The sequence below is a fragment of the Streptomyces sp. NPDC029014 genome, assembly GCF_055564695.1.
In genome coordinates, this window is record NZ_JBVHVT010000010.1 from 1 (window position 1) to 101,792 (window position 101,792).

At 70.6% G+C, this 101,792-nt stretch carries 110 protein-coding genes and 4 tRNA genes; 95 read left to right on the plus strand and 19 right to left on the minus strand.

Features of this window, described 5'->3' with window-relative positions; genetic code table 11:
* The first annotated feature begins 205 nt into the window (after positions 1-205).
* From htpX to ACZ4VL_RS07475, 3 genes are read left to right on the plus strand one after another with little or no spacing between them, the layout of a single operon-like run.
* Positions 206-1,069, plus strand: coding sequence for a zinc metalloprotease HtpX (gene htpX, locus ACZ4VL_RS07465; RefSeq protein ID WP_468196973.1), 864 nt, complete (start codon positions 206-208; stop codon positions 1,067-1,069).
* Positions 1,066-1,458 carry a YccF domain-containing protein gene (locus ACZ4VL_RS07470; RefSeq protein ID WP_468196975.1) on the plus strand — a complete coding sequence of 131 codons (393 nt, stop codon included), beginning with the start codon at positions 1,066-1,068 and terminating at the stop codon, positions 1,456-1,458. Before htpX ends, ACZ4VL_RS07470 begins: the two co-directional genes overlap by 4 nt.
* Before the next feature lie 42 nt (positions 1,459-1,500).
* Entirely contained in the window at positions 1,501-2,481 is a 981-nt protein-coding gene (locus ACZ4VL_RS07475; RefSeq protein ID WP_468196977.1) for a glycosyltransferase family 2 protein, read from the plus strand.
* A gap of 86 nt (positions 2,482-2,567) precedes the next feature.
* Here the strand turns inward: ACZ4VL_RS07475 and ACZ4VL_RS07480 are convergent, their stop codons facing one another.
* The 3 genes from ACZ4VL_RS07480 to ACZ4VL_RS07490 all read right to left on the minus strand — a co-directional run bounded on the left by ACZ4VL_RS07480 (position 2,568) and on the right by ACZ4VL_RS07490 (position 5,344).
* Positions 2,568-3,998: a SulP family inorganic anion transporter gene (locus ACZ4VL_RS07480; protein ID WP_468196979.1), complete on the minus strand. Its 1,431-nt coding sequence runs from the start codon at positions 3,996-3,998 to the stop codon at positions 2,568-2,570.
* Between the two features lie 195 nt (positions 3,999-4,193).
* Complete coding sequence (locus ACZ4VL_RS07485; protein ID WP_468196981.1) at positions 4,194-4,646, minus strand: DUF6228 family protein; 453 nt, start codon at positions 4,644-4,646, stop codon at positions 4,194-4,196.
* A gap of 209 nt (positions 4,647-4,855) precedes the next feature.
* On the minus strand, positions 4,856-5,344 hold the full coding sequence (locus ACZ4VL_RS07490) for a YajQ family cyclic di-GMP-binding protein (RefSeq protein WP_468196984.1): 489 nt from the start codon (positions 5,342-5,344) through the stop codon (positions 4,856-4,858).
* Positions 5,345-5,545: 201 nt separating this feature from the next.
* Between ACZ4VL_RS07490 and ACZ4VL_RS07495 the strand changes: the two genes are divergently transcribed.
* The 3 genes from ACZ4VL_RS07495 (at position 5,546) to ACZ4VL_RS07505 (ending at position 6,703) form a co-directional block, all read left to right on the plus strand.
* Positions 5,546-5,627: transfer RNA gene (locus tag ACZ4VL_RS07495), tRNA-Tyr, on the plus strand.
* Between the two features lie 144 nt (positions 5,628-5,771).
* Positions 5,772-6,203, plus strand: coding sequence for a hypothetical protein (locus ACZ4VL_RS07500; RefSeq protein ID WP_468196986.1), 432 nt, complete (start codon positions 5,772-5,774; stop codon positions 6,201-6,203).
* Between the two features lie 59 nt (positions 6,204-6,262).
* The gene (locus ACZ4VL_RS07505; protein ID WP_468196988.1) at positions 6,263-6,703 is read left to right on the plus strand and encodes a DUF3574 domain-containing protein; all 441 of its coding nucleotides are present in this window, start codon (positions 6,263-6,265) and stop codon (positions 6,701-6,703) included.
* Positions 6,704-6,746: 43 nt separating this feature from the next.
* On the opposite strand, the gene ACZ4VL_RS07510 is transcribed toward ACZ4VL_RS07505, so the two are convergent.
* A complete protein-coding gene (locus ACZ4VL_RS07510) occupies positions 6,747-7,403 on the minus strand; it encodes an SDR family oxidoreductase (RefSeq protein WP_468196990.1) in 657 nt (218 codons plus the stop codon).
* Between the two features lie 54 nt (positions 7,404-7,457).
* Entirely contained in the window at positions 7,458-8,783 is a 1,326-nt protein-coding gene (locus ACZ4VL_RS07515; RefSeq protein ID WP_468196993.1) for an amidohydrolase family protein, read from the minus strand.
* A 440-nt stretch (positions 8,784-9,223) separates the two neighbouring features.
* Between ACZ4VL_RS07515 and ACZ4VL_RS07520 the strand changes: the two genes are divergently transcribed.
* From ACZ4VL_RS07520 to ACZ4VL_RS07565, 10 genes are all read left to right on the plus strand, one after another.
* Positions 9,224-9,296 (plus strand) — tRNA-Thr (locus tag ACZ4VL_RS07520).
* Positions 9,297-9,345: 49 nt separating this feature from the next.
* A tRNA-Met gene (locus ACZ4VL_RS07525) sits at positions 9,346-9,418 on the plus strand.
* Positions 9,419-9,507: 89 nt separating this feature from the next.
* Complete coding sequence (gene rpmG / locus ACZ4VL_RS07530; RefSeq protein WP_007265873.1) at positions 9,508-9,672, plus strand: 50S ribosomal protein L33; 165 nt, start codon at positions 9,508-9,510, stop codon at positions 9,670-9,672.
* A 127-nt stretch (positions 9,673-9,799) separates the two neighbouring features.
* Complete coding sequence (locus ACZ4VL_RS07535; protein WP_468196995.1) at positions 9,800-10,252, plus strand: FAS1-like dehydratase domain-containing protein; 453 nt, start codon at positions 9,800-9,802, stop codon at positions 10,250-10,252.
* A gap of 1 nt (position 10,253) precedes the next feature.
* Positions 10,254-10,682: a MaoC family dehydratase gene (locus tag ACZ4VL_RS07540; protein ID WP_468196996.1), complete on the plus strand. Its 429-nt coding sequence runs from the start codon at positions 10,254-10,256 to the stop codon at positions 10,680-10,682.
* Positions 10,683-10,808: 126 nt separating this feature from the next.
* Positions 10,809-11,390, plus strand: coding sequence for a TetR/AcrR family transcriptional regulator (locus ACZ4VL_RS07545; RefSeq protein ID WP_468196999.1), 582 nt, complete (start codon positions 10,809-10,811; stop codon positions 11,388-11,390).
* Positions 11,391-11,595: 205 nt separating this feature from the next.
* On the plus strand, positions 11,596-13,035 hold the full coding sequence (locus tag ACZ4VL_RS07550; protein WP_468197178.1) for a DHA2 family efflux MFS transporter permease subunit: 1,440 nt from the start codon (positions 11,596-11,598) through the stop codon (positions 13,033-13,035).
* 90 nt (positions 13,036-13,125) lie between these two features.
* Positions 13,126-13,524 carry a DUF3291 domain-containing protein gene (locus ACZ4VL_RS07555; protein WP_385833370.1) on the plus strand — a complete coding sequence of 133 codons (399 nt, stop codon included), beginning with the start codon at positions 13,126-13,128 and terminating at the stop codon, positions 13,522-13,524.
* 38 nt (positions 13,525-13,562) lie between these two features.
* Positions 13,563-14,645 carry a UDP-N-acetylmuramate dehydrogenase gene (locus tag ACZ4VL_RS07560; protein WP_468197001.1) on the plus strand — a complete coding sequence of 361 codons (1,083 nt, stop codon included), beginning with the start codon at positions 13,563-13,565 and terminating at the stop codon, positions 14,643-14,645.
* 15 nt (positions 14,646-14,660) lie between these two features.
* Positions 14,661-15,077, plus strand: coding sequence for a hypothetical protein (locus tag ACZ4VL_RS07565; RefSeq protein ID WP_468197004.1), 417 nt, complete (start codon positions 14,661-14,663; stop codon positions 15,075-15,077).
* 60 nt (positions 15,078-15,137) lie between these two features.
* Here ACZ4VL_RS07565 and ACZ4VL_RS07570 read toward each other — a convergent pair whose 3' ends face one another.
* The gene (locus ACZ4VL_RS07570; RefSeq protein WP_468197006.1) at positions 15,138-16,169 is read right to left on the minus strand and encodes an adenosine deaminase; all 1,032 of its coding nucleotides are present in this window, start codon (positions 16,167-16,169) and stop codon (positions 15,138-15,140) included.
* Between the two features lie 190 nt (positions 16,170-16,359).
* On the minus strand, positions 16,360-17,586 hold the full coding sequence (locus tag ACZ4VL_RS07575; RefSeq protein WP_468197008.1) for a pyridoxal phosphate-dependent aminotransferase: 1,227 nt from the start codon (positions 17,584-17,586) through the stop codon (positions 16,360-16,362).
* Between the two features lie 192 nt (positions 17,587-17,778).
* Between ACZ4VL_RS07575 and ACZ4VL_RS07580 the strand changes: the two genes are divergently transcribed.
* The 10 genes from ACZ4VL_RS07580 (at position 17,779) to ACZ4VL_RS07625 (ending at position 31,250) form a co-directional block, all read left to right on the plus strand.
* Positions 17,779-17,851: transfer RNA gene (locus tag ACZ4VL_RS07580), tRNA-Trp, on the plus strand.
* 105 nt (positions 17,852-17,956) lie between these two features.
* Positions 17,957-18,238, plus strand: a complete 282-nt coding sequence (secE, locus tag ACZ4VL_RS07585) for a preprotein translocase subunit SecE (RefSeq protein WP_361090750.1) — start codon at positions 17,957-17,959, stop codon at positions 18,236-18,238.
* An 84-nt stretch (positions 18,239-18,322) separates the two neighbouring features.
* Entirely contained in the window at positions 18,323-19,195 is an 873-nt protein-coding gene (gene nusG, locus ACZ4VL_RS07590) for a transcription termination/antitermination protein NusG (RefSeq protein ID WP_468197011.1), read from the plus strand.
* A gap of 165 nt (positions 19,196-19,360) precedes the next feature.
* On the plus strand, positions 19,361-19,795 hold the full coding sequence (gene rplK, locus ACZ4VL_RS07595; protein WP_468197013.1) for a 50S ribosomal protein L11: 435 nt from the start codon (positions 19,361-19,363) through the stop codon (positions 19,793-19,795).
* 88 nt (positions 19,796-19,883) lie between these two features.
* The gene (rplA, locus tag ACZ4VL_RS07600) at positions 19,884-20,612 is read left to right on the plus strand and encodes a 50S ribosomal protein L1 (protein WP_468197014.1); all 729 of its coding nucleotides are present in this window, start codon (positions 19,884-19,886) and stop codon (positions 20,610-20,612) included.
* A gap of 335 nt (positions 20,613-20,947) precedes the next feature.
* Positions 20,948-21,865, plus strand: coding sequence for an SCO4651 family lipoprotein (locus ACZ4VL_RS07605; RefSeq protein WP_468197017.1), 918 nt, complete (start codon positions 20,948-20,950; stop codon positions 21,863-21,865).
* 283 nt (positions 21,866-22,148) lie between these two features.
* Entirely contained in the window at positions 22,149-22,679 is a 531-nt protein-coding gene (gene rplJ / locus ACZ4VL_RS07610; RefSeq protein ID WP_361090737.1) for a 50S ribosomal protein L10, read from the plus strand.
* A 111-nt stretch (positions 22,680-22,790) separates the two neighbouring features.
* Positions 22,791-23,174 (plus strand): 50S ribosomal protein L7/L12, encoded by a 384-nt coding sequence (gene rplL, locus ACZ4VL_RS07615; protein WP_404238324.1) that lies wholly within the window; start codon positions 22,791-22,793, stop codon positions 23,172-23,174.
* Between the two features lie 595 nt (positions 23,175-23,769).
* On the plus strand, positions 23,770-27,252 hold the full coding sequence (gene rpoB, locus ACZ4VL_RS07620; RefSeq protein WP_361090733.1) for a DNA-directed RNA polymerase subunit beta: 3,483 nt from the start codon (positions 23,770-23,772) through the stop codon (positions 27,250-27,252).
* A 98-nt stretch (positions 27,253-27,350) separates the two neighbouring features.
* Positions 27,351-31,250 carry a DNA-directed RNA polymerase subunit beta' gene (locus ACZ4VL_RS07625; RefSeq protein ID WP_468197021.1) on the plus strand — a complete coding sequence of 1,300 codons (3,900 nt, stop codon included), beginning with the start codon at positions 27,351-27,353 and terminating at the stop codon, positions 31,248-31,250.
* Between the two features lie 145 nt (positions 31,251-31,395).
* Here the strand turns inward: ACZ4VL_RS07625 and ACZ4VL_RS07630 are convergent, their stop codons facing one another.
* On the minus strand, positions 31,396-33,888 hold the full coding sequence (locus ACZ4VL_RS07630; protein WP_468197022.1) for a YfhO family protein: 2,493 nt from the start codon (positions 33,886-33,888) through the stop codon (positions 31,396-31,398).
* A 427-nt stretch (positions 33,889-34,315) separates the two neighbouring features.
* Between ACZ4VL_RS07630 and rpsL the strand changes: the two genes are divergently transcribed.
* The 4 genes from rpsL to tuf all read left to right on the plus strand — a co-directional run bounded on the left by rpsL (position 34,316) and on the right by tuf (position 38,679).
* Positions 34,316-34,687: a 30S ribosomal protein S12 gene (gene rpsL, locus ACZ4VL_RS07635; RefSeq protein WP_007265893.1), complete on the plus strand. Its 372-nt coding sequence runs from the start codon at positions 34,316-34,318 to the stop codon at positions 34,685-34,687.
* Between the two features lie 2 nt (positions 34,688-34,689).
* Positions 34,690-35,160 carry a 30S ribosomal protein S7 gene (gene rpsG, locus ACZ4VL_RS07640; RefSeq protein WP_114053724.1) on the plus strand — a complete coding sequence of 157 codons (471 nt, stop codon included), beginning with the start codon at positions 34,690-34,692 and terminating at the stop codon, positions 35,158-35,160.
* Positions 35,161-35,199: 39 nt separating this feature from the next.
* On the plus strand, positions 35,200-37,332 hold the full coding sequence (gene fusA / locus ACZ4VL_RS07645) for an elongation factor G (protein ID WP_468197025.1): 2,133 nt from the start codon (positions 35,200-35,202) through the stop codon (positions 37,330-37,332).
* 153 nt (positions 37,333-37,485) lie between these two features.
* Positions 37,486-38,679 carry an elongation factor Tu gene (tuf, locus tag ACZ4VL_RS07650; RefSeq protein ID WP_468197027.1) on the plus strand — a complete coding sequence of 398 codons (1,194 nt, stop codon included), beginning with the start codon at positions 37,486-37,488 and terminating at the stop codon, positions 38,677-38,679.
* Positions 38,680-38,936: 257 nt separating this feature from the next.
* Here the strand turns inward: tuf and rfbC are convergent, their stop codons facing one another.
* Both rfbC and rfbA read right to left on the minus strand, forming a co-directional pair.
* Positions 38,937-39,536: a dTDP-4-dehydrorhamnose 3,5-epimerase gene (gene rfbC, locus ACZ4VL_RS07655; protein WP_468197028.1), complete on the minus strand. Its 600-nt coding sequence runs from the start codon at positions 39,534-39,536 to the stop codon at positions 38,937-38,939.
* On the minus strand, positions 39,533-40,408 hold the full coding sequence (gene rfbA, locus ACZ4VL_RS07660) for a glucose-1-phosphate thymidylyltransferase RfbA (protein WP_468197030.1): 876 nt from the start codon (positions 40,406-40,408) through the stop codon (positions 39,533-39,535). Before rfbA ends, rfbC begins: the two co-directional genes overlap by 4 nt.
* Before the next feature lie 83 nt (positions 40,409-40,491).
* Between rfbA and rfbB the strand changes: the two genes are divergently transcribed.
* From rfbB to glmM, 44 genes are all read left to right on the plus strand, one after another.
* Positions 40,492-41,469 carry a dTDP-glucose 4,6-dehydratase gene (rfbB, locus tag ACZ4VL_RS07665; protein WP_468197032.1) on the plus strand — a complete coding sequence of 326 codons (978 nt, stop codon included), beginning with the start codon at positions 40,492-40,494 and terminating at the stop codon, positions 41,467-41,469.
* Complete coding sequence (gene rfbD, locus ACZ4VL_RS07670) at positions 41,466-42,440, plus strand: dTDP-4-dehydrorhamnose reductase (RefSeq protein ID WP_468197037.1); 975 nt, start codon at positions 41,466-41,468, stop codon at positions 42,438-42,440. The genes rfbB and rfbD overlap by 4 nt, the downstream gene beginning before the upstream one ends.
* Positions 42,437-43,768, plus strand: a complete 1,332-nt coding sequence (locus tag ACZ4VL_RS07675; RefSeq protein WP_468197039.1) for a polysaccharide biosynthesis protein — start codon at positions 42,437-42,439, stop codon at positions 43,766-43,768. Before rfbD ends, ACZ4VL_RS07675 begins: the two co-directional genes overlap by 4 nt.
* Positions 43,769-43,839: 71 nt before the next feature.
* Complete coding sequence (locus ACZ4VL_RS07680; RefSeq protein ID WP_468197041.1) at positions 43,840-44,526, plus strand: glycosyltransferase family 2 protein; 687 nt, start codon at positions 43,840-43,842, stop codon at positions 44,524-44,526.
* Positions 44,526-44,978: a DUF2304 family protein gene (locus tag ACZ4VL_RS07685; RefSeq protein ID WP_468197044.1), complete on the plus strand. Its 453-nt coding sequence runs from the start codon at positions 44,526-44,528 to the stop codon at positions 44,976-44,978. Before ACZ4VL_RS07680 ends, ACZ4VL_RS07685 begins: the two co-directional genes overlap by 1 nt.
* A gap of 5 nt (positions 44,979-44,983) precedes the next feature.
* Positions 44,984-45,889: a glycosyltransferase family 2 protein gene (locus ACZ4VL_RS07690; RefSeq protein WP_468197046.1), complete on the plus strand. Its 906-nt coding sequence runs from the start codon at positions 44,984-44,986 to the stop codon at positions 45,887-45,889.
* A gap of 73 nt (positions 45,890-45,962) precedes the next feature.
* A complete protein-coding gene (locus ACZ4VL_RS07695) occupies positions 45,963-47,864 on the plus strand; it encodes a hypothetical protein (protein ID WP_468197049.1) in 1,902 nt (633 codons plus the stop codon).
* Positions 47,865-48,089: 225 nt separating this feature from the next.
* On the plus strand, positions 48,090-49,256 hold the full coding sequence (locus ACZ4VL_RS07700) for a serine/threonine-protein kinase (protein WP_468197051.1): 1,167 nt from the start codon (positions 48,090-48,092) through the stop codon (positions 49,254-49,256).
* 455 nt (positions 49,257-49,711) lie between these two features.
* Positions 49,712-50,020: a 30S ribosomal protein S10 gene (rpsJ, locus tag ACZ4VL_RS07705; RefSeq protein ID WP_003948644.1), complete on the plus strand. Its 309-nt coding sequence runs from the start codon at positions 49,712-49,714 to the stop codon at positions 50,018-50,020.
* Positions 50,021-50,034: 14 nt separating this feature from the next.
* Positions 50,035-50,679, plus strand: coding sequence for a 50S ribosomal protein L3 (gene rplC, locus ACZ4VL_RS07710; protein ID WP_361090689.1), 645 nt, complete (start codon positions 50,035-50,037; stop codon positions 50,677-50,679).
* 5 nt (positions 50,680-50,684) lie between these two features.
* On the plus strand, positions 50,685-51,335 hold the full coding sequence (gene rplD, locus ACZ4VL_RS07715) for a 50S ribosomal protein L4 (protein ID WP_125540845.1): 651 nt from the start codon (positions 50,685-50,687) through the stop codon (positions 51,333-51,335).
* Positions 51,335-51,658, plus strand: coding sequence for a 50S ribosomal protein L23 (rplW, locus tag ACZ4VL_RS07720; RefSeq protein WP_468197054.1), 324 nt, complete (start codon positions 51,335-51,337; stop codon positions 51,656-51,658). The genes rplD and rplW overlap by 1 nt, the downstream gene beginning before the upstream one ends.
* 39 nt (positions 51,659-51,697) lie before the next feature.
* The gene (gene rplB, locus ACZ4VL_RS07725; RefSeq protein ID WP_114053737.1) at positions 51,698-52,534 is read left to right on the plus strand and encodes a 50S ribosomal protein L2; all 837 of its coding nucleotides are present in this window, start codon (positions 51,698-51,700) and stop codon (positions 52,532-52,534) included.
* A 12-nt stretch (positions 52,535-52,546) separates the two neighbouring features.
* Positions 52,547-52,828, plus strand: a complete 282-nt coding sequence (rpsS, locus tag ACZ4VL_RS07730; protein ID WP_179173310.1) for a 30S ribosomal protein S19 — start codon at positions 52,547-52,549, stop codon at positions 52,826-52,828.
* Positions 52,829-52,870: 42 nt separating this feature from the next.
* On the plus strand, positions 52,871-53,218 hold the full coding sequence (gene rplV, locus ACZ4VL_RS07735) for a 50S ribosomal protein L22 (RefSeq protein ID WP_361090680.1): 348 nt from the start codon (positions 52,871-52,873) through the stop codon (positions 53,216-53,218).
* Positions 53,218-54,057 carry a 30S ribosomal protein S3 gene (rpsC, locus tag ACZ4VL_RS07740; protein WP_179173312.1) on the plus strand — a complete coding sequence of 280 codons (840 nt, stop codon included), beginning with the start codon at positions 53,218-53,220 and terminating at the stop codon, positions 54,055-54,057. Before rplV ends, rpsC begins: the two co-directional genes overlap by 1 nt.
* 5 nt (positions 54,058-54,062) lie before the next feature.
* Complete coding sequence (rplP, locus tag ACZ4VL_RS07745) at positions 54,063-54,482, plus strand: 50S ribosomal protein L16 (RefSeq protein WP_352193895.1); 420 nt, start codon at positions 54,063-54,065, stop codon at positions 54,480-54,482.
* Entirely contained in the window at positions 54,482-54,706 is a 225-nt protein-coding gene (gene rpmC / locus ACZ4VL_RS07750) for a 50S ribosomal protein L29 (RefSeq protein WP_125540842.1), read from the plus strand. The genes rplP and rpmC overlap by 1 nt, the downstream gene beginning before the upstream one ends.
* The gene (gene rpsQ, locus ACZ4VL_RS07755) at positions 54,706-54,987 is read left to right on the plus strand and encodes a 30S ribosomal protein S17 (protein WP_468197059.1); all 282 of its coding nucleotides are present in this window, start codon (positions 54,706-54,708) and stop codon (positions 54,985-54,987) included. Before rpmC ends, rpsQ begins: the two co-directional genes overlap by 1 nt.
* A 102-nt stretch (positions 54,988-55,089) precedes the next feature.
* A complete protein-coding gene (gene rplN / locus ACZ4VL_RS07760; protein ID WP_003956455.1) occupies positions 55,090-55,458 on the plus strand; it encodes a 50S ribosomal protein L14 in 369 nt (122 codons plus the stop codon).
* A gap of 2 nt (positions 55,459-55,460) precedes the next feature.
* Positions 55,461-55,772 carry a 50S ribosomal protein L24 gene (rplX, locus tag ACZ4VL_RS07765; protein WP_179173314.1) on the plus strand — a complete coding sequence of 104 codons (312 nt, stop codon included), beginning with the start codon at positions 55,461-55,463 and terminating at the stop codon, positions 55,770-55,772.
* Entirely contained in the window at positions 55,772-56,323 is a 552-nt protein-coding gene (gene rplE, locus ACZ4VL_RS07770) for a 50S ribosomal protein L5 (RefSeq protein ID WP_179173315.1), read from the plus strand. Before rplX ends, rplE begins: the two co-directional genes overlap by 1 nt.
* Before the next feature lie 5 nt (positions 56,324-56,328).
* Positions 56,329-56,514: a type Z 30S ribosomal protein S14 gene (locus tag ACZ4VL_RS07775; RefSeq protein ID WP_003956452.1), complete on the plus strand. Its 186-nt coding sequence runs from the start codon at positions 56,329-56,331 to the stop codon at positions 56,512-56,514.
* 220 nt (positions 56,515-56,734) lie between these two features.
* Positions 56,735-57,133 carry a 30S ribosomal protein S8 gene (gene rpsH, locus ACZ4VL_RS07780; protein WP_042812335.1) on the plus strand — a complete coding sequence of 133 codons (399 nt, stop codon included), beginning with the start codon at positions 56,735-56,737 and terminating at the stop codon, positions 57,131-57,133.
* Between the two features lie 20 nt (positions 57,134-57,153).
* The gene (rplF, locus tag ACZ4VL_RS07785; protein ID WP_114053744.1) at positions 57,154-57,693 is read left to right on the plus strand and encodes a 50S ribosomal protein L6; all 540 of its coding nucleotides are present in this window, start codon (positions 57,154-57,156) and stop codon (positions 57,691-57,693) included.
* A gap of 4 nt (positions 57,694-57,697) precedes the next feature.
* Positions 57,698-58,081 carry a 50S ribosomal protein L18 gene (gene rplR, locus ACZ4VL_RS07790; protein WP_042812338.1) on the plus strand — a complete coding sequence of 128 codons (384 nt, stop codon included), beginning with the start codon at positions 57,698-57,700 and terminating at the stop codon, positions 58,079-58,081.
* Positions 58,082-58,126: 45 nt separating this feature from the next.
* Complete coding sequence (gene rpsE, locus ACZ4VL_RS07795) at positions 58,127-58,729, plus strand: 30S ribosomal protein S5 (protein ID WP_007265914.1); 603 nt, start codon at positions 58,127-58,129, stop codon at positions 58,727-58,729.
* Positions 58,729-58,911: a 50S ribosomal protein L30 gene (rpmD, locus tag ACZ4VL_RS07800; RefSeq protein ID WP_005313525.1), complete on the plus strand. Its 183-nt coding sequence runs from the start codon at positions 58,729-58,731 to the stop codon at positions 58,909-58,911. The genes rpsE and rpmD overlap by 1 nt, the downstream gene beginning before the upstream one ends.
* 2 nt (positions 58,912-58,913) lie before the next feature.
* A complete protein-coding gene (gene rplO, locus ACZ4VL_RS07805) occupies positions 58,914-59,369 on the plus strand; it encodes a 50S ribosomal protein L15 (protein ID WP_468197066.1) in 456 nt (151 codons plus the stop codon).
* A gap of 188 nt (positions 59,370-59,557) precedes the next feature.
* The gene (gene secY / locus ACZ4VL_RS07810) at positions 59,558-60,871 is read left to right on the plus strand and encodes a preprotein translocase subunit SecY (RefSeq protein ID WP_361090667.1); all 1,314 of its coding nucleotides are present in this window, start codon (positions 59,558-59,560) and stop codon (positions 60,869-60,871) included.
* Entirely contained in the window at positions 60,871-61,518 is a 648-nt protein-coding gene (locus ACZ4VL_RS07815; RefSeq protein WP_468197069.1) for an adenylate kinase, read from the plus strand. The genes secY and ACZ4VL_RS07815 overlap by 1 nt, the downstream gene beginning before the upstream one ends.
* Before the next feature lie 90 nt (positions 61,519-61,608).
* Positions 61,609-62,445, plus strand: coding sequence for a type I methionyl aminopeptidase (map, locus tag ACZ4VL_RS07820; RefSeq protein WP_468197071.1), 837 nt, complete (start codon positions 61,609-61,611; stop codon positions 62,443-62,445).
* 128 nt (positions 62,446-62,573) lie between these two features.
* Complete coding sequence (gene infA / locus ACZ4VL_RS07825; RefSeq protein WP_003956442.1) at positions 62,574-62,795, plus strand: translation initiation factor IF-1; 222 nt, start codon at positions 62,574-62,576, stop codon at positions 62,793-62,795.
* Between the two features lie 73 nt (positions 62,796-62,868).
* Positions 62,869-62,982, plus strand: a complete 114-nt coding sequence (gene rpmJ, locus ACZ4VL_RS07830; protein ID WP_003956441.1) for a 50S ribosomal protein L36 — start codon at positions 62,869-62,871, stop codon at positions 62,980-62,982.
* A gap of 196 nt (positions 62,983-63,178) precedes the next feature.
* A complete protein-coding gene (rpsM, locus tag ACZ4VL_RS07835) occupies positions 63,179-63,559 on the plus strand; it encodes a 30S ribosomal protein S13 (RefSeq protein ID WP_179173322.1) in 381 nt (126 codons plus the stop codon).
* Positions 63,560-63,613: 54 nt separating this feature from the next.
* Positions 63,614-64,018 carry a 30S ribosomal protein S11 gene (gene rpsK / locus ACZ4VL_RS07840; RefSeq protein ID WP_003956432.1) on the plus strand — a complete coding sequence of 135 codons (405 nt, stop codon included), beginning with the start codon at positions 63,614-63,616 and terminating at the stop codon, positions 64,016-64,018.
* 147 nt (positions 64,019-64,165) lie between these two features.
* On the plus strand, positions 64,166-65,188 hold the full coding sequence (locus ACZ4VL_RS07845) for a DNA-directed RNA polymerase subunit alpha (protein ID WP_003956430.1): 1,023 nt from the start codon (positions 64,166-64,168) through the stop codon (positions 65,186-65,188).
* A 158-nt stretch (positions 65,189-65,346) separates the two neighbouring features.
* Positions 65,347-65,823: a 50S ribosomal protein L17 gene (gene rplQ, locus ACZ4VL_RS07850; protein WP_468197074.1), complete on the plus strand. Its 477-nt coding sequence runs from the start codon at positions 65,347-65,349 to the stop codon at positions 65,821-65,823.
* A gap of 137 nt (positions 65,824-65,960) precedes the next feature.
* On the plus strand, positions 65,961-66,812 hold the full coding sequence (truA, locus tag ACZ4VL_RS07855; RefSeq protein WP_468197076.1) for a tRNA pseudouridine(38-40) synthase TruA: 852 nt from the start codon (positions 65,961-65,963) through the stop codon (positions 66,810-66,812).
* An 80-nt stretch (positions 66,813-66,892) separates the two neighbouring features.
* On the plus strand, positions 66,893-68,512 hold the full coding sequence (locus ACZ4VL_RS07860; protein WP_468197077.1) for an ABC-F family ATP-binding cassette domain-containing protein: 1,620 nt from the start codon (positions 66,893-66,895) through the stop codon (positions 68,510-68,512).
* Positions 68,513-68,550: 38 nt separating this feature from the next.
* The gene (locus ACZ4VL_RS07865; RefSeq protein ID WP_468197078.1) at positions 68,551-69,831 is read left to right on the plus strand and encodes a glycosyltransferase family 87 protein; all 1,281 of its coding nucleotides are present in this window, start codon (positions 68,551-68,553) and stop codon (positions 69,829-69,831) included.
* 238 nt (positions 69,832-70,069) lie between these two features.
* Entirely contained in the window at positions 70,070-70,513 is a 444-nt protein-coding gene (rplM, locus tag ACZ4VL_RS07870) for a 50S ribosomal protein L13 (RefSeq protein WP_387265812.1), read from the plus strand.
* A 42-nt stretch (positions 70,514-70,555) separates the two neighbouring features.
* Complete coding sequence (rpsI, locus tag ACZ4VL_RS07875) at positions 70,556-71,071, plus strand: 30S ribosomal protein S9 (RefSeq protein ID WP_361913690.1); 516 nt, start codon at positions 70,556-70,558, stop codon at positions 71,069-71,071.
* 133 nt (positions 71,072-71,204) lie between these two features.
* Positions 71,205-72,563 carry a phosphoglucosamine mutase gene (gene glmM / locus ACZ4VL_RS07880; RefSeq protein WP_468197080.1) on the plus strand — a complete coding sequence of 453 codons (1,359 nt, stop codon included), beginning with the start codon at positions 71,205-71,207 and terminating at the stop codon, positions 72,561-72,563.
* A gap of 40 nt (positions 72,564-72,603) precedes the next feature.
* Here glmM and ACZ4VL_RS07885 read toward each other — a convergent pair whose 3' ends face one another.
* Both ACZ4VL_RS07885 and coaA read right to left on the minus strand, forming a co-directional pair.
* Positions 72,604-73,563, minus strand: coding sequence for a DUF389 domain-containing protein (locus tag ACZ4VL_RS07885; RefSeq protein ID WP_468197082.1), 960 nt, complete (start codon positions 73,561-73,563; stop codon positions 72,604-72,606).
* Between the two features lie 87 nt (positions 73,564-73,650).
* Positions 73,651-74,646 (minus strand): type I pantothenate kinase, encoded by a 996-nt coding sequence (gene coaA / locus ACZ4VL_RS07890; RefSeq protein ID WP_361090636.1) that lies wholly within the window; start codon positions 74,644-74,646, stop codon positions 73,651-73,653.
* A gap of 291 nt (positions 74,647-74,937) precedes the next feature.
* Here coaA and ACZ4VL_RS07895 point away from each other — a divergent pair, with 291 nt between their 5' ends.
* From ACZ4VL_RS07895 to ACZ4VL_RS07930, 8 genes are all read left to right on the plus strand, one after another.
* Positions 74,938-75,717 carry a hypothetical protein gene (locus tag ACZ4VL_RS07895; RefSeq protein ID WP_468197084.1) on the plus strand — a complete coding sequence of 260 codons (780 nt, stop codon included), beginning with the start codon at positions 74,938-74,940 and terminating at the stop codon, positions 75,715-75,717.
* 124 nt (positions 75,718-75,841) lie between these two features.
* Positions 75,842-77,692 carry a glutamine--fructose-6-phosphate transaminase (isomerizing) gene (glmS, locus tag ACZ4VL_RS07900; protein WP_468197086.1) on the plus strand — a complete coding sequence of 617 codons (1,851 nt, stop codon included), beginning with the start codon at positions 75,842-75,844 and terminating at the stop codon, positions 77,690-77,692.
* A 14-nt stretch (positions 77,693-77,706) separates the two neighbouring features.
* The gene (locus ACZ4VL_RS07905; protein WP_361090627.1) at positions 77,707-78,075 is read left to right on the plus strand and encodes a holo-ACP synthase; all 369 of its coding nucleotides are present in this window, start codon (positions 77,707-77,709) and stop codon (positions 78,073-78,075) included.
* Between the two features lie 54 nt (positions 78,076-78,129).
* Positions 78,130-79,548 carry an NAD(P)H-hydrate dehydratase gene (locus ACZ4VL_RS07910; RefSeq protein ID WP_468197089.1) on the plus strand — a complete coding sequence of 473 codons (1,419 nt, stop codon included), beginning with the start codon at positions 78,130-78,132 and terminating at the stop codon, positions 79,546-79,548.
* A gap of 276 nt (positions 79,549-79,824) precedes the next feature.
* A complete protein-coding gene (gene alr, locus ACZ4VL_RS07915; RefSeq protein ID WP_468197092.1) occupies positions 79,825-80,964 on the plus strand; it encodes an alanine racemase in 1,140 nt (379 codons plus the stop codon).
* A gap of 43 nt (positions 80,965-81,007) precedes the next feature.
* Positions 81,008-82,207: an alpha/beta fold hydrolase gene (locus ACZ4VL_RS07920; protein ID WP_468197094.1), complete on the plus strand. Its 1,200-nt coding sequence runs from the start codon at positions 81,008-81,010 to the stop codon at positions 82,205-82,207.
* Positions 82,149-82,718, plus strand: coding sequence for a tRNA (adenosine(37)-N6)-threonylcarbamoyltransferase complex ATPase subunit type 1 TsaE (gene tsaE / locus ACZ4VL_RS07925; RefSeq protein WP_468197095.1), 570 nt, complete (start codon positions 82,149-82,151; stop codon positions 82,716-82,718). The genes ACZ4VL_RS07920 and tsaE overlap by 59 nt, the downstream gene beginning before the upstream one ends.
* A gap of 179 nt (positions 82,719-82,897) precedes the next feature.
* Positions 82,898-83,131: a hypothetical protein gene (locus ACZ4VL_RS07930; RefSeq protein ID WP_468197097.1), complete on the plus strand. Its 234-nt coding sequence runs from the start codon at positions 82,898-82,900 to the stop codon at positions 83,129-83,131.
* A gap of 118 nt (positions 83,132-83,249) precedes the next feature.
* On the opposite strand, the gene ACZ4VL_RS07935 is transcribed toward ACZ4VL_RS07930, so the two are convergent.
* Positions 83,250-83,813, minus strand: coding sequence for a hypothetical protein (locus tag ACZ4VL_RS07935; protein WP_468197099.1), 564 nt, complete (start codon positions 83,811-83,813; stop codon positions 83,250-83,252).
* Between the two features lie 171 nt (positions 83,814-83,984).
* On the opposite strand from ACZ4VL_RS07935, the gene tsaB reads away from it, so the two are divergent.
* Genes tsaB through ACZ4VL_RS07955 form a run of 4 tightly spaced genes read left to right on the plus strand, consistent with a single transcriptional unit; the run spans position 83,985 to position 86,644 of the window.
* Positions 83,985-84,647: a tRNA (adenosine(37)-N6)-threonylcarbamoyltransferase complex dimerization subunit type 1 TsaB gene (gene tsaB, locus ACZ4VL_RS07940; protein WP_404238386.1), complete on the plus strand. Its 663-nt coding sequence runs from the start codon at positions 83,985-83,987 to the stop codon at positions 84,645-84,647.
* 32 nt (positions 84,648-84,679) lie between these two features.
* The gene (locus tag ACZ4VL_RS07945) at positions 84,680-85,210 is read left to right on the plus strand and encodes a GNAT family N-acetyltransferase (protein WP_468197181.1); all 531 of its coding nucleotides are present in this window, start codon (positions 84,680-84,682) and stop codon (positions 85,208-85,210) included.
* Positions 85,203-86,360 (plus strand): tRNA (adenosine(37)-N6)-threonylcarbamoyltransferase complex transferase subunit TsaD, encoded by a 1,158-nt coding sequence (gene tsaD / locus ACZ4VL_RS07950; RefSeq protein ID WP_468197101.1) that lies wholly within the window; start codon positions 85,203-85,205, stop codon positions 86,358-86,360. Before ACZ4VL_RS07945 ends, tsaD begins: the two co-directional genes overlap by 8 nt.
* Positions 86,357-86,644: a hypothetical protein gene (locus ACZ4VL_RS07955; RefSeq protein WP_468197103.1), complete on the plus strand. Its 288-nt coding sequence runs from the start codon at positions 86,357-86,359 to the stop codon at positions 86,642-86,644. Before tsaD ends, ACZ4VL_RS07955 begins: the two co-directional genes overlap by 4 nt.
* 129 nt (positions 86,645-86,773) lie before the next feature.
* Here ACZ4VL_RS07955 and ACZ4VL_RS07960 read toward each other — a convergent pair whose 3' ends face one another.
* On the minus strand, positions 86,774-87,949 hold the full coding sequence (locus ACZ4VL_RS07960; RefSeq protein WP_468197105.1) for a class I SAM-dependent methyltransferase: 1,176 nt from the start codon (positions 87,947-87,949) through the stop codon (positions 86,774-86,776).
* A gap of 101 nt (positions 87,950-88,050) precedes the next feature.
* On the opposite strand from ACZ4VL_RS07960, the gene ACZ4VL_RS07965 reads away from it, so the two are divergent.
* From ACZ4VL_RS07965 to ACZ4VL_RS07975, 3 genes are all read left to right on the plus strand, one after another.
* Complete coding sequence (locus ACZ4VL_RS07965; RefSeq protein ID WP_468197108.1) at positions 88,051-88,986, plus strand: polysaccharide deacetylase family protein; 936 nt, start codon at positions 88,051-88,053, stop codon at positions 88,984-88,986.
* Positions 88,983-89,867: a polysaccharide deacetylase family protein gene (locus ACZ4VL_RS07970; protein ID WP_468197109.1), complete on the plus strand. Its 885-nt coding sequence runs from the start codon at positions 88,983-88,985 to the stop codon at positions 89,865-89,867. Before ACZ4VL_RS07965 ends, ACZ4VL_RS07970 begins: the two co-directional genes overlap by 4 nt.
* A 138-nt stretch (positions 89,868-90,005) precedes the next feature.
* Positions 90,006-90,224 carry a hypothetical protein gene (locus tag ACZ4VL_RS07975; RefSeq protein ID WP_468197111.1) on the plus strand — a complete coding sequence of 73 codons (219 nt, stop codon included), beginning with the start codon at positions 90,006-90,008 and terminating at the stop codon, positions 90,222-90,224.
* Between the two features lie 73 nt (positions 90,225-90,297).
* On the opposite strand, the gene ACZ4VL_RS07980 is transcribed toward ACZ4VL_RS07975, so the two are convergent.
* Positions 90,298-91,701, minus strand: coding sequence for an FtsW/RodA/SpoVE family cell cycle protein (locus ACZ4VL_RS07980; protein WP_468197114.1), 1,404 nt, complete (start codon positions 91,699-91,701; stop codon positions 90,298-90,300).
* Between the two features lie 361 nt (positions 91,702-92,062).
* Between ACZ4VL_RS07980 and groES the strand changes: the two genes are divergently transcribed.
* Both groES and groL read left to right on the plus strand, forming a co-directional pair.
* Positions 92,063-92,371, plus strand: coding sequence for a co-chaperone GroES (gene groES / locus ACZ4VL_RS07985; protein WP_361090583.1), 309 nt, complete (start codon positions 92,063-92,065; stop codon positions 92,369-92,371).
* Positions 92,372-92,486: 115 nt separating this feature from the next.
* Positions 92,487-94,118 (plus strand): chaperonin GroEL, encoded by a 1,632-nt coding sequence (gene groL / locus ACZ4VL_RS07990; protein ID WP_468197116.1) that lies wholly within the window; start codon positions 92,487-92,489, stop codon positions 94,116-94,118.
* Between the two features lie 136 nt (positions 94,119-94,254).
* Here groL and ACZ4VL_RS07995 read toward each other — a convergent pair whose 3' ends face one another.
* The 3 genes from ACZ4VL_RS07995 to ACZ4VL_RS08005 all read right to left on the minus strand — a co-directional run bounded on the left by ACZ4VL_RS07995 (position 94,255) and on the right by ACZ4VL_RS08005 (position 96,591).
* Positions 94,255-94,947 (minus strand): ester cyclase, encoded by a 693-nt coding sequence (locus tag ACZ4VL_RS07995; RefSeq protein WP_468197118.1) that lies wholly within the window; start codon positions 94,945-94,947, stop codon positions 94,255-94,257.
* 74 nt (positions 94,948-95,021) lie between these two features.
* Entirely contained in the window at positions 95,022-95,795 is a 774-nt protein-coding gene (locus ACZ4VL_RS08000; protein ID WP_468197121.1) for an SDR family NAD(P)-dependent oxidoreductase, read from the minus strand.
* A gap of 118 nt (positions 95,796-95,913) precedes the next feature.
* Positions 95,914-96,591, minus strand: coding sequence for an MOSC domain-containing protein (locus ACZ4VL_RS08005; protein ID WP_468197123.1), 678 nt, complete (start codon positions 96,589-96,591; stop codon positions 95,914-95,916).
* Positions 96,592-96,670: 79 nt separating this feature from the next.
* On the opposite strand from ACZ4VL_RS08005, the gene ACZ4VL_RS08010 reads away from it, so the two are divergent.
* Positions 96,671-97,567: a LysR family transcriptional regulator gene (locus ACZ4VL_RS08010; RefSeq protein WP_468197125.1), complete on the plus strand. Its 897-nt coding sequence runs from the start codon at positions 96,671-96,673 to the stop codon at positions 97,565-97,567.
* Between the two features lie 131 nt (positions 97,568-97,698).
* Here the strand turns inward: ACZ4VL_RS08010 and ACZ4VL_RS08015 are convergent, their stop codons facing one another.
* On the minus strand, positions 97,699-98,025 hold the full coding sequence (locus tag ACZ4VL_RS08015; protein WP_385428017.1) for a WhiB family transcriptional regulator: 327 nt from the start codon (positions 98,023-98,025) through the stop codon (positions 97,699-97,701).
* 388 nt (positions 98,026-98,413) lie between these two features.
* Between ACZ4VL_RS08015 and ACZ4VL_RS08020 the strand changes: the two genes are divergently transcribed.
* From ACZ4VL_RS08020 to guaB, 3 genes are all read left to right on the plus strand, one after another.
* On the plus strand, positions 98,414-99,025 hold the full coding sequence (locus ACZ4VL_RS08020) for a response regulator transcription factor (RefSeq protein ID WP_003948568.1): 612 nt from the start codon (positions 98,414-98,416) through the stop codon (positions 99,023-99,025).
* Positions 99,026-99,389: 364 nt separating this feature from the next.
* Positions 99,390-100,019 (plus strand): sigma-70 family RNA polymerase sigma factor, encoded by a 630-nt coding sequence (locus ACZ4VL_RS08025; protein ID WP_361090564.1) that lies wholly within the window; start codon positions 99,390-99,392, stop codon positions 100,017-100,019.
* A gap of 155 nt (positions 100,020-100,174) precedes the next feature.
* Positions 100,175-101,680, plus strand: coding sequence for an IMP dehydrogenase (gene guaB, locus ACZ4VL_RS08030; protein WP_468197128.1), 1,506 nt, complete (start codon positions 100,175-100,177; stop codon positions 101,678-101,680).
* Positions 101,681-101,792: the final 112 nt, after the last annotated feature.

Sequence of the window (101,792 nt, forward strand, 5' to 3'; positions counted from 1 at the left end):
CCCCCCCCCCCCCCCCCCCCCCCCCCCCCCCCCCCCCCCCCCCCCCCCCCCCCCCCCCCCCCCCCCCCCCCCCCCCCCCCCCCCCCCCCCCGGCGCGCGCCCCGGGAACCTGACGCCCTCACCTCGCGTTGACCAGGAAGGAAGGGTCCACTGGACCGTGGGCCCCTCGCGAGGTCCCCCCGCCGCACCATTTGGAGGGCGTACCGTGCACCGCCGGCACAACGGGCTGAAGACCGCCGTACTCCTCGGCGGGCTGTCCGCACTCATCATCTTCATCGGGAGCCTCTTCGGGCGGGGCGGCCTGATCATCGCCGTCATCGTGGCCCTCGCCACCAACGCGTACGCGTACTGGAACAGCGACAAGCTGGCTCTACGCGCGATGCGCGCCCGCCCCGTGAGCGAGTTCGAGGCCCCCGCGCTCTACCGCATGGTGCGCGAGCTCTCCACCTCCGCGCGCCAGCCCATGCCCCGGCTCTACATCTCGCCCACCGACGCGCCGAACGCCTTCGCCACCGGCCGCAACCCGCGCAACGCCGCGGTCTGCTGCACCGAGGGGATCCTGCGCATCCTCGACGAGCGCGAGCTGCGCGGGGTCATCGGCCACGAGCTCAGCCACGTCTACAACCGCGACATCCTGATCTCGTCGGTCGCCGGAGCCCTCGCCTCCGTGATCATGTTCCTGGTGAACTTCGCCTGGCTGATACCGATCGGTCGCTCCGACGACGACGAGGGCCCCGGCATCATCGGCTTCCTCCTGGTCATGATCCTGGGCCCGCTGGCCGCCTCCGTGATCCAGCTGGCCATCAGCCGGTCCCGCGAGTACGAGGCCGACGCCTCCGGCGCCCAGCTCACCGGCGACCCGATCGCCCTGGCCGACGCCCTGCGCAAGCTGGACGCCGGCGTCAAACAACGCCCCCTGCCCCCCGAGCCCAGACTGGAGACCGCGAGCCACATGATGATCGCCAATCCGTTCCGCCCCGGGGCGGGCCTTTCTAAGATGTTCTCCACGCACCCTCCGATGGCCGAGCGCATCGCCCGGCTCGAACAGATGGCAGGCCGTAGTCAGTGAAGACCATCCTCAACATCATTTGGCTCGTGCTCAGCGGCATCTGGCTGTTCCTCGGATACGTCCTCGCCGGCGTGCTGCTCTGCATCACCATCATCGGCATCCCGTTCGGCATAGCGGCGTTCCGCATCGCGGTCTACGCCCTGTGGCCCTTCGGGTACACCACCGTCGAACGCCACGACGCCGGCGCCGGATCCTGCATCGGCAACGTGCTGTGGCTCGTCCTGGCGGGCTGGTGGCTCGCCATCGGCCACATCGTGACCGGCATCGCGCTGTGCATCACGATCATCGGCATCCCGTTCGGCATCGCCAACTTCAAGATGGTCCCGCTCTCCCTGCTCCCGCTGGGCCGCGAGATCGTCCCCACCGACGCCCCGTTCGCGTCCCGGTAAGCCGGTCGGCGGCGCCGCATCAACCCAGGGCAGGAAGAACCAGTGTCGGCTGCGATCACGGGCACGACCCTGTCGGTCATCGTGCCGATGTACAACGAGGAAGAAGCCCTTCCGGCCCTGGTGGCCCGCCTCCGGCCGGTGCTGGACGGCACGGGGGCCGCGTACGAGGTGGTGGCCGTCGACGACGGCAGCACCGACCGGACCGCGGAACTCCTGGAGAAGTTCCGCACCGAATGGCCCGAGCTGCGGATCGTCCGGCTGCGCGGCAACTCCGGCCACCAGGCGGCCCTGCGCGCCGGCCTGCACCGCGCCGTCGGCGCCTACGTCGCCAGCATCGACGCCGACCTCCAGGACCCGCCGGAGAAGATCCCGGAGATGCTGGACCTGGCCCGCTCCCGGCAGCTCGACATCGTCTACGGCGTCCGCTCCGACCGCAGCACCGACACCGGCTTCAAACGGCACACCGCGGGCGCCTACTACTGGCTGATGCGCCGCCTGGTCGGCAAGCAGGTGCCCGCCCAGGCCGGCGACTTCCGGCTGCTCAGCCGCGAGGCCGTCGAAGCCCTCAAGGCACTGCCCGACCAGCACCAGGTCTACCGCCTGCTCGTGCCCTGGCTCGGCTTCCCCAGCGGCCAGGTCACCTACCGGCGCGGCGAGCGGGTCGCGGGGGAGACCAAGTACCCGCTGAGCAAGATGATCCGGCTCGCCGTCGACGGCATCACGAACTTCTCCGCCGCCCCGCTGCGGCTGGCGACCTGGCTCGGCGTCGTCAGCTTCCTCGCCTGCCTCGTGATGATCGTCGTCTCGGTCGGGGTCTTCCTGGCCGGGCAGACGGTGCCCGGCTGGACCTCCCTCTTCGTCGCCATGCTGTTCCTCGGCGGCATCCAGCTGATCTGCGTGGGCCTGCTCGGCGAGTACATCGGCCGCATCTACACCGCGGTCCAGCGCCGCCCCACGTACTTCGTCGGCTACGACTCGGCACGCGACGACACCCCGAAGGGCCCGGATCCGGACGCCCGCTGACGCACACCGACCGGTTTCCGGGCCCGGGCAGGGCTGCCGGGCGCCGCACGGGCGGTCTCAGCGGCCCCGCCCGGGCCCGGAAACGGTCAGCCGACGCCCTCGCGGCCGGCCAGCGGGGCCCGACCCCGCTCCCACCCGTTCAGGGCCGTCAGACAGGCGTGGTCGAGGTGGCGCAGCCCGCTCAGGTCCAGCCGGACCGGCTGCCCGGCCGGCAGGGCGTCCAGCGCGTCCAGCAGCTTCGGCAGCCGCAGGAAGCTGGCGTTCCCCAGGACCCGCACGCACACCTCCCCGCCCTCCTCCACCACCTGCTCCACGTGCACGTGCGAGGTCTCCCAGGCCGCCTTCGCGATGGCGATGCCCAGCCCGACCAGCACCCCCTCGAAGAGGTTCGTGGCCACGATCGCCCCCGCCGTCGCCACGAGCACCACCGCCTCCCCCCGGTGCGTCCGCCACAGCGCGGCCACCGCCCGGCCCGGCAGCAGCTTCCAGCCCGCGTGCAGCAGCACCCCCGCCAGCGCGGCCAGCGGCACCGCCGCCAGCAGCTGCGGCAGCGCCACCGCGAACAGCAGCAGCCAGGCGCCGTGCATGACCCGCGCCGCCCGAGTGCGCGCCCCCGCCTCCACGTTGGCGGCGCTGCGCACGATCACCGCGGTCATCGGCAGCGCCCCCAGCAGCCCGCACACGGTGTTGCCGACGCCCTGCGCGACGAGCTCCCGGTCGTAGTGCGTCCGCGGCCCGTCGTGCATCCGGTCCACGGCGGCCGCGCTGAACAGCGTCTCCGCGGAGGCGATCAGCGCCAGGGCGATCACGGTCCCGCAGGCCCCCGCCGACGCCAGCACCCCGAACTCGCCCCAGCCGGGCGGCGCCACGGCCCCCACGACCCCCTCAACCCGCACCCGCTCGACCGGCAGCCGCAACACCGCGCACACCGCCGTCGCGGCCACCACCCCGACGAGCGCGCCCGGCACGAGCCGCAGCCGGGCCGGCATCCGCCGCCAGCCCACGATCACCGCGATGGTCCCCGCCCCCAGCGCCACCGCCGTCCAGTCGGCCCGCCCGGCCAGCGCGGGCGCCGCGGCCAGCTTCTCCAACGTCCCGCCGGGCGCCGGCACCCCGCCCACCGCGTACAGCTGCGAGGCGATCAGCACCAGCCCGATCCCCGCCAGCATCCCCTGCACGACCGCGACGGAGATCGCCCGGAACCACCGTCCGAGTCGCAGCACCCCCATCCCGACCTGCAGCATCCCGGCGACGAGCACCAGCACCCCGAGCGCGGCCAGGCCGTGCGTGGTCACCGCCTCGTACACGAGCACGGTCAGTCCGGCCGCCGGCCCGCTCACCTGCAGCGAGCTGCCCCGGAACCAGCCGGTGACCAGCCCGCCGACCACACCGGAGACGATCCCCCACTCGGCCGGCACTCCGGAGGCGACCGCCACCCCCAGACACAGCGGCAGGGCGACCAGTGCGACGACGACGGAAGCCCCGAAGTCCTCGCGGAACGTGCCGGCACCAGGCATACGAGACCCCCTGACGCGGTGACGGGCGGCGACGGTTCCCTCCAGGGTGGCGGGCGCGCACCCCGCAGCCCAAGACCCCACCGGAAGCCTCCGAGGCGCACAAGCCGCACGAGCCGCGCACGCGGGGCACACGTCCCCCACGCCCCGCACGCACCCCGCAGCACGCCGCCCACGGCCCGCCTCCCGCGGCGAAGATCACACGGCGCTGCGGAGGAAGGCGGACATCGCGGCCGCCAGACGGCGCATCTCCTCGCCCGCCTCGTGCACCGTCACGGCCTCGAACCGCCAGTTCGCGCCCGGCGTCAGGTCGTGCAGGCCCCAGGTGAGCCGCACCTGGCCGCCGGAACCGTGCCGGGCCGAGAGCGTCAGACCGCCGCTCACCGCGTCCCAGGTGCGCGCCCCCTCCCACCCCCGGAAGTCCTCGGCCAGCCCGCCGAGGAAGGCGTCGAGCCCGTCCCCGTCGAAGGTGCGCACGCACACCTCCACGTCCGCCCGCTCACCACGGGCGCGTACGAGGAAGTCGAGCACCGGATCGTTCTCGAACTCCGGGAACGGCCGCACGGCTCGGGCGAACCCCAGCCGGACCTCCCCCGTGGTCGCGCCCCCCAGTTCCACCACGACACCGGCCGCCCCACACCCTTCGATCACCCGCCCAGCCTAAGCGCGGCACGACGGACAGCCGCCACCCCCGCGCCCCGGTCAACAGGCCGCACGGGAGGCCCTGTTCGAGGCGCCGTCAACGAGCCCGCGGGCCCACCCGTCGAGACGGATGGGCCCGCGTCGGGGGCGCACACGGGGCCGGAGCGAGGCCGCGGCCCGGCGTGTCCGCACAGGCCGGAGAACCGGATCAGCAGTGATCAGCGGTAGTTCACGAACTGGATCGCGAAGTCCAGGTCCTTGCCCTTCAGCAGCGCCTGGACGGCCTGGAGGTCGTCGCGGCTCTTCGAGCTGACGCGCAGCTCCTCGCCCTGGACCTGCGCCTTGACGCCCTTCGGGCCCTCGTCGCGGATCATCTTGGCGACCTTCTTGGCGTTCTCCTGGGAGATGCCCTCCTCGATCGAGGCGAAGATCTTGTACTCCTTGCCGGACAGCTGCGGCTCACCGGCGTCCAGCGCCTTGAGCGAGATCCCGCGCTTGACCAGCTTGGTCTCGAACACGTCGAGGACGGCCTTGACCCGCTCCTCCGAGTTCGCCTCCATCAGGATCTTCTCGCCGGACCAGGAGATGGAGGCGCCGGTGCCCTTGAAGTCGTAGCGCTGCGAGAGTTCCTTGGCGGCCTGGTTGAGGGCGTTGTCGACCTCCTGCCGCTCGACCTTCGAGACGATGTCGAAACTGGAGTCGGCCATGTGCTGTGGCTCCTTGAAGTCGGCGTAGATGCCCCTGCGGGGCGGCGGCCGGCCCTACCCGGCCCGCTCCGCAAAGCCTAGCCACCGCACCCGCCGGCAGCGCTGATCAATCCGGTGGCGAAGCACCCCGGAGCATCGGGTATTGTTTACGTCGTTGCCAGGGAGCACCGCCGCACAGCGGACTCGAAGGCGACATCCCATGGCGGTGTGCCCGAGTGGCCAATGGGAGCGGACTGTAAATCCGTCGGCTTAGCCTACCCAGGTTCGAATCCTGGCGCCGCCACATGGAAAGAACGGCCCCTGATCTGCGGAAACGCGATCAGGGGCCGTTCTGCGTTCGGGTGTGGGACCCGCGGAAACCGAGGTGCGTCCGGAGGCCGCAGCGGGCACCATGGCCGCATGAACAGTGTTCCCGGCCGAAAGGCCCGTGCCGCGTAAGGCGCCCGCGCAGGTCCGGCGGGACCTGCACCGCAACCCGCACCCGCCGCAGGGCGGGCGGGCCGTGATCCCCCGGCTCTCCGGCAAGGCCCTGGCCGGGATCGCCCGCGTCGAGCGGCGCCTGTACGAGCCCGGCGCCGCGCACGCCGCCTGGCTCGGGTGGCGGGAGCTCGTGCACCGCCCCGGGCCCCGGACCGTCTACCCGGACTTCACGACGCACTACCCGTGCTGCGAGCCGCCCTGGGGCGGGGACCACCGGCAGGTGTTGGAGGACATCTGCCACGCCCTCCCGCCAGGGGCGGCGCGACGGCTGCGCGCCGTGCTCGCACCGCTCGACGAGCGGTTCCTCGCCCGCACCCTGCCCGACCCGTACGCCGCTCCCCGCGACCCGTGGTGGCGGCGGCGACTGGAGAGCCCGTGAGCGGGGGGCCGGGCGGGTGACGGGGCGTCCCGTGCGCGGGGCCGGGTCGTTCACCGGGGGTGACATGGAAATCCCACATCCGCGGCAAGGCCGGCGGCGGCGTGCTCCTCGCCCTGCTCGGCGCCGGCATCCCGGCCCTCGTCGGAGCCGCCCTGCACGGGCCCGGCCAGGAGCCGTACCGCGAGACCCGCCTCTACTTCGGCACCGAGCGGCCCGCCGGCCGGCCCGCGGTCACCGAGCAGGAGTTCATCCGGTTCCTGGACCGGGAGATCACCCCGGCCTTCCCCGAGGGGCTGACCGTCCTCGACGGCGTCGGCCGCTGGCGGGCCGGCGACGGCGAGATGGTCCGCGAGCAGTCCTACGAGGTCGTGCTGCTGTACCCGGAGCCGGAGGCCGAGGTGCGCGGCGCGCGCATCGAGCGGATCCGCGCCGCCTACGAGGAGCAGTACGAGCAGGATTCCGTCGGGCGGTCCGACGACGAGGTCACCGCCGACTTCTGAACCCCCGTCAATCGTCAGGGAGCCCCGGCCGCCCGGCCGGACCTCAGTTGCCGGCCACGTCCTTGACGGCCACCGCCACCGGGACCGAACCGCCGACCAGCTCCAGCGTCAGGCCCGCCGTCGCCGGGGTCTCCAGCAGCTCCGCCAGGACCGCCGCCACGTCGTCGCGCGGCACCGACCCGCCGCCCGCGTGCGCCTCCAGGCGCACCAGACCCGTCCCGGGGTCGTCGACCAGCGACCCCGGGCGCAGGACCGTCCACTCCAGGCCGAGGCGGGTGCGGACGTGGTCGTCCGCCTCGCCCTTCGCCCGCAGATAGGCGTCGAACACCTCGTCGCCCCCGTGCTGCGCGTCCGCGCCCATCGAGGACACCATCAGGAAGCGCCGCACGCCGGCCCGTTCGGCCGCGTCCGCGAACAGCACCGCCGCACCCCGGTCCACCGTGTCCTTGCGGGCGACGCCGCTGCCCGGGCCCGCCCCGGCCGCGAACACCGCCGCCCCCGCGCCCTGCAGGATCCCCGCCACGTGCTCGACCGTGGCCGACTCCAGGTCGCACAGCACCGGTTCGGCGCCCGCCTCCCGCAGGTCGTCGCCCTGCGTCCGGTCGCGGATGATGCCCGCGACCTCGTACCCGCGCACGGCGAGCAACCGCTCCAGCCGCAGTGCGATCTGACCGTGTCCACCCGCGATGACGATGCGCATGAGCCGACCGTACGACGACCAGGGCCCCGCCGCCCGCGAACACCCGCCGGACGCTCAGGGGCCGGGCTCCATACGGCCCTGCCGGGGCAGGTCCAGCGCCACCGCGACCGCCGAGTCGCAGTACTCCCGTACGGCGCTGGTCCGGGCGACCACCCGCCCGCGGTGGATCACGATCCGGCTGTACGCGAGGGACAGCACCCCGGCGATCCGGTCCCCGCGCACCGCGAGCAGCTCCGCCGGGAACCCGGCCTCCACCCGTACCTCCGGCAGGCCCATCGCCTCCCGGGCCGCGCCGCTCACCGTGTCGTAGGCCTCCGCCGGCCGCAGCCCGCCCTGGGAGGCCAGCAGGTACGCGGCCTCCAGGGGGTCGCCCCGGCCGACCGGGTTGCCGACGTCGCGCAGCGCCCCGCTGCCGGCCGCGACCCGCACCCCGGCGGCGCGCAGCAGCCGTACGGGCGCGGTGCGCAGGCCCCGCCGCTCCAGGGCGGCGCAGTCGCCCTGGGGCAGGCAGGTGACCCGCACGCCGGCCGCGGCCAGCCCGTCGGCCGCCCGGTGGGCCGCCTCCAGCGGGAGCCGGGACAGGCCGCCGCACGGGCCGATCGTCACCCCCGCCCGCAACCCGCCGGCCATCGCGGCGAGCCGGGCCAGCCGGCCGGGGTCGCCGCCGTCCGTGTGCAGGTCCACGGGGCAGCCGTGCTCGGCGGCCAGCTCCAGCACGGCCTCCGCGAAGCCCGCCGGGTCCGGGTCGAGGTCCGGGCAGCCGCCGATGACCGAAGCACCCATCCGGACCGCGTCCCGCAGCATCGCCAGCCCGTCCGCGCCCGCCGCCCCCGTCAGCAGCCGGGGCGCGGCCACCGCGGTCAGGTCCGCGAGCCCGCGCAGCGAGCGGCGGGCGGCGAGTACGGCCTCCAGCGCACCGAGGCCGCACTCGCCGCCGATCCGGACGTGCGAGCGGACCGCCGTCGCGCCGTGGCCCAGCTGGAGCAGGGCGGCCTCGGTGGCCCGACGCTGCACCTGGTCCGGCGCGTACGAGACGGGCCCCTCCGCATCGGCGGTCAGGGCGGTGTCCCCGTGCGCGTGCGGCTCGGCGGGGGCGGGCAGCAGCAGGAAGCCGGACAGGTCCACCCGGGCCACCGCCGCCGAGGGCAGGCTGCCCGCGGGGCCGACGGCCCGGATCCGGCCGCCGCCGAGGCGGACGTCGACCGTGCGGCCGTCCATGAGCCGGGCCCCGGCGAGCAGCAGCGCCGCGGACTCGGCGGGAGCCGCGTGCGCACCCGGCGCCGGACCCTCGCCGCGGCCGCTGCGCGAGGACCCGGGGCCGCCCTCACCGCGGCCGCTGCGGGGGGACGGGGGCGGCTGCTGCGGCTGGCTGTCGGACATCGCGCTCCTGCGGTGGTGCGGTGGCTCGGGCGGGTCCTGGACCGGGGGTCGGGGCCCTGCGGCCCACGTGCGGCCTGCGGCCCAAGATCACGCAGCGTGCACCGAGCCTAGGGCGCGCGGCCCCCGCCGTCGGGGAGCGCCGCAATAGTCGTACCGCCGCGCCATCCGCCCGGACCGGCCGCCGCCCACCGCCCGCGTGCGCCCGCCCACCGCCCGCGGAACCGGTGCCGCACCCACCCCGCACCGGTCCCCGCGGCGACCCGCGCGGGGCCGACTACGGGCCTGCGCACGGGCCCGAACACGGGCTGCGCACGGCCCCGAACACGGCCTGCGCACCGCCCGCGGACGGGTCCGCGCACCCCTCCGGATCGGGGCCCGGGGACGGCTCCGGCAATGGATTTGGGCGATCGGCTGGCAACCGTGTAATGTCTTCCTCGCTCGCCCCAATAGCTCAGTCGGTAGAGCGTCTCCATGGTAAGGAGAAGGTCTGCGGTTCGATTCCGCATTGGGGCTCTGGTGAGAGAGGCCCCCCACCCTCGGGTGGGGAGCCGATCATCATCAAAGCGGCGTAGCTCAGTCGGTAGAGCAAGCGGCTCATAATCGCTGTGTCACCGGTTCAAGTCCGGTCGCCGCTACCCACAGTAGCCGATTGCGGGGTCGGTCTCCCGATCGGCTACTCTTTTATGCGTTCGATCCGTCCATTAGTCCGTCAAGGAGCACTCACGTGGCTGCCACCGACGTCCGCCCGAAGATCACGCTGGCCTGCGTGGAGTGCAAGGAGCGGAACTACATCACCAAGAAGAACCGGCGTAACAACCCGGACCGCATGGAGATGAAGAAGCACTGCCCGCGCTGCAACTCGCACACCGCGCACCGCGAGACCCGCTGACACCGGCGAAGTCTCGAACACAGGCAACGTCATGAGGTCGTCCCCTTCAACGGGGGCGGCCTCGTGTCGTTTCCGTGACGTCGAGTCCGTGACCGTGTCCGTCGTTTTCCACAGGAGGTAGGGAGCCATGGCGCTCGACCAGTCCTTCGTCGGGCGGAGCTACCCGCCCACCGATCCGTACGAGGTCGGCCGCGAGAAGATCCGCGAGTTCGCGGCCGCGGTCGGGGACGACAACCCCGTCTACACCGACGCCGAGGCCGCCAAGGCCGCCGGGTACCAGGACGTGATCGCTCCGCCGACCTTCGTCTTCGCGATCACCTTCGCGGCCGCGGGCCAGGTCGTCGCCGACCCGCAGCTCGGGCTGGACTACAGCCGTGTCGTCCACGGCGACCAGAAGTTCGCCTACAACCGCCCCGTGCGGGCCGGCGACCGGCTCTCCGTGACCTCCACCATCGAGGCGGTCAAGACCCTCGCCGGGAACGACATCATCGACATCCGCGGCGAGGTCCACGACGAGACCGGCGAGCACGTGGTGACGGCGTGGACGAAGCTCGTCTCCCGCGCCCCCGAGGAGGCCTGAGATGACCGCACGGATCAAGTACGACGACGTCGAGGTCGGCACCGAGCTCCCCGCGGCCTCCTTCCCCGTGACCCGCGCCACGCTCGTCCAGTACGCGGGCGCCTCCGGTGACTTCAACCCGATCCACTGGAACGAGAAGTTCGCCAAGGAGGTCGGCCTCCCGGACGTGATCGCCCACGGCATGTTCACCATGGCCGAGGCCGTCCGCGTCGTCACCGACTGGCTCGGAGACCCGGGCGCGGTCGTCGAGTACGGCGTCCGCTTCACCAAGCCCGTCGTGGTCCCGAACGACGACACCGGCGCCCTGATCGAGGTCAGCGGCAAGGTCGCCGCCAAGCTCGACGACAACAAGGTCCGGGTGGACCTCACCGCGATGAGCGCCGGCCAGAAGGTGCTCGGCATGTCGCGGGCCGTGGTCCGGCTGGCCTGAGCCGCCGCCTCCGGGCGGCGGGAACGGCGGCCCGGCGCAGTCCGGGAAGGGGTGTCCGCAGCACCGTCGCGGGCACCCCTTCTCCCGCCCTTGCCAAAGTAGTAATTGGTCACTAACTTAGCTTCCATGGTGAGGATGAGCGCAGAGGAGCGGCGCGAGAGCGTCATCCGCGCGGCGATGCACGAATTCGCCCGCGGCGGGTACCACGGCACCTCCACCGAGGCGATCGCCAAACGCGTCGGCGTCTCCCAGCCGTACCTCTTCCGGCTCTTCCCCAGCAAGCAGGCGCTCTTCCTCGCCACCGCCGAGCGCTGCCTGCGCGAGACCCGCGAGGTCTTCGCCGTGGCCGCCGAGGGGCTGGAGGGCGAGGAGGCCACGCTCGCCATGGCGAACGCGTACTCCCGGCTCATCGCGGAGGAGCCGGACAAGCTCCAGATGCAGCTCCAGATGTACGCCGGCGTCGCCGCCGCCGAGGCGTCCGGCGACCACCAGCTCGGCGAGCTGGTCCGCAAGGGCTGGATGGAGCTCTGGGACACCGTCCACGTCCCCCTCGGTGGCGACGTGAAGGAGACCACGAGCTTCATGGCCTACGGAATGCTGATCAACACCCTGGCCGCCATGGGCTTCCCGCCCGGGCACCGGGTGTGGGAGGGGTTGTATCCCTCCGCCTCCGCCCCCGCCCCCGTCGACGGGTCGGCGGGGGAGTAGCCACCCGGGTCGGGCGACGGGGCGCCGGCCCCGGACCCCGGGCTGCCGGCCGCTCGCCGCAGGGCGTCCGGCATCGCCGTGGCGTTGAAAGTTAGTCAGTGATTACTAACAATCTGCTTCTCGTCCCCAGGGGGAAACCGTGAACGGCACTCAAGACACCCGAAAGACCCGCCGCGGGGCCTCCCGAGGGGCCCCGGACGCCGCACTGCGCGGACCCGCCGTCTGGGCGCTCGTCCTCACCTCCGCGGCCGGCTTCATGGCCGCCCTCGACAACCTCGTCGTCACCACCGCCCTCCCCGCCATCCGCAAGGAACTCGGCGGTGGGCTGGAGGAACTGGAGTGGACGGTGAACGCGTACACGCTCGCCTTCGCCGTCCTCCTCATGTTCGGTGCGGCCCTCGGCGACCGCTTCGGCCGGCGCCGGCTCTTCATGTCCGGTCTCGCGGTGTTCACCGGCGCCTCCGCCGCGGCCGCCCTCTCCCCCGGCATCGAGGAGCTCATCGTCGCCCGCGCCGTCCAGGGCGTCGGCGCCGCGATCATGATGCCGCTCACCCTCACCCTGCTCACCGCCGCCGTCCCCGCGGCCCGCCGCGGCACCGCGCTCGGGATCTTCGGAGCCGTCAGCGGGCTCGCCGTCGCCAGTGGCCCGCTGATCGGCGGCACCCTCACCGAGCACATCTCCTGGCAGTGGATCTTCTGGCTGAACGTCCCCGTCGGGCTGGCCCTGATCCCGCTCGCCCGGCTCAAGCTGGCCGAGTCCACCGCCCCGAACTCCCGTCTCGACGTACCGGGCACGCTCCTCATCAGCGGCGGCCTCTTCGGCATCGTCTACGGCCTCGTCAACGCCAACTCCCACGGCTGGACCAGCGCTCCCGTACTCACCGCCCTGATCGTCGGCACCGCGCTCGTCGGCGCCTTCGTCCACCACGGGTTCCGCCACCCGAACCCCGTGCTGCCCATGCGCCTGTTCCGGCGCCGCGGCTTCCTCGGGATCAACGCGGCCAGCCTGCTCATGTACCTGGGCATGTTCGGCTCGATCTTCCTGCTCAGCCAGTTCCTCCAGGGTGTCGCCGGGTACTCGCCCACCGAGGCCGGAGTGCGCATGCTCCCGTGGACCGCCATGCCCATGTTCGTGGCCCCGATCGCGGGCATCCTCTCCGACCGGATCGGCGGCCGCCCCGTCGTCGCCGCCGGGCTCGCGCTGCAGGCACTCGGCCTCGGCTGGTTCGCCCTGGTCCTGAGCGCCGACGTCTCGTACGCCGCCCAGCTCCCGGCGCTGATCCTCAGCGGCATCGGCATGGCCCTGTACTTCGCCCCCGCGTCCAACGTCCTGATGTCCACCGTGTCCCCCGCCGACCAGGGCAAGGCCTCCGGCGCCAACAACGCCCTGCGCGAGGTCGGCGGAGCCCTCGGCGTCGCGGTCCTGGCCTCGGTCTTCTCCGCCCGGGGCGGCTACGGGTCCCCGCAGGCCTTCACCGACGGAACCGTGCCGGCGCTGTGGACCGGCGCCGCCGCGGTGGCCGTGGCGGCCGCCTTCGCCCTCCTGGTCCCGGGCAAGGGGAAGGCGTCCCCCGCGGCCGCCCCCGCCGCCACCGCCGCCCCCGGCCAGGCGGCACCCGAGGCCGCCGAGGTCCCCGTCGGCTGACCCCGGCCCGCCCCGCAGTCCGGTACGACCCGTAGAGCGCAAGAGACCCTCACGATCCGGCCCGCCCGATCCGTACGAAGGAGCTCCGCCATGCCCGACATGCCCTGGACCACGCCCACCGCGCCCGCCCCCGACGCCGAGGTCTACGTCATGGCCTCCCGGTTCGAGACCCGGACCCTGCTCGGGGCCCTCCGCTTCCTGCTGAGGTCACCCGGGATCGTCTTCCAGATCCGCAAGGCCCCCGGCGCCCACGGCGCCGCCCTCCGGGCCCGCGTCGGCTCCCGGACCTTCCTCACCCTCTCCGCCTGGACCGACCGCGACGCCCTCCACCGGTTCGCCCGCAGCGAGCCGCACCGCTCGAATTCCCGCGCCGCCGCCGCGCACATGAAGGACTCGGCCTTCACCTTCTGGACCGCCCCCGCCTCCGACCTCCCCATCACCTGGGAGGAAGCCGAGCGCCGGCTCGCCGCCCAGCAGGCCCGGTACTGACCGCGACGACGTACGGTCCGTGGCCCCGCCGGGAACCCGTGGCCGCGGACCGTACTCTTGTCCACGTGCAGGAACTCCACGACGCCCCCCTCGCCCCGCTGACCACCTTCCGCCTCGGCGGCCCCGCCGCCCGGCTGGTCACCGCGACCACCGACGCCGAGGTGGTCGACACCGTCCGCGCCGCGGACGAGAGCGGCACCCCGCTGCTCGTCATCGGCGGCGGCAGCAACCTGGTCATCGGCGACCGCGGCTTCGACGGCACCGCCCTGCGCATCGCCACCACCGGCTTCCACCTCGACGGCACCACCCTGGAGCTCGCCGCCGGCGAGAACTGGTCCGACGCCGTCGCCCGCACCGTCGAGGCGGGCCTCGCCGGCATCGAATGCCTCGCCGGGATCCCCGGCTCCGCCGGCGCGACCCCGATCCAGAACGTCGGCGCGTACGGCCAGGAGGTGTGCGACACCATCACCGAGGTCGTCGCCTACGACCGCAACCGCCGCGAGACCGTCACCCTGTCCGCCGCCGAGTGCGCCTTCTCGTACCGCGACAGCCTCTTCAAGCACCAGCCCGACCGGTACGTCGTCCTGCGCGTCCGCTTCGCCCTCGAGGACGCCGGCGGGCTGTCCGCCCCGATCAAGTACCCCGAGACCGCCCGCGCCCTCGGCGTCGGCGCCGGCGACCGCGTCCCGGCCGCCACCGCCCGCGATACCGTGCTGCGCCTGCGCGCCGGCAAGGGCATGGTCCTCGACCCCGCCGACCACGACACCTGGTCAGCCGGATCCTTCTTCCACAACCCGATCCTGACCGACGAGGCGTACACCGCGTTCCTCGCCCGCGCCCAGGAGCGCCTCGGCGCCGACACCGCCCCGCCCGCCTACCCGGCCGGCGAGGGCCGTACGAAGACCAGCGCCGCCTGGCTCATCGACAAGGCCGGCTTCACCAAGGGCTACGGCACCGGCCCCGCCCGGATCTCCACCAAGCACACCCTCGCCCTCACCAACCGCGGCGGGGCCACCACCGAGGACCTGCTCACCCTGGCCCGCGAGGTCGTCGCGGGAGTCCACGCGGCCTTCGGCGTCACCCTGGTCAACGAGCCGGTGACGGTCGGCGTCAGCCTCTGAGGAGCCCCGGCCGCCATGCTCTGCCCACGGCACGGGGCCGGCACGGACCCCACCCGCCTGGTGGGACGCACGATCAACCGCATCGTCGCGTCCTGGCACGTCTACGAGGGCGAACGCTCCGAGGCGCCCCTCGACGTCTGGCTCGTCGACAGCGAGGGCGATTCCACCAGGATCAGCACCGGGTCCGACGGCTGCCTGATCGTCGAGTCGGCCACCCCCCACGAGCCGTACGACATGGGGGAGTGGGGCCGCATCGAGGTCGGCGAGGACCTCGGCGACCACCCCTTCCTGCGCCACCTCGGCGACACCGTGGCACGGGTGTCCGAATTCGCGGCGCCCGAGACCGGGCGCACCGAGCTGGAGATCGGCTTCGCCGACGGCGACCGGGTCCGGGCCGACTGCTGGCAGGGGGACCTGCGGCTCACCCGCTGACCGGCCGCCGCAGCCGGAACCGGCCGCCGCAGCCCCGGCCGCAGCCAGGGCCGGGGCCGGCTATTCCGCCAGCCAGTGGTCGATCCCCGTCACCAGCTTGTCCTGGACGTCGAGCGGCGCCGCCGACCCCCGCACCGACTGGCGGGCCAGCTCCGCGAGCTCCGCGTCCGTGAAGGAGTGGTGGCGGCGGGCGATCTCGTACTGCGCCGCCAGCCGCGACCCGAACAGCAGCGGGTCGTCCGCGCCCAGCGCCATCGGCACCCCCGCGTCGAACAGCGTCCGCAGCGGGACGTCCTCCGGCCGCTCGTACACGCCCAGCGCCACGTTGGACGCGGGGCACACCTCGCAGGTGACCCCCGCCTCCGCGAGCCGCCGCAGCAGCCGCGGGTCCTCCGCCGCCCGCACCCCGTGCCCGATCCGGGCCGCGTGCAGATCGTCCAGGCAGTCCCGCACGGAGGCCGGGCCGGTGAGCTCACCGCCGTGCGGGGCCGCCAGCAGGCCCCCCTCGCGGGCGATGGCGAAGGCCCGGTCGAAGTCCCGGGCCATGCCGCGGCGCTCGTCGTTCGACAGGCCGAAGCCGACGATGCCCCGGTCGGCGTAGCGGACGGCCAGCCGGGCGAGCGTACGGGCGTCGAGCGGGTGCTTCATGCGGTTGGCCGCGATCAGCACGCGGATGCCCAGCCCCGTGTGGCGGGAGGCCGCGTCGACCGCGTCCAGGATGACCTCGACGGCCGGGATCAGACCGCCCAGGTGCGGGGCGTACGAGGTGGGGTCGACCTGGATCTCCAGCCAGCCGCAGCCGTCGCGGACGTCCTCCTCCGCGGCCTCGCGGACCAGGCGCTGGATGTCCTCGGGCTGCCGCAGGCACGAGCGGGCGGCGTCGTACAGCCGCTGGAAGCGGAACCAGCCCCGCTCGTCCGTGGCGCGCAGCTTCGGCGGCTCCCCGCCGGTCAGCGCCCCGGTCAGGGCCTCGGGCAGGCGCACGCCGTACTTGTCGGCGAGCTCCAGCAGGGTCGACGGGCGCATGGACCCGGTGAAGTGCAGGTGCAGATGGGCTTTCGGCAGAAGCGTCAGATCGCGTACGTGCTCCATCAGGTGATCCTGCCGCACCCGTCACCCGTTCGGCACCGGATTCCCTGAACGGGACCTTGCCCGAACGTAAAAACGTGCCTCCCGAGGCCCCATGTGCGGGCTCGCGGCCCCCCGGAAGGCAAAAAAAGCGGCGCCGCCCCCCGCGGGGACGGCGCCGCTCAGGTCGGCCGGTCGGCCGGTCGGGCTCGGGTCAGGCCTTCGCCTCGGCCAGCAGCTTCTGGATCCGGGACACGCCCTCGACCAGGTCCTCGTCACCCAGGGCGTACGAGAGGCGCAGGTAGCCGGGGGTGCCGAAGGCCTCGCCCGGGACGACCGCGACCTCGGCCTCGTCCAGGATCAGCGAGGCGAGCTCCGCGGAGGTCTGCGGGCGCTTGCCGCGGATCTCCTTGCCGAGCAGGTCCTTGACCGAGGGGTACGCGTAGAACGCGCCCTCCGGGGTCGGGCAGAACACGCCGTCGATCTCGTTGAGCATCTTCACCATGGTCTGGCGGCGGCGGTCGAAGGCCTTGCGCATCTCCGCGACGGCGTCCAGGTTCCCGGAGACGGCGGCGATCGCGGCGACCTGGGCCACGTTCGAGACGTTCGAGGTGGCGTGCGACTGCAGGTTGGTCGCGGCCTTGATGACGTCCTGCGGGCCGATGACCCAGCCCACGCGCCAGCCGGTCATCGCGTACGTCTTGGCGACGCCGTTGACGATGATGCACTTGTCGCGCAGGGCCGGCACCAGCACCGGCAGCGAGGTGAACTTGGCCTCGCCGTACACCAGGTGCTCGTAGATCTCGTCGGTCAGCACCCACAGGCCGTGCTCGGCGGCCCACTCGCCGATCGCCTTCGCGTCCTCCTCGCTGTAGACCGCACCGGTCGGGTTGGAGGGGGAGACGAACAGGACGACCTTGGTGCGCTCGGTGCGCGCGGCCTCCAGCTGCTCGACGGAGACCCGGTAGCCGGTGGTCTCGTCGGCGACGACCTCGACCGGGACACCGCCGGCCAGCCGGATCGACTCCGGGTAGGTGGTCCAGTACGGGGCCGGGACGATGACCTCGTCGCCCGGGTCCAGGATCGCGGCGAAGGCGTTGTAGATCGCCTGCTTGCCGCCGTTGGTCACCAGCACCTGCGACGCGTCGACCTCGTAGCCGGAGTCGCGCAGCGTCTTCTCGGCGATGGCCTTCTTCAGCTCGGGCAGGCCGCCCGCCGGCGTGTACCGGTGGAACTTCGGGTCGCGGCAGGCCTCGACCGCAGCCTCGACGATGTAGTCCGGGGTCGGGAAATCGGGCTCGCCCGCGCCGAAGCCGATGACCGGGCGTCCGGCGGCCTTGAGGGCCTTGGCCTTGGCATCGACGGCGAGGGTGGCGGACTCGGAGATGGCGCCGATACGGGCGGACACCCGGCGCTCGGAGGAAGGCGTAGCAGAGCTCATACGGCCAATCGTCCCAGAAGCCCAGGAGACCCCGCACACCGTTTCAGACATCGGACGGAGCACCCGGATCTGCGCTCTGTTCGACGTCAGGGCGTGGAACACGTACACTCACCTGTCGTTGGACCTCGCCGGCCACAGCAGAGCGTGAGCACTCCGTGCACTCGCCCGGATGCGGTAGGTTGGGGAACGCAAAGGGTCGTAGCTCAATTGGTAGAGCACTGGTCTCCAAAACCAGCGGTTGGGGGTTCGAGTCCCTCCGGCCCTGCTCCACACTCCTTCTCGGATGTGTGCGCAGGTACGTACTTAGATGCAACGCCGTGCGGCGCAACCGGGCGCGGCCACGGCCCCGACCCGGATTCAGGTGAGAGACGTGACGGACGCCCTGGGCTCCATCGACAAGCCTGACGCCGAGGACGGCACCCGCGAGAAGAAGAACCGCAAGGGCGGCAAGCGTGGGAAGAAGGGTCCTCTGGGCCGCCTCGCGCTGTTCTACCGCCAGATCGTCGCGGAACTCCGCAAGGTCGTCTGGCCGACCCGTAACCAGCTCACCACGTACACCACCGTGGTGATTGTCTTCGTCGTCATCATGATCGGTCTGGTGACCGTGATTGACTATGGGTTCCAGGAAGCCATCAAGTTCGTCTTCGGCTGATCCTCGCGGAGGGCGGCGCCTTGATGGGTGCCGCCCGTTTTCGCATGTTCCACCACCTTTTGTATCCAGGAAGAAGCAGCCACCGTGTCTGACCCGAACCTGAACGCGAGCCACGACTCCGTCGAGTCCGTCGAGGACGAGCTCGACATCGTCGAGGCGGCAGACGCTGTGGACCCCGACGAGGCGGAGCTCGCCGACGCCGAGGCCGGCGCCGCCGAGGAGGCCGCGCTGCACGTCGAGGACGACGACGCCGAGGCCGTCGACGCCGGTGAGGACGAGGCCGCCGAAGCCGCGGCCGAGGTCGAGACCGAGGTCGAGGAGACCGCCGAGGCGGAGGACGTCGACCCGATCCAGGCCCTGCGCGACGAGCTGCGCACGCTCCCCGGCGAGTGGTACGTGATCCACACCTACGCGGGCTACGAGAAGCGCGTGAAGGCCAACCTGGAGCAGCGCGCCGTCTCGCTGAACGTCGAGGAGTTCATCTACCAGGCCGAGGTGCCCGAGGAAGAGATCGTCCAGATCAAGAACGGCGAGCGCAAGAACGTCCGGCAGAACAAGCTGCCCGGCTACGTGCTCGTCCGCATGGACCTGACGAACGAGTCCTGGGGTGTCGTGCGCAACACGCCCGGCGTCACCGGCTTCGTGGGCAACGCCTACGACCCGTACCCGCTGACCCTGGACGAGATCGTCAAGATGCTCGCCCCGGAGGCGCAGGAGAAGGCCGCCAAGCAGGCCGCCGAGGAGGCCGGTCTCCCGGCGCCCGCGGTCAAGCGCACCATCGAGGTCCTGGACTTCGAGGTCGGCGACTCGGTCACCGTCACCGACGGCCCGTTCGCGACGCTGCAGGCGACCATCAACGAGATCAACCCGGACTCGAAGAAGGTCAAGGGCCTCGTCGAGATCTTCGGTCGCGAGACCCCGGTCGAGCTCAGCTTCGACCAGATCCAGAAGAACTGATCTTCTGAATTAGAGCTTCCGGACAGGTCAGACCGCCTCGTGAAGGGCGGTCTGACCTGCTCGGTTTTAAGCCCCGCACCGATACCCGTTATCGTGGTGCGGTATGCCTCCATCCGGATGACCGGATCGGCGGCGGAAAACTCTCACTAGGACCCGGAGAGAGCAATGCCTCCCAAGAAGAAGAAGATCACGGGGCTTATCAAGCTCCAGATCAACGCCGGTGCGGCCAACCCGGCCCCGCCGGTCGGCCCCGCGCTGGGTCAGCACGGCGTCAACATCATGGAGTTCTGCAAGGCCTACAACGCCGCGACCGAGTCGCAGCGTGGCATGGTCGTGCCGGTGGAGATCACGGTCTACGAGGACCGTTCCTTCACCTTCATCACCAAGACCCCGCCGGCCGCGAAGCTGATCCTCAAGGCTGCGGGCGTGGACAAGGGCTCCGGCACCCCGCACAAGGACAAGGTCGCCAAGCTGACGGCCGCCCAGGTCCGCGAGATCGCCGAGCTGAAGATGCCCGACCTCAACGCCAACGACGTCGACGCCGCGATGAAGATCATCGCCGGCACCGCGCGTTCGATGGGCGTCACCGTCGAGGGCTGATTTCAGCCACCCCTGCACCACCCGTGGTAGGGCCAAGCGCTGGTCCGCACCACAACTCCATGCCTGAAGCGAAAAAACAGGAGCAGAAGTGAAGCGCAGCAAGACTCTCCGCGCTGCGGACGCCAAGATCGACCGGGAGAAGCTGTACGCCCCGCTCGAGGCCGTCCGTCTCGCCAAGGAGACCTCCTCGGTCAAGTTCGACGCCACCGTCGAGGTCGCCTTCCGCCTGGGTGTTGACCCGCGCAAGGCCGACCAGATGGTCCGTGGCACCGTGAACCTCCCGCACGGCACCGGTAAGACCGCCCGGGTCCTGGTCTTCGCGACCGGTGACCGTGCTGCGGCCGCGGAAGCCGCCGGCGCCGACATCGTCGGCAACGACGAGCTGATCGACGAGATCGCCAAGGGCAACCGCCTGAACGAGTTCGACGCGGTTGTCGCCACCCCGGACCTCATGGGCAAGGTCGGCCGCCTCGGCCGCGTGCTCGGTCCGCGTGGTCTGATGCCGAACCCGAAGACCGGCACCGTGACGATGGACGTGGCCAAGGCCGTCACCGACATCAAGGGCGGCAAGATCGAGTTCCGCGTCGACAAGCACTCGAACCTGCACTTCATCATCGGCAAGGTCTCCTTCTCCGATGAGCAGCTGGTCGAGAACTACGGTGCGGCCCTGGAGGAGATCCTCCGTCTGAAGCCGTCCGCCGCCAAGGGCCGCTACCTGAAGAAGGCCGCCGTCAGCACCACCATGGGCCCCGGCATCCAGCTGGACCCGAACCGCACCCGGAACCTCCTCGTCGAGGAAGACCCGGCTGCTGTCTGATCGGGCGGAGCCGTACGGCTCACCTGACAGGCCGAACGCCTGAACGGGCCCCCGCACTCCCTCGGGAGGGCGGGGGCCCGTTCGCGTTCCCGGGTCCGCCCGCGGCCGGTGTGCACACAAATGTGTACGACTTCCGTGCCCGCCGCACGTACAGTCGACGGTGATCGACACCGACACCCGCAGCGGCGGCCGCCAGGGCGGCCTCCAGGGGCCGGCGGGGCCTGACCAGCCGTACGCCGGACACCGGGCCGCTGCCGGGCCGCCACGGGCCCACCGGGGCCGGCGGAACGCCACAGCACCACAGCACCACCGCACCACCATCAGGGGGGAACACCATGAACAAGGCTGTCCGGATACGAGCGGGCGTCGCCCTGGCGGGCACCGCACTGCTCGTGGGCGGTCTGACCGCGTGCGGCTCCGACGCTGGCAAGGAGGCGGCGGAGGGCGGCAAGCCCGCCGCCGCCGCCGCGAAGTCGCCCCAGGAAGCCGTCAAGGCCGCCTACGCCAAGACGCTGCAGGCGAAGACCTCGGCGTTCCGGACGACCTCACTCCAGGCCGACGGCAAGACCACCGAGATCTCCGGAACCGTGGGCTGGTACCCCACCGCCCGCGAGCTGAAGCAGCCGGGCGGCAAGCGGCAGGTCATGCTGCCCGGCGTGATCTACACGGAGATGGACAAGCCGCTCGAAGGCCGGAACTGGATGAAGATGCGCCTGGCCAAGGACGGCAAGCCCACGGCCCGCTTCGAGGACACCCCGGTCGAGTACCTCGCGCTGATGATCGACCAGCCCGGGGTGCAGCACGCCGGCACCGAGCAGGCGGGGGGCGTGCAGGCAGAGCACTACCGCGGCACCTTCACCCTCGACCAGCTGATGACCAGCGGCGAGAAGAGCCGGCTCGTGCCGGACGCCGAGCGTGCCGGCCTGCGCGAGGCCCTCCAGCGCGCCAAGGTCACCTCGTACGGCCTCGACGTGTGGATCGACAAGGACGGCCACCCCGTCAAGGTCGAGGCGCAGCGCACCGACGACAAGGGCGTCGACCGCATCACCTCGGAGTTCTCCCAGTACGGGGCGGCGCCGGCCGTACAGGCCCCGCCGGAGGGCGACACGGCCGACTTCGACGCGGTGATGAAGGGGGTCGGCGAGTCGCTGGACGACACGGAGGCCTCCTTGAAGGGCACCCGGAAGTCGCTCAAGGAGACCGAGAAGTCCCTCGCGGAGACCGACGCGATCCTCAAGGACCTCGGCCACTGAGGCCCCGGACCGGGCCCGGGGGCGGTTCGCCGGGCGATTTGCCCTCCCGGGACCCGGTCACGTACAGTCTCCGAGAAGCCAAAGACCGCTGGTCGTTGCCGCGCCCGCAAGGGGGCGGTGGCCGAAGGATCCGCTGAAAGCGGGCGACCCGCGCAGGTGAATGTGGAAAGGCTCCCGGATTTTATCTGGTCGAGCGTTGCCCCGTGCGCCTGCGCCCGGGGCGCTTTGTTTTGTCCAGCCCCTTCTGCGCGGTCCTCATCACCCGGAAGGAGGCCGACGCTCTATGGCAAGGCCCGACAAGGCTGCCGCGGTAGCCGAGCTGGAGGACATGTTCCGCAGCTCGAACGCCGCTGTGCTGACCGAGTACACGGGGCTCACCGTTGCGCAGCTCAAGACGCTGCGTCGTTCGCTCGGTGAGAACGCCCAGTACGCCGTGGTGAAGAACACGCTGACCAAGATTGCGGCCAACTCGGTCGGGATCACCGCGCTGGACGAGCACCTTGCTGGTTCGACCGCGGTCGCCTTCGTCACCGGGGACCCGGTGGAGTCGGCGAAGGCTCTGCGTGACTTCGCCAAGGACAACCCGAAGCTCGTCATCAAGGGCGGTGTCCTTGACGGCAAGGCGCTGTCCGCCGACGAGATCAAGAAGCTTGCGGACCTCGAGTCCCGCGAGGTTCTGCTCGCCAAGCTGGCCGGTGCCATGAAGGGCAAGCAGTCCCAGACTGCCGCGCTCTTCCAGGCGCTGCCGTCGAAGTTCGTCCGCACTGCGGAGGCCCTTCGCGCCAAGCTCGCCGAGCAGGGCGGTGCCGAGTAATTCGGCTCGCGCATTGATCCGCGCCGCCTAGTGCGCGGGTCGTAGCGGGCCGTTACGCCCGCCTTTCGATACATCTCGGCACCAGCCGAATTAGTGGAAGGATCGCCCATCATGGCGAAGCTGTCTCAGGACGACCTGCTCGCTCAGTTCGAGGAGATGACCCTCATCGAGCTCGCCGAGTTCGTGAAGGCCTTCGAGGAGAAGTTCGACGTCACCGCCGCCGCTCCGGTCGCCGTTGCCGCCGCCGGCGTCCCGGGTGCCCCGGCCGCCGAGGTCGAGGAGAAGGACGAGTTCGACGTCATCCTCACCGGCGCCGGCGACAAGAAGATCCAGGTCATCAAGGTCGTGCGTGAGCTGACCTCCCTGGGTCTGAAGGAGGCCAAGGACCTCGTCGACGGCACCCCGAAGCCGGTCCTCGAGAAGGTCAACAAGGAGGCCGCTGACAAGGCCGCCGAGGCCCTCAAGGGCGCCGGTGCCTCCGTCGAGGTCAAGTAACACCTCTGAGGCCGTCTGACGGCCTCTACGAAGGGCGATCACTCGAAAGGGTGGTCGCCCTTCGGCGTATCCGGCGGTGCCTGACTTGCCCTGTCGTCGTTGGGGAGTAGGGTGATCATCGTTGCCCCGTGCAGGGGTCCCGCGAGGGGGCCGAGATGATCCGCACGGAGCAGGGGGCCTTGACGAACGGCACGCGGCGCGCAATTCTCAGGACCGTCGCCAGCTCGATCCGCGGTCGGGGCACACCGATCGAGGATCCGAGGCATGGATCGACTACGAAGAGGGCAGTACTGATACGCGCTCTGTGTACGAGAGCCGCGACGTTGGACGCAGGGTTGGGTTTTAACGACGTGGGGAAGGCCTGTTGCCGGTTTCCGGAAACCTGGTCTGGACATCAGTGAGCCGAGTGGCTACACTGACCCTTTGCGCTGCCTGTTAGCTGTCCCCTGCCCGTCGCCAGGGGCATGCCCACGCTCGAGCACACTTGATTGATACGCCCTGACCTGGCATTTCAACCAGTTCGGGGAGTGCGTCTCCTGTGTCGGCTGGGACCGGTACGCGCGTAGTGAGTCCGAGCCCTCGGAAGGACCCCCTCTTGGCCGCCTCGCGCAACGCCTCGACCAATACGAACAACGGTGCCAGCACCGCCCCGCTGCGCATCTCCTTTGCAAAGATCAAGGAGCCGCTCGAGGTTCCGAACCTCCTGGCGCTGCAGACCGAGAGCTTTGACTGGCTGCTCGGCAACAACGCCTGGAAGTCTCGCGTCGAGTCGGCGCTCGAGAGTGGACTGGACGTTCCCACGAAGTCCGGTCTCGAGGAGATCTTCGAGGAGATCTCGCCCATCGAGGACTTCTCCGGGTCGATGTCGCTGACCTTCCGCGACCACCGGTTCGAGCCGGCGAAGAACTCGGTCGACGAGTGCAAGGAGCGCGACTTCACGTACGCGGCGCCGCTCTTCGTCACCGCCGAGTTCACGAACAACGAGACCGGCGAGATCAAGTCTCAGACGGTCTTCATGGGCGACTTCCCGCTCATGACCAACAAGGGCACCTTCGTGATCAACGGCACCGAGCGTGTCGTCGTGTCGCAGCTGGTGCGCTCCCCCGGCGTCTACTTCGACTCCTCCATCGACAAGACGTCCGACAAGGACATCTTCTCCGCCAAGATCATCCCGTCCCGGGGTGCCTGGCTGGAGATGGAGGTCGACAAGCGCGACATGGTCGGTGTCCGCATCGACCGCAAGCGCAAGCAGTCCGTCACCGTCCTCCTGAAGGCCCTCGGCTGGACCACCGAGCAGATCCTCGAGGAGTTCGGCGAGTACGAGTCCATGCGCGCCACCCTGGAGAAGGACCACACCCAGGGCCAGGACGACGCGCTGCTCGACATCTACCGCAAGCTGCGTCCGGGCGAGCCGCCGACCCGTGAGGCCGCGCAGACGCTGCTCGAGAACCTGTACTTCAACCCGAAGCGCTACGACCTGGCGAAGGTCGGCCGCTACAAGGTCAACAAGAAGCTCGGCGCCGACGAGCCGCTCGACGCCGGCGTGCTGACCGTCGACGACGTCATCGCGACGATCAAGTACCTCGTCAAGCTCCACGCGGGCGAGACCGAGACCATCGGCGAGTCCGGCCGTTCGATCGTCGTCGAGACCGACGACATCGACCACTTCGGCAACCGCCGCCTGCGCAACGTCGGCGAGCTCATCCAGAACCAGGTCCGCACGGGTCTGGCGCGCATGGAGCGCGTGGTCCGCGAGCGCATGACCACCCAGGACGTCGAGGCGATCACGCCGCAGACCCTGATCAACATCCGGCCGGTCGTCGCCTCCATCAAGGAGTTCTTCGGCACCAGCCAGCTGTCGCAGTTCATGGACCAGAACAACCCGCTGTCCGGTCTGACCCACAAGCGCCGTCTCTCCGCGCTCGGCCCCGGTGGTCTGAGCCGTGAGCGGGCCGGCTTCGAGGTCCGTGACGTCCACCCGTCGCACTACGGCCGCATGTGCCCGATCGAGACCCCCGAAGGCCCGAACATCGGTCTGATCGGCTCGCTCGCGTCCTACGGCCGCGTCAACGCGTTCGGTTTCGTCGAGACCCCGTACCGCAAGGTCGTCGAGGGCCAGGTCACCGACGAGGTCGACTACCTGACCGCCGACGAGGAAGACCGCTTCGTCATCGCCCAGGCCAACGCGCGCCTGGACGAGGAGCTGCGCTTCGCCGAGCCCCGCGTCCTGGTCCGCCGCCGTGGCGGCGAGGTCGACTACGTCCCCGGTGACGACGTCGACTACATGGACGTCTCGCCGCGCCAGATGGTGTCGGTCGCGACCGCCATGATCCCCTTCCTGGAGCACGACGACGCCAACCGCGCCCTCATGGGCGCGAACATGATGCGCCAGGCCGTTCCGCTCATCAAGGCGGAGGCCCCGCTCGTCGGCACCGGCATGGAGTACCGCTGCGCCGTCGACGCCGGCGACTCCATCAAGGCGGAGAAGGACGGTGTCGTCCAGGAGGTCTCGGCCGACTACATCACCGTCACGAACGACGACGGCACGTACACCACGTACCGCGTCGCCAAGTTCAACCGCTCCAACCAGGGCACCTCGGTCAACCAGAAGGTCATCGTCAACGAGGGCGACCGGATCATCGAGGGCCAGGTCCTCGCCGACGGTCCGGCGACCGAAGAGGGCGAGATGGCCCTCGGCAAGAACCTGCTCGTCGCGTTCATGCCGTGGGAAGGCCACAACTACGAGGACGCGATCATCCTGTCGCAGCGCCTCGTCCAGGACGACGTCCTCTCCTCGATCCACATCGAGGAGCACGAGGTCGACGCCCGTGACACCAAGCTGGGCCCCGAGGAGATCACCCGGGACATCCCGAACGTCTCCGAGGAGGTCCTCGCCGACCTCGACGAGCGCGGCATCATCCGCATCGGTGCGGACGTCGTCGCCGGCGACATCCTGGTCGGCAAGGTCACCCCGAAGGGTGAGACCGAGCTGACCCCCGAGGAGCGCCTGCTCCGCGCGATCTTCGGTGAGAAGGCCCGCGAGGTGCGTGACACCTCGCTCAAGGTGCCTCACGGTGAGATCGGCAAGGTCATCGGTGTCCGCGTCTTCGACCGCGAGGAGGGCGACGAGCTTCCTCCGGGCGTGAACCAGCTGGTCCGCGTCTACGTCGCCCAGAAGCGCAAGATCACCGACGGTGACAAGCTCGCCGGCCGTCACGGCAACAAGGGTGTCATCTCCAAGATCCTCCCGATCGAGGACATGCCCTTCCTCGAGGACGGCACCCCGGTCGACATCATCCTCAACCCGCTCGGTGTCCCGTCCCGAATGAACCCGGGACAGGTCCTGGAGATCCACCTCGGCTGGCTCGCCAGCCGCGGCTGGGACGTCTCCGGCCTCGCGGACGAGTGGGCCCAGCGCCTGCAGGCCATCGGCGCGGACCAGGTCGCCCCGGGCACCAACGTCGCCACCCCGGTGTTCGACGGCGCCCGCGAGGACGAGCTGGCCGGCCTCCTGCAGCACACCATCCCGAACCGCGACGGCGAGCGCATGGTGCTCCCGTCGGGCAAGGCGCGCCTGTTCGACGGCCGCTCCGGCGAGCCGTTCCCGGACCCGATCTCGGTCGGGTACATGTACATCCTCAAGCTCCACCACCTGGTCGACGACAAGCTCCACGCGCGTTCGACCGGCCCGTACTCGATGATCACGCAGCAGCCGCTGGGTGGTAAGGCGCAGTTCGGTGGCCAGCGCTTCGGTGAGATGGAGGTGTGGGCGCTCGAGGCTTACGGTGCCGCCTACGCCCTCCAGGAGCTCCTGACCATCAAGTCCGACGACGTCACCGGCCGCGTGAAGGTCTACGAGGCCATCGTCAAGGGCGAGAACATCCCCGAGCCGGGCATTCCCGAGTCCTTCAAGGTGCTCATCAAGGAAATGCAGTCGCTCTGCCTCAACGTGGAGGTGCTGTCCTCGGACGGCATGTCCATCGAGATGCGCGACACCGACGAGGACGTCTTCCGCGCCGCGGAGGAGCTCGGTATCGACCTGTCCCGGCGCGAGCCGAGCAGCGTCGAAGAGGTCTGACGGGCCTGGCCGGGGGCTCCCGATCGGAGCCCCCGGCCATCCCCGGGACCGTTCAGACCATGATTGAGACACGACCCCGAAAGAGGGATTGACGCACAGTGCTCGACGTCAACTTCTTCGACGAGCTGCGGATCGGCCTTGCCACCGCGGACGACATCCGTACCTGGTCGCACGGCGAGGTCAAGAAGCCGGAGACCATCAACTACCGCACCCTGAAGCCCGAGAAGGACGGACTCTTCTGCGAGAAGATCTTCGGCCCCACCCGGGACTGGGAGTGCTACTGCGGCAAGTACAAGCGTGTCCGCTTCAAGGGCATCATCTGTGAGCGCTGTGGCGTCGAGGTCACGCGCGCCAAGGTGCGCCGCGAGCGGATGGGCCACATCGAGCTCGCCGCGCCCGTCACCCACATCTGGTACTTCAAGGGCGTTCCGTCGCGCCTTGGCTACCTGCTGGACCTCGCGCCGAAGGACCTCGAGAAGGTCATCTACTTCGCCGCGTACATGATCACGTTCGTCGATGACGAGCGCCGCCAGCGCGACCTGCCGTCGCTGGAGGCCCACGTCTCCGTCGAGCGCCAGCAGATCGAGAACCGTCGCGACTCCGACCTGGAGGCCCGCGCCAAGAAGCTCGAGTCCGACCTGGCCGAGCTCGAGGCCGAGGGCGCCAAGGCCGACGTGCGCCGCAAGGTGCGCGAGGGCGCCGAGCGCGAGATGAAGCAGCTCCGCGACCGCTCCCAGCGCGAGATCGACCGCCTGGACGAGGTCTGGAACCGCTTCAAGAACCTCAAGGTCCAGGACCTGGAGGGCGACGAGCTCCTCTACCGCGAGCTGCGTGACCGCTTCGGCACGTACTTCGACGGTTCGATGGGTGCCGCGGCGCTGCAGAAGCGCCTGGAGTCCTTCGACCTGGAGGAGGAGGCCGAGCGCCTCCGCGAGATCATCCGCACCGGCAAGGGCCAGAAGAAGACCCGTGCGCTGAAGCGCCTGAAGGTCGTCTCCGCGTTCCTGCAGACCAGCAACAGCCCCAAGGGCATGGTCCTGGACTGCGTCCCGGTCATCCCGCCGGACCTGCGTCCGATGGTGCAGCTGGACGGTGGCCGCTTCGCGACCTCCGACCTGAACGACCTGTACCGCCGTGTCATCAACCGCAACAACCGCCTGAAGCGCCTTCTCGACCTCGGTGCCCCCGAGATCATCGTGAACAACGAGAAGCGCATGCTCCAGGAGGCGGTCGACGCCCTCTTCGACAACGGCCGTCGTGGTCGCCCGGTGACGGGCCCCGGCAACCGTCCGCTGAAGTCCCTCAGCGACATGCTGAAGGGCAAGCAGGGTCGATTCCGTCAGAACCTGCTCGGTAAGCGCGTGGACTACTCCGCGCGTTCCGTGATCGTCGTCGGTCCGCAGCTGAAGCTGCACCAGTGTGGTCTGCCCAAGGCCATGGCGCTGGAGCTCTTCAAGCCGTTCGTGATGAAGCGCCTGGTCGACCTGAACCACGCGCAGAACATCAAGTCGGCCAAGCGCATGGTCGAGCGCGGCCGCACCGTCGTGTACGACGTCCTCGAAGAGGTCATCGCCGAGCACCCGGTGCTGCTGAACCGTGCGCCCACGCTGCACCGCCTCGGCATCCAGGCCTTCGAGCCGCAGCTGGTCGAGGGCAAGGCCATCCAGATCCACCCGCTCGTCTGCACCGCGTTCAACGCGGACTTCGACGGTGACCAGATGGCCGTCCACCTGCCGCTCTCCGCGGAGGCGCAGGCCGAGGCCCGCATCCTGATGCTGTCCTCGAACAACATCCTGAAGCCGGCCGACGGCCGCCCGGTGACGATGCCGACCCAGGACATGGTCCTCGGTCTGTTCTTCCTCACCACGGACGGCGAGCTGCGCGACGTCAAGGGCGAGGGCCGTGCCTTCGGCTCCACCGCCGAGGCGATCATGGCCTTCGACGCCGGCGAGCTCTCGCTGCAGTCGCAGGTCGACATCCGCTTCCCGGTGGGCACCATCCCGCCGCGCGGCTGGGTCGCCCCGGTCGCCGAGGAGGGTGAGCCGGAGTTCCAGCTCGGCGACAGCTTCCGTCTGAAGACCACGCTGGGTCGTGCGCTCTTCAACGAGCTGCTGCCGGAGGACTACCCGTTCGTCGACTACTCGGTGGGCAAGAAGCAGCTCTCCGAGATCGTCAACGACCTGGCCGAGCGCTACCCCAAGGTCATCGTGGCGGCGACGCTCGACAACCTGAAGGCGGCCGGCTTCCACTGGGCGACCCGCTCCGGCGTCACCGTGGCCATCTCCGACGTCGTGGTCCCCGAGGCCAAGAAGGAGATCGTCGCGGGCTACGAGGCCCAGGACGAGAAGGTCCAGAAGCAGTACGAGCGCGGTCTGATCACCAAGGACGAGCGCACGCAGGAGCTCATCGCGATCTGGACCAAGGCGACCAACGAGGTTGCCGAGGCGATGAACGCGAACTTCCCCAAGACCAACCCCATCTTCATGATGGTTGACTCGGGTGCCCGAGGAAACATGATGCAGATGAGGCAGATCGCCGGTATGCGTGGTCTGGTGTCGAACGCGAAGAACGAGACCATCCCGCGTCCGATCAAGGCGTCCTTCCGCGAGGGCCTCTCCGTGCTGGAGTACTTCATCTCCACGCACGGTGCCCGTAAGGGTCTGGCCGACACCGCCCTGCGTACCGCCGACTCGGGTTACCTCACCCGTCGTCTGGTGGACGTCTCGCAGGACGTCATCATCCGCGAGGAGGACTGCGGCACCGAGCGCGGTCTGAAGCTGAAGATCGCCGCCCGGGACGAGACCGGTGTCCTGCGCAAGGCCGAGGACGTCGAGACCTCGGTGTACGCGCGCATGCTCGCCGAGGACGTCGTCGTCGACGGCAAGGTCCTGGCCCCGGCCAACGTCGACCTGGGCGATGTCCTCATCGACCAGCTCGTCGCGGCCGGCGTGGAGGAGGTCAAGACCCGCTCGGTCCTGACCTGTGAGTCCGCCGTCGGCACCTGTGCCTTCTGCTACGGCCGCTCCCTGGCCACCGGCAAGCTGGTCGACATCGGTGAGGCGGTCGGCATCATCGCCGCCCAGTCCATCGGTGAGCCCGGTACCCAGCTGACGATGCGTACCTTCCACACCGGTGGTGTGGCCGGTGACGACATCACCCAGGGTCTGCCGCGTGTCGTCGAGCTCTTCGAGGCCCGTACCCCGAAGGGTGTCGCCCCGATCTCCGAGGCCGCCGGTCGCGTGCGGATCGAGGAGACCGAGAAGACCAAGAAGATCGTCATCACGCCGGACGACGGCAGCGACGAGACGGCCTTCCCGATCTCGAAGCGCGCCAAGGTCATCGTCCACGAGGGCGACCACGTCGAGGTGGGCCAGAAGCTCACCGCGGGTGCCACCAACCCGCACGACGTGCTGCGCATCCTCGGCCAGCGTGCCGTCCAGGTCCACCTGGTCGGCGAGGTCCAGAAGGTCTACAACTCGCAGGGCGTGTCGATCCACGACAAGCACATCGAGATCATCATCCGGCAGATGCTCCGCCGCGTGACGATCATCGAGTCGGGCGACGCCGAGCTGCTCCCGGGCGAGCTCGTCGAGCGTTCGCGCTTCGAGACCGAGAACCGTCGTGTGGTCACCGAGGGCGGTCACCCCGCCTCCGGCCGTCCGCAGCTGATGGGTATCACCAAGGCCTCGCTGGCGACGGAGTCCTGGCTGTCGGCCGCCTCCTTCCAGGAGACGACCCGAGTCCTGACGGACGCGGCGATCAACGCCAAGTCCGACAGCCTCATCGGCCTCAAGGAGAACGTCATCATCGGTAAGCTCATCCCGGCCGGTACGGGCCTCGCCCGCTACCGCAACATCCGGGTCGAGCCCACCGAGGAGGCGAAGGCCGCGATGTACTCGGCCGTCGGCTACGACGACATCGACTACTCGCCCTTCGGCACCGGCTCCGGCCAGGCCGTCCCGCTGGAGGACTACGACTACGGCCCGTACAACGGCTAAGGGTCACCAGGAAGAAGCCCCCCGCTGCTCCGGAAGGAGTGGCGGGGGGCTTCCTCGTTGTGCGGGGTGCGGGGCGTCGTACCGGGCGCGGGCCGGGGCCGGGGCCCGGGACCGACCTGGCCCGCGGGGCCGCGGCCCCGCGGCCTCAGGCGCGGCGTCGGCGGCGGAGGCCTGCCAGGGTTGCTGCCGTCAGGGTCAGGAGGGCTGCGGCGGCGCCGGCCAGGCCCGGGGCGAGGCCCTTCGGGGTGAAGGTGCAGGCGAGCTTCGTCGTGCCGGGGGAGACGGGGAGGGCGAGCAGGCCGTGGAAGGAGGCCGGGGTCACCGGCTTCGCGTCGGCGGTGCACTGCCAGCCGGGGACCGCGGTCATGGCGAAGACGGCGGTGCCGGTGCTGCCCGCCGGGAGGACGGCGCGGACGTCGTGGCCGCCGGTGGCGACGTCGGTGGCACCCGTCCGGGTGAGGTTGCGGACGGTGTCGTCCAGCTTGGCGCGGTCCAGACAGCCGATCGGGTGGTCCCCGGCGGTCGCGTTCTCGGTCCGGGTCCGCACCGTCACCGCCACCGTGCCGTCCGCCGGGACCGGGCCCAGCTTCACGACGCCCGTCATCTGGTCCTCCAGGGGCCGCTGGGTGCCGCCTGCGGTGAGGGTGCCGTAGAGGTCGGGGGAGAACCAGTAGGCCTCCGAGCCGGGGGCGCAGCGGGCGGCGTACGTCTGTTCCGTGGCCGTGCCGCCGCGGACCGTCGGCGGGACCTGGTAGACGGGCGCGCCGAGGACGTTCTCCTGCCGGGCGTAGACGCTGCCGGCCGGGTTGGGGGAGGTGAACGGGGCGCTGCGGACCGTGACGAGCGGGGGAGCAGGGAAGCGGGTGGCGGTCCAGGTGCCCTCGGCCGGGCCGGGACCGACCCGGGCGCCGATGGCGAAGATCGCGTCGAGGACGGGGTTGTCGGCGCCGAAGAAGGTCCGGCCGTCGTTCTTGAAGCCGTAGCCGAGGGGCTCCAGCGCCCGGTACGTGGCCTCCGGCAGGTAGCTGCTGTAGTACTGCGGGCCCTCCGCCCCGAGCGCCAGGGCGTCGTTGTACGAGGTCTGCGGCGCGCCCGAATCGGTCCGGTACCGGGGCCAGCCGTCCACCTCGCGCACGGCGTCGTGGTGCGCGCCGATCGAGCGGTTCGACGTGGCGACCGGCTTGGCCCAGCGCTCCCGGGCGCGGCGGGCGTCGGCGCTGGCGGCGGCCGCGGTGGACTCGGCGAAGACGACGCCGGCCATGAGCACGGCGGCGGCGGGGACCAGGAAGCGGCGCCGTTCGCCCTGCGCCAGCAGGACCAGGGCCAGGAGCGAGACCGTGCCGCCGCCGAGGACCGCCCGCCAGGTCCAGCCGCCGAAGTCGTCGGTGTGCCGGAGCAGGAAGGTGGCGGCGACCAGCAGGCCCGCCGCCGACGCGAGGTGCGGGAGCCGCGGCCGGTGGGCCAGGGACAGCCAGGCCAGGACCACGACGAGCCCGCTGAAGACGAAGGTCTCGCGGTACGGGTTGCCGTTCGGCACGGCGAGCCCGTGCCACAGGTACTGGGTGGGCGGGAACTGGAAGGAGGCGAGGACCAGCAGCGTCGCCGCCGCCCACACCAGGCGGGTCCTGCGGGCGATGGCCGCGTTGAACAGGAACGACCCGGCCAGGATCAGGCCGAGCGAGGCCACGTACAGCCGGGGCCGGCCGCCCCACAGGTGGGTGGCCGGCAGCATCCCGGACAGGAAGACCTCGATCCGCACCGGGTCGAAGGCCGCGGCCTGCGTCGGCTGCGCGGCGCCGCTGGACAGGAAGGACGGCAGGAGCAGCGGCAGGGTGAGCAGGATGCCCGTCGCGGCGGAGGTCGAGGCCCGCCACAGGGCCCGCAGCCGCTGCCGGCCGGTGAGGTCCAGCGTGGCCATCCGGACCGCGAGCAGCACGCAGGCGGCCATCGTGGCCATCATCGCGGTGTAGAAGTTGCCGAACCAGGCGAGCGCGACGATCAGGGCGGCGCCCGTCCAGCGGCGCTCCTGCAGGCACCACTCGACGGCGATGCCCAGCAGCGGGAGGGCCACCAGGCCCCACAGCCACATCGGGATGTACGAGGCGTCGCTGAGCGCCCAGCCGCACAGCCCGTAGCAGGCGCCGAGGACCCCGCGCTGCCACCACGGCCCGGGGTGCAGCCTGCCGAGGTAGACGGCCATCACGGCGGCGGCGGTGCCCATCGTGACCGGGGTGACCAGGAAGACGGCGAGGTCGACGTGGGCCCGCGGGACGAGGACGGCCAGCCAGGAGAACGGATTGCCGAGGTACGTGTAGTAGTCGGACAGGAACTGCTGTCCGAAGCCGCCGCGCCAGCTGAACAGCACGTCGCCCGCGGCCTGCCCGTGGACGAGGTCCCACAGCGCCCGGTGGAAGGGCACGTACTGGTTGGCCTGGTCGTTGAGGGCGCGGCCGGTGTTCCCGAAGGGGAAGGTGCCGCGGAGCGCCCAGGATGCGCAGAACGCGCCGGCGGTGACGACGAAGGCGAGCAGCGGCCCGTACAGGCGCTCGGGTCGGAGCGTGAGGCGGCGCAGGCGGGTGTCGGGGCCGGTGAGGACCGGGCTGTCCGCGGCCGTCGGCTCCGGGGTGACCGTCCGCAATGTCCCGCTCCCTGATCGTGGTGCCGTTTCGGGCTGAATCGCTGACGCATTTTAGTGGTCGCGCGGAAGTGGGCCGGTCGCCGCGGTCCGCGGGCGGTGAGAGGCCCATACCACATCCGCGGGGTGGGTGCATGTCGAGCGCCCGGTGCCCAAGTGCCGTATGACCGGCGGGGATGTCGCGGGGGTCGCGGGAGGGCCTTTGTTTTGACCGGAGTGGATGCGGTGGGTACGCTCAGACCTTGTGCCTGGGGTGTGCCTGGGCTCCCGTGCGTGTCCATCAACCGCACGCGAGTCGCACCGGCCACCGAGATCCACGCGTCTTCCTGCGCTTGCGCAGGGGTTCACCGGATCCGACACACCCGACCGCGTGGGTCGGCAGAAGTTCCAGGTTAGCTTTACTACACGGCACACAGAAACCGGAGAAGTAGTGCCTACGATCCAGCAGCTGGTCCGGAAGGGCCGGCAGGACAAGGTCGAGAAGACGAAGACGCCCGCGCTCGAGGCTTCGCCCCAGCGCCGTGGCGTCTGCACGCGTGTGTTCACGACCACCCCGAAGAAGCCGAACTCGGCGCTCCGTAAGGTCGCGCGTGTGCGTCTGACCTCCGGCATCGAGGTCACCGCTTACATTCCGGGTGAGGGACACAACCTGCAGGAGCACTCGATCGTGCTCGTGCGTGGTGGCCGTGTGAAGGACCTGCCGGGTGTTCGTTACAAGATCATCCGCGGTGCGCTTGACACCCAGGCTGTCAAGAACCGCAAGCAGGCCCGCAGCCGCTACGGCGCCAAGAAGGAGAAGTAAGAATGCCTCGTAAGGGCCCCGCCCCGAAGCGCCCGGTCATCATCGACCCGGTCTACCAGTCTCCTCTTGTCACCTCGCTGATCAACAAGATCCTGCTGAACGGCAAGCGCTCCACCGCCGAGCGCATCGTCTACGGCGCCATGGAAGGCCTCCGCGAGAAGACGGGCAACGACCCGGTCATCACGCTGAAGCGCGCGCTGGAGAACGTCAAGCCGTCGCTCGAGGTCAAGTCCCGCCGCGTCGGTGGTGCGACCTACCAGGTTCCGGTCGAGGTCAAGCCGGGTCGCCAGTCGACCCTGGCGCTGCGCTGGCTCGTGGGTTACTCCCGCGCCCGCCGCGAGAAGACCATGACCGAGCGCCTCATGAACGAGCTCCTCGACGCCTCGAACGGCCTTGGTGCGGCCGTGAAGAAGCGTGAGGACACGCACAAGATGGCCGAGTCCAACAAGGCCTTCGCGCACTACCGCTGGTAGTCGCAACCCACATCGAGACCGAGAGAAGACTGAAGCCTTATGGCTACCACTTCGCTTGACCTGGCCAAGGTGCGCAACATCGGCATCATGGCCCACATCGACGCGGGCAAGACGACCACCACCGAGCGCATCCTGTTCTACACCGGTGTCTCTTACAAGATCGGTGAGGTCCACGACGGCGCTGCCACGATGGACTGGATGGAGCAGGAGCAGGAGCGCGGCATCACGATCACGTCTGCCGCGACGACCTGCCACTGGCCGCTCGAGAACGTCGACCACACCATCAACATCATCGACACCCCGGGTCACGTGGACTTCACGGTCGAGGTGGAGCGTTCGCTCCGCGTCCTCGACGGTGCCGTCACCGTGTTCGACGGTGTCGCCGGTGTGGAGCCGCAGTCCGAGACCGTCTGGCGTCAGGCGGACCGCTACGGCGTTCCGCGCATCTGCTTCGTCAACAAGCTCGACCGCACCGGCGCCGAGTTCCACCGCTGCGTCGACATGATCTCGGACCGCCTGGGCGCGGTTCCGATCGTCATGCAGCTCCCCATCGGTGCCGAGGCCGACTTCCAGGGCGTGGTCGACCTCGTCCGCATGAAGGCGCTCGTGTGGTCCGCCGAGGCGACCAAGGGCGAGATGTACGACGTCGTCGACATCCCGGCCACGCACACCGAGGCGGCCGAGGAATGGCGCGCCAAGCTGGTGGAGCAGGTCGCCGAGAACGACGAAGAGATGATGGAGCTGTTCCTGGAGGGCACCGAGCCCACCGAAGAGCAGCTGCACGCCGCCGTGCGTCGCATCATCCTCGGCTCCGGCAAGGGCAAGGGCGAGCCCACGATCACCGCGGTCTTCTGCGGTACGGCGTTCAAGAACAAGGGTGTTCAGCCCCTGCTCGACGCCGTCGTGCGCTACCTGCCGTCGCCGCTGGACATCGAGGCCATCGAGGGCCACGACGTCCGTGACGCCGAGGTGGTCGTCAAGCGCAAGCCGTCGGACGAGGAGCCCCTCGCCGCGCTCGCGTTCAAGATCATGAGCGACCCGCACCTCGGCAAGCTCACCTTCGTCCGGGTTTACTCGGGCCGCCTGGAGGCCGGCACTGCGGTGCAGAACTCCGTCAAGGGCAAGAAGGAGCGCATCGGCAAGATCTACCGCATGCACGCGAACAAGCGTGAGGAGATCGACTCGGTGGGCGCCGGCGACATCGTCGCCGTCATGGGCCTGAAGCAGACCACCACCGGTGAGACGCTGTGCGACGACAAGCAGCCCGTGATCCTGGAGTCCATGGACTTCCCGGCTCCGGTCATCCAGGTCGCCATCGAGCCCAAGTCCAAGGGTGACCAGGAGAAGCTGGGTGTCGCCATCCAGCGTCTCGCGGAGGAGGACCCCTCCTTCCACGTTCACTCGGACGAGGAGACGGGCCAGACCATCCTCGGCGGTATGGGCGAGCTGCACCTCGAGGTGCTGGTCGACCGTATGAAGCGCGAGTTCAAGGTCGAGGCCAACGTCGGCAAGCCGCAGGTCGCGTACCGCGAGACGATCCGCAAGGCCGTCGAGCGTCACGACTACACCCACAAGAAGCAGACCGGTGGTACCGGTCAGTTCGCCAAGGTGCAGATCGCGATCGAGCCGATCACGGACGCCGATGGTCCGGCGTACGAGTTCGTGAACAAGGTCACCGGTGGCCGTGTGCCGAAGGAGTACATCCCTTCGGTGGACGCCGGTGCGCAGGAGGCCATGCAGTTCGGCATCCTGGCCGGCTACGAGATGACGGGCGTCCGCGTCACGCTTCTCGACGGTGGCTACCACGAGGTCGACTCCTCCGAGCTCGCCTTCAAGATCGCCGGTTCGCAGGCCTTCAAGGAGGCCGCGCGCAAGGCTTCGCCCGTTCTGCTCGAGCCGATGATGGCCGTTGAGGTCACCACGCCCGAGGAGTCCATGGGCGATGTGATCGGTGACATCAACTCCCGCCGTGGCCAGATCCAGGCCATGGAGGACCGTCACGGAGCCAAGATCGTCAAGGGCCTCGTGCCCCTGTCGGAGATGTTCGGCTACGTCGGCGACCTCCGCAGCAAGACCTCGGGTCGCGCCAGCTACTCGATGCAGTTCGACTCCTACGCCGAGGTTCCGCGGAACGTCGCCGAGGAGATCATCGCGAAGGCCAAGGGCGAGTAACTCTCCCGAGCACACGCTTTAGGCTTGTCACCGGAACCTCTGGGGCAACAGGAGCAATTCAAAAAACCTGTTGCCCCGGGGACCGGCTTTCCAGCAAAGATCACCTGGCGCCGATGAGTAAGGCGTACAGAACCACTCTCCAGGAGGACCCCCGTGGCGAAGGCGAAGTTCGAGCGGACTAAGCCGCACGTCAACATCGGCACCATCGGTCACATTGACCACGGTAAGACGACCCTCACGGCCGCCATTACCAAGGTGCTGCACGACGCGTACCCGGACCTGAACGAGGCCTCGGCCTTCGACCAGATCGACAAGGCTCCTGAGGAGCGCCAGCGCGGTATCACCATCTCCATCGCGCACGTCGAGTACCAGACCGAGGCGCGTCACTACGCCCACGTCGACTGCCCGGGTCACGCGGACTACATCAAGAACATGATCACCGGTGCCGCGCAGATGGACGGCGCCATCCTCGTGGTCGCCGCCACCGACGGCCCGATGCCGCAGACCAAGGAGCACGTGCTCCTGGCCCGCCAGGTCGGCGTTCCGTACATCGTCGTCGCCCTGAACAAGGCCGACATGGTGGACGACGAGGAGATCCTGGAGCTCGTCGAGCTCGAGGTGCGCGAGCTCCTCTCCGAGTACGAGTTCCCGGGCGACGACCTGCCGGTCGTCCGCGTCTCGGCGCTGAAGGCGCTCGAGGGCGACAAGGAGTGGGGCGACAAGCTCCTCGGCCTGATGGCTGCCGTGGACGAGTCGATCCCGACCCCGCCGCGTGACACCGAGAAGCCGTTCCTGATGCCCGTCGAGGACGTCTTCACGATCACCGGTCGTGGCACCGTCGTCACCGGTCGTATCGAGCGTGGTGTCCTGAAGGTCAACGAGACCGTCGACATCATCGGCATCAAGAACGAGAAGACCACCACCACGGTCACCGGCATCGAGATGTTCCGCAAGCTGCTCGACGAGGGCCAGGCCGGTGAGAACGTCGGTCTGCTGCTCCGCGGCATCAAGCGCGAGGACGTCGAGCGCGGCCAGGTCATCATCAAGCCGGGTTCGGTCACCCCGCACACCGAGTTCGAGGCCCAGGCCTACATCCTGTCCAAGGACGAGGGTGGCCGCCACACGCCGTTCTTCAACAACTACCGTCCGCAGTTCTACTTCCGTACCACGGACGTGACGGGCGTTGTGACCCTGCCGCAGGGCACCGAGATGGTCATGCCGGGCGACAACACCGAGATGTCCGTCCAGCTGATCCAGCCGGTCGCCATGGAGGAGGGCCTGAAGTTCGCCATCCGTGAGGGTGGTCGCACCGTGGGCGCCGGCCAGGTCACCAAGATCGTGAAGTAAGTCCTTCACGCTCTGACCTGGTAGTCCGCGCGAGCGGGCTCCGTGTCTGGCACGAGGGCCCCTTCCCCACCGCTTCGGCGGCGGGGGAGGGGCCCTCGGTCGTTTCCGGTGCCGGTGCCGGTGCCGGTGCCGGTGCCGGTGCCGGTGCCGGGGCGCCCGTGCGGTCCGCGGGTACGGGGAAGGGCCGCACCCCCCGTCGCGGGGTGCGGCCCTCGTGTGCCCTCGTGCGTTCTCCTGTGCCCTCCCGGTGCCCCGCGTCAGTTCACGCGCAGGGACTCCGTGAACTCCTTGCAGGCGGCGTAGTCGGGCAGCAGCCCCGTCTCGACGGCCTGCGCGAGCGACGGGGCGGCCTCGTCGCGCGCGGACAGCAGCGGGACCTCCGCCGGCCACTCGATGCCCAGATCCGGGTCGAGCGGGTGAACCGAGTGCTCGCCGGTCGGGTTGTACGTCTCCGAGCAGAGGTACGAAAGCGTGGCGTCGTCCGTCAGCGCGCAGAAGCCGTGGCCCATGCCCTCGGGGATGTAGACCGCGCGGCGGTCCACGTCGTCGAGGCGGACGCCCTCCCAGCGGCCGAAGGTCGGGGAGCCGACCCGCAGGTCCACGATGACGTCGAGCACGGCGCCGCGCACGCAGGTCACGTACTTGGCCTGGCCGGGCGGCACGTCGGCGAAGTGGATGCCGCGGACCACGCCGCGGGAGGACACCGACAGGTTGGCCTGCGCCAGCTTCAGCGGGTGCCCGACGACCTCGGAGAGCTTGTCGAAGCGGTACCACTCGGTGAACAGGCCGCGCGGGTCGCCGTGCAGCTGCGGGGTGATCTCGAAGACGCCCTCGAGGGGGAGTTCGCGGAACTTCACCGGCCGGCCTCCTCGTCGAGCAGGGCGAGCAGGTACTGGCCGTAGCCGCTCTTCAGCAGCGGCTGGGCCAGCTCGCGCAGCTGCGCGTCGTCGATCAGGCCGGCCCGCCAGGCCGCCTCCTCGATGCAGCCGATCTTGAAGCCCTGGCGCTCCTCGATGACGCGGACGAACTCGGAGGCCTGGACCATCGAGACGAAGGTGCCGGTGTCCAGCCAGGCGGTGCCGCGGTCGAGGATGGTGACGTTCAGCTCGCCGGCCTGGAGGTACGCGTCGTTGACGGCGGTGATCTCCAGCTCGCCACGGGCGCTGGGCCGGAGACCGCGGGCTATCTCGACGACGCGGTTGTCGTAGAAGTACAGGCCGGGCACCGCGTAGCGGGACTTCGGCCTGGCCGGCTTCTCCTCGATGGAGATGGCCTGGCCCTTGTCGTCGAACTCGACGACGCCGTACGCCGTCGGGTCGGCCACCGGGTACGCGAAGACCCGGCCGCCCTTGGCGTCGGTGTGCTCGGCCAGGCGCGTGCCGAGGCCGCTGCCGTGGAAGATGTTGTCGCCCAGGATCAGGGCCACGGACTCGTCGCCGATGAAGTCGGCGCCCAGCACGAACGCCTGGGCGATGCCCTCGGGGCGCTCCTGGACCGCGTACTCCAGCCGCAGGCCGAACTGGGATCCGTCGCCGAGCAGGCGCTCGAACTGGGGACGGTCCTCCGGCGTGGTGATGATCAGAATCTCGCTGATTCCGGCCATGACCAGGGTGGAGAGCGGGTAGTAGATCATCGGCTTGTCGAAGACGGGGAGCAGCTGCTTCGAGACTGCCCGGGTCAGCGGCCAGAGTCGGGATCCGGTGCCGCCGGCCAAGAGAATTCCACGCATGGCACCACACTATGCGAGAGCAACCGGAACGAAGCGGTCCGGGCCGCGGGGGCAGTAGTACAAGCGACTAGACTCTCCGTACTATGCGCATCCTTGTGACCGGCGGCGCCGGCTTCATCGGTTCAGAATTCGTCCGGCAGCAGCTCGCCGCGGACGCATCGGCCCAGATCACGGTCTTCGACAAGCTCACCTACTCCGGTGTGGAAGCCAACCTCGCCCCGGTCCGCGACCACTCGGGTTACAAGTTCGTCAAGGGCGACATCTGTGACGCCGAGGCCGTCGACGCGGTCATGCCCGGCCACGACGTCGTGGTGCACTTCGCCGCCGAGTCGCACGTGGACCGCTCCATCGCGGGCGCCGGCCCGTTCGTCATGACGAACGTCGTCGGTACGCAGGTCCTGTTGGACGCCGCCCGCAAGCACGGCGTGGGCCGCTTCGTCCACATCTCCACCGACGAGGTGTACGGCTCGATCAACGAGGGCTCCTGGACCGAGGAGTGGCCGCTGGTGCCCAACTCCCCGTACTCCGCCTCGAAGGCCTCCTCCGACCTGCTGGCCCTGGCGTACGCGCGGACCCACGGCATGGACGTCGTGGTGACCCGCTGCTCCAACAACTACGGGCACTACCAGTTCCCGGAGAAGGTCATCCCGCTGTTCGTCACCAACCTGATGGACGGCAAGAAGGTCCCGCTGTACGGCAACGGCGGCAACGTCCGCGACTGGCTGCACGTCTCCGACCACTGCCGCGGCATCGACCTGGCCATGCGCAAGGGCCGCGGCGGCGAGGTCTACAACATCGGCGGCGGCACCGAGCTCACCAACAAGGAGCTGACCGGTGTCCTGCTGGAGGCCGCGGGCCTGGGCTGGGACATGGTCGAGCACGTCGAGGACCGCAAGGGCCACGACCTGCGCTACTCCATCGACATCAGCAAGATCAACGCGGAGCTGGGCTACACCCCGCAGGTCCGCTTCGAGGACGGCATCGCGCAGACCATCGCCTGGTACCGCGAGAACCGCGCCTGGTGGGAGTCGCTGAAGGACAAGGCAGCGCTGCAGAAGTGACCGCCGCCGACACGAACGCCGACGCCGCCCCCGCCCCCGCCTCCTCCACCACCCCCGCAGCCGCCGGACGCTGGCTCGTCACCGGCGCCGCGGGCATGCTCGGCCAGGACGTCCTGGCCGTCCTGAAGGACGCCGGGATCGAGGCCTCCGGCCTGCGCCGCGCCGACCTCGACATCACCGACGCCGCGGCCGTCCGCGCCGCCGTCGAGGGTGCCGCCGTGGTCGTCAACTGCGCCGCCTGGACCGACGTGGACGGCGCGGAGACCGCCGAGGAAGCCGCCACCGCCGTCAACGGCGCCGGTGTGCGCGTCCTCGCCGCGGCGTGCGCCGACGCGGGCGCGCGCCTGCTGCACGTCTCCACCGACTACGTGCTGCCGGGGGACGCCTCCGAGCCGTACCGCGAGGACGCGCCCACCGGCCCGGTCAACGCGTACGGCCGCAGCAAGCTGGTCGGCGAGCAGGCCGTCGCCGAACTGCTGCCGCAGGACGGCTACGTGGTCCGCACCGCGTGGCTGTACGGCGAGCACGGGCCCAACTTCGTCGCCACCATGCTGAAGCTGGCCGCCCAGCGCGACACCCTCGACGTGGTCGACGACCAGCACGGGCAACCCACCTGGTCGTACGCGCTCGCGCGCCGGCTGGTCGAGCTCGGCCTGGCCGCGCTGGCCGGCCGCGCCCCGGGCGGCGTCTACCACGGCACCGCGAGCGGCCGCACCACCTGGTTCGGGCTGGCCCGCGAGAGCTACCGGCTGAGCGGGCTCGATTCGGAGCGGATCCGGCCGACCACCTCCGCCGCGTTCGTCCGCCCCGCCGTGCGCCCCGCCTTCAGCGTGCTCGGGCACGACCGGTGGGCCGGAGCGGGCCTGGCCCCGCTCGCCGACTGGCGCGAGCAGCTGGCCGAGGCCCTGGCGACGCCGGTGTTCACCGCGCTGGCCGACGCCGCGTCGGCCCGGAACGGAAGCACGGGATGAAGTCCCTGCTGAGCAGGCTCACCGCGGCGCTGCCGCCGGGCACCGTCGCGGTGGCCGGCGGCACTGTCGTGCTGGGTGCGGCCTCGTACGTCCACCTGGGCGTGGCCGGGCACAGCCTGTCCACCGAGAACATGGCGAACGTCTCCGTCCTGTGGACGATCGTCATGTCGGTCGGCATCGGCGTGTTCTTCCCCGTCGAACAGGAACTCACCCGGCTCGTCGCCGCCCGGGCGGTCCTCGGGCAGGGCGCCGCCCCCGTGCTGCGCCGGGCCACCCTGATGACCTCCGCGATGCTCGGCGCGACCCTGCTCGCCCTCGGCCTCGGCGCGGGCCCGATCGCGGACCTCCTCTTCCACGGCGACCGCAGCCTGGTCGCCGCGCTCGGCGGGGCCTTCACGGGCATGGCCGTCTGCTACCTGACCCGCGGAGTGCTGGCCGGCCTCGGCCGGTTCGGGGCGTACGGGCTGCAACTCGCCCTGGACGGCGGGTTGCGGATCGTCCTGGCCTTCGGCTGCGCCCTGGCCGGGCTCGATTCCGCGCTCGCCTTCAGCCTGGTGCTGGCCGTCGCCCCGGTCGTCGCCGTGCTGGCCACGCTGCCGGCGCTGCTGCGCGCGGTGGGGCCCGGCGAGCGCATCGCCTGGCGGGAGCTGACCGGCGGGCTGGGCCTGTTGATCTGCTCGACGCTGCTGTCCCAGGTCGTCGTCAACGCCGCGGTGATGAGCACCAAACTGCTCGCCCCCGGCGACAGCGCGCTGATCGCAGCGCTGCTGAGCGCGCTCGTCCTGGCCCGGGTGCCGCTGTTCGTCTTCGGTTCGCTGCAGGCCTCGCTGCTGGGCGGGCTGACGGCCGCGTACACGGCCGGCGACCGGGCCGCGTTCTCGGCGATGCTGCGCCGGATCGCCGTGGTCGTCGGGCTGCTCGGGGTGCTCGGCGGGGTGCCCGCCACCGCGCTCGGCCCCTGGCTCATCGACGTGCTGTTCGGGGCCGAACCGGTCCTGGGGAGCCTCGACTTCCTCCTGTTGTCCGTCGGCACCGTGGCGTACATGTTCGCGATGGTGCTGGGTCAGGCGCTGATGGTATTCAAGCGGCACAACCTGCAGCTGGTGTGCTGGGCCGTCGGCACCGCAGCCCTGGCCGGAGTCACTTTCGCGCCGGGGGAGGTGGCCCTGCGCGTCATCCTCGCCTACACTCTCGGCTCCCTCGCCACCGTGCTCGGTATGCTGGCGGTGCTGAGGCTGAGGTTCCCCGGGGTCGCCCCGGGCGCGACCGAAGGGACCGGGGGGCTGGGCGCCGAGAGGGCGCCGGTCGCCGGGGCGGTCAGGGAGTGACCTTGTTGCCGGCCTCCGATGTATCACCGATCACCGAGCACGAGCACGTGCCACTTTCCGCTGGAGCTACCGTGTCCCAATACGACGATGTCTGGCTGGTCATACCGGCCTACAACGAAGGCCAGGTGATCGCCGACGTCGTCGAGGGAGCGCGTACCACGTTCCCGAACATCGTCGTCGTCGACGACGGCAGCACCGACGACTCCGCCGAGCACATCGCGACCACCGGCGCCCACCTGGTGCGCCACCCGGTCAACCTCGGCCAGGGCGCCGCCCTGCAGACCGGCCTGAAGTACGCCCTCGCCCAGCCCGGCGCCACGTACTTCGCGACCTTCGACGCGGACGGCCAGCACCAGACCGCGGACGTCGAGAAGATGGTCGCCGTCCTGCGCGCCGACGAGGCGGACGTGGTGCTCGGCTCCCGCTTCATCGAGCAGAACGGCCAGGTGCCGTGGATCAAGCGGGTCGTGCTCCGCACGGCCGCCGCGGTCAGCCCCACCGCCCGCAAGCTCAAGCTCACCGACGCGCACAACGGGCTGCGCGTGCTCAGCCGCAAGGCGGCCGAGCAGCTCGACATCACCATGAACGGCATGGCCCACGCGTCCGAGATCGTCGGCTTCCTGGCCGGGTCCGACCTGCGGGTCGCCGAGGTCCCCGTGGACATCCTCTACACCGACTACTCGCGCGCCAAGGGCCAGTCCCTGATCAACGGCGTCAACATCGTCTTCGACATCACTATGCGGGAGCGTGGCCGCTGATGAAGTACTTCTGGATTCAGCTGCTGCTCATCGCCGGCTCGCTGTCGATGGCCCTGATGTTCATACGCACCTGGGGCCAGGCGAAGAACCGTGCGTGGAAGCGCATCGCGTTCTCGCTGTTCGTCGTGGTCAACGTCTACGCGGTGCTCCGCCCGGGCGACGTCACCTGGGTCGCGCACGCGCTCGGCGTGGGCCGCGGCACCGACCTGGTGCTGTACGTGATGGTGCTGGCGATGGGCTTCCTGACGCTCAACACCTTCCTGCGCTTCCGCTCGCTGGAGAAGAAGATCACCGACCTCGCCCGGACGGTGGCCCTGAGCGAGGGCGCCCGGCACAACGAGCAGCGCCTCGGCAGCACCGACGGCGCCGCGCCCGAGACCGAGGCGGAGGCCGTGCCCGAGGCCAAGTCCAAGGCCAAGTCCGCAGCGGACCCCGAGACCGTGAAGGCCTGACACCCGTGGTGACCTTCGACTTCATGCTCCCCTACTACGGGGACGTGCAGCTGATGCAGGACGCCGTCCGCAGCGTCCTGGCCCAGACGGACCCGAACTTCCGCCTCGTCGTGATCGACGACGGCAAGGAGCCGGAGGTCCCGGGCTGGTTCGAGTCGCTCCGCGACCCGCGGGTGACGTACCTGCGCAACGAGCAGAACCTCGGCATCACCAAGAACTTCCAGAAGTGCGTCTACCTCTCCGAGGCGGACCACGTCGTCATCATGGGCTGCGACGACCTGCTGCACCCCCACTACCTGGAGACCGTCCGCGGGATCATCGAGGCCAACCCGGGCGTCGGCATGGTCCAGCCCGGCGTCGAGGTGATCGACGGCGAGGGCAAGGTGTCGTACGGGCTCGCCGACCAGACCAAGCGGCGGCTGTACGCCCCGCAGGTCGACGGCCGGCGGGTGATGGGCGGCGAGGAGCTGGCCACCAGCGTGCTGCGCGGAAACTGGCTGTACTTCCCGTCGATCTGCTGGCGCGGCGACGCCCTGCGCAAGGTCAACTTCCGGGACGAGTACTCGGTGATCCAGGACCTGGCGCTGGTGGTCGACCTGCTCGAAGCCGGCGAGCAGATGGTGATCGACGAGACGGAGACCGTCTTCAGCTACCGCCGCCACGCGGTCAGCGAGTCCTCCGTCCAGGCGTTCTCCGGTACCCGCTTCACCGAGGCCGAGCGGTACTTCGACGCGGTGGCCGCGCGCATGGACGCCCGGGGCTGGCCCAAGGCCGCCAAGGCGGCCCGGTTCCACAGCGCCTCCCGCTTCCACGCGATCACGATGCTGCCCGGCGCCCTGCGCCGCGGGAACCGCGAGGGGCTGCGCACGCTCGCCCGGCACGCCTTCACCTCCGGTCGGCGAGCCGACTGACCCGGCGCACACGACAGACCGCCGCTGCGGGGTCCTGCCGCCGCGGTGCCGCCCGCGACCGATTTGGATGGACATGACACACCTGGCCCCCGAGGTGGTCGGTGAGCCCGGTACGGTGCACGACCACCCCGTTGCCGCCCCCGGCACCGGGACCACGGCCGGCGGGGCGGTCGCGTCCGGCGCGGTGCGCCGGCGCGGATGGATGTCGCGGCGTTGGGCGCACTTCTCCGCCGAGGTCGCCGTCAGCCTGGTGACGGCCCTGGGCTTCATGCTGCTCAGCCGTCACATAAGCGTCAACCCCATGGTCCGCCTCGGTCAGGTCAGCGGTCTCGCGGCGCTCCAGAAGTACGCGGCCCTCATCGGTCTCCCGCTGCTCGCGCTGCTGCTGTACACGGCCTACCGGGGGGCGGCCCGCCGCCACGGCATCGTCAAGCGCCTGGTCTGCGCGGCCCTGGCGGGCCTGGCCACCGGCGTCATCGCCGGCGGTGTCGTCGTCGCCCTGCGCGGTACGCCGCACGCGCTCGGCGGGCAGGAGGGCGACCCGGGCGTCCTGATCGACATGGCCAACTCGTTCCTGCACCACGAGGGCATGTCGGGCATCTACCCGCCCGCCTTCCCGGCCCTGATCGCCCTCTGGGCGGAGATCCGCTACAACGGCCGCGGCGAGACCGGCTTCGCCCTGCACGACCTGCAGATCTTCTTCACCGCCGTGGCCGGCCCGATGGCGTACTGCTCCTGGCGGCTGCTGCTGCGGCCGTTCTGGGCGATGCTGATAGCCGTCCCCGCCGCCGTCGTCTTCCTCGACCCCATCCGGCCGTACAGCCACGTCGTGATGATCGTGCTGCTGCCGCTGCTCGGGTACTGGCTGCGCCACATGCGCCGGGCCGGCCGGCTCGCCCTGCGGCAGCTGCTGCTGCGCGGCGCCGCCGCCGGCGTGATCTTCGGCGGGCTGTTCCTGTGGTATTCCGGCTGGTACATCTGGGCCGCTCCCGGCGCGGCCGTGCTCGCCCTGTTCCTGTTCCCCTGGTACAAGGGCGCGGCGGTCCGCAAGCGGGCCGGCCTGTTCGTCGTCACCACCCTGCTCACGACCGTGGTCGTCAGCTCCCCGCTGCTCTACCAGATGGTCCGGCTGGGCGCGCAGAACCCAGACCGCTACGCCTTCCTGTCCGTCTACGCGGACCCGGGCTACGTCCTCGGCTGGGTCTCCGACCGCTCCGGGGCCCTGACCTACCAGACCTGGCCGGTGGCCGGCGAGCTGGCGGGCCAGAGCGGCTTCGCCCTGCTCCTGCTGGGCGGCGTCGGCCTCGGCCTCGGCCTGGGGCTGCGCCACGTCATGGTCCGCACCGCGGGCGCCGTCCTGGCGGGCGCCTGGTTCGCCCGCTTCTGGTTCGCCTCGAACATGGCCGAGGACAAGGCCGTCCAGCTCTACCCGCGCACCACCTGGATCATCATGTACTGCCTGATGATCCTGGCCGTGTTCGGCCTGATGGCCCTGGTGCAGCGGGGCTCCGGCTGGATCGAGCGCACCGTGCGCACGGCCCGCGCCGACGCCGGCGCGGAGCCCGGCCGGGTCATCCCGCGACGGGTGGTCCGCCAGCTCGCGGCCGGCATGGTGTGCGTGCTCGCCGTGTTCTCGGCGATGGGCGCGTCCTGGTCGGTCAACCGGTACATGCCCTCGTCCGACGTCGACGCGATGGGCATCGACGCGTACCGCGCCCACACGATCAAGACCCGGGACGGCCGCTGCCCGCGCTTCTCGCCCGTCAAGGAGTGCGACGACATCGAGCGGGACGACTGGAAGCCCGGTCCGATCGAGGACTTCATCTGGTGCGCCGGGATCCTCGCCGACGACTGGCCCTCCGTCTGCGGGCTGCAGGCCCCCAAGAAGGTGCGCTCCAAGCTGGACGTCGAACGCGACCGGCAGGCCGAGTTCGAGGAGCAGAGGAAGCAGCAGCAGGACAAGGCGCGGCGGTAGCGGCCCCCCACCCACCCCCTGGCGGCCCGGCTGTCAGTGCCGGCACGTAGCATCCGCCACGTCCCCGCAACCGGCGTGACCGCGGTCGTACCGAACGTGACCGCCGCCGACCGGCCGGGGCGGGGGCATCACGGGCCGCGTCGCCCGGTGATCTGGGGAAACCGTTCGGCGGGGGTTCCGGGGCACGTTCCCCGGGACCCCCGCCGCCGTGCGCGAGGGGTGGACATGGACAGGGGCAACGGCGACGGACCGGCCGTCTCCGACGAGGAGTGGGCCCGCTTCCTGGAGGAGGCGGGGGCGGGGGCGGGCGGGGCCCCGAAGGAGCCGTCGGCCCGGGCCCGGGAGGTGACCGCCCGCCTGCGCCGCGAGGACGAGCAGCGGGCCCGGGCGGCGCGGAAGGGCAAGGCCCCCTCCGCCGAGCCGCCGGGCTGGCGGACCGGCCCGGCCTGGCAGGAGATCGAGGGGCGGGGGAGGGGTCGGCGGCGGCTCAAGGCCGCGCTGGCCGTCACCGCGATCGCCGCCCTCGCCCTCGTCGCCCTGCGGCCGGAGCTGGTCATCGACCGCATCACCGGCAAGGCCGCGCAGGACGACCGGGCCGGCCGGCCGCTCCCCGCCGAGACCGCGCGCCCCACCGCCGCGCCCTCCGCGATGCACCCGGACCGGCCGACGCTCAAGGAGCCGTTCAAGGGCTCCCCGGCCGCCCAGTGGGCCGACGGTGCGGCCGGTATCGAGGTCCCGGAGGCCCGGGCCGTCGGCGGGATGACCAAGGAGCAGGTCGCCGACGCCCTGGCCAACGCCAAGCAGTTCCTGGTCGTGGCCAACCTGGACCCGGCGACCCTGCGCGGCGAGCGCCCGGCTGCGGCGCTGGCCCTGTTGGAACCGAAGCCGGAGGACCAGCTCGCCCGCCTGGAGCGGTCGCTGACGGCGCCGACGAAGGAGAACGACCCGCTGGCCTTCTTCACCCGGGCCGATCCGGCCGTGGTGAAGCCGGCGGGGGACGTGGTCAAGGTCCGCGGCCGGATGTGGACGGAGCCCGGCAAGGACCCCGGTCAGGCCCGCGTGCGGGTCGACTACACGTTCGTCCACCCGTTCGTGAAGGCGAAGCCGGGCGCCGACCAGGTCGAGCGCACCATCGTGCGGCGCGAGATGACGTTCTCCGTCGCCGACCCGCGGAAGTGGGAGGCGACCCCCGGCAAGCTCTGGATCGAGACCACCGACCGCGACGTCGCCAACAGTGCCTGCGGCGTCCACGACGGATTCGTGCACCCCGTCTTCGACGAGGACGCCCCCACCGGACCCGCACCCTCCGGGACGCCCGTGGACCCGTACGACCGCAGCACCGGCCTGGACACCGGGCGGCAGGAGGGCTGCGGGACCCTCTCGCGGTCCTGATCCGGACCCGGGGAGCCCCGCCGCGTGGCGCGGTTTGACCGCTCACCGGGGCGGGGTATTCTCTTCGGCCCGATTGGCCAGGTACGTGCCTCGTATGGCAGACTACTCAAGTTGCTCGGCTGAGTGTCGATGCTGCGCGCCTCCCGCCGGGAGGACCGGAAGCGAGTCCCACAGTACTCGTCGCCTTTATCTGCCTCTCGGGGCAGCAATGGGGCGGACGTACGGGAATCTTCCGGGAAGCGACAGCACGGTACCGGCCAGGCGCTCGGCGGGTGTTCCTCCCCCGAAACGCGGTCCTGGGACCGCACCCCCTGAACCAGGGAATTTCCGTATGGGAATTTTCTGAGAGGGAGTGCGACACGCCCGACCGCGTGGGTCGGAGAGAAGCGGTGGAGAGATCCACAGCCGGCCGAGGGCCAGAGCGTTTCCACAACAGACAGGACTACGGAGTAGCCATGGCGGGACAGAAGATCCGCATCCGGCTCAAGGCCTACGACCACGAGGTCATCGACTCCTCGGCGAAGAAGATCGTCGAGACGGTGACCCGCACTGGTGCGTCGGTCGCGGGCCCGGTGCCGCTGCCCACTGAGAAGAACGTGTACTGCGTCATCAAGTCGCCGCACAAGTACAAGGACTCGCGCGAGCACTTCGAGATGCGCACGCACAAGCGCCTGATCGACATCCTCGACCCGACGCCCAAGACCGTTGACTCGCTGATGCGCCTGGACCTTCCGGCCGGCGTCGACATCGAGATCAAGCTCTGAGAGGCGTCGAGAAGATGGCAAAGCAGATCAAGGGCGTCCTGGGCGAGAAGCTCGGCATGACCCAGGTCTGGGACGAGAACAACCGTGTCGTCCCGGTCACCGTGGTCAAGGCCGGTCCCTGCGTCGTCACCCAGGTCCGTACCAACGACACTGACGGCTACGAGTCGGTCCAGATCGCCTTCGGCGAGATCGACCCGCGCAAGGTGAACAAGCCCCTCAAGGGCCACTTCGCCAAGGCCGACGTCACCCCCCGCCGCCACCTGGTGGAGCTCCGCACCTCCGACGCCAGCGAGTACACGCTCGGCCAGGAGATCACCGCGGCCGTGTTCGAGTCCGGCGTCAAGGTTGACGTCACGGGCAACAGCAAGGGCAAGGGCTTCGCCGGTGTCATGAAGCGCCACAACTTCCGGGGCCTCGGCGCCGGTCACGGTGTGCAGCGCAAGCACCGCTCCCCCGGTTCGATCGGTGGCTGCGCCACCCCTGGGCGCGTCTTCAAGGGCGTGCGCATGGCTGGTCGTATGGGCAACGAGCGCGTCACCACCCAGAACCTGACCATCCACGCGGTGGACGCGGAGAAGGGTCTGCTCCTCATCAAGGGTGCGGTCCCCGGTCCGAACGGCGGCCTCGTCCTGGTCCGTACCGCGGCCAAGGGGGCTTGAGGTTAATGAGCACCATTGACATCCTTTCGCCGGCAGGCGACAAGGCCGGTACCGTCGAGCTCCCCGCGGAGATCTTCGACGCGAAGACCAGCGTTCCGCTGATCCACCAGGTCGTCGTCGCGCAGCTGGCCGCGGCCCGTCAGGGCACGCACAAGACCAAGACCCGTGGCGAAGTCCGTGGTGGTGGCAAGAAGCCTTACCGCCAGAAGGGCACCGGCCGCGCCCGTCAGGGTTCGACCCGCGCTCCGCAGTTCGCCGGCGGTGGCGTCGTCCACGGCCCCGTGCCGCGTGACTACTCGCAGCGGACCCCGAAGAAGATGAAGGCCGCCGCCCTCCGCGGTGCCCTCTCGGACCGTGCGCGTCACTCCCGCATCCACGTCGTCACCGGCGTGGTCGAGGGTGCCGTCTCCACCAAGGCCGCCAAGACGCTGTTCGGCAAGATCACGGAGCGCAAGAACCTGCTCCTGGTCGTCGAGCGTGCCGACGAGGCCGCGTGGCTGTCCGCCCGCAACCTGCCCCAGGTGCACATCCTGGAGCCGGGCCAGCTGAACACGTACGACGTGATCGTCTCCGACGACGTGGTCTTCACCCAGGCCGCGCTGGAGTCCTTCGTGTCTGGCCCCAAGGCCGATGAGACCGAAGGGAGCGACGCCTGATGTCCGAGGCGACCGTTACCAGCAAGACCTTCACCGACCCGCGCGACCTGCTGATCAAGCCGGTCGTCTCGGAGAAGAGCTACGCGCTGCTCGACGAGAACAAGTACACGTTCATCGTGGCGCCGCACGCCAACAAGACCCAGATCAAGCAGGCCGTCGAGGCGGTCTTCTCGGTCAAGGTCACCGGGGTCAACACGATCAACCGTCAGGGTAAGCGCAAGCGCACCAAGACCGGTTTCGGCAAGCGTGCTGACACCAAGCGCGCCATCGTGACCCTCGCTGAGGGCGACCGTATCGACATCTTCGGCGGCCAGGCCTCCTAACGGAGTCTGTGTCGTCCGGAATCGGACGAGGACTGAGAAATGGGTATCCGCAAGTACAAGCCGACGACCCCGGGCCGTCGTGGCTCCAGCGTCGCCGACTTTGTCGAGATCACGCGGTCCACGCCGGAGAAGTCGCTGGTCCGCCCCCTGCACAGCAAGGGCGGCCGTAACAACACCGGTCGTGTGACCGTTCGCCACCAGGGTGGTGGCCACAAGCGCGCCTACCGCGTGATCGACTTCCGTCGTCACGACAAGGACGGCGTGCCGGCCAAGGTCGCGCACATCGAGTACGACCCCAACCGCACCGCGCGCATCGCGCTGCTGCACTACGCCGACGGCGAGAAGCGCTACATCATCGCGCCGCGCGGTCTGCAGCAGGGTGACCGGATTGAGAACGGCCCGACGGCCGACATCAAGCCCGGCAACAACCTGGCGCTCCGCAACATCCCGGTCGGTACGACCATCCACGCCATCGAGCTGCGTCCCGGCGGCGGTGCGAAGTTCGCCCGCTCCGCGGGTGCCTCCGTGCAGCTGCTGGCGAAGGAGGGCACCATGGCCCACCTTCGCATGCCGTCCGGTGAGATCCGTCTCGTCGACGCGCGCTGCCGTGCCACCGTCGGCGAGGTCGGCAACGCCGAGCAGTCGAACATCAACTGGGGCAAGGCCGGCCGCATGCGCTGGAAGGGCGTCCGCCCGACCGTCCGCGGTGTCGCGATGAACCCGGTTGACCACCCGCACGGTGGTGGTGAGGGCAAGACCTCCGGTGGTCGCCACCCGGTCTCCCCGTGGGGTCAGAAGGAGGGTCGTACTCGTTCGCCGAAGAAGGCTTCGAACAAGTACATCGTCCGCCGCCGCAAGACGAACAAGAAGCGCTAGGAGCGGGTTTAGATGCCGCGCAGTCTCAAGAAGGGACCCTTCGTTGACGGCCACCTCGTGAAGAAGGTGGACGCTCAGAACGAAGCCGGTACCAAGAACGTCATCAAGACCTGGTCCCGTCGCTCGATGATCATCCCCAGCATGCTGGGTCACACGATCGCGGTGCACAACGGCAAGACCCATGTCCCGGTGTTCGTCACCGAGTCGATGGTCGGCCACAAGCTCGGCGAGTTCTCGCCGACTCGCACCTTCCGCGGCCACGTCAAGGACGACCGGAAGTCGAAGCGCCGCTAAAGCGGGGTGGGAACGACTATGACTTACACCGAAGGGACAACCATGGAAGCCAGGGCCCAGGCGCGGTACATCCGCGTCACGCCCATGAAGGCCCGCCGCGTGGTGGACCTCATCCGTGGCATGGACGCCACGGAGGCTCAGGCGGTCCTGCGTTTCGCCCCGCAGGCCGCGAGCGTGCCGGTCGGCAAGGTGCTGGACAGCGCCATTGCCAACGCCGCACACAACTACAACCACACGGACGCTTCTTCGCTGTTCATCAGCGAGGCGTTCGTGGACGAGGGCCCGACCCTGAAGCGGTTCCGTCCGCGTGCCCAGGGCCGTGCCTACCGGATCCGCAAGCGGACCAGCCACATCACCGTGGTCGTCAGCAGCAAGGAAGGTTCCCGGTAATGGGCCAGAAGGTAAACCCGCACGGGTTCCGGCTCGGCATCACCACCGACTTCAAGTCGCGCTGGTACGCCGACAAGCTGTACAAGGACTACGTCAAGGAAGACGTCGCCATCCGTCGGATGATGACGTCCGGCATGGAGCGCGCCGGCATCTCGAAGGTTGAGATCGAGCGCACCCGTGACCGCGTGCGTGTGGACATCCACACCGCTCGTCCGGGCATCGTCATCGGCCGCCGTGGCGCCGAGGCCGACCGCATCCGCGGTGACCTCGAGAAGCTCACGGGCAAGCAGGTCCAGCTGAACATCCTCGAGGTCAAGAACCCCGAGCTCGACGCTCAGCTGGTTGCCCAGGCCGTTGCCGAGCAGCTCTCCTCCCGCGTCTCCTTCCGTCGTGCCATGCGCAAGAGCATGCAGGGCACCATGAAGGCCGGCGCCAAGGGCATCAAGATCCAGTGTGGCGGTCGTCTCGGCGGCGCCGAGATGTCCCGGTCCGAGTTCTACCGCGAGGGTCGTGTGCCGCTGCACACGCTGCGCGCGAACGTGGACTACGGCTTCTTCGAGGCCAAGACCACCTTCGGCCGCATCGGCGTGAAGGTCTGGATCTACAAGGGCGACGTCAAGAACATCGCCGAGGTTCGCGCCGAGAACGCTGCGGCCCGCGCGGGTAACCGCCCGGCCCGTGGTGCCGGCGCTGGCGACCGTCCCGCCGGCCGTGGTGGCCGCGGTGGCGAGCGCGGCGGCCGTGGTGGCCGCAAGCCGCAGCAGGCTGCCGCTGCCGAGGCCCCCAAGGCCGACGCCGCTGCCGCCGCTCCGGCCGAGAGCACCGGAACGGAGGCCTGACCGACATGCTGATCCCCCGTAGGGTCAAGCACCGCAAGCAGCACCACCCCAAGCGCCGCGGCATGGCCAAGGGTGGCACTGAGGTGGCATTCGGCGAGTACGGCATCCAGGCGCTGACCCCGGCGTACGTGACCAACCGTCAGATCGAGTCCGCTCGTATCGCCATGACCCGCCACATCAAGCGTGGCGGCAAGGTCTGGATCAACATCTACCCGGACCGTCCGCTCACGAAGAAGCCTGCCGAGACCCGCATGGGTTCCGGTAAGGGTTCCCCGGAGTGGTGGATCGCGAACGTGCACCCGGGTCGGGTCATGTTCGAGCTGTCCTACCCGAACGAGAAGATTGCGCGTGAGGCTCTCACTCGTGCGGCCCACAAGCTGCCGATGAAGTGCCGGATCGTCAAGCGCGAGGCAGGTGAGTCGTGATGGCGGCCGGTACCAAGGCGTCGGAGCTGCGCGAGCTGGGCAACGAGGAGCTCGTTGCCAAGCTGCGCGAGGCCAAGGAAGAGCTGTTCAAGCTCCGCTTCCAGGCGGCGACCGGACAGCTCGAGAACAACGGCCGGCTCAAGGCCGTCCGCAAGGACATCGCCCGGATCTACACCCTGATGCACGAGCGTGAGCTCGGCATCGAGACGGTGGAGAACGCCTGATGAGCGAGAAGAACGTGACTGAGAAGACCGAGCGCGGCTTCCGCAAGACCCGTGAGGGTCTGGTCGTCAGCGACAAGATGGACAAGACCGTCGTCGTCGCCGTTGAGGACCGTGTCAAGCACGCGCTGTACGGCAAGGTCATCCGCCGTACGAACAAGCTCAAGGCTCACGACGAGCAGAACGCTGCCGGTGTCGGCGACCGCGTCCTCATCATGGAGACGCGTCCGCTGTCCTCGAGCAAGCGGTGGCGCATCGTCGAGATCCTCGAGAAGGCCAAGTAATCACCTGAAGGGTTTCCTTCAGGTTCGTTCCGCCAGGCTCGGCCGGGGCCGCCCGCTTGAGGGCGCCCCGGCCGGGAACCGGCAGACAAACAGGAGATAGACGTGATCCAGCAGGAGTCGCGACTTCGCGTCGCCGACAACACTGGTGCCAAGGAGATCCTTTGCATCCGTGTTCTCGGTGGCTCGGGTCGCCGCTACGCGGGCATCGGTGACGTCATCGTCGCCACCGTCAAGGACGCGATCCCCGGTGGCAACGTGAAGAAGGGTGACGTCGTCAAGGCGGTCATCGTTCGCACCGTCAAGGAGCGCCGCCGCCAGGACGGCTCGTACATCCGCTTCGACGAGAACGCCGCCGTCATTCTGAAGAACGACGGCGACCCTCGCGGCACCCGCATCTTCGGCCCGGTCGGCCGTGAGCTGCGCGAGAAGAAGTTCATGAAGATCATCTCGCTCGCGCCGGAGGTGCTGTAAGCATGAAGATCAAGAAGGGCGACCTGGTCCAGGTCATCACCGGTAAGGACAAGGGCAAGCAGGGCAAGGTCGTCGCGGCCTTCCCCGGCGAGAACCGCGTCCTGGTCGAGGGTGTCAACCGGGTCAAGAAGCACACCAAGGCTGGTCCGAACCAGGCCGGCGGCATCGTGATCACCGAGGCCCCCGTGCACGTTTCGAACGTCCAGCTGGTCGTGGAGAAGGACGGCAAGAAGGTCGTCACCCGCGTCGGTTACCGCTTCGACGACGAGGGCAACAAGATCCGCGTTGCCAAGCGCACGGGTGAGGACATCTGATGGCTACCACTCCGCGTCTGAAGACGAAGTACCGCGAGGAGATCGCGGGCAAGCTGCGTGAGGAGTTCTCGTACGAGAACGTCATGCAGATCCCCGGCCTCGTCAAGATCGTCGTGAACATGGGTGTCGGCGACGCCGCCCGTGACTCGAAGCTGATCGACGGCGCCATCCGCGACCTCACCACGATCACCGGTCAGAAGCCGGCCGTCACCAAGGCCCGCAAGTCCATCGCGCAGTTCAAGCTGCGCGAGGGTCAGCCGATCGGTGCCCACGTCACCCTCCGTGGCGACCGCATGTGGGAGTTCCTGGACCGCACCCTGTCGCTCGCGCTGCCGCGCATCCGCGACTTCCGCGGCCTGTCCCCGAAGCAGTTCGACGGCCGTGGCAACTACACCTTCGGTCTCACGGAGCAGGTCATGTTCCACGAGATCGACCAGGACAAGATCGACCGCGTCCGGGGTATGGACATCACCGTGGTCACCACGGCGACCAACGACGCTGAGGGCCGCGCGCTCCTCCGTCACCTCGGCTTCCCCTTCAAGGAGGCGTAAGCGAGATGGCGAAGAAGGCTCTGATTGCCAAGGCTGCTCGTAAGCCCAAGTTCGGTGTGCGTGCGTACACCCGCTGCCAGCGCTGCGGCCGCCCGCACTCCGTGTACCGCAAGTTCGGCCTGTGCCGCGTGTGCCTTCGTGAGATGGCTCACCGTGGCGAGCTGCCGGGCGTGACCAAGAGCTCCTGGTAAACCCTTCTGTCTCCGGACAGTTGGGATTGCCGGTAACTCTCGGTAAGCATCTGGGTCGGCGGAGGCCCCTCCCCCATGCCGTAGGCTGGTGGGGTTGGGCGTCCGCCGCCCGCACGACTTACTACGCCGTAGGTCCCCGCACCGCACCCGTCCCGTCTCAGTACGGGGAGAGGGATGGCGCATACAGGAAACCCCGGCGAGAGAGGCCGAAGGCCAATTCATGACCATGACTGACCCGATCGCAGACATGCTCACGCGTCTGCGGAACGCTAACTCGGCGTACCACGACTCCGTCGTGATGCCGCACAGCAAGATCAAGTCGCACATCGCGGAAATCCTCAAGCAGGAGGGTTTCATCACCGGCTGGAAGGTCGAGGACGCCGAGGTCGGCAAGAACCTCGTCCTCGAGCTGAAGTTCGGCCCGAACCGCGAGCGCTCGATCGCCGGCATCAAGCGAATCTCGAAGCCGGGTCTGCGTGTTTACGCGAAGTCCACCAACCTGCCGAAGGTCCTCGGCGGCCTGGGCGTGGCGATCATCTCCACGTCCCACGGTCTCCTGACCGGCCAGCAGGCGCAGAAGAAGGGCGTGGGTGGGGAAGTCCTCGCCTACGTCTGGTAGTCGGGAACGGAGGAAAAGCTATGTCTCGTATCGGCAAGCTCCCCATCCCGGTTCCCGCCGGCGTGGACGTCACCATCGATGGCCGCACGGTCGCGGTGAAGGGCCCCAAGGGTCTCCTCTCCCACACCGTCGCCGCCCCGATCGAGATCGTTAAGGGCGAGGACGGCGTTCTGAACGTCACCCGTCCGAACGACGAGCGTCAGAACAAGGCCCTCCACGGCCTGTCCCGCACGCTGGTGGCCAACATGATCACCGGTGTGACCCAGGGATACACCAAGGCGCTCGAGATCAGCGGTGTCGGTTACCGCGTGGCCGCGAAGGGCTCCGCTCTGGAGTTCCAGCTCGGCTACAGCCACCCGATCCTGGTGGAGGCGCCCGAGGGCATCTCCTTCAAGGTCGAGTCGCCGACCAAGTTCTCGGTCGAGGGCATCGACAAGCAGAAGGTCGGCGAGGTCGCCGCCAACATCCGCAAGCTGCGGAAGCCCGACCCGTACAAGGCCAAGGGTGTCAAGTACGCGGGCGAGGTCATCCGCCGCAAGGTCGGAAAGGCTGGTAAGTAAAGCCATGGCATACGGTGTGAAGATCGCCAAGGGCGACGCTTACAAGCGGGCTGCCAAGGCCCGCCGCCACATCCGCATCCGCAAGAACATGTCGGGTACGGCGGAGCGTCCGCGCCTCGTCGTGACGCGTTCGAACCGCGGCATCACCGCCCAGGTGATCGACGACCTCAAGGGTCACACCCTGGCGTCGGCGTCCCACCTGGACGCGTCTGTCCGTGGCGGCGAGGGCGACAAGTCCGCGCAGGCCAAGCAGGTCGGCGCCCTGGTCGCCGAGCGTGCGAAGGCTGCCGGCGTCGAGGCCGTCGTGTTCGACCGCGGTGGCAACCGCTACGCCGGGCGCATTGCCGCTCTGGCTGACGCCGCCCGCGAAGCCGGGCTGAAGTTCTAAGCCCCGGTTCCGGGACTCACGGACGTAACAGAGAGAGGTAATCCAATGGCTGGACCCCAGCGCCGCGGCAGCGGTGCCGGTGGCGGCGAGCGGCGGGACCGGAAGGGTCGCGACGGTGGCGCTGCCGCCGAGAAGACCGCTTACGTTGAGCGCGTTGTCGCGATCAACCGCGTCGCCAAGGTTGTCAAGGGTGGTCGTCGCTTCAGCTTCACCGCGCTCGTCGTGGTGGGTGACGGTGACGGCACCGTAGGTGTCGGTTACGGCAAGGCCAAGGAAGTTCCCGCGGCCATCGCCAAGGGCGTCGAGGAAGCCAAGAAGAACTTCTTCAAGGTTCCCCGCATCCAGGGCACCATCCCGCACCCGATCCAGGGCGAGAAGGCGGCCGGCGTTGTCCTGCTGAAGCCTGCTTCCCCCGGTACCGGTGTTATCGCCGGTGGCCCGGTGCGCGCCGTTCTGGAGTGCGCCGGCGTTCACGACATCCTGTCGAAGTCGCTCGGCTCCGACAACGCGATCAACATCGTGCACGCGACCGTGGAGGCCCTCAAGGGCCTGCAGCGTCCCGAGGAGATCGCGGCCCGCCGCGGTCTGCCGCTCGAGGACGTCGCCCCCGCGGCTCTGCTTCGTGCGCGTGCAGGGGCGGGTGTGTGATGGCTCGCCTCAAGATCACGCAGACGAAGTCGTACATCGGCAGCAAGCAGAACCACCGCGACACGCTGCGTTCGCTCGGGCTCAAGCGCCTGAACGACGTCGTCGTCAAGGAGGACCGCCCCGAGTTCCGCGGCATGGTGCACACCGTCCGCCACCTCGTGACGGTTGAGGAGGTTGACTAATCATGGCTGAGAACAGCCCGCTGAAGGCCCACAACCTCCGTCCGGCCCCCGGTGCCAAGACCGCGAAGACCCGTGTCGGTCGCGGTGAGGCGTCGAAGGGTAAGACGGCTGGTCGTGGTACCAAGGGTACGAAGGCCCGTTACCAGGTTCCGCAGCGCTTCGAGGGTGGGCAGATGCCCCTCCACATGCGCCTGCCGAAGCTGAAGGGTTTCAAGAACCCGTTCCGCACCGAGTTCCAGGTCGTGAACCTGGACAAGCTGGCCGCGCTCTACCCGCAGGGTGGCGAGGTCACGGTGGCCGACCTGGTCGCCAAGGGTGCCGTTCGCAAGAACCAGCTCGTCAAGGTCCTGGGCCAGGGCGAGATCTCCGTGGCGCTGACGGTCTCGGTTGACGCCGTTTCCGCCTCCGCCAAGGAGAAGATTGCCGCTGCCGGCGGCTCCGTCACCGAGCTCGTCTAAGACGAACCAGGTGACAGACACCGAGTAAAAACCTGACCGGGGATGCCTCACATTTGGGGCATCCCCGGTTGGTCGTTCCACGGGGGGCGCAGTCGCCGGTAAGGTGGCCTGCACCTTTGCTTGTACGTATTCGTCGAACCTCAGACCGTCACCTCTGACGCAGTAGCGCGGGGGTCGCAGGAGGCACCGTGCTCACCGCGTTCGCCCGGGCGTTCAAGACGCCCGACCTGCGCAAGAAGCTGCTCTTCACGCTCGGCATCATCGTGCTGTTCCGCCTCGGGTCCCATGTTCCGGTCCCCGGCGTGAACTACAAGAACGTCCAGATCTGTGTCGACCAGGCCGGAAGCAGCAACAGCCTCTTCGGTCTCGTCAACATGTTCAGCGGCGGCGCGCTGCTCCAGATCACGATCTTCGCGCTCGGGATCATGCCGTACATCACGGCGAGCATCATCCTGCAGCTGCTGACCGTGGTGATCCCGAAGCTGGAGACCCTCAAGAAGGAGGGCCAGTCCGGCACCGCGAAGATCACGCAGTACACGCGCTACCTGACGGTCGCGCTCGCCATCCTCCAGGGCACGGGTCTCGTCGCCACCGCCCGCACGGGTGCACTGTTCCAGGGCTGCCCGGTCGCGAGCCAGATCGTTCCCGACCGGTCGATCTTCACCACCATCACCATGGTCGTCACGATGACCGCCGGTACCTGTGTCGTCATGTGGCTCGGTGAGCTCGTGACCGACCGCGGCATCGGCAACGGCATGTCGATCCTGATGTTCATCTCGATCGCCGCCGGCTTCATCGGTGCGATGTGGCAGATCAAGCTCCAGGGCAAGATCGCCGACGGCTGGGTCGAGTTCGGCGTGGTGATCCTGGTCGGCCTGGCGATGGTCGCGCTGGTGGTCTTCGTCGAGCAGGCCCAGCGCCGCATCCCGGTGCAGTACGCGAAGCGCATGATCGGTCGCCGTGCGTACGGCGGCACCTCGACGTACATCCCGCTCAAGGTGAACCAGGCCGGTGTGATTCCGGTCATCTTCGCCTCGTCGCTGCTGTACATCCCGGCGCTGATCGTTCAGTTCAGCGGATCCACCGCAGACTGGGCGATCTGGATCCAAAAGCACTTCGTCAAGGGTGACCACCCGTACTACATCGCGGCCTACTTCCTCCTGATCGTCTTCTTCGCGTTCTTCTACGTGGCGATTTCCTTCAACCCCGAGGAAGTTGCAGACAACATGAAGAAGTATGGTGGGTTCATCCCGGGTATCCGTGCCGGTCGACCCACCGCCGAGTACCTGAGCTACGTGCTCAACCGGATCACCTGGCCGGGGTCGCTGTACCTGGGTCTGATCGCTCTAGTGCCGACGATGGCGTTGGCCGGCTTCGGAGCGAACCAGAACTTCCCGTTCGGCGGGACGAGCATCCTCATCATCGTGGGTGTGGGTCTGGAAACCGTGAAGCAGATCGAGAGCCAGCTCCAGCAGCGTAACTACGAAGGGTTCCTCCGCTGATGCGTATCGTCCTCGTCGGACCGCCCGGTGCGGGCAAGGGAACGCAGGCGGCGTTCCTTGCACAGAACCTGTCGATCCCGCACATCTCCACGGGCGACCTGTTCCGGGCCAACATCAGCCAGAACACCGAGCTGGGCCGCCGGGCGAAGGAGTTCATGGACGCCGGCAAGCTCGTCCCGGACGAGATCACCGTCGGTATGGCCAAGGACCGCATGGAGCAGCCGGACGCCGTGAACGGCTTCCTGCTGGACGGCTTCCCGCGCAACGTCTCGCAGGCCGAGGCCCTGGACGAGATGCTCCAGAGCGCGGGCATGAAGCTCGACGCCGTCCTCGACCTGGAGGTCGAGGAGGACGAGGTCGTCAAGCGCATCGCCGGCCGCCGGATCTGCCGCAACGACTCCGCGCACGTGTTCCACGTCGAGTACAGCGCGCCGAAGACCGCGGGCGTCTGCGACAAGTGCGGTGGCGAGCTGTACCAGCGCGACGACGACTCCGAGGCCACGGTCCGGACCCGGCTGGAGGTCTACCACACGCAGACCGAGCCGATCATCGACTACTACAAGGCCCAGGGCCTGCTGGTGACCATCCCCGCCCTCGGCAAGGTCGAGGAAGTCACGCAGCGCGCGATGGACGCCCTCAAGAAGTAGTACCCCTGCTGTGCGTACGGCCGCGGTGTCCCCGGGACACCGCGGCCGTACTGTTGAGAAGACCCGGTTCAAAAGGTGGAAGGCACGTTCATGGTCCAGATCAAGACCCCCGAGCAGATCGCGAAGATGCGCGAGGCAGGGCTGGTCGTCGCCGCGATCCACGCGGCGACCCGCGAGGCGGCCGTCCCGGGCGCCACGACGCGGGATCTGGACATGGTCGCCCGCAAGGTGATCGCCGACGCCGGCGCGAAGTCGAACTTCCTGGGCTACGGCGGCTTCCCCGCGACCATCTGCACCTCGGTGAACGAGGTCGTCGTCCACGGCATCCCGGACGACAAGACGGTCCTGAAGGACGGCGACGTCATCTCGATCGACGCCGGCGCGATCGTCGACGGCTGGCACGGCGACGCGGCCTTCACCGCCTTCGTGGGCTCCGGTCACGCTCCGGAGCTCCTGGAGCTCTCCCGGGTGACCGAGGAGTCCATGTGGGCCGGTATCGCCGCGATGCGCAACGGCAACCGCCTCGTGGACATCTCGAAGGCGATCGAGGGCTACATCCGCCGCCAGCCGCGGCCCGCGACCGGCAAGTACGGGATCATCGAGGACTACGGCGGCCACGGCATCGGCTCCGAGATGCACATGGACCCGCACCTGCTGAACTACGTCTCGCGCAAGCGGGGCAAGGGCGTCAAGCTGGTCCCGGGCCTCTGCCTGGCGATCGAGCCGATGGTCTCCCTCGGTACCGCCCGGACGGAGGTACTGGCGGACGACTGGACGGTGGTCACCACGGACGGCACCTGGTCCTCGCACTGGGAGCACTCCGTCGCTCTGACGGAGGACGGCCCCATCGTCCTGACCAGCCCGGACTGTGGAAAGGCGAAGCTGGCGGAGTACGGGGTCACCACGGCTCCGGACCCCCTCGGTTAATGATCTAGACTCATGGGCAAACTTTCCGGATTCGTCTTTCTGGGTGCCCTGACGTAGACTGACTCGTCGGCTTACGTGCATTCCCATGTCCGTGGGCCGATCAAGGTAGCCGATTCGAAAGGCGAAGCGTGGCCAAGAAGCAAGGTGCCATCGAGATCGAGGGCACCGTGATCGAGTCCCTCCCGAACGCCATGTTCAAGGTGGAGCTCCAGAACGGTCACAAGGTCCTCGCGCACATCAGCGGCAAGATGCGCATGCACTACATCCGCATCCTGCCCGATGACCGGGTCGTCGTGGAGCTCTCTCCGTACGACCTGACGCGTGGCCGGATCGTCTACCGATACAAGTAGATCTTGCTCTCACTCCTGCCTGGGCTCACGTCCCGGTGCGGGTGGTGGCACTGACCCGGAGAACCTTAAGAACATGAAGGTCAAGCCGAGCGTCAAGAAGATCTGCGACAAGTGCAAGGTGATCCGCCGTCACGGCCGGGTCATGGTCATCTGCGACAACCTGCGCCACAAGCAGCGCCAGGGCTGACGCACGCCGACCGACCTGCACTTCGCAGTTCTTCGCGCGACGTAAGAAAACGTACATACGCAGGACCCGCCCAGCCCTCACGGGGGCCGGCGGCACCTCCGGCGGGGGCCGGGGACCCGGACGTACCACTGCCCACGGGCGGTCGGCGGTCGGGATCGGTTCTGCGGAAGACCCCCGAGCACACAGGAGCCATTGAATGGCACGCGTTTCCGGTGTCGACATCCCGCGCGAAAAGCGCGTGGAGATCGCACTCACCTACGTCTTCGGTATCGGGCGCACCCGGTCCAAGGAGATCCTCGCCTCGACCGGCGTGAACCCGAACACCCGCGTTCGTGACCTGTCCGAAGAGGACCTGGTCAAGATCCGCGAGTACGTGGACGCCAACCTCCGCACCGAGGGTGACCTCCGCCGCGAGATCCAGGCCGACATCCGCCGCAAGGTGGAGATCGGCTGCTACCAGGGTCTGCGTCACCGCCGTGGCCTGCCGGTCCGCGGTCAGCGCACCAGCACGAACGCGCGTACCCGCAAGGGCCCGCGTCGCGCGATCGCCGGCAAGAAGAAGCCGGGCAAGAAGTAGTCCTGTTCAGCGGTCTTGCGCTGTAGGACCGACCACCTCCCGTAGGAGTAAGAGATGCCCCCCAAGGGTCGTCAGGGCGCTGCCAAGAAGGTGCGCCGCAAGGAAAAGAAGAACGTCGCTCACGGGCACGCCCACATCAAGAGCACGTTCAACAACACGATCGTCTCGATCACGGACCCGTCCGGCAACGTGATCTCCTGGGCCTCCGCCGGCCACGTCGGCTTCAAGGGCTCGCGCAAGTCCACCCCCTTCGCCGCGCAGATGGCCGCCGAGTCGGCCGCCCGCCGCGCGCAGGAGCACGGCATGCGCAAGGTCGACGTCTTCGTGAAGGGTCCGGGCTCCGGCCGCGAGACCGCGATCCGCTCCCTCCAGGCCACCGGCCTCGAGGTCGGCTCGATCCAGGACGTCACCCCCACCCCGCACAACGGCTGCCGTCCGCCGAAGCGCCGCCGCGTCTGACGCAGCGGACGCACCTGTGCGTCTTTGAGTGTCCGGGCGGTACGACCCCTTCGGGGGCCGTGCCGCCCGTACCCTTGCAGTACCGCTGTACCCGTACAGCACTTGTCGGGCGTCAAATAGTGGGCGTCCACGACTGAAGGAAAAGACATGCTTATCGCTCAGCGTCCTTCGCTGACCGAAGAGGTCGTCGACGAGTACCGCTCCCGGTTCGTGATCGAGCCGCTGGAGCCGGGCTTCGGCTACACCCTCGGCAACTCCCTGCGCCGTACCCTCCTGTCCTCGATCCCGGGTGCCGCTGTCACCAGCATCCGCATCGACGGCGTCCTGCACGAGTTCACCACCGTGCCGGGCGTCAAGGAGGACGTGACCGACCTCATCCTCAACATCAAGCAGCTGGTCGTCTCCTCGGAGCACGACGAGCCGGTCGTGATGTACCTGCGCAAGCAGGGTCCCGGCCTGGTGACCGCCGCCGACATCGCGCCCCCGGCCGGTGTCGAGGTGCACAACCCGGACCTGGTCCTCGCCACCCTGAACGGCAAGGGCAAGCTGGAGATGGAGCTGACCGTCGAGCGCGGTCGCGGCTACGTCTCCGCCGTCCAGAACAAGCAGGTGGGCCAGGAGATCGGCCGTATCCCGGTCGACTCCATCTACAGCCCGGTGCTCAAGGTCACCTACAAGGTCGAGGCGACCCGTGTCGAGCAGCGCACCGACTTCGACAAGCTGATCGTCGACGTCGAGACCAAGCAGGCCATGCGCCCGCGCGACGCCATGGCGTCCGCCGGTAAGACCCTGGTCGAGCTGTTCGGTCTGGCCCGCGAGCTCAACATCGACGCCGAGGGCATCGACATGGGCCCGTCCCCGACGGACGCCGCCCTGGCCGCCGACCTGGCGCTGCCGATCGAGGAGCTGGAGCTCACGGTCCGCTCCTACAACTGCCTCAAGCGCGAGGGCATCCACTCCGTGGGTGAGCTCGTCGCCCGCTCCGAGGCCGACCTGCTCGACATCCGCAACTTCGGTGCGAAGTCGATCGACGAGGTCAAGGCGAAGCTGGCCGGCATGGGCCTGGCCCTGAAGGACAGCCCGCCCGGGTTCGACCCGACCGCTGCTGCCGACGCCTTCGGCGCGGACGACGACGCCGACGCCGGCTTCGTCGAGACCGAGCAGTACTGATCCCTGGGGGCCCGCCCCCAGAGGATCGCAACGTCGACACCGAGCAGTACTGAGCAGTACCCAGCAGTACCCATGCAATGACTTCCCCGGGGCGTCCGCCCCGGGGGAACTGACACCGGTACCTGACACGGCCGGTGCAGATACGAAGGAGTAACACCATGCCGCGTCCCGCCAAGGGAGCCCGTCTGGGCGGCAGCGCCGCGCACGAGAAGCTTCTCCTCGCGAACCTCGCGAAGTCGCTGTTCGAGCACGGCCGCATCACGACGACCGAGGCCAAGGCCCGCCGCCTGCGTCCGGTCGCCGAGCGTCTGATCACCAAGGCGAAGAAGGGCGACATCCACAACCGTCGCCTGGTTCTCCAGACGATCACGGACAAGGGCATCGTGCACACGCTGTTCACCGAGATCGCCCCGCGCTTCGAGAACCGCCCCGGTGGTTACACGCGCATCACCAAGATCGGCAACCGTCGCGGCGACAACGCCCCGATGGCGGTCATCGAGCTCGTCGAGGCCCTGACCGTGGCCCAGCAGGCCACCGGTGAGGCCGAGGCCGCCACCAAGCGTGCGGTCAAGGAGGCCGAGGCCAAGGCTGAGGCCGAGGCCCCCGCCGAGGTCGAGGAGACCAAGGAGGCCTGATCCTCCGGGATCGCGCCTGCCTGATCGGCTCTGAACGGGCCCGCCCCTCCCCGGGGCGGGCCCGTTCTGCGTTGGTCCGCGTTGGTCTGCAGTGGTCTGCATTGGTTCACGAGCATGCGCTTGAGAGGATCGGTCACGTGAGTGACGAGGTGGAGCCCGGGCACGTCCGGGTCAGGCTGGACCTGTCGTACGACGGCACGCACTTCTCCGGCTGGGCGAAGCAGCGCACGCTGCGGACCGTCCAGGGCGAGTTGGAGTCGGCCCTGCAGACCGTGATGCGGCTGCCCTACCCGGTCGAGCTGACCGTGGCCGGGCGGACCGACGCGGGCGTGCACGCCCGGGGGCAGGTCGCCCAGTTCGACCTGGCCGAGGAGGTGTGGGCGGACCACGGCGACAAGCTGCTGCGCCGCCTCGCGGGCAAGCTGCCGCGCGACGTACGGGTCTGGAAGGTGGCCGAGGCCCCGGCGGGCTTCAACGCCCGGTTCTCCGCCGTGTGGCGCCGCTACGCGTACCGGGTGGGGGACCACCCCGCGGGAGTGGACCCGCTGCTGCGGGGCCACGTGCTGTGGCACCCGTGGCCGTTGGACGTCGACGCCATGAACGAGGCCGCCGCGGAGCTGCTCGGCGAGCACGACTTCGCCGCGTACTGCCGCAGGCGCGAGGGCGCCACCACCATCCGCACCCTGCAGCAGCTGCACTGGGAGCGGGACGAGGACGGGATCGCCACGGCGACCGTCCGCGCCGACGCCTTCTGCCACAACATGGTCCGCTCGCTGGTCGGCGCCCTGCTGCACGTCGGGGACGGGCACCGGCCCACCGACTGGCCCGGCAAGGTGCTGCGGGCCGCCGTACGGGACTCCTCGGTGCACGTGGTCAAGCCGCACGGGCTGACCCTGGAGGAGGTCGGCTACCCGGCGGACGAGCTGCTGGCCGCCCGCAGCAAGGAGGCGCGGAACGTGCGCACGCTGCCCGGCTCCGGCTGCTGCTGACCCCGCCGTCGTACGGCCCGGGTCGCTCCCGCCGGTAATGCGTTTGGGCGCACTCCACCCGGGCCGGGACAATGCCCCGCATGGGACACCTCGAAGCCAGCCACCTGGAGTACTACCTTCCCGACGGTCGGGTCCTCCTCCCCGACGTCTCCTTCCGGGTGGGGGAGGGGGCGGTCGTCGCCCTGGTCGGGGCGAACGGGGCCGGCAAGACCACCCTGCTGAAGCTGGTCTCCGGTGAGCTCCAGCCGCACGGGGGCGGCGTCACCGTCAGCGGCGGCCTCGGCGTGATGTCGCAGTTCGTGGGCTCCGTGCGGGACGAGACGACCGTGCGGGACCTGCTGGTCTCGGTGGCCCAGCCGCGGATCCGGGACGCCGCCCGGGCCGTCGACCACGCCGAACACATGATCATGACGGTGGACGACGAGGCCGCCCAGATGGCCTACGCGCAGGCGCTCAGCGACTGGGCCGACGTCCGCGGGTACGAGGCCGAGACCCTGTGGGACGTGTGCACCACGGCCGCGCTGGGGGTCCCGTACGACCGGGCCCAGTTCCGCGAGGTGCGCACCCTGTCGGGCGGCGAGCAGAAGCGGCTCGTGCTGGAGGCGCTGCTGCGCGGGCCGGACGAGGTGCTGCTCCTCGACGAGCCGGACAACTACCTCGACGTCCCGGGCAAGCGGTGGCTGGAGGAGCAGCTGAAGGCCACCCGCAAGACGGTGCTCTTCGTCAGCCACGACCGGGAGCTGCTGTCCCGGGCCGCCGAGAAGATCATCAGCCTGGAGCCGAGCCCGACGGGCACGGACGTGTGGGTGCACGGCGCGGGCTTCGACACGTACCACGACGCCCGCAAGGAGCGCTTCGCACGCTTCGAGGAGCTCAAGCGGCGCTGGGACGAGGAGCACGCCCGCCTGAAGGCGCTCGTGCTGCGGCTGCGCAACCAGGCCGCGAGCAGCCCCGACATGGCCTCGCGCTACCGGGCGATGCAGACCCGCTTCCAGAAGTTCGAGGAGGCCGGGCCGCCGCCGGAGCCGCCGCGCGAGCAGGAGATCCGGATGCGGCTGCGCGGCGGGCGCACCGGCGTGCGCGCGCTGACCGTGGAGAACCTGGAGCTGACCGGCCTGATGAAGCCGTTCTCGCTGGAGGTCTACTACGGGGAGCGGGTCGGCGTGCTCGGCTCGAACGGCTCGGGGAAGTCGCACTTCCTGCGGCTGCTCGCCGGCGAGGACGTGGCCCACACGGGGCAGTGGAAGCTGGGCGCCCGCGTGGTCCCCGGCCACTTCGCGCAGACCCACGCCCACCCGGAGCTGTTCGGCCGCACCCTCGTCGACATCCTGTGGACGGAGAGCGCCAAGGACCGGGGCGCCGCGATGTCCGTGCTGCGCCGCTACGAGCTGGAGCGCCAGGGCGACCAGCCGTTCGAGAAGCTCTCGGGCGGCCAGCAGGCCCGCTTCCAGATCCTGCTGCTGGAGCTGGCGGGCACCACGGCGCTGCTGCTGGACGAGCCGACGGACAACCTGGACCTGGAGTCCGCGGAGGCGCTGCAGGACGGCCTTGAGGCGTACGAGGGAACCGTGCTCTGCGTCACGCACGACCGCTGGTTCGCGCGCACATTTGACCGTTTCCTGGTCTTCGGTTCAGACGGTGTTGTACGGGAGACTCGGGAACCCGTCTGGGACGAACGTAGGGTCGAGCGGGAACGCTAGGGGGAGCCCGCCCCCGGGCGATTCGATCGGGAGGCGTTGTGCGGCTGCGGCCTGGCACCTGGCTCAGGAATCGGTACGACCCGGTGGCGCGGCGGGACCTGGCCGCCCGGCTGCTGGCGCCCGCGCCCCGGCTCTGGTTCGCCGGCATGCTGCTCGTGGTGCTCGGGATCTCCGTCGCCACCAGCCTGCGGGCCAACTGGGGCTCGGACAACGCCTTCGTGGTGAAGGCCGCCGAGACGCTGCTGGCGGGCGGCTCGCCGTACGAGGACAAGCGCTTCCTGTACCTGCCGAGCGCCGTGGTCATGGCCGTCCCGGAGGCGCTGCTGCCGACGCCGGTGCTGCGCTGGGTGCTCCCGCTGGTGATGTCCGCGCTGCTGGCCGTGGGCTGGTGGGCGGCGCTGCGGCTGTTCTCGGTGCCGGCCCGGTCGCGGTTCGCGGTCGGCGGGTTCGCCGTCCTCGCGCTGGCCTTCCGGCCGTACGTGAACCTCGTCCTGATAGGCAACTGGACGGCCGTGTCGGCAGCCGCCCTGCCCGTCGCCCTGCTGTTCGCGCACCGGCGCTCGTGGACGGCCGCCGGCCTGGTGGTGGGGCTGGCGATCGCCTGCAAGCCGATGCTGGTGCCGATCGGGCTGCTGTTCGTGCTGGCCCGGCGGTGGCGGGGGCTGGCGGCGGCCGTACTGGTGCCGCTGGGGGTGTCGCTGCTGGGCGCGCTGGTGATGCCGAGCCCGACGCTGTTCTTCACCAAGACGCTGCCCTTCCTGCTCCGGGGGCAGGACGCGTACGCCCTGCCCTGGGACGCCTCGCCGATCGCGGTGCTGCCCCGGCTGGGGGTGCCGCAGCCGGTCGCGGTGCTGGTCGCGGGGGCGGGGGCGCTGGCCGGGCTGTGGGCGGCCCGGCAGCGCTGGCGGCGTGAGGACGACCGGGACGGGGGCGAGCTGCGGCTGGCGGAGACGGCCTGCATGGTGATGCTCGCCGCATTCCTGGTGTCCCGGCCGTCCTTCGACCACTACCTGCTGGTGGTGCTCCCGCTGCTGCTCGCCTCGGGGGTGCGGGCGGGGTCGGCGGTGCGTTCGGGCTGGTTCTGGGTGGGTATGTTCCCGCAGGTCGCGGGGGTGCCGTGGCCCTCGGAGCTGGAGCGCAAGAGGCGGGCGTTCAAGGACTGCTTCACGCTGTGCGTGTGGGCGGGCACCCTCGTTCGGCGGTGTTCGCGTTCGGCGCGGGTTAACCTGGAAGGCGTACGAACTGCAGGGACCCTTCCCGGGCCCGGAACAGAGCGCACAGCGGAGCCCGCCGAGGCGGGCTCCAGGCCTGCGTTTTGACCCTTCCAGGGCACGGTGGGTATCCTGCTGGTTCGTTATGCGTATTGGCTTGCTCATTCTCACGTGAAAGGGCCTTACGCCGGTCCACCGGGCCGATGACCAGCGGTACACACGGGTTGCGTCCCCGATGTGAACCAGGGCTGTCGTGATCGTCCGTGGTGGCCTTGTCAGGACCCTTCCCTTCGGGCCGAGAGGCTCGGGGGAGAACCCATCACTGAAGAAGCGAAGGCATACGACCGTGCGTACGTACAGCCCCAAGCCCGGCGACATCTCGCGCCAGTGGCTCGTCATCGACGCCCAGGACGTCGTCCTCGGCCGTCTGGCGACCCAGGCCGCTACCCTCCTGAAGGGCAAGCACAAGCCGACCTACGCCCCCCACATGGACATGGGCGACTTCGTCATCGTCATCAACGCCGACAAGGTCCACCTGTCCGGCAACAAGGCGTCCCAGAAGATGGCCTACCGCCACTCCGGCTTCCCGGGCGGTCTGCGCTCCGTGCGCTACGACGACCTGCTGGCGAACAACCCGGAGAAGGCCGTCGAGAAGGCCGTCAAGGGCATGCTCCCCAAGAACTCCCTGGGCCGTCAGATGCTCTCGAAGCTGAAGGTCTACTCGGGCGACCAGCACCCGCACGCTGCCCAGCAGCCGGTGCCGTTCGAGATCACCCAGGTCGCGCAGTAGTTCCGGCCACCCCCTAAGACGTAGAGAATTCTGAGGAGCATCGTGGCCGAGACCACCGCCGAGACCCCCGTCGACGAGTTCGAGGGCGTCGAGGAGTACACCACCGAGTCGGACGTCGTCGTCGAGGGCGACTACACCTCCGAGTCCCTTGCCGGTCGCTTCGGCGACCCCCAGCCGGCCGCCGGCCTGGGCCGTCGCAAGAACGCCATCGCCCGCGTCCGGATCGTTCCGGGCACCGGCAAGTGGAAGATCAACGGTCGCACCCTTGAGGACTACTTCCCGAACAAGGTGCACCAGCAGGAAGTCAACGAGCCGTTCAAGCTCCTGGAGCTCGACGGTCGTTACGACGTCATCGCCCGCATCGCGGGTGGCGGCGTCTCCGGCCAGGCCGGCGCCCTGCGCCTCGGCGTGGCCCGTGCGCTGAACGAGGCGGACGTGGACAACAACCGCCCGGCGCTGAAGAAGGCCGGCTTCCTCTCCCGCGACGACCGTGCGGTCGAGCGCAAGAAGGCCGGTCTCAAGAAGGCCCGTAAGGCTCCGCAGTACAGCAAGCGCTAATCTGCGCCTGCTGTTCAGCAACGACCGCCCCGGCAGCACTCTCTGTGCTGTCGGGGCGGTTCGTTTACCGCCACAAGCGGCACATACCTGTCACCAGCGGTCTCAAGCGAAGCGCGATCTTGGGAGGACAACAGTGGGACAACTCTTCGGAACGGACGGTGTACGCGGCGTCGCCAATGCGGATCTGACGGCTGAGCTGGCGCTCGGCCTCTCCGTGGCAGCGGCCCACGTACTGGCCGAGGCCGGCACCTTCGCGGGCCACCGGCCGACGGCCGTCGTCGGCCGCGACCCCCGGGCCTCGGGCGAATTCCTGGAGGCCGCGGTCGTCGCGGGCCTCGCGAGCGCGGGCGTGGACGTCCTGCGCGTCGGTGTGCTGCCCACTCCGGCGGTGGCGTATCTCACCGGTGCGCTGGGTGCCGACCTCGGCGTGATGCTCTCCGCCTCCCACAACGCCATGCCCGACAACGGCATCAAGTTCTTCGCCCGCGGCGGCCACAAGCTCGCCGACGAGCTGGAGGACCGGATCGAGGCCGTCTACGAGGAGCACCGCACGGGCGCGCCCTGGGACCGCCCCACCGGCGCAGGCGTCGGCCGGGTCTCCGACTACGACGAGGGCTTCGACAAGTACGTCGCCCACCTCATCGGGGTCCTCCCCAACCGCCTCGACGGGCTGAAGATCGTCCTGGACGAGGCGCACGGCGCGGCCGCCCGCGTCTCGCCCGAGGCCTTCGCCCGGGCCGGCGCCGAGATCGTCACCATCGGTGCCGAGCCCGACGGCCTGAACATCAACGACGGCTGCGGCTCCACCCACCTCGACCTGCTCAAGCAGGCCGTCGTCGAGCACGGCGCCGACCTCGGCATCGCCCACGACGGCGACGCCGACCGCTGCCTCGCCGTCGACGCCTCCGGTGCCGAGGTCGACGGCGACCAGATCCTCGCGGTGCTGGCCCTGGCCATGCGCGAGGCCGGCACCCTGCGCGGCAACACCGTCGTCGGCACGGTCATGTCCAACCTGGGCTTCAAGCTGGCCATGGAGTCCGAGGGCATCCAGGTCGTGCAGACCGGAGTCGGCGACCGGTACGTGCTGGAGGCGATGAAGGAGCACGGCTACGCGCTGGGCGGCGAGCAGTCCGGCCACGTGATCATCCTCGACCACGCGACGACCGGTGACGGCACGCTGACCGGCCTGATGCTGGCCGCGCGCCTCGCGGCCACCGGCCGGTCGCTGGCTGAGCTGGCCGGTGTCATGCAGCGGCTGCCGCAGGTCCTGATCAACGTGCCCGACGTGGACAAGTCGCGGGTCGCCACCTCCGGCGAGCTGGCCGTGGCCGTCGGCGACGCCGAGCGCGAGCTGGGCACCACCGGCCGGGTGCTGCTCCGTCCGTCCGGTACGGAGCCCCTCGTCCGGGTGATGGTGGAGGCCGCCGACATCGAGCAGGCCCGCGCGGTGGCGGGACGCCTCGCGGACGCCGTGAAGACGGCCCTCGGCTAGTCGCTCCCGCCGCTCGTCCTCCCGCGTACGCCTGACCGGGCTACGGGCGCCGTGGCGCATCCGGCCGCCGGACCATCCGGTGCTGCTGGGTGCGCCACAGCAGTTTCCAGCCCACGAGGGTCGCGGTCCCGGCCAGGACGATGCCGCACAGGTTCAGCAGCAGCTGGGTCGCCGAGCCCCACATCTGCGGGTAGTCCCCGAAGCTGAAGGCCACGGCGGCGTTCGCGGCGGCCGGGACGGTGGTGACCGAGATCGCCACGCCGACCAGGGCGCCGGCCTTCGCCGAGGTCAGGGACAGGGTGCCGGCCATGCCGGCCAGCAGGGCCACGATGAAGGAGAACGGGTCGGGCTGCCAGATGAAGCTGGTGTTCGGCCGCGGGTTCTCCAGCATCGCCTCGTCGAACTGGCCCAACCCGGTCATCGCCAGGCTGAACAGGGTCGTCGCCGCCATCGCCACCGTGAAGCCCACCACCAGGGCGAAGGCGGACCGGCCGGCGAGCCCCGGCTCCCGCTGCACCAGCCCGGTGCAGATCCCGGCGAGCGGCCCGAACTCGGGGCCGAGGGCCATCGCGCCCACGATCAGGACGGCGTTGTCGAGGACCACGCCGCAGGCCGCGATCATCGTCGCGATGCCGAGGAACAGCAGGTAGGTGATGGTGAGCGTGGACTCCTCGTGCGTCGCCTCGGCCAGCTGCTCCCAGATCACGGCGTCCGCGGCCTCGCCCGGGGCCTCCCGCTCCGCCGCCTCGGCGCGGGCGGACAGGGACAGGTCGATGTGGCCGACCGCGACGGAGCCGTCCCGGTCGACGCCCAGCTGCCGCAGCCCGTGCAGCAGCTCGTCCCCGGCCTCGCGGGCCACGTCGCACAACACGATGTCGCCGGCCGGTTCGCGGGCGGCCCCGGGGAGCAACGCCACGTGCGTGGTGCCGACCGTCCGGCCGATCAGTGCGAGCACGGCGTCGGTCCGGTCGTGCGGCGCGATGATCCGCAGATGCAGCATGCCCGCACAGTAGTCCTCGCGGGGCCCGCGGCAGCGCTGCCGACGCGGTCGGCGCCGCGGCCGGCAGTGCCAGCGGCGTCGGCCGGGTCAGAGCTTGCGCAGGCTGAGCTTCTGCACCTTGTGGTCGGGGCCCTTGCGGACGACGAGGGTGGCGCGGCCGCGGGTGGGGGCCACGTTCTCCAGCAGGTTGGGCTTGTTGATCGTCCGCCACATCGTCTGCGCGTACTCCAGGGCCTCCTCCTCGGAGACCTGCGTGTACTTGCGGAAGTACGAGAACGGGTTCTGGAAGGCGGTCGCGCGCAGTTTCCGGAACCGGTTGAGGTACCAGCGCTCGATGTCCTCGGGGCGTGCGTCCACGTACACGCTGAAGTCGAAGTAGTCGGCGAGGCCGACCCGGGTGCGCCCGTCCTTGCCGGGCAGGGCCGGCTGGAGCACGTTCAGGCCCTCGACGATCAGGATGTCCGGGCGGCGGACGACGAGCTGCTCGTCGGGGACGATGTCGTAGATCAGGTGAGAGTAGACCGGGGCGGTGACCTCGTCCTTGCCGGCCTTGATGTCGGCGACGAAGCGGGTCAGCGCGCGGCGGTCGTAGGACTCGGGGAAGCCCTTGCGGGAGGTGAGCCCGCGCCGCTCCAGCTCCTTCATGGGGTAGAGGAAGCCGTCGGTGGTGACGAGCTCCACGCGCGGGTGCTCGGGCCAGCGCGCCAGCAGGGCCTGGAGCAGACGGGCCACGGTGGACTTGCCGACGGCGACCGAGCCGGCGACGCCGATGACGAAGGGGGTGCCCTGCTGGCTGCCGTGGCCGGTGCCGCCGGCGTCGCCGAGGAAGGTGTTGAGGGTGCCGCGCAGGGTGCTGGTCGCGCCGACGTACAGGTTGAGCAGGCGGGAGAGCGGCAGGTAGATGTCGCGGACCTCGTCGAGGTCGATGACGTCGCCGAGGCCGCGCAGCTGCTCGACCTCCTCGGCGGTCAGCGGCAGGGGGGTGCGCTCGCGCAGGGCGCTCCACTCGGCGCGGGTGAGGTCGACGTACGGCGAGACCTCGGCCCGGCGCGGGGACCGCTCGGGCCGCTCGGTGCGCTTCATCGCGCAGTCCGGTTCGGGCGTGCTGCTTCGTGGCGGCGAAGTGATCACAGGGCCATTGTCGTGGCTCGGCGCCGCTCGTGGGTGGTGGGGTCGGTCACGTGGCCGCGGTGAGGAGGTCGCTTTCGGTCTCGCTGTGGTCACGATCGGCCACGAACGGGCGTTCGGAGGGGTGGCCGTCGGCGGGGCCACGTACATTGCTGATCACCGTGGCTCCGGCGTGCTCCCCCGGGGAGTGGGCGCCGTCCGGGCCGTTCCGTTCGTCTTCTGCACCACCCCTGGGGGAGATCCTTCGTGCGCAGCACCCTTGTCCGCCGTTCCGTCATGACCGCTTCCGCCGCCGCGCTGGCGCTGCTCGCGACCGCCTGCGGCTCGTCCGACTCCAAGGACGGGGCCAAGGCCGACGCCCCGGCGTCCGCCGCCGCCCCGGCCGCGTCCGCGGCCCCCGCCGCTAAGGGCAAGACGGACGCCGATCTCGCTTCGGTGATCGTGAAGCAGGCCGACCTGCCGGAGCACGTGCTCAAGGAGGCCACGCCGGCCGAGGCCGCCGCCGGCGCCGCCGCCACCAGCGACAAGCCCGAGTGCCTGCCGCTGGTCAAGGCGCAGAGCCTCGCCACGGTCGGCACGGCCACCGGTGCCGCCCGGACCAAGGCCGTCGCCAAGCCGAAGGAGCCGGCCGCCGGCGCCAGCGCCGAGGAGAAGATGAAGGCCGCGATGGACGCCCTCGGCGCCCCTGTCACCGCCGTGACCGTCGCCTCGTACGACGGCAAGGGCGCCGAGGACGCCTTCGCCGCCCTGAAGACCGCGGGCACGGCCTGCGCCGGCGGCTACGCGGCCACCGGCGGCGGCGACACCGGCAAGATCACCAAGGTGGCCGCGGGCACCCCGGTCACCGCGGGCGACGCCGCCCTGGCCTACACGGTCGAGGCCGACGCCGACGGCGAGAAGATCTCGACGCAGCTCGTGGTCGTCCGCAAGGGCAACACCCTGGCGACCTTCTCCGCGGTCAGCCTGAAGGGTGCCGCCGAACAGCCCAAGGCGGTCGTCGACGCGCAGGTCAAGAAGCTCGGCTGAGCCCGGACCCGGGGCCGCCGCACCTGAACCACCGTCAACCCCGCTCCGGCGCGTTCGCCGGGGCGGGGTTTTCGTCTTGCCCAAGTGCGGGGCAGGACGCCGTACGCGGCGTACGCTGCGCCGTATGTGCGGAATTGTGGGTTACGTAGGAGCGCAGTCGGCGCTCGATGTGGTCATCGCCGGACTCAAGCGGCTGGAGTACCGCGGCTACGACTCGGCCGGGGTCGCCGTGCTCGCCGACGGGCGGATCGCCGCGGCCAAGAAGGCCGGGAAGCTGGTCAACCTGGAGAAGCAGCTCGTCGCGCATCCGCTGCCGGCGGGCTCCACGGGCCTGGGGCACACGCGTTGGGCCACCCACGGCGGGCCCACCGACGCCAACGCCCACCCGCACCTGGACAACGCGGGCCGGGTCGCCGTCGTCCACAACGGCATCATCGAGAACTTCGCCGCGCTGCGCGCCGAACTGGCCGAGCGCGGGCACCGGCTGGAGTCCGAGACCGACACCGAGGTCGTCGCCCACCTGCTGGCCGAGCGGTTCGAGGCCGCCGGGAACGACCTCGCCGAGGCGATGCGGCAGGTGTGCCGGCAGCTGGAGGGGGCGTTCACGCTCGTCGCGGTGCACGCCGACGCGCCGGACGTGGTGGTCGGCGCCCGCCGGAACTCCCCCCTGGTGGTGGGCGTTGGGGAGGGTGAGAACTTCCTCGCCTCGGACGTGGCCGCGTTCATCGCCCATACGCGGTCCGCGATCGAGCTGGGACAGGACCAGGTCGTCGAGCTCCGCCGCGACGGGGTCACGGTGACCGGGTTCGACGGTTCGCCCGCGACGGTGCGGGCGTACCACGTGGACTGGGACGCCTCGGCGGCCGAGAAGGGGGGATACGACTACTTCATGCTCAAGGAGATCGCCGAGCAGCCGAAGGCCGTCGCCGACACCCTCCTCGGCAGGATCGACGCGAGCGGTGCGCTGACCCTGGACGAGGTTCGCATCCCCGCCTCGGTGCTCCGGGAGGTCGACAAGGTCGTGATCGTGGCGTGCGGTACGGCCTACCACGCGGGCATGATCGCGAAGCTGGCCATCGAGCACTGGACCCGCATCCCGTGCGAGACGGAACTCGCGAGCGAGTTCCGCTACCGCGACCCGATCCTGGACCAGCGGACGCTGGTGGTGGCGATCTCGCAGTCCGGCGAGACCATGGACACCCTGATGGCGCTGCGGCACGCGCGCGAGCAGGGGGCCAAGGTGCTGGCCATCTGCAACACGAACGGGTCGACGATCCCGCGCGAGTCGGACGCCGTGCTGTACACGCACGCCGGCCCCGAGGTGGCCGTCGCCTCGACCAAGGCGTTCCTGACCCAGCTCGTGGCCTGCTACCTGGTCGCCCTCTACCTCGGGCAGGTCCGGGGCACCAAGTGGGGCGACGAGATCGAGGCCGTGATCCGCGAGCTGTCCGACATCGCCGCCGCCGTGGACGCCGTCCTGGAGACCATGGAGCCGGTGCGGGCGCTGGCCCGGTCCCTGGCCGACAAGAACACCGTGCTGTTCCTCGGACGGCACGTCGGCTACCCGGTGGCGCTGGAGGGCGCGCTCAAGCTCAAGGAGCTCGCGTACATGCACGCCGAGGGCTTCGCGGCGGGCGAGCTCAAGCACGGGCCGATCGCGCTGATCGAGAAGGACCTGCCGGTGGTGGTCGTCGTGCCCTCGCCGCGCGGGCGCTCGGTCCTCCACGACAAGATCGTGTCGAACATCCAGGAGATCCGGGCACGCGGGGCGCGGACCATCGTCATCGCCGAGGACGGCGACCAGGCGGTCGTCCCCTACGCCGACCACCTGATCCGCATCCCGGCCACGCCGACGCTGCTCCAGCCGCTGGTGGCGACGGTGCCGCTGCAGGTGTTCGCGTGCGAACTGGCGACGGCGCGCGGGAACGAGGTGGACCAGCCGCGTAATCTCGCGAAGTCCGTGACCGTGGAGTGAATGGGTAGTTCGTTGTGATTATCGGCGTGGGGATCGACGTTGCCGAGATCGACCGCTTCGGCGCGGCGCTGGAGCGGACGCCGGGCATGGCCCAGCGGCTGTTCGTCGAGTCCGAGTTGCTGCTGCCGAGCGGCGAGCGGCGCGGAACCGCCTCGCTCGCCGCCCGGTTCGCCGCCAAGGAAGCCCTGGCCAAGGCGCTCGGTGCGCCCGCCGGCATGCTGTGGACCGACGCCGAGGTGTACGTGGAGGAGTCCGGGCAGCCGCGGGTGCGGGTGCAGGGGACCGTGCAGGCGCGGGCCGTGGCCCTCGGGGTGAGGTCCTTTCACATCTCGCTCAGCCACGACGCGGGCGTCGCCTCGGCGGTGGTCATCGCCGAGGCGTAGCCGAGCCGGTCGGGGCGCCGCCGGTCGGGCCGCCCGATCGGGCAGGCTGGGCGCATGCGTACTGCTTACAGCGTGGAGAACGTACGGTCCGCCGAACGGGAGTTGATGGCCCGCCTCCCGGACGGCGCCCTGATGCAGCGGGCGGCCGCCGGACTGGCCACCGCCTGCGCGGACCTGCTGCCGAGGGTGTACGGAGCACGGGTCGTGCTGCTCGTCGGGCCGGGCGACAACGGCGGCGACGCCCTGTACGCGGGCGCCCGACTGGCCCGGCGCGGCGCCGGGGTGACCGCCGTGCCCATGGACCCGGAGCGGATGCACCCGGGCGGGCTGGCCGCGCTGCGGGCCGCCGGCGGCCGGGTCTGCGGGACCGTGCCCGACCGGGCCGACCTCGTCGTGGACGGGCTGCTCGGCATCGGCGGGCGCGGCGGACTGCGGCCGGCGGCCGCGGCGCTGGTCGAACGGATCCCGGCCGGGGCCGTCGTCGTCGCCGTGGACCTGCCGAGCGGGGTGGACGCGGACACGGGGGAACTGGCCGGGGCCGCGGTCCGGGCCGACGTCACCGTGACCTTCGGGGTGCACAAGCCGGGGCTACTGGTCGACCCCGGGGCGTCGCGGGCCGGCGTGGTGCGGCTGGTGGACATCGGGCTGGAGCTCGACGCCCCCGGCCGCGGCGACGGCCCCGCCCCCGAGGCCGAGGCCCTGCAGCACGCCGACGTGGCACGGCTGTTGCCGCGGCCCGGCGCGTCCAGCGACAAGTACCGCCGGGGAGTCGTCGGCATCGCCGCCGGGTCGGCGCAGTACCCCGGCGCGGCCGTGCTCGCCGTGGCCGGGGCCCTGCGGGGCGGGGCCGGTGCGGTGCGGTACGTCGGCCCGGCGGCCGACGAGGTGCTCGCCCGCTACCCCGAGGTGCTGATCGGGTGGGGCCGCGTCCAGGCGTGGGTCGTCGGACCCGGACTGGGGGAGGGCCGCGGCGAGGACGTCGCGCGCGTGCTGGCGGACCCGGTGCCGGTGCTGGTGGACGCGGACGGGCTGCGCGGCCTCGACCCGGCGGCGCTGCGCGCCCGGCCCGCGGAAACCCTGCTGACCCCGCACGCCGGGGAGGCGGCGGCCCTGCTGGGGATGTCACGGGAGGCGGTGGAAGCCGGGCGGCTGTCGGCCGTACGGGAGTTGGTCGGGCGGTACGGGGCCGCGGCCCTGCTGAAGGGGTCGACGACGCTGGTGTACGACGGGCACCGGCCGGTGCGGGTGAACCCGACGGGTACGCCCTGGCTGGCCACGGCGGGCAGCGGCGACGTGCTGTCGGGGCTCGGCGGTTCGCTGCTGGCGGCGGGGCTGCGGGCCGCGGATGCGGGGGCGGTGGCGGCGTACCTGCACGGGCTCGCCGGTCGGCTGGCCGCCGCGGGGGCCCCGGTCCTCGCCCACGAGGTGGCCGAAGCCCTCCCCGCCGCCTGGCGCAACGCCACCCACCCCTGACAGCGCCCCCGCTCACCCCGCCGCCGGCCGGCCCCCGCACCCCCGCGCCTCCGGGGCTGGTTGGCGCGGCGTCATGGCCCGGCGCGCCGCCGTTGCCGGGGGCCGGCCCCAGGACCCCCGCGCCTCGAACGCCGGCGGGGCTGGGTCGGTGGGGCTGAGTCGGCCGGGCCGGGTCGGTGGGGCTGATTCGGTGGGGCTGGGTCGGACGGGGCCCGGGCAGGGCGTGCGGGAATGGCGGTCGCGCGGGGGTGGGGCGGGCTCTGAGAGACTGGGGCGATGAACGAGACACCGGGGCGCGTGTACGCCGAGATCGATCTGGCCGCCGTGCGGGCGAACGTGCGCGCACTGCGCGCGCGGGCCCCCCGGGCCGAGCTCATGGCCGTGGTCAAGTCGGACGCGTACGGGCACGGCGCCGTCCCTTGTGCCCGCGCCGCCCTGGACGCCGGCGCGACCTGGCTCGGCACCGCCACCCCGGAGGAGGCGCTCGCCCTGCGCGCTGCCGGGATCGGCGGCCGGATCATGTGCTGGCTGTGGACCCCCGGTGGGCCCTGGCGCGAGGCGATCGAGGCCGACATCGACGTGGCCGTCAGCGGGATGTGGGCCCTCGACGAGGTGACCGACGCGGCCCGGGCGGCCGGGCGGACCGCCCGGATCCAGCTCAAGGCCGACACCGGCCTCGGCCGCAACGGCTGCCAGCCCGCCGACTGGGCGGAACTCGTCGGCGCGGCGGCCGCCGCCGAGGCCGAGGGCACCGTCCGCGTCACCGGCCTCTGGTCGCACTTCGCCTGCGCCGACGAGCCGGGGCACCCCTCCATCGAGCTCCAGCTCACCACCTTCCGCGACATGCTGGCGTACGCGGAGAAGGAGGGGCTGGAGCCCGAGGTCCGGCACATCGCCAACTCCCCGGCGACGCTGACCCTCCCGGACAGCCACTTCGACCTGGTGCGCTGCGGCCTCGCCGTCTACGGCGTGTCGCCCGCCCCCGAGCTCGGCACCCCGGCCGAGCTCGGACTGCGCCCCGCGATGGCCCTCAAGGCCTCGGTGGCCCTGGTGAAGACGGTGCCCGCCGGACACGGCGTCAGCTACGGCCACCACTACGTCACCGACGACGAGACCACCCTCGCGCTGATCCCCGCCGGGTACGCCGACGGCATCCCCCGGCACGCCTCCGGGCGCGGCCCGGTCTCCGTCGGCGGCCGGATCCGGCGTGTCGCCGGCCGCGTCGCGATGGACCAGTTCGTCGTCGACCTCGGCCCCGGATCCCCGGTGCGGGCGGGGGACGAGGCCGTGCTGTTCGGCACCGGCGAGCACGGCGAACCCACCGCCGAGGACTGGGCCCAGGCGGCTCAGACGATCGCGTATGAGATCGTCACCCGTATCGGAGGGCGCGTACCCCGCGTCTACCGCAACGGCTGAGTGCCGACCGAGTGCTGAGCGGGTGCTGAGTGAGGACTACGGCGTGAGCGAGAACTGGCGCAGGGCCGGCTGGGCCGGAGCCGTGATCGGCGTGATAGCCGCGGGTGCGGCGGCCGGTGTCGCCGTCGAACGGATCACGGTCGGGCGCAGCGTGCGCCGCAAGGCGCGCCTCGCCCTCGACGCCGCCGGCGACTACGGCTCCCTGCGCGGGACCCCGGGCGCCGCCTACGCCGAGGACGGCACCGAGCTCCACTACGAGGTCGACGAGCCGGACGGGGACGCCGCGGAGCGGTCGCGCCCCCGCCTGCGCCGCAAGGCCGCGCCCGTGCCGACCGTGGTGTTCTGCCACGGCTACTGCCTGGCCCAGGATTCCTGGCACTTCCAGCGCGCCGCCCTGCGGGGCCTGGTCCGCGCCGTGTACTGGGACCAGCGCAGCCACGGCCGCAGCGCCCGCGGCTTCGCCCAGGCCGACGGCGATCCGGTCTCGATCGACCAGCTCGGCCGCGACCTGAAGACCGTCATCGACGCCGCCGCGCCGGAGGGCCCGCTGGTCCTGGTGGGTCACTCGATGGGCGGCATGACGATCATGGCGTTCGCCGAGCAGTACCCGGAGCTGGTGCGCGACCGGGTGCTCGGGGTGGCGCTGGTCGGCACGTCCAGCGGCCGGCTGGGCGAGGTGACGTACGGTCTGCCCGCCGTCGGGGTGGGCGCGGTGCGCCGCATCCTGCCGCCCGTGCTCAAGGCGCTCGGCTCGCAGGTGGAGCTGGTGGAGCGGGGCCGCCGGGCCACCGCGGACCTCTTCGCCGGCATGATCAAGCTGTACTCGTTCGGAGCGCCGCGCGAGGTGGACCCGGGCGTCGCACGGTTCGCGGAGCGGCTCATCGAGGCCACGCCCATCGACGTGGTCGCCGAGTTCTACCCGGCCTTCCAGGCCCACGACAAGACCGCTGCCCTCCAGCGGTTCGCGGACATCCCCGTCACCGTCGTCGCCGGGGACCACGACATGATCACCCCGGCCGCGCACAGCCAGGCCATCAAGGACGCGCTGCCGGCTGCCGAGCTGGTCGTCCTGGAGCGGGCCGGGCACCTGATGATGCTGGAGTACCCGCAGACGGTGACCGGGTTGCTCGCCGAGCTGCTCGTGCGCACCGGGGCGGTCCCCGCAGCGGCTAACGTTGGCGGACATGGAAGAAGTACCGCTGGAAGCCCCGCTCAGCCCGGCGCAGGGGTCGCGGGACCCTGAAGGCGCCGCCGGGGCGCGCATCACCGTCGACTCGCCCGGGGCCATGCAGGCGCTGGGCCGCAGCATCGCCGGCCTGCTCCGCCCCGGCGACCTGGTCCTGCTGACCGGGGAGCTCGGCGCGGGCAAGACCACGCTGACCCGCGGGCTAGGCGAGGGGCTCGGCGTCCGGGGCGCGGTGACCTCGCCGACGTTCGTGATCGCCCGGGTGCACCCCTCGCTGCGCGGCGGGCCGGCGCTGGTCCACGTGGACGCGTACCGGCTGGGCGGCGGGCTGGACGAGATGGAGGACCTGGACCTCGACGTCTCGCTGCCCGAGTCCGTGGTCGTCGTCGAGTGGGGCGACGGCAAGGTGGAGGAGCTCTCGGAGGACCGGCTGCACGTGGTGATCGCGCGGGCCGTCGGCCACGAGGAGGTCCTGGACGACGTACGCGAGGTCACCGTGCGCGGTGTCGGCGAGCGCTGGGCCGCCCCGGGCCTGCTGGCGGGCCTCGGGCCCGTCACGGCGGGCTGAGATCCGGCCCGGCACACCGCCGGACGGGGCCGGGCGGGGTCCGGGCCGGGGTCCGGCTCGTGGAGGTACCGACAGGCTGTCGGGAAGATATTGCGCCGGAAGAGCCGCGCATGGTCACATGGTACGGAGGGCTGGTTAGGCCTACCTAAGTACGGCCGGCCCGGGGCCAGGAGGCAGCCATGTCGACAGGAGCAGCGGCACCGCGCGACCCCCGCACCTCGACCGCGCCGAGGGGAGCCTCGTGCCCCGTGCCCATGGGCGTGCTGCTCGCCGCGGGCGCGGCCGCCACCGCCGTCTCGACGCCGCCGGGCCGCGAGCCCGCCCGGCAGCCGGGGACCGGGCCGGTCGCGGCGGCCGGCGACCTCGGACCCGGACGCGGCGGACGGGCCGCCCGGGAGCCCGAGGCGGCCTGAGTCCTCCGTCCGGGTGAAATCAACAGCCGGTCGGCGGCCGGTCAGCGGCCGGACGGCGGACGAGCGGCGGACGGGCGGCGGACGAGCGGCGGACGGGCGGCGGACGAGCGGCGGACGGTCAGGGGACGACGACGACCTTCGAGTTGATCGTGGCGAAGGCCCACATCGCGTCGCCGTCGGCCCGGCTCATCCGGATGCCACCGGTCTTCCGCGTGGCGTCGGGCTCGGGCAGCCGCCCGTCGGCGCGGGCGCTGAAGCCGATCACGACCCCGCTGCCCTCGGCCATCGCGAAGCGCACCACGTGCTCGATGGGCACGCCGTCCGAGCCGGTGACCGCGTTCGAGCGGGAGTTCACCAGGTAGGTGCCCGGCTTCGGGTGCACCGTGCTCGGCACCACCGCGAAGGTCCTCGGCTCCTTGCCGTCCTCGGTGACCAGCCACACCCGCTTCAGGGCCGCCGAGTACACGACGCGCGTGCCCGTGCCGGAATCGGTCGGCACGGCGTTCGGCTTCGCCGGGCCGGGCGCCGGCGCGGACGGCTGGGCGGAGGGCTCCGCCGCCGGTGCGGCGCCGTGCGCGGACGGCGCGGGGGCGGTCGCGGAGGCCTGGTAGCCGAGGAACCCGACCGCGGCGAGTGCGGCGGCCGTGAGCCCGGCCACGATTCCCGAGCTGCTGCGTCCCACTTGCTCCACCTCTCGTGCTTTCCCGTGCGCCGGGTCCCGGCCGATCCGCGGGCCGTTGCGGCGTCCGCGGGGTTCGAATACCGCGGTCGAATCCTGGGGTCGAAGGTAGCAGCCGGGCTGCCCCGCGACCGGCCGCGAGGGCCCGGGCCCGGGGAGTCGTAGGCTGTTCGCGTGCTCTTGCTCGCTGTAGATACCGCCACGCCCGCCGTCACCGTCGCCCTGCACGACGGCGAGAACGTCCTCGCCGAGTCCCACCAGGTCGACGCCCGCCGCCACGGGGAGCTCCTGCTGCCGTCGGTGGACCGGGTCCTCGCCGAGGCCGGGCTGAAGCTCGACGCCCTGACCGGCATCGTCGTCGGCGTCGGCCCCGGCCCCTACACCGGGCTGCGCGTGGGCCTCGCCACCGCGGCCACGTTCGCCTCCGTCCTCGGCGTCCCCGTGCACGGCCTGTGCACCCTCGACGGCCTCGCGTACGCCGCGGGCGCCGCCGGCGTCGAGGGCCCCTTCACCGTCGCCACCGACGCGCGGCGCAAGGAGGTCTACTGGGCCCGCTACGAGGACCCGCTCACCCGGGTCGGCGAGCCCGCCGTGGACCGCCCGGCCGAGATCGCCGAGCAGGTCGCCGGGCTGCCCGCGGTCGGCCAGGGCGCCCTGCTGTACCCGGAGGTGTTCACCGACGCGCGCGGCCCCGAGCACCTGAGCGCCGCCGCCCTCGCGGCACTGGCGGTGCACCGGCTCGCGGCCGGGCAGGAGTTCCTGCCCCCGACGCCGCTGTACCTGCGCCGGCCCGACGCGCAGGTGCCCAAGAACTACAAGGTGGTCACCCCGCAGTGACCGCAGGTACCGGTACCGCAGTACTGCGCGAGATGCGCTGGTGGGACATCGCGCCCGTACTGGAACTGGAGCAGGAGCTGTTCCCCGAGGACGCCTGGTCCGCCGGAATGTTCTGGTCCGAGCTCGCCCACGCCCGCGGCCCGCACGCCACCCGCCACTACGTCGTGGCCGAGACCGTTCCTGAGGGCGTTCCCGAGGGCGGCTCCGCCGCGGGCGCCGGCCGCCGCATCGTCGGCTACGCCGGGCTGGCCGCCGCCGGCGACCTGGCCGACGTACAGACCATCGCGGCCGCACGCGACCAGTGGGGGACCGGGCTCGGCGCCCGGCTCCTCACCGACCTGCTGCGGGCCGCCACCGCGTTCGAGTGCGCCGAGGTGCTGCTGGAGGTGCGGGTGGACAACACCCGCGCCCAGAAGCTCTACGAGCGCTTCGGATTCGAGCCGATCGGCTTCCGCCGGGGCTACTACCAGCCCGGCAACGTCGACGCACTCGTGATGCGCCTTTCCGATCCCGCACTCTCCGTCCCCGCGGACGGACCCGTACAAGGTGAGACCCATGGCTGACGAACCCCTCGTCCTCGGCATCGAGACCTCCTGCGACGAGACCGGCGTCGGCATCGTCCGCGGCACCACCCTGCTGGCGGACGCGGTCGCGTCGAGCGTCGACGAGCACGCCCGCTTCGGCGGCGTCGTGCCCGAGGTGGCCTCCCGCGCCCACCTGGAGGCGATGGTCCCGACCATCGAGCGCGCCCTGAAGGAGGCCGGGGTCAGCGCCCGCGACCTCGACGGCATCGCGGTCACCGCCGGCCCCGGCCTCGCGGGGGCCCTGCTGGTCGGCGTGTCGGCGGCCAAGGCGTACGCGTACGCCCTCGGCAAGCCGCTGTACGGGGTGAACCACCTGGCCTCGCACATCTGCGTGGACCAGCTGGAGCACGGCCCGCTGCCCGAGCCGACCATGGCGCTGCTCGTCTCCGGCGGGCACTCCTCCCTGCTGCTCGCCCCGGACATCACCTCCGACGTGCGGCCGCTGGGCGCGACCATCGACGACGCGGCCGGCGAGGCCTTCGACAAGATCGCGCGCGTGCTGCACCTCGGCTTCCCCGGCGGCCCGGTCATCGACCGGCTGGCCAAGGAGGGCGACCCGAAGGCGATCAACTTCCCGCGCGGGCTGACCGGGTCGCGCGACCCGGCGTACGACTTCTCCTTCTCCGGGCTCAAGACGGCCGTCGCCCGCTGGATCGAGGCGAAGCGGAACGCGGGCGAGGAGGTGCCGGTGCGCGACGTCGCGGCGTCGTTCCAGGAGGCCGTGGTGGACGTGCTGACCCGCAAGGCGATCCGCGCCTGCAAGGACGAGGGCGTCGACCACCTGATGATCGGCGGCGGCGTCGCCGCCAACTCCCGGCTGCGGGCGCTCGCGCAGGAGCGCTGCGACGACGCGGGGATCATCCTGCGCGTGCCGCGGCCGAAGCTGTGCACGGACAACGGCGCGATGGTCGCGGCGCTGGGCGCGGAGATGGTCAGGCGGAACCGTCCCGCCTCGGACTGGGACCTGTCGGCGGACTCCTCGCTGCCGGTGACGGACCCGCACGTGCCCGGCACGGGCGCGGCGGACGGGGACGAGCACGCGCACGGGCACGGGCACGGCCACGGCCACGGTCATGCCCACGACCACGACCACGTGCACGAGCTGAGCAAGGACAACCTGTACTCGTGAGCACCATCGCCCTGATGTGGGAGGCCCGCGCCACCGGCGGCCGCGGCGCCGAGCTGCTGGAGTGGGCCCGCTCGCAGGTCCTCGCCCGGGAGCCGGTGCGCCGGGAGGTCCTGCGGGCCCCGCAGGACCGGGTGCTGGTGATCACCTGGTGGGAGGCGCCCGAGGGCCTGGCGGCCGACCTCCCCGAGCTGCCGGAGCCCGCGGCGGACCTGATCACCCGCCCGGTGCACCGCTGGCGGTTCGAGTCGGTGGAGGCGGAGACCTCCGGCACCGTCGGGTCCTGAGCCCCTGCGGGGGCCCCGGGCGGTCCCGGGGCCGCGCCCCGAGGGCCACACCGCCCTGCCGGGCCCAGGCGGGGCCGGTGCGCGCGGCCGCCGGGCCGGGCGCGCCCTCCCGGCTTTCGCCGCCCGCCGCTACGGGGCGCTGACCGGCGATCCGATCAGCATCGACGGGGCGCCGGCGACCCGGGTCAGGAACACCGTCGCCGCGTTCCGCCCCTGCGGCTTGACCTTCTTGCGCAGCTCCTCCGGCTCGATGGCCGAGCCGCGCTTCTTCACGGTCAGGATGCCGACCTCGCGCTCGCGCAGCAGCGCCTTGAGCTTCTTCAGGCCGAACGGCAGCACGTCGGTGATCTCGTACGCGGTCGCGTACGGCGTCGCGCGCAGCTCGTCCGAGGTGATGTAGGCGATGGTCGGGTCGATGAGCCGGCCGCCGAGCTGCTCCGCGACCCCGGCGACGAGGTGGGCGCGGATCACGGCGCCGTCGGGCTCGTACAGCCAGCGGCCGACCGGGCCGACCTCCGGGTCGGGGAGCGGGCCGGCGGTGCGCAGGGTCCGCGGGCCGGGCAGCAGGGTCGCGCGGACGGTCCCGGGGTCGGTCCCGAACCACAGCACGGCCTCCTTCACGTCCCCGTGGTCGGAGATCCACTCGGCCTCGGCCTGCTCCGGCACCGCCTCGTGCGGGATCCCGGGGGCGATCTTGATGGCCGCACACCGCGCCGAACGGGCCGCCTGCACGGCCCAGGACAGCGGCGGCGAGTAGCCCTCCGGATCGAACACCCGGCCCCGCCCCCCGCGCCGGGCCGGGTCGAGGAACACGGCGTCGTACCCGGAGGTGTCGACTCCGGTCACGTCCGCCTCGACGACCTCGACCAGGTCCGCCAGCCCCAGCGCCTCCGCGTTGGCCCGGGCCACGGCGGCGGTCAACGGGTCGCGGTCCACCGCCAGCACCCGGATGCCGAGCCGGGCCAGCGCCAGGGCGTCCCCGCCGATCCCGCAGCACAGGTCGGCGACGCTGCGCACGCCGAGCGCCGCGAACCGCTCGGCCCGGTACGCGGCGACCGGGGCGCGCGTGGCCATCTCGGCGCCGCCGGGGGTGAAGTACATCCGGAACGCGTCCTCCCCGAACTTGGCCGCCGCGCGCTGCCGCAGCCGGGCCTGCCCGAGCGCGGCGGAGACCAGCGGCGCGGGGTGCTCGCGGCGCAGCCGGGTGGCGACGGCGAGCTCCTGGCCCGGGTCGTAGTCGCGGAGCGAGTCCAGGAGGGCGCGGCCCTCAGGGGTCAGGAGGGCGGCGAAGTCTTCGGGGGTCACCGCCTCATTGTCGGTCAGCGTGGGCCACTCGATGGAAGGTCGTCTTTCCGTTCGCGGTGTCGGCGGGGCGGAGCGCCGTGGCGGTGTCAGGATCCGCTGCTATGCAGCTAGTACGACAAAAGGAACAAAAGACGCTTCACGGTCGCCGGCGCACCGCCGGCTCGCGCGGCCGGGCCGGGGTCGTCCTCTCCGCCCTGCTCGTCGCCGCCCTGGGAACGGCCTGCAGTTCCGGGGACTCCGGTGGCACCCCGGCCCCGACCGAGAGCGGCAAGGCCGGCGCGGCGCTGGGCGCCCGCGGTGAACAGCGGGGGCCCGCCGCCCGGCAGGCCCGGCTCGTCGCGGCGAAGAAGTGGAAGCTGGCCAAGCCGCCGCTTGAGGCACCGCCGGCACCGAAGCAGAAGCCCGCGATCACCACCCGGGAAGGCTTCGAGGTGGACGGCCACGAGAACCTCCCGCCCGTCTTCACCACGGTCCCGACGAAGGACAAGGTCGTCTTCCTGACGTTCGACGACGGCGCCGAGAAGGACCCCGAGTTCCTGAAGATGATGCAGGAGCTGAGGATTCCGTACACGGCCTTCCTCAGCGACTACCTCGTCCGCGACGACTACTCCTACTTCAAGGAGATGCAGGCGGCCGGCGTCACCCTGAACAACCACTCCGTCAACCACCGCTACCTGCCCGCGCTGTCGTACGAGAAGCAGCGCGAGGAGATCTGCGGTCAGCAGGACACGATGCAGAGGATGTTCGGCAAGCGGCCGACGGCCTTCCGCCCGCCGTACGGGAACTACAACGAGGACACCCTGCGCGCAGCCAAGTCCTGTGGCGTCAAAGCGGTTCCGCTGTGGAACGCGGAGGCGTTCCCGAAGCGGATGGACTACCGTGAACCGGACCGCGACCTGCATCCCGGAGACATCATCCTCACGCATTTCCGGGGTCGCGAGGACTGGGATGGCAGCATGCCCGACCTGGTCCGCAACGTCATGAAGACCGTCACGGACAAGGGGTACGCCGTGGCCCGCCTGGAGGACTACTTGTGAGCTACGCGCGCCGGCTGGTGGCCGGGACGCTGGCGGCCGGCGCGCTCGCGCTGTCCCTGACGGGGTGCGGGAACAGCGTCGACCCCATCGAGCGGCTCGGCCGCAAGACCACCCACGAGCAGCCGAGCCCCTCGGCCTCGTCCGGGGCGGCCGCCCGGGGCACCGCGTCGCCCTCGGCCGCCGGGGACGGCGACGCCTACCGGAAGTGGGGGCTGACCGCCCCGGTGCAGTACGCGCCGAAGCCGGCGCAGAAGCCGTCCCTGCCGCCGGCCGCTCCCGGCAAGGCCCAGGTCGTGGACCGAATACCCGTGCCGGCCACGGAGAAGGTCGTCTTCCTGACCTTCGACGACGGCGCCGAGAAGGACCCCGAGTTCCTGAAGATGGCGGCCGACCTGAAGCTGCCGATCAGCATGTACCTGACCGACAACGTCGCGTCCTCGGACTACGGGCACTTCGAGAAGCTCCGGGACAACGGCTCCGGCAGCACCATCAACAACCACACCCTGACCCACCCGAACCTCCGGACCCTGCCCTTCGCGGCGCAGAAGAAGGAGATATGCGGTCAGCAGGAACGCCTGGAGAAGCGCTTCGGGGCCAAGCCCACCCGCTTCCGCCCGCCGTTCGGCAACTACAACGACGACACGCTCAAGGCGGCCGCCGAATGCGGCATCTCGCAGGTGGTCCTGTGGCGGGCGTCGATGCAGATCAACAACTTCCAGTACGCCGAGGGCTCCGGCCTCAAGCCCGGCGACATCATCCTGGCCCACTTCCGCGGCCCCTCCGAGCTCAAGGGCGCGACGGAGGTCCAGATGACCACCCGCATGCTCCAGAGCATCCAGCAACAGGGCTTCCGCATAGGCCGCCTGGAGGACTACCTCTAGTGCTGTGACCGCACCCTGTGACCGCACGGGCCCCCGGGACACGACCCGTTCGGGTGAAGGACGGGGGACGCGGGGTACGGGGCCGGTTCGCCGCGGGAGGAATGGACGCACACCCCCGCCGAACCGGGAGGCGAAGCGATGCCGATCGACACCGTCGAGCGTTTCCTGAACGCCCTGAGCCCCGAACACCGGGAGAAGGTCCGAGAGCTGCCGCCCGCCCGGCAGCAGGAGCTGGCCGACGCCTGGGAGCAGGAGTTGGCGAAGGACCACGACCTCGACACCCTGTCCGAGCTGTCGCCCCCCGCGGCCGAGGCCGAGGCGGCCAAACGGGTGATGGAGTCCGCGGCCGGCGGCTGAGACCCCCCGCGTCTGCGGCCCCCGCGGTGGCGCCCCCGCGTCTGCGGCCCCCGTAGCGGCGCCCCGCGGCCCCTCAGTCCCGCCCGGCCGCCACCACCGGGGTGATCACGGTCTCCACCGGGCCGCGGCGGTCCGCCAGGCGCTGGCGCTCCGCGCTGTCGCTGATCCGCAGCAGCAGCGCGATCATGATCCAGTTGGCCAGGAGGGACGAGCCGCCCTTCGCCAGGAACGGCAGCGCCTTGCCGGTCAGCGGGATCAGCCCGGTCACGCCCCCCGCCACCACGAACACCTGGAGCGCCAGCGCTGCCGACAGGCCGACCGCCAGCAGCTTCCCGAACGGGTCGCGGGCGCCCAGCGCCATCCGCAGCCCCCGCTGCACGAGGAGCGCGTACAGGAGCAGCACCGCCATCACTCCGGCCAGGCCCAGCTCCTCGCCCACCGTCGTCAGGATGAAGTCGCTGCGCCCGGCGAACTTGATCAGCTCCGGATGTCCGAGGCCGAGCCCCGTGCCCGAGACGCCGCCGGTGCCGAAGCTGAACAGGGCCTGCGCCGACTGGTCCGAGGTGACCCCCGGCGGCCGCTCCTGCCAGTAGTACGACAGCGGGTTCAGCCAGGCGGCCACGCGCGCCTTCACGTGCGGCTCGGTCGAGCCGACGACGAACGCGCCGGCCGCGGCCATGACCAGCCCGCACACGATCCAGCTCGTGCGCTCGGTGGCGACGTACAGCATCACCACGAAGACGCCGAAGAAGATCAGCGAGGTGCCCAGGTCCCGCTCGAAGACCAGCACCAGCATCGACAGGACCCACACGGTGGCGATGGGGGCGAGCTGGCGCATCGGCGGCAGCCTCAGCCCGAGGAACCGCCGGCCGGTCAGGGCGAGCGAGTCGCGGTGGACCACCAGGTAGCCGGCGAAGAAGACCGCGATCATGATCTTCACGAACTCGCCCGGCTGCGCGGAGAAGCCGCCGATGACGATCCAGCGCTTCGCCCCGTACGTGTCCGCGGGCGAGAAAGCCGGCGCGATCAGCAGCACCAGCGCCGCGGCCATCGTGAGGTAGATGAACCGCTGGAGCAGCCGGTGGTCCCGCAGCAGCGCCACCACCAGCAGGCAGGCCGCCACGCCGATCACCGTCCACACCAGCTGGCCGGGGGCGTTGGCCTCGGCGCCGTACCGCTCGACGTACGACTGGTCGAGCCGGTGCAGCAGCACCAGCCCGAGCCCGGTCAGCAGCATCGCCAGCGGCAGGATCAGCGGATCGGCGTACGCGGCGAACCGGCGTACGCCCAGGTGTGCCACCAGGGCCAGCAGGCCCATGCTGATCGCGAAGCCGGAGAGGTCGACCGGCAGCTCGCCGTTCAGCCCCAGGCCGGCGCTCGCGTGCCCGAGGACGGTGGTGCCGACGACGAAGACGAGCAGCAGCGCCTCGGTGCGGCGGCGGGCTCCGGCCGCCGTCGGCGGCCTCAGCCCCCGCACGTCGGTCCGATCTGGCCGTCAATGGGGCGCTTTATCTTCATATCGTCTAAGACGACGACGATCTTCCCGGGGTTCCTTCCGGTTCACCCGGGCGGCGGGGCGGAGCGGGGAAGTGCTGGTGGGGAGCCGTCGGGATCCGGCCGACCGGGCGTCCGAGGTGGCCGGATGTGCGAACCCGAGGGAGCGTATTGGCACTCCGCTTGACCGAGTGCTAATCGCCGGAATAGTCTCGCACCTGGCACTCGCCCCAGGTGAGTGCCAACACAGCGACGGGCAGGTCCGGCACCCGCGACGACGGATCCACCTGGTCGCCACCTCAGACAGTTAACCCCGTGAGATCTCCGAAGGGGGAGGTCGGATCGTGACGACCACCAGCTCCAAGGTTGCCATCAAGCCGCTTGAAGACCGCATCGTGGTCCAGCCGCTCGACGCCGAGCAGACCACGGCCTCCGGCCTGGTCATCCCGGACACCGCGAAGGAGAAGCCCCAGGAGGGCGTCGTCCTCGCCGTGGGCCCGGGCCGCTTCGAGGACGGCCAGCGTCTCCCGCTGGACGTCAACGTCGGCGACATCGTGCTGTACAGCAAGTACGGCGGCACCGAGGTGAAGTACAGCGGCGAGGAGTACCTCGTCCTCTCGGCTCGCGACGTGCTCGCGATCATCGAGAAGTAATTCACTTCTCCCAGCACTGCTTTGATCTGCGCCCCTGGTCACCCCGCTGATTGCCGGGCGGCGAGGGGCGCGGGTCGTTGAACCCCAAGTTTTCCGAGAGGGCTGAACCGCTCCCATGGCGAAGATCCTGAAGTTCGACGAGGACGCCCGTCGCGCCCTCGAGCGCGGCGTCAACAAGCTTGCCGACACGGTCAAGGTGACGATCGGCCCCAAGGGCCGCAACGTCGTCATCGACAAGAAGTTCGGCGCCCCCACCATCACCAACGACGGTGTCACCATCGCCCGCGAGGTCGAGCTGGACGACCCGTACGAGAACCTCGGCGCGCAGCTGGTGAAGGAGGTGGCGACCAAGACCAACGACATCGCGGGTGACGGCACCACCACCGCCACCGTGCTGGCCCAGGCGCTGGTCCGCGAGGGTCTGCGCAACGTCGCCGCGGGCGCCTCCCCGGCCGCCCTGAAGAAGGGCATCGACGCCGCGGTCAAGGCCGTGTCCGCCGAGCTCCTCGACACCGCCCGTCCGATCGAGGACAAGTCCGACATCGCCGCCGTGGCCGCGCTCTCCGCGCAGGACCAGCAGGTCGGCGAGCTCATCGCCGAGGCGATGGACAAGGTCGGCAAGGACGGTGTCATCACCGTCGAGGAGTCCAACGCCTTCGGCCTGGAGCTGGAGTTCACCGAGGGCATGGCCTTCGACAAGGGCTACCTGTCGCCGTACTTCGTCACGGACCAGGAGCGCATGGAGGCCGTCCTCGAGGACCCCTTCATCCTGATCCACCAGGGCAAGATCTCCGCGATCCAGGACCTGCTGCCGCTGCTGGAGAAGGTCATCCAGTCGGGTGGCTCCAAGCCGCTGCTGATCATCGCCGAGGACGTCGAGGGCGAGGCCCTCTCCACCCTCGTCGTCAACAAGATCCGCGGCACCTTCAACGCGGTCGCCGTCAAGGCGCCCGGCTTCGGTGACCGCCGCAAGGCGATGCTGCAGGACATGGCCACCCTCACCGGTGCCACCGTCATCGCCGAGGAGGTCGGCCTCAAGCTCGACCAGGCCGGCCTGGACGTCCTGGGCAGCGCGCGCCGCGTGACCATCACCAAGGACGACACCACGATCGTCGACGGTGCCGGCACCGCCGAGGACGTGCTCGGCCGCGTCAACCAGATCAAGGGCGAGATCGAGGCGACCGACTCCGACTGGGACCGCGAGAAGCTGCAGGAGCGCCTGGCGAAGCTCGCCGGCGGCGTCTGCGTCATCAAGGTCGGCGCCGCCACCGAGGTGGAGCTGAAGGAGAAGAAGCACCGTCTGGAGGACGCCATCTCCGCGACCCGCGCCGCGGTCGAGGAGGGCATCGTCTCCGGTGGTGGCTCCGCGCTGGTCCACGCCGTCAAGGTCCTGGAGGACAACCTCGGCCTGACCGGCGACGAGGGCACGGGTGTCGCGGTCGTCCGCCGCGCCGCCGTCGAGCCGCTGCGCTGGATCGCCGAGAACGCCGGCCTCGAGGGCTACGTCATCACCTCCAAGGTGGGCGAGCTGGAGAAGGGCAACGGCTTCAACGCCGCCACCGGCGAGTACGGCGACCTGGTCAAGGCCGGCGTCATCGACCCGGTCAAGGTCACCCGCTCCGCCCTGGAGAACGCCGCCTCCATCGCCTCCCTGCTGCTCACGACCGAGACCCTGGTCGTCGAGAAGAAGGAAGAGGAAGAGGCCAACGGCCACGGGCACGGCCACGGTCACGGCCACAGCCACTGACCCCCGATGAGCCGGTCCGCTGACCGCTGACCGGCTCCCTTCGGACTGCGACCCCGGTCGCCGCCGCTCAACGGTGGTGGCCGGGGTCTTCCCGTGGGCCGGGAGCCGTGGGTCGGAGCCGGTCGGGCGGGTCCGCTCAGGACATCGCCCCGAGCTGCCGCATCAGGCCGTTGGTGTCGTAGTGCCACCAGCCTTCCTTGATCATCCCGTTCTCGCAGCGGAAGACCGTCGTGCCGGTCATCGTGCAGGTCTTGCCGGTGGGGGCGATCCCCATGAACGTGCCCTTGTGCTTGCCGGTCCAGGTCCACAGCGTGGTGACGTAGTCGTCCTGCGCCATCTGCGCGTCGCAGGTGAAGGAGAAGTCGAAGGCGCCGCGCCACATCTCCACGTCCTCGCGGATGCCCTCGCGGCCCGTCTTGTCGACGGGGTTGGCCACGTCGTGGTCCATGTAGTCCGACGCGTAGACCTCCTCGATGACGTCCAACTTGCCCTTCGCGGTGATGTCGTCGAACACCCGGTTCGCGAGCAGCGCGTTGAGGTGCTCGTCGCGGACCACGTCCAGGTTGGTGAACCGCGGCATCCCGTCGCAGAGGGCCACCATCTCCTGGAACATCCGGTCCGTCTCCGGGAGATGAGAGTTCCTCATGGCCTCTTCGTACGACGGGAACTCGACCACGTCGACATAGTGCGTCTCTGATTCGCGGTCCCTGCCGACCACGCTGTGCGTCACGGTGCGCTTGCCGCTGGTCTGCGCCAGGTACTGGTCCATGAGCGCGCTGACGGCCTCGGGCCTGCTCGTCTCGTAATCGACTATTTGTACGAATGTCATGGCGTCTCCCGGGGCTGGATGGGATACGTCCAGTTTAGGGAGATTTACGCCATCCGGCTGATTCCTGCGGCCTTCTACCGGGGGCCGTACTTGCGGCCCGTACGCGAGGACAGCCCGCCCAGCAGCCCGCGCGGCGTCAGCTTCACCACGCCCATCAGCGCCTTGTACCGCGGGTCCGGGACCGAGACCGTCTTGCCGCGCGCCAGGTCGTCGAGGGCCGCCGCCACCAGCTTGTCGGCGTCCAGCCACATCCAGTTGGGGATGTTGTCCGTGCCCATGCCGGCCCGCTGGTGGAACTCCGTCCGCACGAAGCCCGGGCACAGCGCCATCAGGCGCACGCCCGACCCGGCCAGGTCCCGCGCCGCGCCCTGGGTGAACTGCACGACCCAGGCCTTGCTCGCCCCGTAGGTGCCGCGCGGCACGAAGGCCGCCACCGAGGCCACGTTGATGACGCCGCCGCGGCCGCGCGAGCGCATCGACGCGGTGGCCGCCGAGGTCAGCCGCAGCACCGCCTCGATGTGCACCTTCAGCATGGTCAGCTCGTCGGCCATGGAGACCTCGAGGTAGCGGCCCTTGTTCCCGAACCCGGCGTTGTTGACCAGCAGGTCCACCGGGTGCGTCCGGTCGTCGAGGCGCCGCTCGACCGCGGCGATGCCCGCCTCGGTCGACAGGTCCGCGGTCAGCACCTCGGCCTCGATGCCGTGCCGGTCGTGCAGTTCCGTGGCCTGCTCGGCGAGGCGCGCGGTGTCGCGGGCGACCAGTACGAGGTTGTGGCCCTGGGCGGCGAGCTTGCGGGCGAAGGCGGCGCCGATGCCCGCCGTGGATCCAGTGATCAGCGCAGTCGTCATGTGCGCAACCTAGCCGCCCCGGACGACAGTCCGGAGCGGGCCCGCCCTGGCGGTACCACTTCGTCCGCTTTCCCCCCGGCGGGCGCCGCGGGCTCATCGGCGGCCCGTCGCCGGCCGACTACTTCCCGTACTTCTCCAGATGGGCGCGGGCCTTCTCGTGGGCCTTCGGCTCCATCGCCGCGCCGGCCGCCAGGGTCCGCGGGAGCAGCGCCCGTTCGAGGGTGAAGGCCCGGAACCAGAGCCCCACCGTCACGTCGTGGTCCGGACGGCCGACCACCTCCACCGCGTCCCCGGCCGAGACCTCCCCCTCCTGCACCACGCGCAGGTACGCGCCCGGCCGCACGGCCTGCGTGTACCGCTTCACCCAGCCCGGCTCACCGAGCGCCCCCTGGAAGGTGGCGCACGGGATGCGCGCCGAGGCCACCTCCAGGACGAGGTCGGCGCCGATCCGCCAGCGCTCGCCGAGGAGCGCGCCGGTCACGTCGATGCCGGAGGTGGTGAGGTTCTCCCCGAAGATCCCGCCGGGCAGTTCGCGCCCCAGCTCGTCCTCCCACCAGTCCAGGTCCTCGCGCGCGTAGGCGTACACCGCCTGGTGCTCGCCGCCGTGGTGGCGCAGGTCGCAGACGGCGTCACCCTCCACCCCGCTCGCGCCGACCCCCTCGGGGCCGGGGGCGAACACCCGGACCGGGCCGGCGGCCGGCCGCTTGCCGATCCCGGTCACCCCGCCCTCGGCGGTGGTGTAGTCGACGGCCGTCGCCCGGCCGAGGTTCACGGAGATCACATGCTTGGGCGCCATGGGCACACGCTAGCCGAGCGCCCTCAAAGGGGCACGGGAGTATGTGCGCCGCCATCAAAGCCGGGCTTATGCTCGAAGAATGATCGAGGCACGCCATCTCCGGGTCCTGCGCGCCGTGGCCGACACCGGCTCCTTCTCGGCCGCCGCCCGCGAACTCGGCTGCACCCAGCCCGCCGTCTCCCAGCAGATGAAGGCGCTGGAGCAGTCGGCCGGGACCCCTCTGCTGATCCGCGCCGGTCGCGAGATGCGGCTCACCCAGGCCGGCGCCGCCCTGGTCCGGCACGCCGCAGGGATCCTGGCCGGGCTGACCGCCGCCGAGGAGGAGGTCGCGGCCATCGCCGGGCTGCGCGCCGGCCGGGTCCGGCTCGTGTCCTTCCCCAGCGGCAGCTCCACCCTGGTCCCGACGGCGCTCGCCGCGATGCGGGCCGCGCACCCGGGGACACGGATCTCGCTGGTCGAGGCGGAGCCCCCGCGTTCGGTGGAGATGCTGCGCGACGGCGACTGCGACGTGGCGCTGGCCTTCCGCTACGCCGGGACCGCGGCCACCGCCGAGTGGGACGACCTCGTCGTGCGGCCCCTGCTGACGGACCGCCTCGTCGGGCTGGTGCCCGAGGGGCACCGGCTGGCCGGTGCCGGGAAGCTGGGCATGGCCGAGCTGGCGGACGAGCCCTGGATCGCGGGCTGCCCGCGCTGCCGCCGCCATCTGGTCGAGGTGTGCGAGGGCGTCGGCTTCACCCCGCGCATCGACTTCGCCACCGACGACTACCCGGCCGTGGCGGGCCTCGTCGGCGCCGGGCTGGGCGTCGCCGTACTGCCGGAGCTCGCGCTGGAGTCCGTACGGGCCAAGGGCGTGAGCACGCTGACCGTGGAGCCGGCCGTGGAGCGGGAGGTCGTGGCGCTGACGCTGCCCGACCTGGCCCGCGTACCGGCCGTGGCGGAGACCCTGGCCGAGCTGGAGCGGGCCGCCGCGCGCTGAGCGGCGCACGGCGGCCCCGCCTGTGGGTCACCACGGGGTGAGGAAACGTTTCTGCATGGTGTTGTGCGACATCCGGTTGTGCGACATCCGGTTCTGAGGCGTCCGCCCCTGCGGCGGCGTCCGGGCGGCCGTCAGTCCGGAGGGGTCCGCCCGATGGTGCTCGACGCGGGGATCAGGCGATGGCGGGCCCGGCCCATCAGTTCCTCGCGCTCGTCCTCGGTGAGGCCGCCCCACACCCCGTAGGGCTCGCGGACGGCGAGTGCGTGCGCGGCGCATTCCGAACGCACCGGGCATCGCATGCAGACCTCTTTAGCGGAGGCCTCGCGCGCGCTCCTGGCCGCGCCCCGCTCGCCCTCCGGGTGGAAGAAGAGGGAGCTGTCGACTCCGCGGCAGGCGGCCAGCAGCTGCCAGTCCCAGAGGTCGGCGTTCGGTCCGGGGAGGCGGGAGAAATCTGCCATGGGTAGTCCTCTTGGTGCCGGTACTGAGACGAATACGGTCCAACCCTCCACACCTACCACACCTACTGTCGTAGTAGATGTAAATATGACTCATTGGGAATCTAGCGTCAGACACTGCCCGAACGGAAGGAAAGCCGCCAAATAGGGCATAGCTCCAGATGGAGGACAGTTGGCGAGTGGCGCCGATGGCGTGATCGCGTCCTCACGTAGAGTGCCGAAGGTGTCCGTCCGACCCGTAACTCTTTCGAGTGACCATCGTTGAGAGAGCGAAGGCGGTTGAACCAAAGCGTTCCCGGACAGGTGTCCGAGAGCATCGACCGCACAGGTGACGATACGTACCAGCCTGGAGGCTCAAGGTGACGCGCATCAGCAGCTCCGGAGGGCGGTCATGACTTCCGTCCTCGTCTGCGACGACTCCCCGCTTGCCCGAGAGGCGCTCCGTCGCGCGGTTGCCACCGTGCCCGGCGTCGAGCGCGTGACGACGGCTGCCAACGGCGAGGAAGTCCTCCGCCGCTGGGGTGCCGACCGCTCCGACCTGATTCTCATGGACGTACGGATGCCCGGGCTCGGCGGCGTGGAGACGGTGCGCCGGCTGCTCTCCGCCGATCCGGGCGCCCGCATCATCATGCTGACGGTCGCCGAGGACCTCGACGGCGTGGCCCTCGCGGTCGCCGCCGGCGCCCGCGGCTACCTGCACAAGGACGCCTCGCGCGCCGAACTGCGGGCCACCGTCACCCAGGCGCTCGCCGACCCGACCTGGCGGCTGGCCCCGCGCCGGCTCCGCTCGGCCGAGATGGGCGCCGCGCCCACCCTCACCGCGCGCGAGATCCAGGTGCTGGAGGGGATGAGCCACGGCCGGTCCAACGCGGAGATCGGGCGGGAGCTCTTCCTCTCCGAGGACACGGTCAAGACGCACGCCCGCCGGCTGTTCAAGAAGCTGGGCGCCTCGGACCGGGCCCACGCCGTGGCGCTCGGCTTCCGCTGGGGCCTGGTCCGCTGACCGCGGTCCCTTGAGAGCAGTCCCGTCCGCCGCAGGCGGGCGGGGCGGCGCGCCGCCCCGCCCGGCGTGCCCGCCCGCCCGGTGTTCCGGGGTGCTCCCGAGGTTCCCGGCACCCTCCGCTCCCGGCCGTACTCGTGCGTAGCCGGGGATTGGCGGGGCACAATCCGGGGGACGTGTCGCTTCGTGCGCGATGCCGCATGCTTGAGTGTGTGGCGCATTTCTGGGATGGGGCCTCGGGGAGTTTTCGGGCGAGCGGGAGGGGAGCGTGCAAGTGAAGAGCTCAGGCGCACCCGCTCATAACGCTTCGATGCACAACACGGACCGTGGTGCCGCGAACGCTCCGGCGCCAAGGCACCATGGATTGATGCGCGACGACGAGGCCACGGGCTCCGCTGCGGCCACGGGCCCCACCGGAGCCGCCAAGGGCAACAGCGCCGAGGCTGTCAGCGCGCTCGTGCGCCGAGCCGTGGAAGGCGACGAGCAGGCCACCCATGACCTGCTCGCCTTCGTGCACCCACTGGCCATCCGCTACTGCCGCACCCGGCTCTCCCGGCTCCCGGGGGACGCCCGCCACTTCGTGGAGGACCTGGCCCAGGAGGTCTGCGTCGCCGTCCTGATGGCGCTGCCGCGCTACCGGGACACCGGCCGCCCCTTCGAGGCCTTCGTCTTCGCCATCGCCGCGCACAAGGTCGCCGACCTGCAGCGGGCCGCCATGCGCCACCCGGGCAGCACCGCCGTCCCCTCCGACGAGATGCCCGAGCGGCCGGACGACTCCCTCGGGCCCGAGGAGCGGGCGCTGCTCAGCAGCGACGCCGCCTGGGCCCGGAAACTGCTGGCCAACCTGCCCGAGACGCAGCGCGAGCTGCTCGTCCTGCGCGTCGCGGTCGGGCTGACCGCCGAGGAGACCGGCCAGATGCTCGGGATGTCCCCGGGCGCGGTGCGGGTCGCGCAGCACCGGGCGCTCAGCCGGCTGCGCGCGCTCGCCGAGCAGTAGGGCGGAGCCTGCGGCTCCGCTATGGCCTGTCGAGGCCCGGCGATCAATAGGAGGAAGCGACGAAACTTGGCCGTGACCTCGCTCGTGGAATGAGACGCGTCGCGATCCCGTTAGCATGGACATCCGCGCTGAGCAAGACCATTTGGGAAGGTGTCATGACTGTCAACGCCGACGGAGTGCCCGACAAATTCGCCATGCTCGGGCTGACCTACGACGACGTCCTGCTGCTGCCGGGCTCGTCCGACATGGCGCCGGACGAGATCGACACCTCCTCGCTCATCTCGCGCAACGTCCGCGTCAACATCCCGCTGCTGTCCGCCGCCATGGACAAGGTCACCGAGTCGCGCATGGCGATCGCGATGGCCCGCCAGGGTGGTGTCGGCGTCCTGCACCGCAACCTGTCGATCGCCGACCAGGCCAACCAGGTCGACCTGGTCAAGCGCTCCGAGTCCGGCATGGTCAGCGACCCGATCACGGTGCACCCGGACGCGACGCTGCGCGAGGCCGACGAGCTGTGCGCGAAGTTCCGCATCTCCGGCGTGCCGGTCACCGACGCCGCCGGCAAGCTGCTCGGCATCGTCACCAACCGCGACATGGCCTTCGAGTCGGACCGCAGCCGCCAGGTGCGCGAGGTCATGACCCCGATGCCGCTGGTGACGGGCAAGGTCGGCATCTCCGGCGTGGACGCCATGGAGCTGCTGCGCCGCCACAAGATCGAGAAGCTTCCGCTGGTCGACGAGGCGGGCGTCCTCAAGGGCCTCATCACGGTCAAGGACTTCGTCAAGGCCGAGAAGTACCCGAACGCCGCCAAGGACAAGGACGGCCGCCTCCTGGTCGGCGCCGCCGTCGGCGTCGCCGGCGACGCCTACGAGCGCGCCCAGGCCCTCGTCGAGGCCGGCGTCGACTTCATCGTCGTCGACACGGCGCACGGCCACTCCCGGCTGGTCGGCGACATGGTCGCCAAGATCAAGTCGAACTGCGGCGTCGACGTCATCGGCGGCAACGTCGCCACCCGCGACGGCGCCCAGTCCCTGGTCGACGCCGGCGCGGACGGCATCAAGGTCGGCGTGGGCCCCGGCTCCATCTGCACCACCCGCGTCGTCGCCGGCATCGGCGTCCCGCAGGTCACCGCGATCTACGAGGCCGCGCTGGCCGCCAAGGCCGCGGGTGTCCCGGTCATCGGCGACGGCGGCCTGCAGTACTCCGGCGACATCGCCAAGGCCCTCGTCGCGGGCGCCGACACGGTGATGCTCGGCTCGCTGCTCGCGGGCTGCGAGGAGTCCCCCGGCGAGCTGCTCTTCATCAACGGCAAGCAGTTCAAGTCGTACCGCGGCATGGGCTCGCTCGGCGCGATGCAGTCCCGCGGCGACCGCAAGTCCTTCTCCAAGGACCGCTACTTCCAGGAGGGCGTGGGCGGCGACGACAAGCTCATCCCCGAGGGCATCGAGGGCCAGGTGCCCTACCGCGGCCCGCTCGCCGCGGTCGTGCACCAGCTCGTCGGCGGCCTGCGCCAGTCGATGTTCTACGTCGGCGGCCGCACGGTGCCGGAGCTCCAGGACCGCGGCCGGTTCGTCCGGATCACCTCGGCGGGCCTGAAGGAGAGCCACCCGCACGACATCCAGATGACGGTCGAGGCGCCGAACTACTCCCGCAAGGGCTGAGCGGTGACGGGGGGGGGGGGGGGGGGGGGGGGGGGGGGGGGGGGGCGTCCCCCCCCCCCCCCCCCCCGCGTCCGGCGGTCTGTTCTTTTTTTGAGGGGTGTTCGGTTCGCGG

What these genes read in the sequence shown, in the direction of transcription:
- ACZ4VL_RS07480 (WP_468196979.1), bottom strand. Translation starts at nt 3,998, where the DNA reads ATGCCTGGTGCCGGCACGTTCCGCGAGGACTTCGGGGCTTCCGTCGTC.
- ACZ4VL_RS07490 (WP_468196984.1), bottom strand. Translation starts at nt 5,344, where the DNA reads ATGGCCGACTCCAGTTTCGACATCGTCTCGAAGGTCGAGCGGCAGGAG.
- ACZ4VL_RS07510 (WP_468196990.1), bottom strand. Translation starts at nt 7,403, where the DNA reads ATGCGCATCGTCATCGCGGGTGGACACGGTCAGATCGCACTGCGGCTG.
- ACZ4VL_RS07515 (WP_468196993.1), bottom strand. Translation starts at nt 8,783, where the DNA reads ATGTCCGACAGCCAGCCGCAGCAGCCGCCCCCGTCCCCCCGCAGCGGC.
- ACZ4VL_RS07535 (WP_468196995.1), top strand. Translation starts at nt 9,800, where the DNA reads ATGGCGCTCGACCAGTCCTTCGTCGGGCGGAGCTACCCGCCCACCGAT.
- ACZ4VL_RS07540 (WP_468196996.1), top strand. Translation starts at nt 10,254, where the DNA reads ATGACCGCACGGATCAAGTACGACGACGTCGAGGTCGGCACCGAGCTC.
- ACZ4VL_RS07545 (WP_468196999.1), top strand. Translation starts at nt 10,809, where the DNA reads ATGGTGAGGATGAGCGCAGAGGAGCGGCGCGAGAGCGTCATCCGCGCG.
- ACZ4VL_RS07555 (WP_385833370.1), top strand. Translation starts at nt 13,126, where the DNA reads ATGCCCGACATGCCCTGGACCACGCCCACCGCGCCCGCCCCCGACGCC.
- ACZ4VL_RS07565 (WP_468197004.1), top strand. Translation starts at nt 14,661, where the DNA reads ATGCTCTGCCCACGGCACGGGGCCGGCACGGACCCCACCCGCCTGGTG.
- ACZ4VL_RS07570 (WP_468197006.1), bottom strand. Translation starts at nt 16,169, where the DNA reads ATGGAGCACGTACGCGATCTGACGCTTCTGCCGAAAGCCCATCTGCAC.
- ACZ4VL_RS07575 (WP_468197008.1), bottom strand. Translation starts at nt 17,586, where the DNA reads ATGAGCTCTGCTACGCCTTCCTCCGAGCGCCGGGTGTCCGCCCGTATC.
- rplK (WP_468197013.1), top strand. Translation starts at nt 19,361, where the DNA reads ATGCCTCCCAAGAAGAAGAAGATCACGGGGCTTATCAAGCTCCAGATC.
- ACZ4VL_RS07605 (WP_468197017.1), top strand. Translation starts at nt 20,948, where the DNA reads ATGAACAAGGCTGTCCGGATACGAGCGGGCGTCGCCCTGGCGGGCACC.
- rplJ (WP_361090737.1), top strand. Translation starts at nt 22,149, where the DNA reads ATGGCAAGGCCCGACAAGGCTGCCGCGGTAGCCGAGCTGGAGGACATG.
- rplL (WP_404238324.1), top strand. Translation starts at nt 22,791, where the DNA reads ATGGCGAAGCTGTCTCAGGACGACCTGCTCGCTCAGTTCGAGGAGATG.
- rpsG (WP_114053724.1), top strand. Translation starts at nt 34,690, where the DNA reads ATGCCTCGTAAGGGCCCCGCCCCGAAGCGCCCGGTCATCATCGACCCG.
- fusA (WP_468197025.1), top strand. Translation starts at nt 35,200, where the DNA reads ATGGCTACCACTTCGCTTGACCTGGCCAAGGTGCGCAACATCGGCATC.
- rfbA (WP_468197030.1), bottom strand. Translation starts at nt 40,408, where the DNA reads ATGCGTGGAATTCTCTTGGCCGGCGGCACCGGATCCCGACTCTGGCCG.
- rfbB (WP_468197032.1), top strand. Translation starts at nt 40,492, where the DNA reads ATGCGCATCCTTGTGACCGGCGGCGCCGGCTTCATCGGTTCAGAATTC.
- ACZ4VL_RS07675 (WP_468197039.1), top strand. Translation starts at nt 42,437, where the DNA reads ATGAAGTCCCTGCTGAGCAGGCTCACCGCGGCGCTGCCGCCGGGCACC.
- ACZ4VL_RS07685 (WP_468197044.1), top strand. Translation starts at nt 44,526, where the DNA reads ATGAAGTACTTCTGGATTCAGCTGCTGCTCATCGCCGGCTCGCTGTCG.
- ACZ4VL_RS07695 (WP_468197049.1), top strand. Translation starts at nt 45,963, where the DNA reads ATGACACACCTGGCCCCCGAGGTGGTCGGTGAGCCCGGTACGGTGCAC.
- ACZ4VL_RS07700 (WP_468197051.1), top strand. Translation starts at nt 48,090, where the DNA reads ATGGACAGGGGCAACGGCGACGGACCGGCCGTCTCCGACGAGGAGTGG.
- rpsJ (WP_003948644.1), top strand. Translation starts at nt 49,712, where the DNA reads ATGGCGGGACAGAAGATCCGCATCCGGCTCAAGGCCTACGACCACGAG.
- rplC (WP_361090689.1), top strand. Translation starts at nt 50,035, where the DNA reads ATGGCAAAGCAGATCAAGGGCGTCCTGGGCGAGAAGCTCGGCATGACC.
- rplD (WP_125540845.1), top strand. Translation starts at nt 50,685, where the DNA reads ATGAGCACCATTGACATCCTTTCGCCGGCAGGCGACAAGGCCGGTACC.
- rplW (WP_468197054.1), top strand. Translation starts at nt 51,335, where the DNA reads ATGTCCGAGGCGACCGTTACCAGCAAGACCTTCACCGACCCGCGCGAC.
- rplB (WP_114053737.1), top strand. Translation starts at nt 51,698, where the DNA reads ATGGGTATCCGCAAGTACAAGCCGACGACCCCGGGCCGTCGTGGCTCC.
- rpsS (WP_179173310.1), top strand. Translation starts at nt 52,547, where the DNA reads ATGCCGCGCAGTCTCAAGAAGGGACCCTTCGTTGACGGCCACCTCGTG.
- rplV (WP_361090680.1), top strand. Translation starts at nt 52,871, where the DNA reads ATGGAAGCCAGGGCCCAGGCGCGGTACATCCGCGTCACGCCCATGAAG.
- rpsC (WP_179173312.1), top strand. Translation starts at nt 53,218, where the DNA reads ATGGGCCAGAAGGTAAACCCGCACGGGTTCCGGCTCGGCATCACCACC.
- rplP (WP_352193895.1), top strand. Translation starts at nt 54,063, where the DNA reads ATGCTGATCCCCCGTAGGGTCAAGCACCGCAAGCAGCACCACCCCAAG.
- rpmC (WP_125540842.1), top strand. Translation starts at nt 54,482, where the DNA reads ATGGCGGCCGGTACCAAGGCGTCGGAGCTGCGCGAGCTGGGCAACGAG.
- rpsQ (WP_468197059.1), top strand. Translation starts at nt 54,706, where the DNA reads ATGAGCGAGAAGAACGTGACTGAGAAGACCGAGCGCGGCTTCCGCAAG.
- rplX (WP_179173314.1), top strand. Translation starts at nt 55,461, where the DNA reads ATGAAGATCAAGAAGGGCGACCTGGTCCAGGTCATCACCGGTAAGGAC.
- rplE (WP_179173315.1), top strand. Translation starts at nt 55,772, where the DNA reads ATGGCTACCACTCCGCGTCTGAAGACGAAGTACCGCGAGGAGATCGCG.
- ACZ4VL_RS07775 (WP_003956452.1), top strand. Translation starts at nt 56,329, where the DNA reads ATGGCGAAGAAGGCTCTGATTGCCAAGGCTGCTCGTAAGCCCAAGTTC.
- rpsH (WP_042812335.1), top strand. Translation starts at nt 56,735, where the DNA reads ATGACCATGACTGACCCGATCGCAGACATGCTCACGCGTCTGCGGAAC.
- rplF (WP_114053744.1), top strand. Translation starts at nt 57,154, where the DNA reads ATGTCTCGTATCGGCAAGCTCCCCATCCCGGTTCCCGCCGGCGTGGAC.
- rplR (WP_042812338.1), top strand. Translation starts at nt 57,698, where the DNA reads ATGGCATACGGTGTGAAGATCGCCAAGGGCGACGCTTACAAGCGGGCT.
- rpsE (WP_007265914.1), top strand. Translation starts at nt 58,127, where the DNA reads ATGGCTGGACCCCAGCGCCGCGGCAGCGGTGCCGGTGGCGGCGAGCGG.
- rpmD (WP_005313525.1), top strand. Translation starts at nt 58,729, where the DNA reads ATGGCTCGCCTCAAGATCACGCAGACGAAGTCGTACATCGGCAGCAAG.
- rplO (WP_468197066.1), top strand. Translation starts at nt 58,914, where the DNA reads ATGGCTGAGAACAGCCCGCTGAAGGCCCACAACCTCCGTCCGGCCCCC.
- ACZ4VL_RS07815 (WP_468197069.1), top strand. Translation starts at nt 60,871, where the DNA reads ATGCGTATCGTCCTCGTCGGACCGCCCGGTGCGGGCAAGGGAACGCAG.
- map (WP_468197071.1), top strand. Translation starts at nt 61,609, where the DNA reads ATGGTCCAGATCAAGACCCCCGAGCAGATCGCGAAGATGCGCGAGGCA.
- rpmJ (WP_003956441.1), top strand. Translation starts at nt 62,869, where the DNA reads ATGAAGGTCAAGCCGAGCGTCAAGAAGATCTGCGACAAGTGCAAGGTG.
- rpsM (WP_179173322.1), top strand. Translation starts at nt 63,179, where the DNA reads ATGGCACGCGTTTCCGGTGTCGACATCCCGCGCGAAAAGCGCGTGGAG.
- rpsK (WP_003956432.1), top strand. Translation starts at nt 63,614, where the DNA reads ATGCCCCCCAAGGGTCGTCAGGGCGCTGCCAAGAAGGTGCGCCGCAAG.
- ACZ4VL_RS07845 (WP_003956430.1), top strand. Translation starts at nt 64,166, where the DNA reads ATGCTTATCGCTCAGCGTCCTTCGCTGACCGAAGAGGTCGTCGACGAG.
- rplQ (WP_468197074.1), top strand. Translation starts at nt 65,347, where the DNA reads ATGCCGCGTCCCGCCAAGGGAGCCCGTCTGGGCGGCAGCGCCGCGCAC.
- ACZ4VL_RS07860 (WP_468197077.1), top strand. Translation starts at nt 66,893, where the DNA reads ATGGGACACCTCGAAGCCAGCCACCTGGAGTACTACCTTCCCGACGGT.
- ACZ4VL_RS07885 (WP_468197082.1), bottom strand. Translation starts at nt 73,563, where the DNA reads ATGCTGCATCTGCGGATCATCGCGCCGCACGACCGGACCGACGCCGTG.
- coaA (WP_361090636.1), bottom strand. Translation starts at nt 74,646, where the DNA reads ATGAAGCGCACCGAGCGGCCCGAGCGGTCCCCGCGCCGGGCCGAGGTC.
- glmS (WP_468197086.1), top strand. Translation starts at nt 75,842, where the DNA reads ATGTGCGGAATTGTGGGTTACGTAGGAGCGCAGTCGGCGCTCGATGTG.
- ACZ4VL_RS07910 (WP_468197089.1), top strand. Translation starts at nt 78,130, where the DNA reads ATGCGTACTGCTTACAGCGTGGAGAACGTACGGTCCGCCGAACGGGAG.
- alr (WP_468197092.1), top strand. Translation starts at nt 79,825, where the DNA reads ATGAACGAGACACCGGGGCGCGTGTACGCCGAGATCGATCTGGCCGCC.
- tsaE (WP_468197095.1), top strand. Translation starts at nt 82,149, where the DNA reads ATGGAAGAAGTACCGCTGGAAGCCCCGCTCAGCCCGGCGCAGGGGTCG.
- ACZ4VL_RS07930 (WP_468197097.1), top strand. Translation starts at nt 82,898, where the DNA reads ATGTCGACAGGAGCAGCGGCACCGCGCGACCCCCGCACCTCGACCGCG.
- ACZ4VL_RS07945 (WP_468197181.1), top strand. Translation starts at nt 84,680, where the DNA reads ATGCGCTGGTGGGACATCGCGCCCGTACTGGAACTGGAGCAGGAGCTG.
- tsaD (WP_468197101.1), top strand. Translation starts at nt 85,203, where the DNA reads ATGGCTGACGAACCCCTCGTCCTCGGCATCGAGACCTCCTGCGACGAG.
- ACZ4VL_RS07965 (WP_468197108.1), top strand. Translation starts at nt 88,051, where the DNA reads ATGCAGCTAGTACGACAAAAGGAACAAAAGACGCTTCACGGTCGCCGG.
- ACZ4VL_RS07975 (WP_468197111.1), top strand. Translation starts at nt 90,006, where the DNA reads ATGCCGATCGACACCGTCGAGCGTTTCCTGAACGCCCTGAGCCCCGAA.
- groL (WP_468197116.1), top strand. Translation starts at nt 92,487, where the DNA reads ATGGCGAAGATCCTGAAGTTCGACGAGGACGCCCGTCGCGCCCTCGAG.
- ACZ4VL_RS07995 (WP_468197118.1), bottom strand. Translation starts at nt 94,947, where the DNA reads ATGACATTCGTACAAATAGTCGATTACGAGACGAGCAGGCCCGAGGCC.
- ACZ4VL_RS08000 (WP_468197121.1), bottom strand. Translation starts at nt 95,795, where the DNA reads ATGACGACTGCGCTGATCACTGGATCCACGGCGGGCATCGGCGCCGCC.
- ACZ4VL_RS08005 (WP_468197123.1), bottom strand. Translation starts at nt 96,591, where the DNA reads ATGGCGCCCAAGCATGTGATCTCCGTGAACCTCGGCCGGGCGACGGCC.
- ACZ4VL_RS08010 (WP_468197125.1), top strand. Translation starts at nt 96,671, where the DNA reads ATGATCGAGGCACGCCATCTCCGGGTCCTGCGCGCCGTGGCCGACACC.
- ACZ4VL_RS08015 (WP_385428017.1), bottom strand. Translation starts at nt 98,025, where the DNA reads ATGGCAGATTTCTCCCGCCTCCCCGGACCGAACGCCGACCTCTGGGAC.
- ACZ4VL_RS08020 (WP_003948568.1), top strand. Translation starts at nt 98,414, where the DNA reads ATGACTTCCGTCCTCGTCTGCGACGACTCCCCGCTTGCCCGAGAGGCG.
- ACZ4VL_RS08025 (WP_361090564.1), top strand. Translation starts at nt 99,390, where the DNA reads ATGCGCGACGACGAGGCCACGGGCTCCGCTGCGGCCACGGGCCCCACC.
- guaB (WP_468197128.1), top strand. Translation starts at nt 100,175, where the DNA reads ATGACTGTCAACGCCGACGGAGTGCCCGACAAATTCGCCATGCTCGGG.